The following is a 112964-nucleotide window of genomic DNA, read 5'->3' as shown; positions in this document are numbered from 1 at the left end:
CGTATCTGACCCCCGAGCAGATCGCCGAGCACGTGATCGCCTGCACCGAACGGAACGTCCAGGCAGGCCTCCACTGCATCGGCGACCAGGCGCTCGACAACATCGCCCGCGGCTTCGAGCTCGCGGCCGAGAAGGTCGGCGTCCAGGCGCTCGTCGCCGCACGGCACCGGCTGGAACATGTCGAGATGGTCGACGAGGCAACGATCGCAACCCTGTCCCGGTGTGGCGTCGTCGCCAGCGTCCAACCGATGTTCGACGCGCTGTGGGGCGGCCCGGACGGCATGTACGCCGAGCGCGTCGGCGACCGGTGGCAGGGCATGAACCCCTTCGGGTCGCTCGCCCGGGCCGGCGTCGTACTCGCGTTCGGCTCGGACTCGCCGGTCACCGAGCTCGGTGGTTGGGAGGCCGTCCGAGCGGCCGCCTTCCATCACGAGAAGTCGGAGCGGATCACAGTGCGGGCCGCGTTCCAGGCACACACCCGTGGTGGCTGGCGAGCGGCCGGCATCGACGACGCCGGCGTACTCGCACCCGGTACGGCCGCGACGTACGCGATCTGGCGGAGCGACGCGGACCTCGTCGTCCAGACGCCGGACCAACGCGTCGCGGCCTGGTCGACGGATCCGCGTGCGGGAGTGCCGGTGCTGCCGGACCTGCGCGAGGGCATGCCGGTGCCCACTTGTCTGCGGACCGCTGTCGGCGGCCGCATCGTGTACGACGCCGAAGGATGGTCGCAATGACGCGCGCCAAGAAGAAGCTCGACCTCGACCCGGTCACCGTTCGGAAGGCGCGCAGCCTGGCTCGCAAGGCCGGGCGCCCGATCGTCAACCTGGCTCGGCAGCACACCACGGTGTCGGTCGAGCGAGCGGTACTGCGATTGGCCGGGCTGACCGGCGCGGACACCGAGGGCATTCCGTGGGTCAACCGGCTCGCGGACACCGTCCGCGCCGACGTGGGACTGGAGCACGGCCTCGCCCTGCCGGTGTGGGACGCGTTGGTGCGTGGTGAGGCGGAAGACCTCGGCGTGCTGGCGCAGAAGGCTGCGTCGGGTTCCGTGGCGTTCCGGTTGCCTGAGGGACGGGACGCCGTCCGCGCTCGGGCGGCGGCGCGGAAGGCCGCGACCGCCGGGATGAAGCGGATCGACGGGCGGCGACGGGAGCGGGACCGGTTGATCAAGCGGCACGGTGACCCGGAGCAGCGGCCGTGGATCTACCTGATCGTTGCCACCGGCGACATCTACGAGGACATCCCGCAGGCCCAGGCGGCGGCGCGCGCGGGCGCCGACATCATCGCCGTGATCCGCTCGACCGGGCAGTCGCTGCTGGACTACGTGCCCGAGGGCGCGACCCGGGAGGGCTTCGCGGGCACCTACGCGACGCAGGAGAACTTCCGGCTGATGCGGGCCGCGCTGGACGAGTCGTCGCGCGAGCTCGGCCGCTACATCCGGCTGACCAACTACGCCTCCGGCCTCTGCATGCCGGAGATCGCGACGCTGGCCGGGCTGCAGCGGCTCGACATGATGCTGAACGATTCCATGTACGGGATCCTGTTCCGCGACATCAACCCGATCCGGACCTTCGTCGACCAGCGGTTCAGCCGGCAGATCCACGCCCGGGCCGGGATCATCATCAACACCGGCGAGGACAACTACCTGACCACCGCCGACGCGGTCGAGGCCGCGCACACGGTGACGGTGTCGCAGCTGCTGAACGAGTACTTCGCCAAGGAGGCGGGTCTGGGGGACTGGCAGCTCGGGCTCGGGCACGCGTTCGAGATCAACCCGGACCTGCCGGACTCGTTCCGGCTCGAGCTGGCGCACGCGATGCTGGCCCGCCAGCTGTTCCCGGACGCCCCGCTGAAGTGGATGCCGCCGACCCGGCACATGACCGGCGACGTGTTCCGCGGCTACCTGCTCGATGGCTTCTTCAACCTGGTCGGCGCGATGACGGGCCAGGGCATCCTGCTGGTCGGCATGATGACCGAGGCGGTCGTGACACCGTGGATCTCCGACCGGGACCTGGCGCTGCAGAACGTCCGCTACGTGTTGGGGGCCGCGGGCAACCTGCACGAGGACTTCCATCCGGCGCCGGACGGCTTCATCGCGCAGCGCGCCCGGCAGGTGCTGGGGGAGTCGGTGGAGCTGCTGGAGCGGATCGTCGACGACGGTCTGCTGAACGCGATCGGCGACGGCACCTTCGGCCTGATGAAGCGCCCGCAGGACGCCGGCCGAGGCCTGGACGGGGTCGCGAAACGCTCCGACGCCTACTACAACCCCGCCATCGACCTACTAGAGGAAGTTACGTCCGAAGATCCGAGGGTTATAGGCCACACTTCTTCGGACGCAGGGAAGGAGACGCGGCGGTGAGCATCATCCGGCCGTACGGCGACACCACCGGGGACGGCATGGTGCAGCTGTCGTTCACGCTGCCGATCCCGCACGACAAGCGGGCCGAGGGCGCGGCGGTCCAGCTGGCCAACAAGATGGGCATGGATCCGGCGCTGGTCGTGCACTCGAAGGCGATGGGTCCGGACTTCACGTTCTTCGTGGTCTACGGGCCGGTCAACCACCTGGTTGACACGTCCAAGGTCGAGGTGATCGAGCGGGACTACCCGCTGCTGTCGCCGAAGGACGCGAACCTGGCGATCCGCAAGGGGCTACGTCGCCGGCTTACCGTGGTCGGTGCGTGCATCGGCACCGACGCGCACACCGTCGGCATCGACGCGATCATGAACATCAAGGGGTTCGCGGGGGAGAAGGGCCTGGAGTACTACCGCGAGCTGAAGGTGGTGAACCTCGGCGCCCAGGTCGCCGTACCCGAGCTGGTCCGCCGGGCCAAGGCGGAGAAGGCAGACGCGATCCTGGTGTCGCAGGTGGTGACCCAGCGGGAGGCGCACGTACTGAACACCAAGGAGATGTCGGCCGCCTTCCGCGAGGCGTACTCCGAGGACACTCGTCCGGTATTAGTTGCTGGAGGCCCCCGTTTCACCGAGCAGATGGCCGGCGAGCTCGGGGTGGACCGGGTGTTCGGCCGCGGCACCACACCCGGCGAGGTGGCCAGCTATCTGGTCGACGCGCTGGTGACCAAACGCAAGCATGCCCCGAGCAAGAGGAGCGCTTAGGTGTCAAAGGCAACTATCGGGCTGACCGCGACGCATCGGCGGTACGTGCCGTACAGCCACGCGCACTACGCGGGGAACCTGGTCGACGGTGCCTACGTCCTCGCGCTGTTCGGCGATGTGGCGACCGAGGTCTGCATCCAGGCCGACGGCGACGAGGGGCTGTTCGCGTCGTACTCGGATGTGCAGTTCCTGCAGCCGCTGCGGGCCGGTGACGTTGTGGAGGTCCAGGCAACGATCACCCGGGTCGGCAATCGCAGCCGCGACCTCGAGTTCAGCGCGTACGTCGTCTGCCGCGGCCGGCCGGATCAGTCCGAGTCGGCGGCCGAGGTGCTGGCCGAACCGCTTGTGATCACGCGCGCAAAAGGGACCGTCGTCGTACCGGTCGGGTGACGGTTAGTTGCCCTGGGTAACGATTACATGGAGTGCCGAGACGGCTCTGTAACGTGACTCGGGTGAGGGAATCTCGTTTTCCCTTGCAGGGCGGGCGATCGTGTTACAACGGCCTCAAGGAGCCGGTGGAGAGGTTGACACCGTCGCCGTCAGCGAGCATCGTTTTGGGAGTCGTCATATCCCGTTCGATCCACGGTCACACGAAGTTCGGCCACCGGATGATCCCGCGACGCTGACCAGGCCAGTGCCAGGCTTGAGTCGACGGGGGCTGAGATCGCTGGTGGTGAGCCCCCCGCGGGGCAGAGGTGGAAGAGGTTCGGCGCCCAGTAGACAACAGCCGTTCGGTTCGCAGCCAGCGGATCGCCGGTTGGTCCGAAGGAGCGCCGAGCCTCTTTCCTCTTATCTGAGCCTCGTCCTCTTCCGGAGCGTCGTCACCCCATCACTTTCCGCGATCGGTGCCGAATGGCTACCGACCGGATACATTTGCGTGTCCGGGACGTTGTACGGTCGTGCGACCGGCGTCCGCCGGGGCTTGTGAGGACAAGGGGTTACCGCGTGGACCGGTTGAAGGCTCTGGGGCGCGTCCTGCCGAGGGTTGCCGTCGCGGTCGCCGCCGGCGCCCTGCTCGGGCTGGCCTTCGAACCGCACGACCACCCGTGGCTCACGGTGATCGCCGTACCCCTGTTCCTGGCCGCGCTGAACGGCGCCTCGGCCAAGGGCGGTTTCCTGATCGGTGCCGGCTTCGGCATCGCGTACTACGCGGTCCTGGTGCCCTGGCTCAGCGTGATCGGTGGCGACGCCGCGATCGCACTGGCGGTGCTCGAAGGGCTGTTCTACGCCGTCTTCGGGTTGTTCGCGACGCAGGTGCTCAAACTCAAGCTGTGGATGCTGTGGATCCCGTGTCTATGGGTGGCGACCGAGTTCGCGACCGCTGCGGTCCCGTTCGGCGGTTTCCCGTGGGGCAAGCTCGCGTGGGCGTTCTCCGACGAGTCCCTCGGCAAGCTGGCCGCGTTCGTCGGGATCCCGGGGCTGAGCTTCGTCGTCGCCTTCGTCGGCGTTCTGCTGTACGCCGTACTCCGGCCGAACAGCGGACTGCGGCTCCGGGCCGTCGCCCTCGTCGCCGGGGTGGCGATCGTCTTCGGCAGCTCGCTGATCAACCTGTCCACCCAGGGCGACGGCAAGACCGTGAAGGCCGCGATTGTGCAGGGGAACGTCCCCGGCAAGGGGCTGGAGTTCCTCGGCCGCGCGCGGACCGTCACCCGCAATCACCTGGCCGCCACCCTCGACCTGGAGAAGCGAGTCCAGGACGGCACCGAGATGAAGCCGGACGTGGTGATCTGGCCGGAGAACTCGACCGACATCGATCCGTACAAGGACGACGAGACGCGGGCCGACATCGAAGAGGCCGTGAAGGCTGTCGACGTGCCGATCCTGGTCGGTGCGGTCACGGAGGGCCCCGGCCCGAACGAGCGGCAGACCACCGGCATCGTGTGGGATCCGGCCGGCGGCCCCGGCCAGCGGTACGCGAAGCGGCACCCGGTGCCCTTCGGTGAGTACATCCCGTTCCGTGACCAGCTGCTGCCGTACATCAAGCGGCTCGAGATGATCGGCGCGCAGACCGCACCCGGCAAGGTCCCGGGCGTGATGTCGATCGGCGATGTGACGTACGGCGACATCATCTGCTTCGAGCTCGTCTACGACAACGTCATCTCGGACCTGATCAAGGGCGGCGCCCAGGTCCTCATCGTGCAGACCAACAACGCGACGTACGGCGGGACCGGGCAGCCCGAGCAGCAGTTCGCGATCACCCGGATGCGGGCGATCGAGACCGGCCGGACCGTGCTGATCGCGTCCACCAGCGGGATCTCCGGCGTGGTCCGCCCCGACGGCACGGTCGAGCACAAGTCGGGCCAGTTCGTCTCCGATGTCTATGTCGCGACGGTTCCGGTGCGCGACGCCCGGACGCTGGCCAGCACCCTCGGCCCGTGGCCGCAGTGGATCCTGACCGGGCTGGGGCTGCTTGGCATCGCGCTGGCGCTGGTCGCCCGGCGCCGGCGGCGTACCGACGACGGCCCGCAGACTCCGCCGGCCGCCACCCCAAGTCGCGAGAAGGTCCCGGCCTGAACCAGGGTCCGCTCAGGGTTGGCCGTTCCCATCCGTTCCGTACGCTGGTGACTCAGGCAGGAAGGGGCAGGACATGCCGTGGTTCGTGGCGCTCGCGTTGCTGGTGGTGCCGATCGTGGAGATCTACGTGATCATCCAGATCGGTCAGGTGATCGGCGGCTGGCCGACGGTCGCCCTGCTGCTCGTCGAGAGTGCGCTCGGCGCCTGGATCATCAAGCGCGAGGGCCGACGGGCCTGGAGGGCCCTGCAGAGCTCGTTCGAGACCGGCAAGATGCCCGGGCGTGAACTGGCCGACGCCGCGCTCGTGCTGGTGGGCGGGACGCTGCTGCTCACACCGGGCTTCGTCACCGACATCTTCGGCTTCTTCTTCGTCCTTCCCTTCACCCGGCCGCTCGCGCGCCGTGGCATGTCCGCCTTCTTCAACCGCAGGCTCGCCGGCCAACTGGGCGGCGCCGGACTGGGTGGTTCCGGTCTGGGTGATTCGGGACTAGGCGGCTTCATCCCCGGCGCCGGCGGCCCGACCCGGCCACCGCAGTCCTCAGGCGACGTCGTCCAGGGCGAGGTCATCGACCCGGATACGAAGTAGGTCTTCCTCGCCGGAGGGCCATCGTCTGTGCGGAGGTTCTTCGGTCGGGACCTCCGCGCGCACCGCGTGACCTGAGCGATCGGGTGGAGCAGACTGGCACGATCGGGAATCGGGCCGGCGAGTGAAGGTCGGGATGGGCGTGATGGTGCTGGGCGGACGCGTCACGGCGTGGCTGCGGCGCCGGGATCCCGGGCTGGCCGCGACCCGACGGGCCGCCAGGACGGCGGTGGTGATGCCGGCGCTGTTCGCGTTCTGCGCCGAGGTGATCGAATCCCCGGTGGTGGCGACGTTTGCCGCGTTCGGCGCGTTTGCGATGTTGCTGCTGGTCGACTTCCCGGGGACCACAGTGCAGCGCATCCGGGCGCAGGTTCAGCTCGCGGTGGCATGGCTCGTGCTTGTTTCGCTGGGCACACTCGCAGGGCAGTCCGCGTGGACGGCGACAGCGGCTACGGTCGTCGTGGGCTTCGCCGTACTGTTCTCCGGTGTCGTCAGCTCAGTGCTGGCAGTTGCCAGCACTTCTTTGCTGCTCGCGTTCATCCTCTCGGTGGCGACGCCCGCGCCGCTCTCGATGCTGCCGGACCGACTGGCCGGCGTATCTCTTGCTGCCGCAGCCGCTGTCCTCGCCGTCTGGCTGCTCTGGCCGAGACCAGCGGTTGATCCGCTCGGGGCACCGGCCGCACGAGTCTGCCGAGCCGCTGCGACGCAGCTTCGCGCCGAAGCACGGGACACCGTCGAGGTATGCGCCATGAAGACGCAAGAGGCGGCGACCCTCATCGACGAACTGCGGCGTACCTTCACCGCGACGCCGTATCGGCCGACCGGCCTGTCCATGGGGTCCAGGGCACTGGTGCGCTTGGTCGACGAACTCACCTGGTTGAGTGCGATCCTTGGCGAGTTCAGTCCTGCCACCGCGCAGGGAGCGGCGAGCGATCCGGACTCGTCCGAAGTTCATTTCGCGGCAGCGACCGTACTGGATCTCAGTGCGGAACTCCTGGCGGATCCGAGGGTCGCCCCGGACCAACTGGCCACCGCGGCAGAGGCGCTTCGCAATGCCGTCGCGGCGCTCGAAGAAGGCGCGGTGGCCCGCTTGCCATCGGCGTACGGCACAGTGGGGGAGGAGCCCGGCACGGCCGGGTTTCTCGGCAGTCTCAACGTGTCCTTCAGGGCGCAGGAGATTGCCTTCGGGGTACTGCTGATCGCGCAGAACGTCGAGATCGCGCGGGCCGCGGACCAGCGAAAGTGGATGGACCGCCTGCTCGGTCGCGAGCCACGGTCACTCACAGATCCGCTCGTCAGCGCGGCAGAACGCGCCGCCGCACACCTCGAGCCACACTCGGTGTGGCTGCACAACAGCATCCGCGGCGCGGCCGCGCTGGCGATCGCCGTCGCGGTCGCGAACGTCACCGGTGTCCAGCATGCCTTCTGGGTCGTTCTCGGAGCGTTGTCGGTGCTTCGCTCCAACGCGCTCAACACCGGTCACAACGCCTACCGTGCTATCGGCGGTACGGTCGTCGGCTCGCTGGTGGGGGCCGGACTGCTGGTGCTGATCGGTGAGAACACCGTGGCGCTGTGGATTCTGCTGCCGATCGCGGTGCTTTTCGCCGGCATCGCCCCTGCCGCGGTCTCCTTCGCGACAGGGCAGGCAGCGTTCACGGTCACCTTGGTGATCCTCTTCAACATCGCTCAGCCTGAAGGCTGGTCGCTCATCCTGTTCCGCATCGAGGACATCGCGCTCGGCTGCGCGGTGAGCTTGCTCGTCGGTCTGTTGTTCTGGCCGCGAGGGGCGTCCGCCGCGGTCGGAAAGGCGCTGGCGGAGGCGTACGTGGACAGTGCGCGCTACCTGGTCAGCGTCGTCGGGTACGCCGTGTCCTGCTGCGTTCCCGGGTCCCGCCCGGCCACACCACAGGACAGCCGCCGAACAGCGGCCGCAGCCCGCCGACTGGATGATGCCTTCCGCACCTACCTCGCCGAGCGCGGAGCGAAGCCGGTCCCGCTGAGCGAGATGACTGCCCTGGTCACCGGCGTGGTCGGAGTCCGGTTGGCGGCGGACGCAGTTGTCGAGCTTTGGGAGCGGTACGCCGGTGGTCAACCGGCCTCGGAGGACCGGGCCGCCGCACAGTCCGCACTGCTCACGTTGGCGGACCGGCTTCTCGAGTGGTACACCACCCTTGCCAACGCCCTGGACGGCCACGGCCGGGTGCCCGATCCACTCCCGCACGACCATACGACCAAAGCTCAACTGATGGTGGCAGTACGCCGCGACCTGTACGACCCTGACGGCCAAGCGACCCCGACAGCGATCCGCATCCTGTGGACCAGCGATCATCTGGACGTCGTACGCCGCCTCCAGCCAAGCCTCGCTGCCGCAGCCAGCCAAACCACAACGGCCCCCGCCAGTTCCTGGCCCAGGTCCCAGCGCCTCAGGCGAAGGGGCCTTTCGCGCTGAAGCTATGCGCGGCGAAGCGGGTGGCCATGATTCGGTGGGTTTCGGGGTCGGGGTGCAGGTCGTCGGGTAGCGGGTGGGCGGTGTTATCTGGTTCGCCGTAGAGGGTGCGGCCGTCCAGGTAGTGGAGGTTGGGGTCGGCGGTGGCGCGTTGGGCGATGATCCGGGACAGCTCGGCGCGGATCACCGAGAGGGTGAGCTTGCCGGTGGCAACTTCCTCTGGGGCGCCGGTCGCGGCGAAACGGAGGTGGCCTTCGGCGAGGGCGGACAGGTCCCAGCCGGTGGGGCCAGGGGTGTGCTCGTGGATCGGGCAGAGGATGGGGGAGATGACCAAGAGCGGGGTGTCGGGGTGGCCGTCGCGGATGGTGTCCAGGAAGCCGTGGACGGCGGGGGTGAAGCTTCGGAGGCGGAGTGAGTCGGTGTTCACGATGTTGATACCGAGCTTCAGGCTGATCAGGTCCGCGGGCGTGTCTCGGATCGTGCGGGCGACGAACGGCTGAAGGAACGAGCTGCCCGCGAAGCCGAGATTCACCAGCTCCACTCCACCGTGAGCCGCGGCCAGTGCCGGCCAGATGGCTGTCGGGCTGCCGGCGTCCGAGCCATGACTGATCGAGCTGCCGTGGTGCACCCACACCCGTCGGCCGTCGGCAGGGACCGGCTCGATCGGTGCATCGGTGCGCAGGGCAACGAGTTCGGTGGTCTCGTTGTGCGGCAGCCAGAGCTCGACGGTCTTCAGTACGTCGCTCAGTCCGTCGAAGCGCAGCGTCCGTGACTCACCACGCCGGCTCTCGGTGGACCCGGTCATCAGGTCGATCGTGATGACATCCCCGCCGTCCACGGTGGCCTGAGCTGTCAGCTTCCCGTCGACGACCAGGTCGTAGACGCCGTCCGGTCGCGGGGGAGCGCCGACATACTCCCGCTTGGTCAGCAGCGTCTCCAGCTCGACGACGGTCGCCCGGGTCCGGAACACGAGCCGCACCCCGGACGGCTGGGATTCGGCCATCTCCAGCTGACCGTCGTCGTACTGCTGCCGCGCCCAGGCGGGCAGCCGGTGCGGCAGCAGGCCACGGTCGGTCAGCTCAAGGTCGAGCGCCCCTCGCTGGAGCGAGGCCGTGATGGGGGTGGTGATCATGTGAAATACCTCTCAGGGCATGAAAAACGGACCCTCACCGCGCCGTTGCGGTGAGAGCCCGTCAGGGCCTTGATCAGGCGGTGCGCTTGGTGCGGTGCAGGTGGGCGGGGCCGATCTCGCCCTTGCGGAGCAACTCGACCCGCTCGGCCAGCAGCTCCTCCAGCTCGGAGATGCTGCGACGCTCGCGCAGCATGTCCCAGTGCGTACGCGCCGGCTTCTCCTGCTTCGGCTCCGGCTTCTCGCCGGTGGACCGGGCGGCCTCGCTGCCGCAGTGCGGGCATTCCCAGACCGCGGGCACCTCGGCGTCGTGCGCCATGGTCACCTCGACCACGTGGCCGCGGGGGCAGTCATACGTGATCATCTGGCGCGGCGCGAACTCGACACCGCGGTCATCCTCGAAGCTGACCCCACCCAGCCCCGAACCACGCAGTACGCGATTAGACATGTGATACCTCCGAGATCGTCATCCGTGCCAACGGTCGGCCGGCCCGGATCATTCCCATTTTGGCATGCCCGAGCCCCAGGTACGCACCTGACAGCACCGTCGTGACGCCCTGTCATCGAGCGTTCACTCATCACGGTGTGTCGCGATGCGTCCGACGTACGACGCACCGAACCGATGGACAGTTCACAGCCAGTTGCCAGGAATCGGGGATCAGATCCTCAGCAAACGGCCCTAGCGTCTGCGTCCATGGTGCTACCCCGCCACAAGCTCCGTGGCCTCAGCTTCGTCAACGTGGCCCTGGTGGCCATCGTCCTGGCCATCGCCCTCACGGCGTACTTCCTGTTCTTCCGAAAGGACCAACCAGCTGCGAGTGCGACTCGCCCGACGGCGGCAGTGGCCCGCGGGGACGTGACCGCCAGCGTCAGCTCCAGCGGCACCCTGCAGAGTTCCCAGAACGCGTCACCGCAGTTCGAGACCTCCGGCACGGTCACCCAGATCCTGGTGAAGGTCGGCCAGGTGGTCGCCAAGGGCGCGGCGGTCGCGAAGGTCGATCCGTCCGCCGCCGAGCGGCAGCTCCGGATCGCCGATCAGAACCAGATCGCGGCGGCCAACTCGGTCACTGCCGCGCAGGAGTCGCTCGACGACGCCCAGAACGCCGCCGAGGCCGCAGCGGAGGCGTCGGCCTCGCCGAGCCCGACGCCGACCAACGGCCAGCAGCAGACGCAGTCCCAGAACCAGACCCAGAACCCGGAGGTTGCCGTCAGCAACGCCGAGGCGAGCCTGGCCCGGGCGAAGGCGGACAAGGAGCAGGCCGACCAGGACGTCGAGGGCGCCCAGGCCGCGGTCGACGCGACCACGCTGAAGGCACCGATCGCGGGCACGATCACCGCGATCAACGGCTCGGTCGGCTCGGTGACCGGCGGTTCGAGTACCGGTTCGGGGTCAGCCTCCGGCTCCGGTTCAGGCTCGACCTCAGGTCAAGGTTCAGGGTCGACCAGCTCGAGTACGACGACCACGTCGGGCTCCGGCTTCGTCGACATCTCGGACCTGAAGGCACTCCAGGTGGTCGCGTCGTTCGCCGAGGCGGACGCGATCAAGATCAAGGCCGGCCAGTCCGCCACCGTCACCCTGAACGCCGAGCCGGGTACGACGCTCACCGCCACGCTGGTGTCCGTGTCGCCGACGCCGACCACGACGAACGGCGTCGTCTCGTACTCGGCCACCTTCTCGCTGGCCAAGCTGCCGGCGAACGCCCGGATCGGCCAGACCGCCAACGTCACCGTGCAGACCGCGAAGGCGACCAACGCCCTCTACGTCCCGAGCACGGCGATCGCCACCAGCGGTACGACGTACACCGTCACGATGGCCGACGGCGGCGGGACGCGGGAGGTGAAGGTCGGCGTCCGCGGCGGCAGCTTCACCCAGATCACCTCCGGCCTGAACGAGGGCGACCGGATCGACTTGCTACAGGGCACGATCGGTGGCACCACGAACCAGACCGGCCAGGGTCGGCAGTTCGGTCAGGGGCAGTTCCCCGCCGGTGGCGGCCAGTTCCCCGGCGTGGGCGCGGGCACAGGCGGCGGGGGCAACCGTGGCCGCTGACGCCCTGATCGAGATCCGGGACGTCACCAAGACGTACGGCAGCGGTGAGACCGCCGTGCACGCGCTCCGCGGGGTGTCCCTGCGGGTCGAGGCCGGTGAGTACGTCGCGGTGATGGGCTCGTCCGGATCCGGCAAGTCGACGCTGATGAACATCCTCGGCTGCCTGGACGTCCCGAGCCGGGGGGAGTACTGGCTGGACGGGAGCAACGTGGCCCGGCTGACCGAGGACCAGCAGGCGCTCGTCCGCGGCCGCAAGATCGGGTTCATCTTCCAGTCGTTCAACCTGATCCCGCGCACCAGCGCGCTCGCGAACATCGAGCTCCCGCTCACCTACGCTCATCTGCGCCGCGCCGAGCGGCGCGAGCGGGCCAGTCGCGCGCTGGACCTGGTCGGGCTGTCCGATCGCGCCGATCACCGGCCGAACGAGTTGTCCGGCGGCCAGCAGCAGCGTGTCGCGATCGCCCGCGCGCTGGCCACCGGGCCGCGGATCCTGCTCGCGGATGAGCCGACCGGCAACCTGGACGCTCACTCGACCGACGAGGTGCTCGGCATGTTCGACCAGCTGAACGCCGACGGGCGCACGGTCGTCGTGATCACCCACGAGCATGACGTGGCGGCCCGGGCCCGGCGGCTGATCCAGGTCTCCGACGGCCGGATCGTCGCAGACGAGGTGACCCGCTGATGTCACCTCGCGACCTGATCGGGGCCGCCTTGCGCGGCCTCAATGCGAACAAGCTGCGCTCGCTGCTGACCATCCTCGGCGTCTCCATCGGCGTCGGCGCGGTCATCGTGCTGGTTGCTGTCGGCAACGGCTCGGGCAAGGCGGTCCAGGCCCGGCTGGAGGCCATGGGCACCAACCTGCTCACGGTCTCCACGACCGGCGGTGGCGGCGGCTTCCAGCGTGGCCAGGCCGGGCCGTCGGCCCAGCAGTACAGCCTGACCCTCGACGATGCTGCTGCTCTCGCCGACGAGCGGCTCGCCCCCGACGTGGCGGCGGTCGCCCCGGTGATGACGAGCAGCGGTACGACGGCGACGAACGGCGACACCAGCTACACGGTGAGCCAGGTGATCGGTACGACGCCGGAGTACATGCCGGCCACCAACACGCCGGTCGGGACCGGGGCGTCGTTCACCCAGGAGGACGTCGACACCTCCCAGCGGGTCATCCTGCTCGGGCAGACGACCGCGACCGAGCTGTTCACCCGGCCCGCGAGCGCGGTCGGTCAGACGATCAAGCTCGGCGCCGTCGACTTCGTCGTCCGCGGGGTGCTGGCGAGCAAGGACAGCACCGGGTTCTCGGATCCGAACGCGACCGCGATCATGCCGATCAGCACCCTGCGCGCGACCCAGGCCGGGTACGGCGCGATCAACCAGATCGTGGTCCAGGCGGCGAACGAGGATCGCGTGGACACCGCGCAGGCCGAGGTCACGCAGTTGCTGACCGCACGGCACCAGGTGCCGGCGAACCAGACCTCGCCGTTCCGGATCACGAACTCCGCGCAGATCCTGCAGACCAGCCAGGACACCGCCGCGACCTTCACCGCCCTGCTGGCGACGGTCGCCGCGATCAGCCTGGTCGTCGGCGGGATCGGGGTCACCAACATCATGCTGGTCACCGTCACCGAGCGGACCCGGGAGATCGGCATCCGCAAGGCGCTCGGCGCGCGGCGGCGGACGATCCTCGGCCAGTTCCTGATCGAGGCGACCCTGCTCAGCCTGATCGGCGGCGCCGTCGGGGTCGGCGTCGCGCTGATCGTCACCCGCTTCCAGCTCGCCGGTGTGCAGCCGGTGCTGGTGCCGTCGTCGATCGGACTCGCGCTCGGCGTGTCCGCGGCGGTCGGCCTGTTCTTCGGCAGTATGCCGGCGCACCGAGCCGCCGGTCTTCGTCCCATCGACGCACTACGACACGAGTGAGAGGCCCATACCCGATGAGTAACCAGAACCCCGACGAGTTCGCGCAGATCGGGTCCGACGAGGAGGTCGACGCGGCGCTGACGCCGAAGAAGAGCCTCAACCTGCCACTGGCGACGGCGATCCTGGCCGGCATCGTGGTCCTGGCCATCGGCCTCGCCGGCGGCGCCGGCCTGCACGCGGCGTTCGCGTCGGACAGTACGACGACTCAGCCGCAGGCCGGCGGCCGCGGCTTCGGCGGCGGGTACGGCGGCTTCCGCGGCCAGAACGGCAACGGGCAGGCACCGGGCGCCGGCCAAGGCGGTCCGGGGGGCGCGGCGATCGGCACGGTCGTGTCGGCGACGGGTACCGAGCTCGTGGTGAAGACCCAGAACGGCAACGTCACGGTCAAGCTGACCGGCGACACGACGTACGAGATCACCGCCAAGGGCACCGCGGCGGACCTCAAGCAGGGTGAACAGGTCGTCGTCAGCGGCCAGAACACCAACGGCACGATCACGGCGAACACCGTCCGCCAGGGAAGCTTCGGCGGAGGCTTCCGCAACCCGAGCGCCACGCCGTCGCGGTAACCCCGAACCGTGCGCCCGGCCAGCACCCCGGCCGGGCGCACGTCAGCGCCGGGTGGCGGTGAGTGCGACCGCGGTGCTGTCGATGGTGAAGCTGCCGCCGGCTTCGTCGATCGCTTTGGCCATGCCGGTGAGAAGTGGCTCGAGCTTGCCGGCGTCCGCGAATTGCTTGGCGTTGCCTCCGGTCCTGACCTGGTCGAGCCACTCGTCGCGCGTGTACGCGCGGCTCCAGGGGTACTGCGATCGCTCGAGTTCCTCGAAGGCACCGGTCCCGCGCAGACCGTCGGCGGCCTTGTCGAGGAAGGCGTCGTACGCCCCCAGCGGGGAAGCGACCACGCGGTGATACATCGGGCTGTCAGGGAGGACCTCGCGGTAAACGGCGGCGAAGGCCTCGGCCACCTCGGGCGGCGGTTGGAGGACATACCAGAAGACCGCCAGCCGGCCGCCTGGTCGTAGTACTTCGGCCGCCTTGGCCGCACCGGCGTTCGGATCGATCCAGTGCCAGGTCATCCCGGCGACCACGGCGTCGAAGGTCCGGCCCGCCGGATCCCACGACTCGAACGGTGACACCTCGACCTCGACGCCCGTACTGCGCGCGAACTCCGCCATCCGCTCATCGACGTCCACACCCAGGATCTGGCACCCCGCCGCTTGGAACTGCCGGGAGGTAATCCCGGTGCCGCACCCGACGTCGAGGAACTTCCGGCCCGGTGCCGCTGCGACGATCGCCTCGATGAGTGCGTCCGGGTAGCGCGGTCTGGCCCGGTCGTAGAGGTCGGCGCCGGCCCCGAAGGACTCGGCCATCTCACGGTGCTCGTGCGGTAAAGTGGGCATGCGCCCACATTAATGGGCGTCTGCCCACTCATGTCAACGGAAGGTGCGTATGCCGACAGGTGTGGCGCTGCGGGACGCCCGCGAGCAGCTGTTCGACGCGGCCGAGCGCGTCCTGCTTCGGGACGGGCCGGAGGCGCTGACCAGCCGGGCCGTCACCACCGAAGCGGGCTGCGCGAAGGGCGTGCTGCACCGGCACTTCACGGACTTCGACGGCTTCCTGGCCGAGTTGGTGCTGGATCGGATCCAGCGGCTCGACGGTCAGGCCGCCGTACTGCGGGAGTCCGTCGGGCGGGGGAGTGTGGCGGACAACCTGACCACCATGCTGACCGAGCTGTTCGGGTCGGTGGCAGTGGCGATCATCAGCCTGACGATCTCGCGCGACGGGCTGCGCGCGCGGCTGCGGCAGGCAATCCCGACCGGCGTACCGATCCTTACCGACGCCGGGCACATCATCATCGACTACCTGAAAGCTGAGCGCGACCTCGGCCGGATCCCCGCCGGCGCGGACGTCGACACGCTCGCGCTCACCCTGATCGGCTCCACCCACATGCTGTTCGCAGATCGGACCGGCATCCGGCCGAGTCGGCAGCAGGTGCAGAAGCTTGTCGCCTCTGTCGTACCCGGTTAGTGCGCATCCAGACAGGTCGGGGCCAGCTGCGGTGGGTTGACCCGTCAGTGTGAGGGTTGGCAAACCAGAATCCGGTGGGCCAACCCACCGGCTGGTTGGCTGACCCACAAGCCGCGCCGGCTCGATGGCGGCTCCGCAACCCAGGCGGCGGGTTGGGTGTCACGACGTCGGCGGGTGTCGGAGTCCGTGCCGTGCGAGCGGTTATCCGGCTCTTCTGCTGGATGTTGGCGAAGTGAGTGAGGTCGGCTGGTGTGCAAGCTCGACAGGAGGTGTCGGTCCAGGGGTGCTGGTCGGGCGAGGCATTCACGCCTGGCCCGGCCGGCCCGGTCGAGGCCGGGGCGGACACCTCCTGTCGAGCTGCACACCCCAGCCACCGTCCGCACCAGACCGGCCCGCACCGGCGGCGCTAGACGATTGCGGGCTGGGCGTTGCCGGCTTCGGTGATGCCTCGGCGCATGTCGACGCGGGTCAGCAGGATCAGGCCGATGAGGAAGAAGAGGCCGAGGGCAACGATGGCCGGGCGGTAGGAGCCGGTGAGCTGGTGGACCAGCCCGAAGACGAGGGTGCCGAGCCAGGAGGTACCGCGCTCGCCGGCCTGGTAGAGGGAGAAGTACTCGGCCTCGCGGCCCTTCGGGATCAGCTGGCTGAAGGCGGACCGCGACAGCGCCTGGGTGCCGCCGAGGACAATGCCGATCGCGATGCCCATCACCAGGAACGGCACGATCTGGTGGGCGGGTAGCAGGAACCCGGCGATCACGATCAGCATCCAGACCACCAGACCGCCGGTGATCGTCCGGTGCGCGCCGTACCGCTGGGCGAACCGGCCGAACGCCAGCGCCCCGAAGAACGCCACGAACTGCACCAGCAGGATCGTCGCGATCAGCACCTGGGTCGCGAAACCGAGCTGTTTCTCGCCGTACGTCGACGACACCGAGATGACCGTCTGGATCCCGTCGTTGAAGAACAGGTACGCGACCAGGAACAGCAGCGTCATCGGATAGCTCCGCAGGTGCTTGAGCGTCGCTGCCAACTGCCCGAAGCTCTGGCGCACCAGGCCCCTGCTCCGCACCGGTTCGACGCTCGTCGGAGGCCGGTTCCGCAACCGCACGTACGGGATGAACGTGAACGCCCCCCACCACAGCCCGGCACTGAGCAGGCTGAGACGGACGGCCGTCCCCTGGCTCATCCCGAGCGCGTCGTGCGCGGTGACCACGGCGAGGTTGAGGAGCAGCAGGATGAACCCACCGGCATACCCGAACGCCCACGCGCGGGACGAGACGGTGTCGCGCTGGTCCGGCGGCGCGATGTCGATCAGGATCGAGTCGTAGACGACCAGTGACGAGCCCAGGCACAGATTGCCGACGAACAGCAGCAGAGCGCCGAGCAACCAGCGGCCGCCGCCCACGAACACCATGGAGCACGCCGCCAGCGCGCCGACCCAGGCGAACCCGCACATCAGCACCTTCTTGCGGGACATTCGGTCCGCGATCGCCCCCACCACCGGCAGGAACAGGGCCGACACCAGAGTCGCCACCGTGACGACGTAGAAGGCGAGGGAACCAGGGGAGATGCCCAACCCGAGGACGTCGAGGTTGGTGTTGCACGGCCTGTCCGTCGTACCGGCGTACCCGCAGGCCGCGGTCTCGGCGACCGACGTCAGGTACGGCGCGAACAGGACCGTGCCGACCGTGGTGACATAGCCGGAGTTCGCCCAGTCGAAGGCGCTGAACCCCCAGTACTCGCGCTTGTCCACCGCGGCCGGGGCGGAGAGAAGTCCCATGCGCGGAAGTGTGTCAGGTCCCGGCGACGATGCGGCGTTCCCGCGGATAACACTTCAATCCCACTGGCCCCGCTCGACCAGGACGTCGCGGAGCAGATCGGTGCGATCGGTGATCAGGCCGTCCACGCCGGCGTCCAGCATCCGCCGCATGGTGGCCGGATCGTCCACGGTCCAGGCATGCACTTGCTTGCCCCGGGCATGCGCTCGTTTGATCAACCCAGGCGTGAGCACCCGCAACGGGCCGTATCCGTCGGGGATCTGCAGACACGCCCCGCCGGACTTGAGCGCGAAGGGCAGGAACCGGATCAGCACGATCTCGAACTCGCCGTACCCGGTGCACAGGCGCGGACCGAGATCCTTACGGATCCGCCGTACGCGGGACTGGGAGAACGACGACACGCAGACCCGGTCGATCGCGTTCGCGGCCCGCAGGACGCCGGCCGCCGGCTTCAGCCCGTTCTCGGCCTTGATGTCGAGGTTGAACCGGACGTCCGGGAAGTGCTCGAGGAGCTCGTCCAGGCGGGGGATGGGCTCGTGGCCGTTGATCCTGGCCTTGCTGACCTCGGACCAGGGCAGCTCCGCCACGACCCCGGTCCGGTCGGTGACCCGGTCCAGCTTGCTGTCGTGGAAGGCGATCACGACCCCGTCGCTGGTGGCGTGCAGGTCGGTCTCGAGGTAGCGGTACCCGAGGTCCACCGCGTTCTGGAACGCGTGCAGCGAGTTCTCGTAGCCGATGTTGTCCGGGTGCAGCGCGCCGCCCCGATGGGCCATCGCGATCGGCCCGTCGTGGTCGAGGTAGGGATACACGACAGGAAGTATGTACCGTTTGGCTGGTGACGCTACTGAGCCCCCGCCCCGACCTGTGGACCCTCGACCCCGAGGTCCTGCACCTCAACCATGGTTCGTACGGCGCTGTGCCGCGGCGGACCCAAGAGGTCCTGGCCGCCCTCCGCACGGAGGCCGACGCGAACCCGATGGCCTGGTTCCGCGCGGTCGCGGCGCGACTGACCGCGAGCCGCCTCGAGTTGGCGTCGTTCCTGCGGACCGATCCCGCCGGCTTCGCGCTGGTCCCGAACGCGAGCGCCGGCGTGACCGCCGCGCTGGCCACGCTGCCGATCCGGGCGGGCAGCCGGATCGTGCTGACCAACCACGCTTACGGCGCGGTCCGGTACGCCGCCGAGCGCTTCGCCCGGCTGAACCAGGCCGAGGTGGTCATCGTCGACGTACCCCTGGAGGCCGACGACGAGACCGTGGTCGCGCTGCTCGCGGCCCACCTGGACGACGCCGCCGCCCTCATCGTGGATCAGATCAGCTCGGCGACCGCGATGGTCTTCCCGATCGCGGCGCTGGTCGAGGTGTGCCACGACCGCGGTGTCCCGGTCGTCGTCGACGGCGCGCATGCTCCAGGGCTGATCGACGCCCCGGCGGCCGACGGCGCCGACTTCTGGACGGGCAACTTCCACAAGTGGCCGGCCGCACCGCGTGCGACGGCCGGTCTCGTGGTCGCGGAGCGCTGGCGGTCGGCGACGCTCCCGCTGATCGTGTCCTGGTCGGAGTACGACGAACGGCTGCCGGAGCGGTTCGACATGCAGGGCACCTACGACTACGCGCCGTGGATCGCCGCGCCGGAGTCGCTCCGCGTGCTCGACGAGCTGGAATGGCCGGTACGGCGTACGCAGCTGAGCGCGATGATCGACGAGGGCGCGAAGATCGTGGCGAAGGCGCTCGGGACCGGGATCGCGCAGCTCGCCCGGCAGACGCCGACGATGCGCCTGGTCGAGCTGCCGTCCACCGTCGACCTCACCGCCGGCGAGGCGATCAAGGAGCGCGTCTCCCGCGACCTCAAGGCCGAGATCACCTTGACCGGCTTCGACAACCGCGGCTTCATCCGGCTGTCCATCCACGCCTACAACTCGCTGCAGGACTACCAGAAACTGTCGGAGCGGCTCCCTGAAGTCCTCGCGTGAATGACATACCGCGTGCTGCAGCCCGGCGGCTACCTCGTGCACGCGTTCAAGATCGGCTCCGGCGGCCGGCACCTCGCCAGCGCGTACGGTCATGACGTCGACCTGGAGGTCTACACCTTCGATCCGGCCGACGTCACCGGTCTGCTCAGTGCCGCCGGCTTCGCCGAGGTAGCCACCCTGGCTCGCGCTCCGCTACCGCCGGAGAAAAGAACCGCAGGGCTATCTGCTGGTACGCAAGCCCGCCTGAGCATCCGGACCCGCACGTCCGTCGAGGTGCCGCATGAGGTGTACCGACGGACGGGTAGTTGTCGATCAGCTCCGGCGCGGTTGGGATAGTTTGCGCGGGGGCTCGGGTGTGCTTGATGGGGTGGCTCGACTACTACCCGTCCGTCGGTACGCATCGCCCTGAAGGTCCGTCGTCCGATCCGCAGGGTCCGCGTGCTGGTCACCGCGGCGCCGAGCGGGGAAGCGCGGACACCCTCTCGGGAGTGCGGACATCTGATGCGGTGCCCGAGGTCTCCGTTTGGTGTCCGAGGTTCGCCTGATCGGTGGTGGGCTGGGACAGGAAATATCAGGTGTCAGCCCACCACACCCTGTCCCAGCTCCCCGCGAGCGTCAGCCCTTGACCGCGCCTGATGTCAGGCCGGCGACGATCTGGCGGTTGAAGAACAGGAACATGATCAGTGGCGGGATCGTGATCAGCAGGATGTTCATGAAGAGGAGGTTGTACTGGGTGGTGAACTGACTGGAGAAGTTGTAGAGGGTCAGCTGGACCGTGGCGTTCTTGTCGCCGGGCAGGAAGTACAACGGGTTCACGAAGTCGTTGAACACGTTGACCGACTGCACCACGACCACGGTCACGATGACGGATCTCAGCAACGGGAAGATCACCCCGAAGAACAACCGGAGTGGACCCGCGCCGTCGATGATCGCCGCCTCGTCCAGCTCCCGCGGGATGGTCGCGACGAACGCCCGGAACAGCAGGATGCAGAACGACAACCCGAACGCGATCTCGATCAGGATCAGTCCTGGCATGGTCTTGAACAGGCCGAGCTTCTGCAGCACCCAGATCGTCGGTACGACGGCCGGCGGGATGATCAACCCGGACAGCACGAGGAAGTTGATGAAGCCGTTCCACCTGCTCTTGCGCCGCTGCAGCACGAACCCGGCCATGGCCGCGAGCACCACCATCCCGGTGACGCTGGCCACGGTCAGGATCGTGCTGTTGATGAAGGCGATCACCAGCATGTAGTCGCGGGCCTTGACCACCTCGACGAAGTTCTGCACGATCCGGAACTGGTGCGGCCAGGAGAAGCTCAGATCCGCGGACTGCTGCCGGTCCTTCACCGCGGTCAGCACGATGAACGCGAAGGGGATCACGAACACCACGATCGAGGCCACGATCGCGACGGCGCTGAGCAGGTAGTTCCGGCCCGGTTTGTGGTTGACGAGCTCGGCGGTGCTCACAGGTCCACCTCCTTGCGGTTCAGGAACCATGACAGCGGCAGGATGATCGCGGTGACCACCACGAACAGCACGACGTTGCCGGCCGTCGACAGGCCGTAGAACCCGGCCTGGTACTGCTTGTAGATCACCGACGCGATCACGTCCGAGGTGAACCCGGGCCCGCCGCGTGTCATCGCCCAGATCAGCTCGAACGACCGCAGGCCGCCGATCAGGGACAGGATGATCACGGTGACGGTGGCCGGCTTGCACAGCGGCAGCACGATCCGCCGGAACGTCTCCCACGCCCCGGCTCCGTCGACGCGAGCGGCTTCCATGTACTCGCGCGGGATCGACACGATGCCGGCGATGTAGATGAGGGTCGCGAGCCCGACGCCCTTCCACACGTCGACGGCGGCGATCGACATCAACGCCCATTTCGGGTCGGTGAGCCACCCGGGTCCGTTGATACCGATCACACCCAGCGCGCCGTTGATCAGGCCGCGCTCGGGGTTCATCAGCACCGTGAAGGTGAGACCGACGCCGATCGTGCTGACCAGCACCGGGAAGAAGACGACTGAGCGGAGGTACGCGCGGCCAACGATCCTGGACGTGAGCAGTACGGCGAGCAGCAGGCCGAGCACGACCTTCGACCCCGACGTCACCACCGCGTAGATCAGCGTGTTGGTGAAGCCTTTGACCAGAGCCGGCTCCTGGAAGAACAGCTTGAAGTTGTCGAACCCGATGAACTTCGACTCGAACAGGCTCCACCGGGTCAGGCTGTAGTAGAAGGAGGCAAAGGTCGGAACGAGGAACAGCACGGTGTAGATCACCGCGGTGGGCAGGTAGAACCAGAACGAGTACGGCGAGTAGACCTTCCCCCCGGCCGCGGCTGCGGCCGGGGTCGCGTCACTGCGCGCGTCCGGGCGTGTGGAGGTGACGGTCATGGGGCCTCCCGTCCTGGACTGACGAGGGAAGGGCGGGAGTCAAAGCCCCATGACCCGCCGCGCCGGAGGCGTGGCATCGATACGGTCATGGCGCCTCCCGAGCTGGACTGAGGAGCAGAGCGCCGGTCACAAACCTCACCAACCCGCCAGTCCGAGCTGCTGCGCCTGCTTCTTCACGTCCTCGTCGTACCGGGCGGCGCCGTCCTTCGCCTTCCGGATGCCCGAACCCACCTCGACGGTGATCTGCTCGAGCGACGGGCCCTTGACCGGCGAGAGGAACTCCAGCGCCAGGCTGGACGCACCCGGCTTGTCGAGGTACGGCTGCATGTCCTTGATCGACTGGGGTACGTCGTCCCCGAGCGTGCAGCCCTTGACCGCGTACGGACCGGTCGGTGCGCCGGCCGTGTTCTGCGACTTGCACCCGTCCGGGCTGGCGACGAAGGCCTGGAACTTCTTGGCGGCGTCCAGCTTGTCACCCGTGGTGGACTTCGGGATGTAGAGACCACCCGGTGTCCACAACGTCAGGCCGTTCTTGCTCGCGTCGTCACCAGGTAGCGCGAACAGGCCGACGGTCTTGGCCGCGTCGGGGTAGGTGGCGACCATGTTGGCGACCACGCCGGACAGGATCGGGTAGTGCGCACCCTTGCCGGTGGCAAGCATCTTGAGACCGTCCGGCAGCTTGGCCGAGGCGAAGTCCTTGTTCTCGTACCCGGCGTCGTGGACGGCCTCGGTGTGCTCGAATCCCTTGAGCGCGGCCGGCGACGTCGCGTACTTCGCCTGGTTCTGGGTGTACTTGTCGGCGAAGTCCGGCTCGGCCGCCGACACGTTGTGGAAGTCGCCCAGGACGAACAGCTGCGAGGTCCACGTCTCGCCATAGGTCTGGATCACCGGTGCGACGCCGCCACCGGACGCCTTGATCTTGGCGTTGTTGGCCATGAACTCGGCCCAGGTCGTCGGCACCTTCAGCCCGAGCTTGGTGTAGACGGGGATGCTGTAGAGGACCGCACCGCCCTGGAAGCCGCCGACGGGTGCGCCGTACACCTGGCCGTCGGCCGTCACGGTCTTCTTGAAGTTGTCGTCCAGGTCGGCGACCCACGGCTCGTCGTTGACCGAGAGCAGGTTCTTCTGCGGTGCGATCGCATTGAACAGCGACCCGGTGTTGTAGTTGAACACATCGACCATGTCGCCGGTGGACAACCGGGTCTTGATGAGGTTGTCCCCTTCGGTGCCACCCGGCCGGGTCTCCACCTTCACGGTGATGCTGGGGTTCTTCGCGTGGAAGTCCTTGGCCAGTTGCTCGGCCTCCTTCACGTCCTGGTCCTGGTTGGTGGTCAGGTACGTGATCTCGACCGAGCCACCGCCGGCGTTGTCGCTGGAACCGAGACTGCCCGCACTGCACGCGGTCAGGGCGAGCGAGGAGACGGCCAGAACAGTGCTGACGGCCAGTCCTCTCCTGCCTGGGCGGAATGTCATCTTGACCTCCAAGGGGATGTTTCTTCAGGGCATCGGCAGCGGGGCGGTGGTCGGTGGAACAGGGTCAGTTTTCGAGCAGGGCGTCGAGTTTCGCCTGCAGGGCTTGGGCAGCGGGGGAGAAGTCGCGCCGGCTGATCGCGTCGACCAGCTGGCTCGCGGGCAGGTCGAGGTACCGCTCCAGCCGGGCGGCCAGCTCACCGTCGTCGGCGACGACCTCGGTCTCGACGGCCGCGGCGACGAAGGTGTCCCAGCTGGACTCGTGGTCGATGAGTTGCCGGACCGTCGGCTCCGCGGGCAGCGCGGGCGTCTCGGCGTACGTCGCGGTCCACTCGTGCGTGCCGTGGCCGACCTCGACCGGCTCGCTCTCACCGGGTACGGCGACCTGTGCACGCGAGCCGACCGGCACGGTCACGCTGAGCCGGATCTCGCCTTCGGACCGCGTCCACGCCACCGCGGCCTCGCCGTACGGCGTGATGTGCTTGGCCGATGCGGCGGTGAGGTGCGAGGTGAAGAGCGGCCGTACGACGATCGTGCGGTAGCCGGGGTCGCCGGCCGCGAGGCCCGCCACCCGTCGGTGCATCCAGTCGGCGCCGGCGCCGAGCGCGTAGTGGTTGAACGACGTCATCTGGCCGGGGTTGATGCTGCCGTCGGGCAGCATGCTGTCGTAGCGTTCCCAGACCGTCGTCGCGCCCATCGTCACTGAGTACAGCCAAGAGGGGCAGGCTGTCTGTAGCAGAAGGCGGTATGCGAGGTCAGGATGTCCGGAATCGGCCAACGCGTCGGCGATCAGCGGCGTACCGACGAATCCGGTGCTGATCCGGAAACCTGCCGTCCGGACCAGATCCGCAAGGCGCTCGCCGGCGCGCTCCCGCTGGCTCTCCGTCGGCAGCAGGGCCCACTGGAGCGCGAGCGCGTAGTTGGTGGTCGCATCGCTCAGTACGCGTCCACCCTCGGTGGTGTACTCCGCGGCGAACGCCCGCCGGACGCGCGCCGCGAGGTCGGCGTACTCGCGGGCCAGGTCGGCATCGCCGACGACCTCTGTGGCCTTGGCAACGACCTCGGCCGAGCGGGCCAGGTGAGCGGTGGCGAGGACATCCGGGTCCGCCTTCGCGCGGAAGGGGTTCTCCGGCGGAGCGGTCGGGTCGAGCCAGTCACCGAACTGGAAGCCGCCGGACCAGAGCAGGTCGTCGCCGGCCAGGTCCGCCATCTTGTCCACCCAGGCCCGCATGCTCGGCAGTTGGCGCGCGAGCAGACCGGCGTCGCCGGTGCGCTCGTAGATCACCCAGGGGACGATCGTTGCCGCGTCACCCCATGCGGCCGTGGCCGGTGCCGAGTTCTTGAGCACATCCGGTACGACGAACGGCACCGAGCCGTCCTTCTGCTGCTCGGCCGAGAGGTCGGCCAGCCAGTTGGTCAGGAAGCCGGCGGTATCGAACAGGAAGCTCGCAGTGGGCGAGAAGACCTGGATGTCGCCGGTCCAGCCGAGCCGCTCGTCGCGCTGCGGACAGTCGGTCGGCACGTCGACGAAGTTGCCGCGCATACCCCAGACCACGTTCTCGTGGAACCGGTTGAGCAGTGCGTGCGAGGAGTCGAACCAGCCGGTGCGCGGCAGGTCGCTGCCGACCACGATCGCCTCGAGGTCTTCCTTCCGGAGATCGCTGACGCCCGTCACTTCGGCGTACCGGAAGCCGTGGAAGGTGAGCGGCGAGTCGAGGGTGACCTCGTCGGATCCGGCCAGGATGTAGGAGTCGGTGGCCTTGGCGGTACGGAGCGGGCGGACACCGAGCTCGCCGTGCTCGAGGACCTCCGCGTGCCGCAGGACGACCTCGTCGCCCGCGGCGCCGCCCCGGACCGTCAGCCGGACCCGGCCGACCAGGTTCTGGCCGAAGTCGATCAGGGTCTTGCCGGAGGGCGACGTACTGATCTCGATCGCCGGCAGGACGTCGGTGATGCGGACCGGCGGGCCGTCGGGTGCGACGAGCAGACCGAGGTCGGCGTCGAGCACGTCGACAGGTGTGGGCTCTCCCGGCGTACGGCGGAGGTCGGTGCGCTGGCCGTCGTACAGGTCGTCGGCGAGGACCGCGTTCTCGCGTGAGGTCCAGGTGTCGTCGCTGCCGAAGGTGTGGACCTGACCATCGGCCGTGGTGACCTCGAGCTGGGCGAGGACCGCGAGGCGGTTGCCGTACACCTCCTTCTGGTCCTGGAAGCCGAGCCGGCCGCGGTACCAGCCGTTGCCGACGAGGAACTCGAGCCTGTTCTCACCAGGCCGGACCAGGCTCGTCACGTCGTACGTCTGATAGCGCAGCCGATACTGGTACGCCGTCCAGCCGGGCGCCAGCTCTTCGTCGCCGACCCGTTCGCCGTTGAGCTCGGGGAGATAGACGCCGTGCGCGGTCGCGTACAGGCGGGCCTTGACGATGCCGTCCGGCAGGTCGGCGACACCGGCGAGCAGGGGAGCGGGGGAGCCGTAGCTGTTGTCACGCGGGCTCACCAAGCGGGCGGTCCAGTCGTCCGAGCCGAGCAGGCCGACCTCGACGGTCGCGGGCCGGCTCCAGTCACTCCAGTCGCCGTTGCCGCGGACGCGCACCCGGACCTGCGCCGACTCCCGGGAGGCGAGCGGGTCACCCGGCCACGGAACCAGGACCTGCTCGGAGGACTGGACCGTGTAGACCTGCGCTGTCCCGGTGGTGATCTCGACCTCGTACGCCGTCTGCGCGTAGTCGGCGTCCGCGGCCGCAACCTGCCACGACAACCGTGGGGTCGCGGTGCCGAGGCCCAGGACGGGGGCGGCCCGGTGTTCGAAGCGGAGCGAAGTGGGTGCGGCGAGGTTCGACATGAGTCTCCAACCGACGTCGAGTGAAACGATTCATTGGGTGTTCCGGCGAAACGCCTCGTTCTGTTGCGGATTGATGGCTGCGACGTATCAGGGACGTTTCGCCTGTTCCCCGATCCTGCGGCTGGTAGTCGCTGGGGACTAGCCCGGAGTGCACTCGTGGTAGCACAAAATGCACCTTGGCCCGTATCGTGAGGCATGGCCGACGAGCCGGTGAGGACCCGCGGGACCGTGCTGCACTTCGTCGAAGGGACGGTGGTGCACGCCGGTCCGCACGTGCACGAGGACTCGCATCCGCTGCACACGCACAGCTTCTTCGAGCTCGCCCTGGTGATCGGCGGCGACGGCGTTCATCACAGCCTCGCCGGCCGGCAGCGCCTCCAGATCGGGGACGCGATCCTGCTCCGTCCGGGCGTCTGGCACGAATATGAGGAATGTAGTTCTCTCGAGGTCTACAACTGCTGCTTCTCGGCCGACCTCGTCCGCCGCGAGCTCGCCTGGGCGCGCGAGGATCCCTTACTGGGTTACCTGTTGTGGACTGGACCTTTCTCGGCGCAGCGCCGCGGGATGCTGACCACGCACCTCGACCCGGACACTCTGCGAGAAGGTATCGGGCATCTCGACGGTTTGCGGCAGTTGCGGAACCGGCCGCTGAGCCGGCATCGCGGTGAGGTGATCGGCTGGCTGTCGTTGTACCTGAGTTGCGTGGCGCGGACGGTCGCCGAGCGGGACGACCGCGGCGAGCAGACGCATCCCGCCGTACTGGACGCGATGCGGATGATGGAGGCGGATCCGGCCAGGCCGTGGACGCTGACCGATCTGGCGAACGCATTGCATCTTGCGCCCGGGTACCTGGTCCGGTTGTTCAAGTCGGTGACCGGGATGCCGCCGATGGCTTATCTGTCCCGGCATCGGGTCGAGCTCGCGGCCGACCAGTTGCTGCACACGGACCTGCCGATCAGCCGGATCGGCGAGTCCGTCGGGTGGCCCGATCAGAACTATTTCGCCCGCCGATTCAAGTCCCACTACGGGCTCAGCGCATCGACCTATCGGCATCGTTTCAATTCGCTGCGGATCAGTCCTTCCGTGCACTGATCAGCAGCTCGAGACCGTCGAGGATGCGGTCGAGGCCGAACTCGAGGCCCTGGTTCTCGCTGCCGGCCGCGGTGCGCAGGGCCGCGGCGAGATTGGGGAAACGCTCGGACTCGGTGCTGAGGATCTCGGCCAGTGACTGGGTCACCTCCTCCTCGGTGAGGCCGACGCTGTGACCGGGGAAGGTCGTCGACTGCTGGGCGATGTTCCGGACGTGGCTGGTGATGACCAGGATCGAGTCGAGCTGCTCGCCGCCACGCAGGCCCGAGTCGCCGAGGGCTGCGAGCCCCTGCTCCATCCAGGCGAGTTCGTTCGGCCCGAGCAGGCGGCGTCCGATGGTCGACTGCAGTAGCCAGGGGTGACGACTGAAGCCCGCGTAGAGGTCCATCGCCCACATCTGCAGTGCTTCGCGCCACGGCAGGCCGGGCCGCTCCGGCGGTGCGCCCATCGCCAGGTCGCTCATCACGGCGAGGAGTTCGGTCTTGCCGGGCACGTAGCGGTAGAGCGCCATCTTGGTGACCGGCAGCTCGCCGGCGATGCGCTGCATCGAGACCGCGTCGAGTCCTTCCGCGTCGGCGATCCGGATCGCGGCCTCGGCGATCCCGGTCAGGGTGATCGCCGGTTTCGGGCCGCGACTCGGCGCCGGCTGCCTGCCCCAGAGCAGTTCGGTCATCGGTGCTCCCTTCCGGATGCGCTTGAACTGTGTCTACCATACACATTATTGTGTCCGACGGACACAATAAGTCAGGAGGCGGAGATGAAGGTTCTGGTATCGGGTGCGAGTGTCGCGGGCCCGTCGGTGGCGCTCTGGCTGGGACGGGCCGGCCACGACGTGACCGTGGTCGAGATCGCGCCGGCGTTGCGGCAGGGCGGGTACGCCGTGGACTTCCGGGGCGAGGTGAACAAGGCCGTGCTCGGCCGGATGGGCGTGCTGGATGATCTCCGGGCGCTCCAGACCGGTGGCACCGCGATGCGGTTCGTGGACGAGTCCGGGCGGCGGCTGATGCGGTTGCCCGCCGAGTTCGCGGGCGGTGAGCTCGAGGTCCTGCGCGCGGACCTGTCCCGGGTGTTGTACGAGCACAGTCGCGAGCGGGCGGCGTACCGGTTCGGCGACTCGATCGCCGGACTGCGTGAGCATGTCGGCGGGGTGGATGTGCGCTTCGAGAGCGGGCTGGAGGAGACGTACGACCTCGTCATCGGCGCGGACGGGATGCATTCGGTGGTACGCCGGCTGGCCTGGCCGGCGGAGCGGGTGACCGAGCGTCATCTCGGGTACTACGTCGCCGGCTGGGAGGTGCCGAACACGATGGGCATCAGCGGTGACGGGCTCCACTACAACGTGCCTGGGAGGTTGGCGAGTGTTGGTGCGGACCGGCGCGACCCCGCGCTGGCGCAGACGCTGTTCGTGTTCAGGTCACCGGAGCTGCGATACAACCGGCGCGACCAGGACGAGCAGAAGGCCATCGTGCGTGAGCATTTCGCGGATCTCGGCTGGCACGTGCCGGCATTACTCGATGGGTTGCCGGCGGCAACTGAGTTGTACTTCGACTCGATCAGCCGAGTGCATGTGGATCGCTGGTCCAACGGCCGGCTCGTGCTGCTCGGCGACGCCGGGTACGGCGCGACCTTCGGGGCGCTCGGCACGGGTACGGCGGTCGTGGGGGCGTACGTCCTGGCGGGGGAGTTGGCGCGAGCGGGCGGCGACTACCAGGCCGCGTTCGAGCGGTACGAGGCACGGCTGCGCAAGGCGGTCTCGACCACACAGGATGGCAGTCAGGCCGGACGGTTCCTCGCGCCGGCCACCAGGCTCGGGATCATCGCGCGGAACCGGATCCTCGACAACCGGTTCTTCCTCAAGCAGATGCTCAAGATGGCCCAGAAGATGAGCAACCTGATCGAGCTGCCCAACTACTCAGTGCAGCAAGGGGAGCTTGTGGAGGAATGACTCCCAGGGGTCCGGGAACCATCCCGGGACACCGAGCACGGCTAGGTAGAGCCAGATCGCGACGATCACGCAGAGGAAGAGGGCGAGCGTGCCGAGCGCCTTCAGCCAGGCGGGCTGCCTGCCGGTCCAGGCGGTGAGTGCCTTCACCCAGTCCCGGACCCGATAGAGCAGGCGCTGAGCCCACTCGAACTCGCTGGACAGTACGGCGAGGCCGGCGATGAACAACGGGATGCCGCCCGGTCCGGGCAGCCAGCCGGTCAAAGGCGCGGCGATGATCAGCAACCCACCGACCACCCCGACGCCGATGCGGTAGATCAGGAGCTTCCTCGGATTCGCCCGGATCCGCCGCCGCCACTCCCACCGGTCGTCCTGAGCGTCCAGCGTGATGTTGTGATCAGTGCGGTCGGGACTGTTCTGCTCGGCCACGATGCAAGCCTACGCGCTGGGCGGCTTCCCGAACTCCCAATGCCACGGCTCTTCGCGGCTGCCGCCCTGATCGGCCCACTGGGGGTGGACCCAGCCGAAGGCGGGCGCATGGGCCTTCATCCACTGGTACTGCGCGGTGCCGTACTTCTCGATGCCGCCGCAGAGATCGACCGCGACACCCCAGCCGTGGTTCGACGTGCCCGGGAGCGCGGCCAGTGACGGCTTGCGCGCGTACAGGTCGACCTGGGAGGCGTAGGAGCGGTACGAGTCGGTGATGCAGAGCGTGTTGCCGAAGTGGGCGCGGTAGGCGGTGGCCAGTTGCTGGTACGCCGCCGCCGCGTCACACCGGAGCATGTGACCGGACGCGATCCCGCACAGCTTGCTCGCCGGGATCATGCCGTTGCTGTAGCCACCCCAGCCCATGCTCGCGGAGCCGGTGGCCAGGAACGGCATCGGGTTGACCGGCTCGCCGCCGAGGTGGACCTCGAAGTGCAGGTGCGGTCCGGTCGAGTTGCCTTCGGTGCCGACGGCGCCGATCCGTTGGCCGGCGGTCACCTGCTGACCGTCGGCGACGTCGATCTTGCTGAGGTGGGCGTAGAGCGTCTCCAGGCCGTTGCCGTGGTCGATGCGCACGAGGTTCCCGGCCCAGGCCGGGTGCTCGACCCGGACGACACCGGCCGTCACCGCGTGGACCGGCGTACCGACGGCGGCCACGAAGTCCTGACCGGTGTGGAAGCCGGTCGCCCACATCGGCCCGGCCTGACCGAACGGCGTACCGATGTCATACGTCCCGTCGGCCAGCGGCCAGGTCCAGGCGCCCGAACCGATGTTGTACGACGTCGCCGTGTTGCCGCAGCGGAAGTCGACGGCGTCCGAGGCCGCGGCGGGCGCGACCTGCGGCTTGACCGGAGCGCCGAGCGTCGGGCGCAGGGCGGCGTACAGGTTGTCCGGGACGGCGGTGACGACGACCGAGCCCTTCGCCTCGTCGGAGGCGATCATCTCGCCGTTGTCGAGGGCGACGCCGATGTGGACGAGTCCGAGCGACTTGCTGCCCATCACGAGCAGGTCGCCGGGCTCGATCTGGCTCGTGGGCACGGCCTGGTAGTCCGGATAGACCTTGCCGACCAGGTTGGGGAGGGTCGTGTAGGGCTGCCAAGCGACCCGCGCCGCGCCGAGGCAGCCGTACTTGTCCGGGCCGGTCGCGGCCACGCCGTACGGCTTGCCGAGCAGGCTGAAGGCCTGGTTCACCGCGCGGATCGTCTCGGCGGACAGCACCCGGACGGTCCGGCCGGCGGCGGCCATGGTCGCGACACCGGCGACGGGCGCACCCCGCCGGGTGAGCGGCTTCAGCCCGGCCGGGAGCTTGGCCGGGTTCTTCAGTACGGCGGCCGCCGGGGGAGTGACCTTCGCGGTCGACAGCTCGGTCAGGTAGGTCTGCCAGCGGACGAGCGCCTGCTGGTTGCGCGCGAGTTGCAGCTGCTTGGACAGCTCGGACGCTCCGTCGAGGTCGGCGGCCTGGCCTTCCATCGCGGACGCGGCGAACGCGGCCTTCTGCTGGACCTGCTGACTGAGCTCCTTCGCCTTGGCGGCGGCCTCGTTCGCGGCGGCCCGCTTGCCGGCGGCGTCCGCGGTGAGCCGGTCGGCCTCGTTCGCCGCGGCCATCGCCGTCCGGTACTGCGCGACCTGGGTGCTGCCGAGCTGGGTGATCGCGGTCTGCCGGTCGGCGATCTCCTGCAGGTTCTCCGCGATCGGGGCGAGCGACCACAGCATCGACTCGGTGCCCATCACGGTCGGGATCCCCATTTGATAGGCCTGCGCGGTCAGGAGCCCGAGCTGGTGACGCTCGGTCTCTGCCTTGTTCTTGGAGACGGTCGCGCTGGCCTCGGCCTTCTTCGCGGTGGCCTCCGCGGTCTGCGCGGCCTTGAGCGCGTTCGTGTAGGCGATGGTCGCCTTGGCGAAGTCGGCCTGGACGGCGGCGGCCTCGGCCTGCAGCTCTTCGAGCGACCGGTTCACGTCCGTGACGGACGCTGGTGGCGGCGGCGTGGGGTCGTCCGCGTACGCCGGCAGTGCGACCACTGCCAGCACTGTGCCGAGTGCTGCGAACCACAGCCCTCGGCGGCTCCCCAGAACCATCGGGCCCCCATCGTCGTCGCCTCACGCACGCGGAGGGAGACGGCCCCCGCGTGGCCCCCAGCGTAGGCGGCGAACGGTCCTGGCGGAACCCGGATGAACGGACTGTAACCGTAGTAAGTACGGCCCGGCGGGCCGATGGCGGACAAGACTGCCCGATCGGGCCATCGCAGTGACCCCGGTCACGCCCGCGGCAGAGCGTCGTACCGGTGGTCCGGAGGGCTGGTGCGACCCACTAAAGTTCACAGCATGGCCTCGCACTTTGACGTTGTTGTCCTCGGCGCGGGTCCGGGTGGGTACGTCGCGGCGATCCGCGCTGCCCAGCTCGGGCTCAAGACCGCCATCATCGAGAAGAAGTACTGGGGCGGTGTCTGCCTGAACGTGGGCTGTATCCCGTCCAAGGCGCTGCTGCGCAACGCCGAGCTGGCGCACATCTTCCAGAAGGAGGCGAAGACCTTCGGCATCAGCGGCGAGGTCAGCTTCGACTTCCCGACCGCGGTGCAGCGCAGCCGGAAGGTGGCCGACGGCCGGGTCAAGGGCGTCCACTTCCTGATGAAGAAGAACAACATCACCGAGTTCGACGGCTGGGGCTCGTTCACCGACGCCAACACGCTCGACGTGACGCTGAACGACGGCTCCTCGGAGACCGTCACGTTCGACAACTGCATCCTGGCCACCGGCGCGACCACCAAGCTGCTGCCGGGCACGCAGCTGAGCGACCGCGTGGTGACGTTCGAGGAGCAGATCGTCACCGAGGAGCTGCCGGGCTCGATCATCATCGCCGGCGCCGGCGCGATCGGTGTCGAGTTCGCCTACGTGCTGGCCAACTACGGCGTCAAGGTCACCATCGTCGAGTTCCTGGACCGGATCATGCCGCTCGAGGACGCCGAGGTGTCCAAGGAGCTGGCCAAGGCGTACAAGAAGCTCGGCGTCGACGTGCTGACCGGCACCCGGGTCGACTCGATCGACGACTCCGGCGACACGGTGAAGGTCACCGTGACCGGCAAGGACGGCGCCCAGCAGACGCTGGAGGCCGACAAGGTCCTGCAGGCGATCGGCTTCCAGCCGCGCGTCGACGGCTACGGCCTGGACAAGATCGGCGTCGCCCTGACCGAGCGCGGCGCGATCGGCATCGACGGCTTCTGCCGGACCAACGTGCCGAACATCTTCGCCATCGGTGACGTGACCGCGAAGCTGATGCTCGCGCACGCGGCCGAGGCGATGGGCGTGGTCGCGGCGGAGACCATCGCCGGGCACGAGACGATGGAGCTGGACTACAAGATGATCCCGCGGGCGACCTTCTGCCAGCCGCAGATCGCCAGCTTCGGGTGGACCGAGGAAGAGGCCCGGCTGGAGGGCTTCCACGTCAAGGTCGCCAAGTTCCCGTTCACCGCGAACGGCAAGGCGCACGGCCTCGGCGACCCGACCGGTTTCGTCAAGGTGATCAGCGACGCCAAGTACGGCGAACTACTCGGCGCGCACCTGATCGGCCCGGAGGTCACCGAGCTGCTGCCCGAGCTGACCCTGGCGCAGAAGTGGGACCTGACCACCAAGGAACTGGCCCGCAACGTGCACGCCCACCCCACCCTGAGCGAGGCACTCCAAGAGGCCTTCCACGGCCTCGAAGGCCACATGATCAACTTCTGATCGCTGTCGCAGCGAAGCCCCGGACCAGGCGGTCCGGGGCTTCGTCGTTCGGGACCGAGGTCCCGGCGATCCGGGACTTTCGGCCGCAGTGCCGGGCCGGTGTCAGGTGATGAGCTTTGGTCGCAGGATTTCTCGCTGAAGGCAGGCCGGATGACATCGTGCGACCAGTACGAACCAGACACCACCCACGAGCTGCACGCGGATGTGGAGACCTACCACCAGGGCGGCACGTGGTACACGCGGCGTTGTGACAGTACGGAGCCATTCGCCTCCGGGGCGAGCAGGCTGCGGCTGATCGCGATCGGCGTCGAGGTCGCCCGCTGGAACGGGCTGCGGCACCTGATCCGCGACACCGACGGGACGATCGCGGAGATCAACACCTACCTCACCGGGCCGTATCCGGCCCGATCACCGATCGCGCATCAGCGCCTCCGCCCGTGAGCGCGGCGGTTCAGCGGTCGGTGACGTCGCCCAGGACGGGCTTGACGTCGACGATGGGGGTGCCGTCGAGAGCTTCGAGATTGTTCACCTGAATCCGCGGGCCGTCGGTGGCGAGGACCGTGACGCGATGCAGGCCGAGGGGATTCGGCCGGTCGGGCGAGCGGGTGCTGAAGACACCGGTGGGCGGCCGGGTCCGGTCGCCGCGCGGATGCACCGTGAGTACGTCGCGATCGGCGCGGTCGAACCAGGTGATGAGGATGATTTCGTCGCCGGCCGCTACATCGGCGAGTGCCGCCAGGACCGACTCGTCGAAGACGACCCACGCGTCGGGTCCACCTTCGTCGCCCTGGCGTGGCGCGTCGGCTCGCGTGATGAGTGCGGATTGGACGCGGCCGATGACCCGCAGGGTCAGGTCGGTCATCGGGCCGGGTAGCGGTAGACGGTCTGCAGCGGCTCGCCGTCCACATGGATGTGCAGTGCGAAGCCGGGATGGGCCGTGGGGTCCAACAACGTCCCCGCCGCGGTAGCGGGTTCGAGGGGGAGCGGGATCGAGGACCGGATGCTGGGGGCGACGCGGAGCGGGATGCCGGCGAAGGTGGCGGCGATGGCGTTGTGGACGTGGCCGGCGAACAGGGCGGTGACCGGTTTGCCTTCGAGGACGGCCGCGAACGGCTCGCGAGTCCGGAGCATCCACTGATCCATCGTCGGGTGATGGAGGTTGAACGGCGGGTGGTGGAAGGCGACGAACAACGGTCCGTCGAACGGTTCCCGCAGTACGCCGTCGAGCCAGGCCAGCGACTCCTCCGGCAGCAGTCCGTGGTTCTCACCCGGGACCGTCGTGTCGAGCAGGACGAACCGCGCCGCACCGACATCGCGGACCTGATGGACCGGATGGCCTTCGCCGGGTGAGTCGACGAGCGACGAGAGCGCCGCCCGCAGCGGCACGCTCACATCGTGGTTACCCGGCAGCACAAGCACCGGCAGATCCAGCTTGAGCTCCGCGGCCAGCTCGGCGTACTCCGCCTCCAGCCCGTGATCGGCGAGATCGCCGGTGACGAGGATGACGTCCACCGGCCGCCGGAAGTCCTTCAGGTACGCCGTGATCCGCCGCAACCGGTCACGCGCCTCCTCCGAGCCGTCGAGATGCGAGTCACTCAGGTGCGCGATCACGTACATGCCTGCACCTTAACCGCAGAAGCCGGTCAGCAGATCTCCACACGGAACGAGACCACTGCGTCGGTCCCCACTTCTCCGAGCCCCATACGTACTGGCCCGCGGTGAACGGATGCTTACCGACCGATGACACGCAGGCTCGAGACTTGGCCGGTCCGGGCCGGTCTGCGAGATTGGGCGGCATGGCTGAGAACGTGGATGTGGTCGTGGTCGGAGTCGGCGTCGGCGGCGAGGAGACGACCGGCCGGCTGGCGCAGGCGGGATTGCGGGTGGTGGGGATCGAGTCCCGCCTGGTCGGCGGTGAATGCCCGTACTACGGCTGCATCCCGAGCAAGATGATGATCCGGGCCGCGAACCTGATCGCCGAGACCCGCCGCGTCGACGGCATGGCCGGTACGGCGACCGTCGAGCCGGACTGGGCTCCGGTGGCCAAGCGCATCCGCGAGGAGGCCACCGACACCTGGAACGACCAGGTCGCGGTGGACCGGCTGGTGAACAAGGGCGCCACTGTCATCAAGGACCGCGCCACGATCACCGGACCCAGCACGGTCCGGGCCGGGGACCGCGAGTACGAGGCGTCCCGCGGCATCGTGATCGCGACCGGCACGCTCCCGGCGATCCCGCCGATCGACGGGCTCGCGGGGACGCCGTACTGGACGAACCGGGAGGCGATCGAGGCGGAGACACTACCGGCCACGATCCTGGTGCTCGGCGGTGGAGCGATCGGGATAGAGCTGGCCCAGGTGTTCGCCCGGTTCGGCACGAAGGTGACCGTGATCGAGGGCGCGGCCGACGTGTTGTCGATGGAGGAGCCGGAGTCCGGCGTACTGGCCCGGGAGGCGCTGGAGCGCGACGGCGTCACCTTCCGGACCGGGGTGCACGCCAAGCAGGTCGGGTACGCCGGTGACACGTTCACCGTCACACTCGACGACGGGTCCTCGGTCAGTGGGGAGAAGTTGCTGGTGGCAACGGGACGCCGGATCGCTACCGACGACCTCGGCCTGGACAAGCTGGGACTCGACCCGAAGGCGCGCCGGATCGAGGTGGACGAGCACGTCCGGGCCGGCGACAAGCTGTGGGCGATCGGCGACGTCACCGGGGTCGGCGTGTTCACCCACAACGCGATGTACCAGGCCGACATCGCGGTCCGCGACATCCTGCAGGAGCCGGACGCGCCGACCGCGAGCTACCACGCGATGCCGCGGGTGACGTTCACCGATCCCGAGATCGGTGCGGTCGGGATGACCGAGAAGCAAGCGCGCGACGCCGGGCTGAACGTGCGGACCGGGTCGACCCCGATCCCGGCCTCGACCCGCGGCTGGATCCACAAGGCCGGCAACGAGGGCTTCATCAAGGTGGTCGCGGACGCCGATCGGGGTGTCCTGGTCGGTGCGACGAGTGCCGGCCCGACCGGTGGCGAGGTGCTCAGCGCGCTCGCGCTGGCGGTGCACGCGGCAGTTCCCGTTCACACTCTGCGACAGATGATCTACGCGTACCCGACCTTCCACCGCGCGATCGGGGAAGCCCTGAAGCCGTTGTGAGACGGCTTCTTGCGAATGCGTCGCAACTAGATCAAGAATGTGGCCGTGCATGTTCCTGACGGCTTCTTCGACGCGCCGACCTCCGTCGCCACCGGGCTGATCGCCGCGGGCGCGGTCGGGTTCAGCCTGCAGCGGGCGAATCGGGAGATCCGCGAGACCGGTCCGGCGCTGGCCGGGCTGACCGCCGCCTTCGTGTTCGCGGTGCAGATGGTGAACTTCCCGGTCGGCGCGGGGACCAGCGGACACTTGCTCGGTGGCGCGCTGGCCGCGGCGCTGGTCGGCCCGTGGACCGCCGTACTCGTGATGTCGACGGTGCTCTTGGTCCAGGGGTTGTTGTTCGCGGACGGCGGGCTGACCGCCCTCGGGACGAACATCACGCTGATGGGGCTGATCACGGTGCTCGTCGGGTACGTCCTGATCCGGGCGGTGCTGCGGGTTCTGCCGCGCCGGCCCGGCAGCGTCGTACCGGCGGCGACGCTCGGGGCGCTGGTGTCGGTGCCGGTCGCGGCGCTGGCGTTCACCGGGCTGTATGCGATCGGCGGCGCGGTCGACATCCCGCTCGGCAAGCTCGCGACCGCGATGGTCGGCTGGCACATCCTGGTCGGGATCGGCGAGGCGGTCATCACCGCCGCCGTACTGAGCGCGGTCGTGGCGACCCGGCCGGATCTCGTCTACGCTGCCCGCCACCTGCAGCAGGACCTGATCCTGGTCGATGCCGACGGCAACACCTCCACGGTGTCGCCGGACAAGGCGATCGCTACCAAGCCGGCCGGTCGCTCGCTCGGCGTCGGGATCGCGCTCACGCTGATGGTGGCCGGTGGGCTGAGTTTGTTCGCGAGCGCGCGCCCGGACGGGCTCGAGTTCGTCGGCGCCAAGCTCGGCTTCGAGAGCGCGGCCAAGGGCTCCGCGGCCGCGAGTAGTCCGCTCGCCGACTACGGCGTCAGCGGGATCGGCAACTCCCAGGTCTCCGGTGCGCTCGCCGGCATCATCGGCGTACTGGTCACGATCGTGGTCGGCCTGGCGATCGCCAAGCTGGCGTCGCTGCGTGCCGGCAAAGCGTCGTGAGCGGAGACGGTCTTCTCGTCGCGGTGGACAGCCGGATCCACCGGATCCCGGCGCAGGTGAAACTCGTCGCCCTGTTCGTCTTCGTGCTCGCCGTCGTCTCCACCCCGGCGGCCGCCTTCTGGGCGTTCGGCGCGTACGCCGTGATGCTCGTGGCCGCCGTGGTCGTCGCGAAACTGCCGGCCCCGGTCGTGTCACGGCGGCTGGCCGTGGAGACGCCGTTCATCGTGTTCGCGTTGCTGCTGCCCTTCGTGGCGACCGGGCCGACCGTCTCGGTGCTGGGAGTTGAGTTGTCGGAGTCCGGCGTACTCGGGGCCTGGAACGTGCTGGCCAAGGGCACCCTCGGGGTGGTCGCGGCGATCGTGCTGTCGGCGACCACGGGACCGCGTGACGTGCTGGCCGGCCTCGAGCGGCTGCGGCTGCCGTCGACGCTGGTCGCGATCCTGTCGTTCATGGTCCGGTACCTGAGTGTGGTGTCGGACGACCTGCACCGGATGCGGATCGCGCGGGAGTCGCGCGGCTACACCGGCGGCCGGGTCGGTCATCTGAAGGCGGTTGCCGGGGGAGTGGGGGCATTGTTCGTGCGCAGCTTCGAGCGAGGTGAGCGGGTGCATCTGGCCATGCGGTCACGCGGCTACACCGGCCGGATGCCGCTGCTGAGCGTCGCGGGTGCGACGCGTGAACAATGGCTGCAGGGGATGACGATGTCCCTCGTGGCCGTGCTGATCGCGGTCGCGGCCAGGGTGGTCGGCCTGTGAGCGGTCCCGCGATCCATGTCGAGCGTCTGGTCTTCGCCTATCCCGATGGCCGGCAGGCGTTGTTCGGCGTCGACTTCACGGTCCAGCGTGGCGAGCGGGTCGCATTGCTCGGGCCGAACGGCGCCGGCAAGACCACGCTCGTCCTGCATCTGAACGGGATCCTCGGCTCGGTGGCCGGCGGCACCGGCAGCGGCCGGATCGAGATCGGTGGGACCGGTTTGCACCGGGAGCATCTGTCCGTGGTCCGGCGGAAGGTCGGGCTGGTGTTCCAGGACCCGGACGACCAGCTGTTCATGCCGACAGTGCGCGACGACGTGGCCTTCGGTCCGGCGAACCTCGGACTGCGCGGCTCCGAGCTGGACGACCGGGTGCACGAGGCGCTGGTGCAGGTCGGGATGCAGGACCACGCCGATCTGGCGCCGCATCACCTGTCGTTCGGTCAGCGGCGGCGGGTCGCGGTGGCGACGGTCCTGGCGATGCGGCCGGAGGTGCTCGTGCTCGACGAGCCGTCGAGCAACCTGGACCCGGCCGCCCGGCGAGAGCTCGCCGACATCCTGGCCGGCCTGGACGTGACACTGCTGATGATCACGCACGACCTGCCGTACGCGCTGCAGCTGTGTGAGCGCAGCCTGCTGATGGACGACGGCCGGATCGTTGCCGACGGCAAGACTCGCGATCTGCTCGGCGACGCCGACCTGATGGCCGCCCACCGCCTGGAGCTCCCCTACGGCTTCGACCCCCTCTCCGTCCCCGGCCCCGAACGCTGACCTGCCGGCCGACAACTCTGCACGCGCACGAATATCCGGTCCACCGAGGCGCCCGCAGGGCGCGGACACCTTGTCGGAACCTAGTGCCTCGCCAAGAACGCTGAGGTCGCCACCACACTTGGCTTCTGCCCAGGGCAATTTCAGGGGAGAACCTCGCAGCTGCACCGTTCCCCCTACCGGATACCCGGGGCGAAGGGACCAGATAAGGGGTGAACCCCGCATCTGGCCAACGGGCTGGCTTCGGGGCAGCGGTCGCTCCGGACCACCGGTCCCGTCATGTGATCAGGACGGGTCGGCAGTCGCCTCGGGGATGGGGTCGGCGGCGGGTGCGATGGCGACGGCGACTGTCTCGGGGGCCGACTCGAAGGCTGATCTGAGGCGACCGCGGGAGGCGGACAGGTGGGCGTGCATCGCCCGGTCCGCGGCCTCGGTGTCGCGCTGCCGGATCGCGGTGACGATCAGGTCGTGCTCCTCGAGCGCCTCCTCGGTCACCCGGGAGTCGCGCAGCAGCCGGAACAGCTGCAGGTGGCAGTGCAGCTTGGCGAAGATCTCGCCGAAGTAGCTGTTCCCGGTGGCTCCGATGATGGCCTGGTGGAACTCGGCGTCCTTGCGGGCGAAGGCGCCGTACGACATCGTGCCGGCCAGGTAGCGGGCGCGCAGGTCGGCGGCGATGCCGGCGATCTGCTCGACCTCGACCCGCTGGTGCCGGCCGGCTGCCAGGCCGGAGCAGTACGGCTCGATCAGGAACCGCGCCTCGAAGAGGTCCTCGAACCGCTCCGGTGTCAGTTTCGGGCTCGCGGAATATCCGATCAGATGTGTTTTGGTGACCAGATCTTCGGCCTCGAGCCGGTTCAGTGACTCCCGGACCGGGGTCTGGGAGACGCCGAGCTGCCGGCTGATCACATCGACCCGGATCCGCTCACCGGGCTGGATCACGCCGTCCAGCAGGAGCGTCTGCAGCTGCTCGTAGACCACATCGCTCATCCTGGTGCGTTCAGGACGCTCCGTTGCGTGCTCGCTCATATGCCTGCCCTGTCCGGTCGGAGCCTGGTCGGCCTCAGTCGTGAATTCGTATCCACAGACCATTGCAAATCATATCTGATCTGATCTAGCCTACCAAAAATCGACAAAATCCACCCCTGGGATGGTCGACGTGCACACTGACCTCGCAACAGCGCAGTCCCTGGCCGAACGTCTGCTGATCACCGCGGGTGTGCCCGGCCCGGCAGCCACTCAGCAAGCCGAGCTCCTCCTGATCGCCGAGGCGAAAGGGGTGCCGTCGCACGGCCTGCTCCGGCTGCCGCGGCTGCTCCGCAGACTGGCGAACGGTACGGCGAGCCCGACGAACACCGGCAAACACGAATGGCTCAGCCCGTGCTACCTGTCCGTCGACGGTGAGCAGGGCCTCGGCCCGGTGGTCGCGCTGCGTGCGCTGGAAGCCGTCGTTCCGGCGGCTCGACGGCACGGCGTGGCGGTCTGCTCGATCACGAACAACAACCACCTCGGCATGCTCGGCTTCTATGCCGGCCGGATCGCCGAGCGCGGTCTGGTCTGCCTCGGCATGACGACGAGCGAGGCGCTGGTCCATCCATGGGGCGGCACCGAGGCGATCCTCGGGACCAATCCACTGGCGCTCGGTGTCCCCGCGCAACCGCATCCGCTGGTGCTCGACATGGCGACGTCGCAGATCTCGATGGGCAAGGTGCACGACCACGCTCTACGCGGCGTACCGCTCGAGCCTGGCTGGGCACTCGATGCCGACGGCAACGCGACGATCGATCCCGAGGCGGCCAAGTGCGGATCCATCGCACCGTTCGGCGGACCGAAGGGCTACGGGCTCGGGCTGGGCTTGGGCGCGATGGTCACCTTCCTGACCGGCGCCGCCTACGGCACGGCGGTCGGCGGGACGTTGGACGACGACCGCCTCAGCAACAAGGGTGACCTGTTCATCCTGCTGAGCGGTGGCGCCTACTCGGCCTCGGAGTACCTCGACCAGGTCCGTGGCAGTCGACGCGCCGACCCGGCGACGCCGGTCGCGGTTCCCGGCGACGGCGCCCGGGCCCGGTATCGCAACTCGGTCGCCGACGGCATCGATGTCGCCGACGACCTGTGGCGCGAGCTGACCGCTCTGCAGGCAGCCCGGCCCGAAGCAGTGCTGGCCGAATGACCCCGCCCCGACCAGACAAGGACCCCTCACGATGACGATCACCACCCCCTCCTTCGGCGTGCAACGAGCTCCGCGAACCGTCGTCTTCGGCGCCGGCCAGCGCGCGCTGCTCGGCAGCCTGGCCGCGGAGTACGGGCGCAAGGCACTCGTCTGCACGGATCAGCGGTTGGCCGCGTCGGCGGAGTTCACCGAGCTGATCGCGGATCTGAAGGATCACGGCCTCGAGGTGAGCGTGTGGTCCGACACCGCCGCCGAACTGCCGACCTCCGACATCGACGCCTGTTACGGCGCGATGAAGGATGCCGGGATCGAGGTGGTGATCGGGATCGGCGGCGGCAGCTGTATCGACCTCGGCAAGGCACTGGCGCTGCTGCTCAGCCATGGCGGCCCGATCGACCGGTACTACGGGGAGAACGCCGTACCGGGAGCCGTCCTGCCGATCGTCGCCGTTCCCACGACCGGCGGCACCGGGTCCGAGGTGACGCCGGTCTGCGTGCTCAGCGACAGCCGGCGCGAGCTGAAGGCGGGTATCTCCTCGCCTTACCTGATTCCCTCGGTGGCGATCTGCGACCCGGAGTTGACCTACAGCTGTCCGCCCGGACTGACCGCCAGCGCCGGCGCCGACGCGGTCTCGCATCTGATCGAGTCGTTCACCGCGATCCAGCGGCCGTCGACGGCGGTCGGCGAAGGCCGGGTCTTCATCGGCAAGAACGTGATCAGCGACTCCTACGCGCGCTGGGGTCTCGGGCTGCTGGCCAAGGCTCTGCCCGAAGCCTTCGAGCATCCGGACGATCGGCAGGCACGCTCCGACGTGATGCTCGCCGCGAACGCCGGCGGCTATGCGCTCGGTGTCGCGGGAACCGCCGCCGCGCATGCCTTGCAGTATCCGCTCGGCGCCCTGACACATACCGCGCACGGTGTCGGAGTCGGCGTCCTTCTCCCGTACGTCATGCGCTACAACGCGCAGGCCCGGGTGCAGGAATTCGCCGAGATCGCGACCATCTTCGGCGTACCGGTGACCGGTGGCGGCGAGGCGCAGGCGCTGGCCGGCATCGAAGCCGTCGAGCGCCTGCTCGAGCGGATCGGCATCCCGTCCACGTTGAAGGAGCTCGGCCTCGCCGAGGACCAACTGTCGTACGTCGCGTCGATGGGGCTGAAGTCGGCCCGGCTGGTCGACAACAACCCCCGCCCGCTGGACGCCGACGCGCTGTACGAGATCACTCGTGCCGCGTACGCCGGCGACCGAAGCCAACCGTTCTGACCAGGCATATGGAGCACACCCAGATGATCTCTCCGCACGATCTGTTCATCGATGGTCAGTGGCGGCCGGCCGCTGACGGCCGGCGGTTCCCGGTCCACGATCCGGCTGACGGCTCCGAACTGGCACAGTTCGCAGCTGCCACCGAGGCGGACTGCCTGGCCGCGGTCGACGCCGCGGCGGACGCACTGGCCGGCTGGGCCGCGACCCCTCCGCGGCAACGATCGGAGATCCTCCGCCAGTGTTTCGACATCCTGACCGCCGAGCGCGAGCAGTTCGCCGAGATCATCGTCGCCGAGAACGGCAAGGCGTACGCCGACGCACTCGGCGAGGCCACCTACGCCGCCGAGTTCTTCCGCTGGTTCGCCGAGGAGGCGGTCCGGATCGGCGGCGACTTCCGGCTCTCCCCGTCGGGCGACAAGACGATCGTGGTCCGGCGCGATCCGATCGGGGTCTCGGTCCTGGTCACCCCGTGGAACTTCCCGGCGGCGATGGCGACCCGCAAGATCGCCCCCGCGCTGGCGGCCGGGTGCTCGGTGGTGCTCAAGCCGGCCAGCCAGACGCCGCTCACTGCCGCCTATGTCGTCGAGGTACTGCGTCGGGCCGGTGTGCCGGCGGGTGTCGTCAACCTGGTGACGCCGGTGCCGGCCGGTCCGGCGGTGAGCGCGATGCTGCACCACCCCGCCGTACGCAAGCTGTCCTTCACCGGCTCGACCGAGGTCGGACGGGTGCTGCTGCGGGAGGCTGCCTACCAGGTGGTCAGCTCGTCGATGGAGCTCGGCGGCAACGCGCCGTTCGTCGTCCTGCCCAGTGCCGACCTGGACGCCGCGGTCGAGGGCGCGATGGTCGCGAAGATGCGCAACGGCGGATCGGCGTGTACGGCGGCGAACCGGTTCTACGTGCACGACTCGCTCGTCGAGGAGTTCGGTGCCCGGATCACCGCAGCCATGAAGGGCGTCACGATGGGTCCGGGGGCCGATCGGTCGAACGAGCTCGGCGCCCTGGTGTCGCCGGAAGAGCGCGACAAGGTGGCCCGGCTCGTCGAGCAGGCCGTCGCGGACGGCGCCACGCTGACGCTGGGCGGTGAGACTCCGGCGGTCGGCGCCTTCTACCCGCCGACCGTGCTCACCGATGTCCGGCACGGCAGCGAGATCAACCAGGTCGAGATCTTCGGACCCGTCACCGCGATCGTCTCCTTCAGCGACGTCGACGAGGCGATCGCGATGGCCAACGACACCATCTACGGCCTGATCGCCTATGTGTACGGCGATCCCGCGCAGGCGCTCGCGGTCGCGCAGAAGATCGACGCCGGCATGGTCGCGGTGAACCGCGGCGTGCTCAGCGACCCGGCGGCGCCGTTCGGCGGGACGAAGCAGTCCGGACTCGGGCGCGAAGGCAGCTCCGAAGGCATCCTCGAATTTCTCGAGGAGAAGTACATCGGGATCGAGGTGTGACCGATGGCCAACGCGGTCCTCCTGAAACCCCCGGACGTCGACGGCAGACGACCCGCGCGCAAACGGGTGAAGGTGAAACCGAAGCGGCAGAACCTGGCCGGCTGGTTGTTCGTCGGACCGGTGATCGCCGGCGTGCTGTTCTTCCAGCTGGCACCGGTCGCGGCCTCCCTGGTGGTGTCGCTGACCAACTGGTCCGGGCTGAACGCACCGAAGTTCCTCGGCCTGGAGAACTACAAGGAGCTGTTCACCGCCGACGACACGTTCTGGCCGTCACTGAAGAACACGGTGATCTTCACGGTGGTCGTCGTCGTACTGACCATCTTCATCGGGCTCGGTCTCGCCGTCCTGTGTAACCAGAAGATCAAGGGCATCGGCATCTTCCGGACGCTGTACTACTCGCCCGCGGTCACCAACGTCGTCGCGATCGGCTTCGTCTGGTTCTGGCTGTACAACCCGGACAACGGCCTGTTCAACTCCACCTTGAAGACGATCGGCATCGACGGGCCGGCCTGGCTGTCCGACACCAGGACCGCGCTGATCGCGGTGATCATCGTCGCGCTCTGGCAGGGCGTCGGCTATCCGATGGTGATCCTGCTGGCCGGGTTGCAGAGCATCGACCAGTCGCTGATCGAAGCGGCGACGGTGGACGGAGCGTCGGCCTGGCGGCGGTTCTGGTCGGTGATGTTCCCGCTGCTGACGCCGAGCCTGTTCTTCCTCACCATCACGCAGTTCATCACCTCGTTCCAGGTGTTCGGGATCATCTACGTGATGACGTCCGGCGGGCCGAACAACGCCACCTCGGTGTTCATCTTCCAGATCTACGAGGCGGCCTTCGGGCACGGCCGGCTGGGTTACGCGTCCGCGATGGGCTGGGTGCTGTTCGTCATCGTCGGTGTCGTCACCGCGATCCAGTGGAAGATGGAGAAACGGTGGGTGCACTATGACAGCTGAGGCTCTCCGGATCCCGGTGAACCGGCCACCGAGGCACATCCCACGCCGCGTCGTGCTGATCGTCGTACTGCTGTTCTTCGCCGTGGTGTTCGCGATGCCGCTGCTCTGGATGATCAGCGCATCGCTCAAGCCGGAGAACGAAGTATTGCAGTCGCCGCCGACGTTCATCCCGTCCACCTTCCAGTGGGCCAACTACTCCCAGGCCGGTAACGGGCTGCTGCCGTTCTTCCTGAACAGCTGCAAGCTGGCCGCACTGAACGTCGGTTTCCTGCTGCTGTTCGCGTCGCTGGCCGGCTACGGCTTCGCCCGGCTGAACTTCGCCTTCAAGAACCTGGCCTTTGCGCTGTTGTTGTCGACGGCAATGATCCCGGGCATCGTCTACCTCGTCCCGCAGTACATGCTGTTCCGCGAGATGGGCTGGATCGACACCCACTATCCACTCTGGGTGCCGAACGTGCTGACGCCGGTGTTCGGGACCTTCCTGCTCCGGCAGGCGTTCCGCGGCGTACCTATGGAGCTCGAGGAGGCGGCCAAGCTCGACGGCGCGTCCACCTTCGGTACCTTCTGGCGGATCATGCTGCCGCAGGTGAAACCGGCCCTGGCCGCGGTCGGCGCGCTCACCTTCATGGCCTCGTGGAACGACCTGTTCGGGCCGTTGATCTTCCTCAACTCGACGCGGTTGCAGACGATGCCGATCGCGCTCGCGCTGTTCAAGGGTGAGTTCTTCACCCAGACCAATCTGATGATGGCGGCCGCGACGCTGACGATCCTGCCGCCGCTGCTGCTGTTCCTGCTGGCCCAGAAGTACTTCGTCCAGGGCATCACGATGTCCGGCCTGAAAGGTTGACCATGCGGATCACCCGGATCGAATCGATCATCCTGCTCGACCAGCTGCACATCCTGAAGATCCACACCGACGAGGGTCTGGTGGGCGTCGGCGAGGTCAGTCCGATGAACGCCCACGTCACCCACAGCGTCGTGGAGCAGGCGCTCGCGCCACTGCTGGTCGGCGAGGAGGCGACCGACATCGAGCGGCTGTGGCGCCGGCTGTACACCAAGCCCTACAAGCTCGGCCCCGGCGGCGCCCAGCTGAACGCCATCGCCGGCATCGACATCGCCCTGTGGGACCTGCTCGGCAAGGCCGCCGGGCTGCCCACCTACCAGTTGCTCGGCGGGAAGTACCGTCAGAGCGCCAAGGTCTACGCGAGCTCCATGGCACGGGGGATGAGCCCGCAGCAGGAGGCCGAACGCGCGCAGTCCTTCCAGGAGAAGGGCTTCCACGGCTACAAGATCCACTCGTCGACGCCGTGGATGCACGACGACGGCTTCGACCAGACCATCGCGACCGTGACGGCGGTCCGGAAGCTGGTCGGGGACGACTTCCCGATCCTGGTCGACGTCAACAACGCGTACTACGAACACACCGCCATCAAGCTGGCTCACGCGCTGGAGGACCTCGGCGTGTGGCACTTCGAGGAACCACTCGCCGCCCACGACTATGCGGCGTACGGACGGCTGGCCGACGCGGTCGACATCCCGGTCGCGGTGGGGGAGCAGGAGTACACCACCTGGCAGTTCCGTGACCTGATCCTGACCGGGCGGGTCGACATCCTGCAGCCCGACGTCATCAAGTGCGGCGGGATCACCGAGTTCAAGAAGATCGCCGTCCTCGCCGACACCTTCACCAAGCCGATCACGGTGCACAACACCCAGCAGACGATCGGTACGTCGGCGCACGCCCACCTCTGGGTCAGTACGCCGTCCTGCGTGTACCCGCAGGAGTACAACATCGAGCACAACCCGATCCTCGACGACGTGCCGATCTGGCAGAACCCGCTCGTCCCCGTGAACGGCGAGATCACGCCGTGGGAACTGCCCGGTCTGGGCATCGAGCTGGACGACGACGCGGTCGCGAAACTGCGCACCAACTAACCCCCTGACAGAACAGGAAAGACCATGACCGCATCACAGTTTTCCCGACGGTCGGTGCTCAAAGCCTTCGGCGTCACCGGTGGGGCCATCGCTGTCGGGTTGCCGCTCGCTGCGTGCAGTGGCAACAGCAGCGCAGGAGGCGGGGGCGGCAACGCCTCCTTCCTCACCTGGGACACCAACAGCGGCACCCCGCTCTACACGGTCGCCGAGAACTGGGCCAAGGGCGCCGGCAAGACCCTCGACATCCAGTCCGTGCCCGGCGACGACTACGACACGAAGCTGCGCACGGTGCTCTCGTCGGGGGCGGCCCCGACGGCGATCCGGATCAACGACGACTACGTCAAGGGGTACTACGCCGAGGGATCCCTGCTCGACCTGAAGCCGTACCTCGAGAAGGACGGCATCAAGCCCGAGGACTACTTCCCGGTGGCGTTCAACTTCCCGAAGCAGGAAGACGGCGCGCACGCCGCCTGGCCGATCATGACGAACCCCGGCGTCATCTACTGCAACACCGACGCATTCGCCGAAGCCGGCGTCGAACTGCCGCCGAAGGACTGGGCGAAGAGCGGCTGGACCTGGGACGACTTCCTCGACGCCGCGAAGAAGCTCACCAAGCCCAACGGCGAACGCTGGGGAGCACTGGTCTTCCCGGACACCTCGCTGGAGACCGTCTGGCCGGTCAGCAACGGCGGCGACGGGATCTACTCCAAGGACGCCACTCGCTTCACGCTGGCCGAGCAGCAAGGCGCCGAGGCGATCCAGTGGGTCGCCGACCTCGCCCTCGTCCACAAGGTCCACCCGGACTTCGCCACCGTCACGGCCGGCCGGCAGACGCCGAACTGGGCGCTGGCCCAGCTGGGCACCGGCAAGGTCGCGATGCTGCTCTCGCTCACCAGCGGCATCCCGTACCTGCGCAGCAATGCGAAGGTGAAGTGGGACATCTTCCCGACGCCGATGAGGGCCCGCCGGACGACCGTCAACACGATGACCGTGCTGGCGATCCCGAAGCAGTCGAAGGACCCTGACGCGGCCTGGGACTTCCTCAAGTACTGCGCCGGCCCGGACGCGTCGAAGCTCCTCGCGCAGTCACGCGGCTTCATGCCGGTCAGCAAGAGTTCGGCGGCGCTGTTCGTACCGGACGACAAGGGCCCGGCCAACCTCGCCCTCGTCACCCAGGCACTGGACAACGCGGTGAACGAGAACTTCAGCCGCTACATCGAGCGCGCCCGGACCATCTACCGTCCGGTCCTCGATGACGTCTGGAGCGGCAAGCAGACCGCGGCGGCCGCGCTGGGCAGCGTCAAGCAGAAGGTCGAAGACGTCCTCGCGGGCAAGGGGTGACATGAAGATCACGGACATCAGTGTCGAGGTCGTGTCGGAGCCGAAGGCGCACGCGGTCCGCGACGCGATCCAGTTGCTCGACCGCAACGGGCAGACCCGGGTACGGATCGACACGGACGAAGGTGTGAGTGGCGTCAGCACCACGTACTTCGGCCGGGTGGCGAGCTCACCGGCGGTCCTGGCCAAGATCATCACCGAGCAACTGGCCCCAGCGATCATCGGCGAGGATCCGGCCCTGATCCGCGGGATCCGTCAGCGGCTGCAGACACTCACCGACTACCAGGGCACGGCGGGGCTGTCGTCGTACGGGATCTCGGCGATCGATCTGGCGTTGTGGGATCTCCTCGGCAAGTCGCTGGACGTGCCGGTGTGGAAGCTGCTGGGTGCACAGCGCACGACCATCCCGACGTACGCGATGGTGGGCTGGCTCGAGCTGGACGTTGCGGGCCTGGAGACCGTGTCGGCCAAGGCGATGGAGCAGGGCTTCCGCGGCGTCAAGATGAAGGTCGGCGGCGGCCCGCTCAGCGAGGACATCCAACGGATCAAGGCCGTCCGGGCCGTGATCGGGCCGGATGCCCCGCTGATGGTCGACGCGAACCAGGCCTTCGGGTACGACGAGGCGCTGCGCCGGGGCCGTGCGTACGAAGGGCTCGGGTGCCGGTGGTTCGAGGAGCCGTTGCCGGCCGCCGACACCGAGAGCCATGTCCGGCTGGCCGGCAAGCTGGACATCCCGATCGCGACCGGTGAGAACAGGTCCGGGCAGGCCGCCTTCCGCGACCTGATCGCTCGGGGCGCGGTGGGCGTCGTACAGCCGGATCTGAGGCGTGCGGGTGGGCTGACCGACTGCCTCGAGATCGGACTGATGGCGGCTGGGTTCGGTGTGCCGTACGCGTCGCACGGGGGTGGTGCACACATCCACGTGCTGGCCGCACTCCCGAACACGATCTATGTGGAGAGCGGACTGCTGCCGGCGGACGGCCGGGTCGAACTAGTGGACGGCTGCTACCCGCTCCCACTCGGCCCCGGCCTGTCGTCGTGGAACGACTAGCCGGAAACTCGGCCTACCGGAATCGGCAACTGGCGGTGAATTTCTAACCGGGCCCTTGTGTGTTACTCGCGAGTCGGCGAAGGTGACGTTGAGTGGTTCAGTCGCCACCTCTCGCACACACTGTGCTGTCGTGCACAGAAAGGCGGTCCGCCCATGAAGTCCATCGCCAGTCTGCTCTCCGCCGCGGCCCTCGGCGCCGCGATGCTGCTCAGTCCGGGGGTCGCCCACGCGGCGGCGCCGAACTACGTCGCCCTGGGCGACTCGTACGCCTCCGGTGTCGGCACCCGCACCTACATCTCCAGCAGCGGGTCCTGCCAGCGATCGGTGAAGGCCTATCCGTACATCGACGCGGCCCGGATCGGGGCGAACCTCACCTTCGTCGCCTGTTCCGGAGCCCGCGTCGCCGACGTCACCGCCAACCAGCTGCCCTCGGTGACGAGCGCCGCCAACCTCGTGTCGGTGCAGGTCGGCGGCAACGACGCCGGCTTCTCCTCGGTCATCACCGAGTGCGCCAAGCCCTCCTGGCTCGGCAACTGCACGAGTGCGGTCGCGAACGCGCAGGCGATCATCAACAACACCCTGCCCGGCCGGCTGAACACCCTGTACTCCTCGATCAGGAGCCGGGCGTCCTCGGCCCGGGTCGTAGTGGTCGGCTATCCGCGACTGTTCAACGGCACCGACTGCAACGCCGGCACCTTTTTCAGTCCGGACGAGATGACCCGGCTGAACGCGACCGCCGACCTGCTCAACTCGAAGACCGCGGCGTCGGCGAGCGCGGCCGGCTTCGCCTTCGTCAACCCGACCTCGCTGTTCATCGGCCACGCCGTCTGCGGCAGCCCGGAGTGGATCAACGGCCTGTCGAACCCGGTCAGCGAGTCCTACCACCCGAACGTCACCGGCCACGCCAACTTCGCCAACCTGGTCCAGCCCGCGCTCTGATCGGCGCAGTCCCGTAGTCCCGCAGTTGGGGCCTGGGGCACCGTTCGGTGACCTGAGACAAGCTATTTCCTGTCTTGGCTCCCGAGTTGGTGTCCCAGGCCCCGACTGCTGTTCGGGTGGTCGCCGGCATTCGAGATGCGGGTCGGGGTTGTTCGTGGTGTCATGCTGGGGTGGCGGAGAGGTCTGTGGACTGGCTCTTGGCGGCCCGCATGCAGGCCAACTGCCTGGCACGTCCGGTGGACGAGGCCGGCCCCGGAGGGGTGGCCGACGTCGTGCGCCGGACGGGGGGACTCCAGGCGCAGGCGTGGCGCGGTGCCGCGTACGCCGTCCGGGCGCGCTCGACCGCGACCACTTTCGCTGACGTATCACACGCGCAGGAGACCGACCGGAGCGTCGTCCGTGGCTGGTTCATGCGTGGGACCCTCCAACTCGTCGCCGTGGAGGACGCGGGCCCACTTCTCGGCCTGCTCGGTCCCGAGGCCATCAAGGACACCGAGCGCCGGTACGGCGAACTCGGTCTGACCAAGGCGATCCGGGCTGAAGCCGCCGACCGACTCGAAGCACATCTGCTGAGCCATGGCCCGTCCACGCGGGCCCAGTTGGCCGAGGTACTCGTGAAGGCCGGACTGATCGAGGAGCCCAAGGGCCAAGCGGTGTACGCCCTGATCCGGTACACCGGGCTGCTCGGTCGGCTGTGTTACGGGCCGGGGTACGACAAGGACGAGACCTGGGTCGCAGTGAGCGACTGGCTGGGCGAGCCGCTCGTACTGGAAGGTGACGTCGAGACGCTGGCCCGGCGTTATCTGGCCGCGTATGGACCGGCGACGGCACGCGACTTCGCGACCTGGTCGGGGCTGCCGGTACCGGTCGCACGCCGCGCTGTGCAGGCGGCGGCAACCAAGTCTTTCGACGTCGAAGGAGTTGAGTTGGCCGCCATCGATGATCTGCCGGGATGCCGGGACGTGCGGCTGCTGGGGGAGTTCGACGCCTATCTGCTCGGCTATCAGGATCGGCGGCAGGCGCTGGCCGCCGAGTTCCACCAGCAGATCCATCCCGGTGGCGGCATGCTGCGTCCGGCGGTGCTCGAGGCGGGTCGGGTGATTGGTTCGTGGCGGCACACCGATCGTTCCTACGAACTGTTCGACGCCGGCGCCCGCACGGACCTCGCCGGAGAGCTCGCGGATCTGGCCCGGTTCGCCGGTTGATCGTATATGCCGGGTCGGGTATATATGGAGTCATGACCGAGACCTTGAGCACCGAGAACGGCCGGACGGTTCTGCGGATGCGGCGGGAGCTGCGGCATCCGGTGGAGAAGGTCTGGCGGGCGATCACCGAGCCCGGACAGTTGGCCGGATGGTTCCCGGTCGCGGTCGAGTTCGACCTGCGGCTGGACGGTCCGGTCACCTTCACCTTCGAGACGGATCCGGGCGCGCCCGTCGACGTCCAGACCAGCGGCGTGATCCGCGCGTACGAACCGCCGAAGGTGCTCGAGTACACCTGGGGCGTCGAGGTGCTGCGCTGGGAGCTGGACCCGTCGCCGGACGGGTGCACGTTGCAGCTGACCGCGACGTACGACGATCGTCCGGGATCCGCGAGCTTCAGTGGCGGCTGGACGTTGTGCTTCGACGCGCTGGATCGCGTGCTGGGCGGATCGGTGTCCGAGCGCGACTACGCCGTACTGCATGAGCACTTCGTGAAGGTGTACGGGCTGGACGAAGGCGTCGTGACGGATGACGGCGGGGTGCGGTTCGAGCGGCAGTTGGTGAAGCCGAAGGAGGCTGTCTGGCAGTTGCTCACCGGCGCGGAGCGCGCTGCGGCCGGGAGCGCGCCGCCGGCCGGGTTCGTTGCGAAGGGCATTGATCCGGGCCCGGCCATCGACGTAGAGGAGCCAGTGCGCCTCAGCTACGGCTGGAGCGGCGGCGAGGTGACCTGGACGCTGCGGGACGGTAACGGCGGAGCCCGTCTGGTGCTCACCCAGACCGGCCCCGCCGCCGGTTACCTCAACACCTGGCACGACCTGATCGAGACGGTGGCCGCCGAGCTGTTGCCTTAGGCCATGACCTGCGGATCCGGTTCGGCGCCGACGTACTCGCGTAGGTGCTCGGCGGTCACGGTCGGGCTGCTCTCGACCAGGTCGGCCGGGGTGCCGGTGAAGACGATCCGGCCGCCGTCGTGACCGGCCCCGGGGCCGACGTCGATGAGCCAGTCGGCGTGGGCCATCACGGCCTGGTGATGCTCGATGACGATCACGGTGTTGCCCTGGTCGACCAGGGTGTCGAGCATGCCGAGCAGTTGGTCGACGTCGGCCAGGTGCAGTCCGGTGGTGGGTTCGTCGAGGATGTAGATCGAGCCGGTCCTGCCCATGTTGATGGCCAGCTTGAGGCGCTGCCGCTCACCACCGGACAGCGTGGTCAGTGGCTGACCGAGGCCGATGTATCCGAGTCCGACCGTCGCGAGCCGATCGAGGACGGTCCGCGCCGGACCCTTGGGGAAGAACTCCCGGGCCTCGGTCACGGTCATCCGCAGCACCTCGCTGATGTTCTTCCCGCGTAGCCGGTATGCGAGCACCTCCGCGGTGAAGCGGGCGCCGTTGCAGTCCTCACAGATCGAGGCGACCTCGGCCATCATCGCCAGATCCGTGTAGACGAGTCCGATGCCCTTGCAGGTCGGGCAGGCGCCGACCGAGTTCGCGCTGAACAACCCCGGCTTGACCTTGTTCGCCTTCGCGAACTCGGCCCGGATCGGATCGAGAAGCCCGGTGTAGGTCGCGGGATTGCTGCGTTTCGACCCGCGGATCGGCTCCTGCCCGGCGATGATCACACCGTCCCGCCCGGCCAGCGATCCATGGATCAGTGAGCTCTTCCCGGATCCAGCCACCCCGGTGACGACCGTGAGGACGCCGAGCGGGACGTCCACGCTGACGTTGCGCAGGTTGTGCAGGGTCGCGTTCTCGATCGCGAGCTTGCCGGTCGGACGGCGTACGTCGTCTCGCAGGGCGATGCGGTGATCGAGGTACCGACCGGTGAGCGTGCCGGAGTTCTTCAGGCCGTCGAGATCGCCGGCGTAGCAGAGTCGTCCGCCGGCCAGACCGGCACCGGGACCGAGGTCGACGACGTGGTCGGCGATCCGGATCGTCTCCGGCTTGTGCTCGACGACCAGGACGGTGTTGCCCTTGTCCCGCAGTTGCAGGAGCAGGTCGTTCATCTGCTGGATGTCGTGCGGATGCAGCCCGATCGTGGGCTCGTCGAAGACGTAGGTGACGTCGCTCAGGCTGGAGCCGAGATGACGCACCAGCTTGATCCGCTGGGCCTCGCCGCCGGACAGCGTCGTCGACTCCCGGTCCAGGCTGAGGTACCCGAGGCCGATGGTGACGAACGAGTCCAGCGTCTGCCGGAGTCCTTCGAGCATCGGCCCGACTCCCGGATGGTTGATTCCGGCAACGAACTCGGCGAGGTCGCTGATCTGCATCGCCGAGCACTCGCCGATGGTGCGCCCGTTCACGCTGGTCGTCCGGGCGGCCTCGTTCAGCCGGACGCCGGCGCACTCGGGGCAGGTCGTCTGCCGGATCGCGCGCTCCGCGAACGCGCGGGCGTGGCTCTGCAGCGACTGCGGATCCTTGCCGAGGTACTGTCGCTTGATCTTGGCGACCAGGCCCTCGAAGGTCAGGTTGCTCTTCCCGACCTTGATCTTGGTCGGCTCCTGGTAGAGGAACCGCTCCCAGGCCTCGGTCGGATAGTCCTTGAGTGGAAGGTCCGGATCGAACAGCCCGGAGTTCGCCATCAGCTGCCAGTGCCAGCTGTCGATCGCGTACCCGGGCGCCTTGATCGGGCCCTGGTTGAGGCTCTTGTCCCGGTCGACCAGCTCGTCGAGGTCGAACTCGGTGGTCCGGCCGAGTCCTTCGCACTGCGGGCACATGCCCTCGGCCCGGTTGAAGCTGAACGCCGACGGCGGCCCGACGTACGGCGTACCCGCGCGGCTGAAGAGGACTCGGAGCATGGTGTGTGCGTCGGTCGCGGTACCGACCGTGGACCGGGCGTTGGCGCCGATCCGCTCCTGGTCGACGATGATCGCGGCGGACAGGTTCTGCAGCGAGTCCACGTCCGGGCGGCCGAGGCTCGGCATGAAGTTCTGCACGAAGGCCGTGTAGGTCTCGTTGATCAGCCGCTGCGACTCGGCGGCGATGGTGTCGAAGACGAGTGATGATTTACCGGAGCCGGAGACGCCGGTGAAGACGGTGAGACGACGTTTCGGGATGTCGAGGGAGACGCCGCCGAGGTTGTTCTCGCGGGCGCCCCGTACCTGGATGAAGTCGTGGCTGTCGGCAACAGGCATCCTTCAATTGTGACATTGAAGCAGTCGTAAGAACTTTTCACGCACACCCAGCCAGAGCCCAGGGCGCAAAGCTTATACGCCGTGACGAAGGTTTCCGGTCCGCTTCGCAACCTCGTCGAGGAGTTCCTGCAGTTGGGCGGCCAGTTGCGCGCGACCGGTGGGGGACAGTGACGCGACCAGCTCGGACTCGCGGGTCAGCACCTGGTCGACCGTCCGCTCGATGAGGTCGTGGCCGGCCGCGGTCAGGGTCACGACCACCGCCCGGCTGCCGTCATCGGCGGTCCGGCGGGTGACCAGGCCGGCGTCCTCGGCCCGGGCGACCCGCTGCGAGATCGCTCCGGCGGTGACGAGCGTACGGCGGCTCAGTTCGCGCGTACTCACCTCGTACGGCGCACCCGCCCGGCGCAGCACGCTGAGCAGATCGAGCGTGGCGGGATCCACTCCGGCATCGGCGAGCACCCGCCGGCGGTCGTCGGCGAAGAGCTTGGCGAGCCGCCACAGGGGAGTGACGATCTCGATCGAGTCCGTCGGCGTACCGGGCCGCTCGCGTTGCCAGGCGCGGGCGATCTCCGCGGCGGGATACGGGCTGGGTGTGTCGAGGGGATAGGAGTCGGCCACAGGGTGATGATACGTTTAGGTCTAAACATTTAGACCTAAACGTGAGGATGCGACCATGACGCGGGTGATCGTGGTGACCGGCGGAGCGACCGGAATCGGGCGGGCGACCGCCGAGCGGTTCCGCGCGGACGGCGACGAGGTGGTGATCACCGGCCGCCGGGAAGACGTACTCGCCAAGACCGCGGCCGACCTCGGAGCCAGGGGAGTGGTGTGCGATGCGACCGATCCGGCGCAGGTCGAGCGACTGCTGGACACGCTCCCGGACCAGGTCGACGTACTGGTCAACAACGCCGGCGGGAACACCGACTTCGGCCGGCCCGACGCAGGCCTGGACCAACTGAAGGCGAACTGGCTGGCCAATCTGGGAGCCAATCTGCTCAGCGCCGTCCTCACCACGACCGCCCTGGCGCCGCGGCTCACCACCGCGGTCGTGCATCTGGGTTCGATCGCCGGCGCGCGCGGCCCCGGCTCGTACGGGGCCTCCAAGGCAGCGCTGGCGTTGTGGAACCAGGACGTGGCCGCCGAGCTCGGACCGCGCGGCATCACCTCGAACGTCGTCGCCCCAGGCTTCACCGCCGAGACGGAGTTCTTCCAGGGCCGGCTCACCCCGGAGCGCCGCGAGACGTTGCTCGCAGCAACAATGACCAAACGGGAAGGCCAGGTCGAAGACATCGCCGGCACCATCCACTTCCTCGCCTCTCCGGCCGCCCGGCACCTCACCGGTCAGGTCCTGCACGTGAACGGCGGCGCACTCGTCACTCGCTGACTTGTGACAACGTGGCCAGGTGTGACAATGGGCGACATGCGTGCCACCGTCAAAGACGTCGCCAAGCTGGCCGGGGTGTCCCCGAAGACGGTGTCCAACGTCATCAACGGTGTCGTGTTCGTCCGACCGGAGACCAAGGCTCGGGTCGAGAGTGCGCTGGCCGAGCTCGACTACGTGCCGAACATGAGTGCTCGGGGCCTGCGCAACGGCCGGACCGGAATGATCGCGCTCGCGTTGCCCGACCTGCTCCGGCCGTACTCCGCGGAGGTCGTCCATCTGGTCGTCGAGCTCGCCCACGAGCGCGGCTGGGGTGTGCAGATCGAGCAGACCGCGGCCGAGCCCAAGCGTGAGTTCGAGCTGCTGTCGAAGGCCCGCGCGTACCTGGTCGACGGCCTGATCCTCAACCCGGTGAACCTGGACGACAGCGCGGTCACGACGGCCGGGCCGCTGCCGCCGCTGGTGCTGATCGGCGACGTCGACCAGGATCTGGTCAGCCAGGTCGCGATCGACAACGTCGCCGCTGCCAGGGACATGACCAAACACCTGCTCGCACAGGGCTGCCGCCGAATCGCAGCGGTCGGTACGCCGGAGATCCCGCGCGGCTCGAGTGGCACCGGCGTACTGGCCGGATCCGCTGAGGCTCCCGGTACGGCGGCCTCCCGGTTGCGGACCGCCGGCTATCGCCAGGCGCTCGAGGAGGCCGGCGTACCGAACGATCCCGCCCTCGAGATCGGCCTGGATCGCTGGCGGCCGGAAGGTGCGGCGACGGTGGTCGGGAAGTACCTCGCCGAGCACGAGTTGCCGGACGCGTTCTTCTGCTTCACCGACTCGCTCGCGTCCGGTGCCTCGTCGGCGCTCTGGAGCGCGGGCGTCGCTGTCCCCGGGCAGACGCTGCTGGCAGGGTTCGACAACATCCTGGAGAGCCAGTTCATGATCCCGCCGCTGACGACGGTCGACTTCGACCGGCGGGCCTTCGTGTCGGCGGCCCTCGATCTGCTCGGCGAGCGGATGGCCGACAAGTTCAGGGCGCCGCGCCGGGTGATGATCCCGCACCGGATCGTCGAGCGCGCCAGCACCACACGCTGAGCCACAACTTTCCGCCGTGGACGGGAGTTCCGGCACTCGGGATTCCGGTTACTATCTCTTGCAAACGCCGTCACTCTCAGCAAGGGTTGCCTGATCACTTCCGCGTCGTTTCCGGGTGCGGGAAGGACGGGGGAGTGTGCGGTCGTCGCGTCGTACTGCGACGTTCTTGCGGCCGCGCCTACCGTCACTCGGGGTAGTACACGAGGAGAAGGGGGAAGTGTGTCAGCGATGACAAGGCTCGCCGAGCACTGCCGTGATGTGAGGAGTCACGGCAACGCTGGTCTCGGACGGGCCGCGATCCAACCGGCGGTGTGTACCGGCATCCACGAGGTGGACTCGTCGACGTCCCCGGTGCGCCCGCGACGCGTGGCGGTGCTCAGACTGAGCAACGGCATGACCACCACGCTGCGACTCGGCGACGGTGCGCAGGCACCGGAGCGAGGTGCCACCGTGTTCGTCCGGGGTGGCCGGGGCATGGGGGATCAACCTGCCTCAGGTGGGTCATCCTCGCGCCGGGCAACCCCAGCCAGCACGGATGAGCTGAGTCAGTGACTCGCCGGTCTCAGGTCCCAACGCCGAGCTGAGGCCGGCAAGTCCCTGGAGCTGCTCGCGAACCTGCCGACGCACCCGGCAGTGCCGCCTACGAATCCTCCGGCATCGGATCCGTGAACGAGCGGATCTCGATCGGTGAGAACCGCGCCTCCGGAAGCTGGGCCGCGATCTCGGTCGCCCGCTCCAGACTGCAGTCGAGCAGGTAGTAGCCGGCCAGCACCTCCTTCGCCTCCGTGAACGGCCCGTCGGTGACCGCCGCGACGCCGTCGTTCACCCGGACCACCCGGGCGTTCGCCGTGGTCAGACCGAGACCGTCGAGGTACTCACCCTTCGCCTTCAGCTCCTCGGCCAGCTGTCGATGCCGATCGAGCACCTGCTCGATTCCCTCGGCGTGCAGGGCGTCCCAGGTGTCGTTGTTCCCGTAGATCAGCAGCATGTACTTCATCGCGTGCCTCCATTCACCGGGTACGTCGGAGCGCCGGTGCCGTTCTCGACACCGGCGCTCCGACGTTACTCACTACCAGGTGGCACCGGCCGGCTGGCGCACCGTCGTGTTGATCCGGTTGAACATGTTCGTCAGCGCGATCATCAGGACGATCGCGGACAGTTCCTTCTCGCCGAAGTGGTCGGCCGCCGCGGCCCAGATCTCGTCCGTGACCGCCTCCGGCCGGTCCGCGAGCCGGGTCGCGGCCTCGGCCAGCGCGAGCGCCGCCCGCTCGGCGTCGGTGAACAGGTCGGACTCACGCCAGGCCGCGACCTGGTGCAGCCGCTCGTCGGTCTCACCGTTCTTCAGGGCCGACTTGATCCCGCCGAACACGCACGGCGCGCAGCCGTTGATCTGGCTCGCCCGCAGGTGCACTAGCTCGAGCGTCGCACCAGGCGCGCCGGCCTGCCCGATGGCCTTGTAGATGTTCTGGATGCCCTTGGTGGCGTCCGGGAGGATCTCGGCGGGGTTGGTCATCCGTGCTGCAGTCATGGGAGGTTCTCCATCAAGTGAGTGTGTCGATTTCACTCCCTTGACGGATGCTGTGCGGCGGATGTGACAGCGGCGTGGAGATCTTTTTCGAGCCGTTCCTCGACCGGTACGGCGGGGTCGGAGTACTGCCCGGTCAGGCAGATCGGGCCGGAGTACTTGACCTTCTGCAGAGCCGCGAACACCGCGGACCAGTCGGACAGTCCTTCGTCGGCCTGCACGAAGTACGGCTTCCAGACGCCGTCGGTCCGGAGGTACTGCACGTTCTTCAGGTTGACGATGCCGAGTCGCTCGGCGCCGAGCTCGAGCGTCACTGCCGGATGGTCGCCGGCCAGTGCGTCGTGCGCCGCATCCCAGACCAGCTTGAACTGCTCGGGCAGCCCGTCGAGCAGTTGCAGTACGCCGAGCGTCGACGCCACGAATCGCCCGTGATGCGGCTGCACCCCGACCTGCACGCCGTACCGCTCGGTCAGTACGGCCGCTGTCTCGAGCAGCATGCGAGTACGTCGTACTGACGCGGCGTACCCATCGGGACCGAGCTCGGCCATGATGCGGATCAGCGGCACACCGGCCTCCGCACAAGCGGCGAACACCCGCTCGGACAGGTCACTGGCAACGCTGATCGGTTCGACGCCCTCGGCCCGCAACTGCGCGGTGAACTTCGGCAACTCAGCCTCGGCCGTAGCCGGGCTCACGTAGGCGGCCTCGCGGACCGGGACCTCCGCTCCGGCGAACCCGAGATCGGAAACGAGCCGACCGAGCTCATCACCCGGCAACGCCAGCCACGGTTTGGTGAAAACAGACCACAGATAGGTCATTTCAGCGGCCTCCCAGCCCACTCACGGTGATACCTCGGACGAACCAGCGTTGGGTCAGGAAGAACAGGATGATCAGGGGGATCGTGGTGACGGTGGCTGCCATCAGCAACAGGTTCCACTGGGTGCCGTTCGTGTCCTGGAACACCTGCAGCCCGACCGACGCGGTTCGGGTGGCATCGCTGTTCGAGATGATCAACGGCCACAAGAGGTTGTTCCACTGGCTGATGAATTTGAACACGGCAAGCGTCGCGATCGCCGGGATCGCGAGCGGCACGATCACCCGGACGAACGCCTGCCAACGGTTCGCGCCGTCCAGCCGGGCGGCCTCCTCGTAGTCGCGCGGGATGCCGAGGAAGAACTGCCGGAGCAGGAAGACGCCCAGTGCTGTGAAGGCGTGCGGCAGGATCATCCCGGGCCAGGTGTCGATGCCGTGCAGCTTCGCGACCAGCACGAACTGCGGGATCAGCGTCACCTGCGACGGGATCATCAGCGTGGCGAGGTAGATGCCGAACAGCCAGCTGCGGCCGGGGAAGTTCAGCCGGGCGAACGCGTATGCCGCCAGCGCGGCCGTGACGGTCTCGAGCAGAGTTGTGCCACCCGCGAAGTACACGGTGTTGAGGAGGTACTTGCCCAGTGGCACGAGCTCGAAGGCGCGCGTCAGGTTCTCCGGGTGCCAACTGCTCGGCCAGAACGACGGCTTGGCCGCCATCGACTCGGCATCGGACTGGAACGCGACCAGCACCATCATGACGACCGGGATGAGGGTGAGAGCGGTGACCAGGAAGCAGGCGAAGACAATCAGCTTCCGCTGAAGAACCTTGTTGGAGGCCAAGGGGAGCACTTCAGTTGTCATAGTGGACCAGCCTCCGCTGGAAGAGGAACTGCGTGGCGGTGATCATCACGATGAACGCGAACAGCACGAGCGACTGTGCCGCGGCGTACCCTTGGTCGTAGTTCTCGAAGCCGGTCCGGTAGATGTACATGACCAGCGTGGTGGTGCGGGTGCCTGGTCCGCCGTTGGTCATGATGAGCGCCTGGTCGAAGACCTGGAACGAGCCGATCACCGAGGTGACGATCACGAAGAACAAGGCCGGTGACAGCATCGGCAGGGTGACGTTGCGGAAGCTCTGCCACGGCGACGTGCCGTCGACGCGAGCAGCCTCGTAGAGCTGTTGCGGGATCGCCTGCAACCCGGCGAGGAAGACGACCATGCCGAAGCCGAAGCTCTTCCACACGCTCATCAGGATCAGGGCCGGCATCGCCCAGTTGTCCGAGATCAGCCAGGTCGGTCCGTTGATGCCGAACACCCCGAGCGCGGCGTTCACCAGGCCGTCGTGCGGGATGTAGAGCCAGATCCAGACGAACGCGACCGCCACCGTGATCGTTGCGTACGGCAACAGCAGGAGCGAGCGGAAGACCGCGACCCGGCGCAGCCCCTGATTCAGCAGCAATGCGAGCGCGAGGCTCACCAGGATTGTCAGCGGCACGCTCACGAAGGTGAAGTACGCCGTGTTGCCCAGCGCGGACCAGAACGTCGGATCCGGGCCGAGGCGGGCGAAGTTGCGCAGCCCAGCCCAGCGCGGCGGGCTGAACAGGTTCCAGTCCAGCAGCGAGATCACGCCGGCGGCGACGACCGGTCCGGCGGTGAAGGTCAGGAATCCGATCAGGCTGGGCAGGATGAACAGCCAGGCGGTCAGCGTCTCGCGGCTCCGCCAGCGTGGCGTCGGCTTGGAGGACCGCTGTGGTGGTGCGGTGGTGACCGGGGCGGCGAGAGTGTCGACAGCCATGGTGGATCACCCCTTCCTGGCGGTGGCTTGGCGGATGTTGTCCTGGTGCTGCCGCATCAGTACGTCGAGACGCGGCGTGAGCCCGGTGATCGCGTCCGCGACCGTGACCTGTCCCAGGAAGCTCCGCGGGAGATCCTGGCCGAGGAGTTGCTTGACCTGGTTCCAGTTCGTGGTGACGTCGAACGCGTGGCCGCCGGCGAGTTTGCCGGCGAGGATCTGCTGGACGATGCCGAGGTTGTCCGGCGGTGGCTGGAACGCGCTGCCAGCGCTCAGCCGGGCCGGGTTGTTGCGGCCGGCCTTGGCGTAGATGTCGAGCGCACCTGTGCTGGTGAGCGTCTTGAGCAGCTTCCACGCGAGGTCCAGTTCGGCCCCATCGCGCACCCCCGACGGAATCGCGAAGCTGGATCCCGATACCCGCGGTGTACTGCCGACTGCCCCGGCCGGGAACGGGATCACGTCCCAGTCGAACTTGGCCTTGCGCACGTTGACCACCTGCCACGGCCCGTTCTGCATGAAGGCGACGTTGCCCTCCATGAAGTTCGACAGCGAACTCTCGGTGACCAGGTTCTTGATCGGCGGGGTCACCTTGTCCTTGACGAACAGGTCGATGACGTACTGCAGTGCCTCCATCGCCTCCGGATCACCGAGCGTGCTCCGGGTGGCGGCGTCGTCCATCACGTTCCCGCCCGCGCAGTAGATCCACGACACCAGGTCGTCGATCGCCGGTGCACAGGTGAAGCCGTACTGCTCGCCGGGTTTGGTGAGCTGCTTCGCCAGGTCCCGGAACGTTGCCCATGGCATCGGCACCGTCTTCGGGGGCAGCTCGACGCCCTGCTTCTGCAGCAGCGTCTTGTTGTAGTACATGACCGTCGGCGCGACGTCGAAGCCGATCGCGTAGGTCTTGTTGTTGAAGCTCGAGATCCGGCGGCTCGACTGGTAGAAGTCGTCGAGGTGGAAGTCCGGGTCGGCCTCGATCAGGTCGTCGAGCGGACGGTGCGCACCGCGGGCGGCGTACGTCGGGATCAGTGTGCCGTTGAGCGCGGTCACCAGGCCGGCCGTGCCACTGACCAGTTGCAGGTCGAGTTTGGTCGGGTAGCCGTTCGACGGGGTCAGGGTCGGGACGGACTTCACCCCGAGCTGGTGCTCGACGTACTTGCTGAAGTCCTGCCAGACCTTCTTCTCCGCGGCACTGCTCGACCACATCGCCCAAGTGGCGGCGCCGGCGGGTGGTCCTGACGAGCACCCGGCCGTGGATCCGGCAACAGCCAGCCCGAGCCCGGCGAGACCGGTCAGCTCGAGAAAGCCGCGACGGGACAGGTTCGTTCCCATGTTTCTCCTCACCGATAGAGCAGGTCGATCGACTCGGCGCGGATCCGCTCCTCGTCGACCTGAACGCCCAGTCCAGGGGCGGTGGGGACCGTCGCGACGGCCTTGGTGATGCTCAGCCCCTCGACATACAGATCGGACAGCAGCTCCGGCCCGTTGAGCTCGGCGGGCAAGGCGAGCTCGAGCTGACTGAACACGTGCAGTGCGGCGGCGAACGCGACCCCGCAGTCGGTCAGGCCGCTGGCGAGGACCTCGACACCGCCGGCGATCGCGGTCTGCGCGGTCTTCAGGGCGTTGCGCAGCCCACCGGATTTGCAGACCTTGACCACGACGAGGTCGGCGGCGCCGAGCCTGATCGCCCGGGCCAGGTCCTGGGCGGAGAAGCTGCCCTCGTCGATCGCGATCGGCAGGTCGATCAGTTCGCGCAGCCGTTGCATCGCGAGCGTGTCGGTGCTCGGTACAGGCTGCTCGACACAGTGGATGGTGCGGATGCCCGCCGTACGGTCGAGGAGTTGCTTGAGTGCGGTCGGCCGGTAGGACTGGTTGGCGTCGAGCCACAGCGGCTTGCCACCGGCGATCTCGGCCACGGTCTGGATCGCCGCTGCATCCGCGTCCAGATCGCCACCGATCTTGACCTTGTACGCCGGATAGTCAGACGACTGGAGCGCATGTTCGCGGACCGCGTCCTGGTTGCCGACCCCGATCGCCGAGCACAGCGGGATCTCGTCGTACACCTTGCCGCCGAGCAGGGCGTGCACCGGGACGCCGGCGAGCTTGCCGGCCGCGTCGTGCATCGCGACGTCCACGGCGGCCCGGGCGAACGGGAAGCCGTTCGACACCGCGGGACTGAGGCGCTTGGCCGCACGCTGGTGGAACAGCTCGACGTCGAAGGGCGTGAGTTCGAGCAGGATCGGTGCGAGGTGCCGCCGGATCACCACCGCCATCGTCTCGGCGGTCTCGTAGCTCCAGCTCGGCAGCGCGCGCTGCTCACCCCAGCCGACGACGCCGTCCTCGGTGGTCAGCTTCACGAACACGACCGCAGCGGCCTGGTCCGGGGCGTCACCGGGGGAGCCGACCGCGCCGCTGCCGAGCACGAAGCGGCGCGCGAACGGGACTGCGACCGGAAACACTTCGACTTGCGTGATCCGCGACATCGGCTGTCCTCTCAGGCCGCGATCGACCAGGCGGCCGGGTCGACGAAGCTCGGTCCGCGGGTGCCGTCCTCGAGCCACCGGATCACGTCCGTCAGGACGTAGCCGGCCAGCGCGAGGTGGCCTTCAGCGGTGTCACCGGCGACGTGCGGGCTGAGCAGCAGGTTGGGCGCGTCGAGGATCGCGCGGTCGAAGGTCGGCGGCTCCGGGTCGTAGACGTCCAAAGCGGCGTACAGGCGGCCGTCGAGGACGTGGTCGAGCAGGGCCTGCTGGTCGATGGCCGGACCGCGGGACGAGTTCACGACGACCGCGCCGTCGGGGAGTTGCTCGATCAGCGCGCGGGTGATCATGCCCTTGGTCTCCGGCACGTTCGGGACGTGGATGGTGAGGAACGGGCTGCTCGCCGCCTCTTCGAGCGTCGTCGTGCGTACGCCGAGTTGACCGGCGCGCTCGTCCGTCAGGTAAGGGTCGTAGACCGCGAGGTCGCAGCCGAAGGGCTTCAGCAGAGTGATCAGCGCCCGGGCCGTGCTGCTGGCGCCGATGACGCCGACCCGGGCGCCCGCGAGTTCGTGGCCGCGGAAGCCGGTCTGCTTCCAGCCGCCCTGCCGGATCGCTCCGTCGAAGCGGGGCAGGCGCCGGGCCAAGGTGAGCATGGCGGCCAGGCAGTACTCGCCGACCGACCACGCGATCCGCGGACCGGCGGAGAAGACGGCGACACCCTGGTCGAGGATGACCGGGTCGATAAGGTTCTTGACCGAGCCGGCCGCGTGGGCGACGACCTTCGGGCCGTTGCCGTCGGACCACAGCTCCTTGCCGAGGTGCGGCGTACCCCAGCTGGTCAGGAGGACGTCGGCGCCGGCGGCCAGCTCGGGTACGGCGGCCGGGTCGAGCGCCGGCGGCTTGCCGGGTGATCCCGGTCCGGCCGCGTGCGCCGCCTCGGCCCAGACGACCTCGAAGCGGTCCTCCAGCAGCCGGCGGGTCGCGGGGTCGACCACGTCGGCGGCACGGTCGGGCGAGAACAAGGCAGCGAGCTTGGGCACCGGGGAGGCTCCTTCGGTTCGGCGTTGAGAGACGCAGCCTCGACGGTAGGCGTTTTCCGTTATGCAGGTCCAAGCCCTATTTCGCATGAACCGATACCGTGCCGGTATGGACTTGTCGCTGCAGCAGCTCCGGGGGTTCGTTGCCGTCGCCGAGGAACTCCACTACGGTCGGGCCGCCCAGCGGCTCAACCTGACCCAGCCACCGCTCACGCGGCAGATCCAGGGGCTGGAGCGAACCCTCGACGTCCGGCTGTTCGACCGGACCGGCCGGGGAGTGCGCCTGACCGCGGCCGGTGATGTCTTCCTCGAACACGCTCGCCGGGTGCTCGCGCTGCTCGAGGTCGCTCCGGAGGCGACTCGCCGGGCCGCCGACGGCCAGACCGGGACCCTGCGGATCGCGTTCACCGCCATCGGTGCGTACGCCGTACTCGCGGACTTCCTCACCATGGTCGGGAAACGCACGCCGGCGGTGACCTCAGAGCTCACGGAGCTCGTCAGCCCGGCGCAGTTCGAGGCGTTGGCGAACCTGGAGATCGACATCGGCCTCGTCCGGCCACCGATCCCATCGCAATTCGAGTCGGTGCTGGTGCATTCGGAGGATCTGGTTCTCGCCGTACCGACCGATCATCCGCTCGCGACCGGCGACACCCCGGTCACCCTCGCCGACGCCACCGACGACTACATCGGCTACAGCCCCGAGGGTTCGCAGTACCTGCACGACATCTGCGCCGCGATGATCGGCATGGATCGGTACGCCGTCAGTCAGCTGGCATCGCAGGTGCCCACGATGCTCGCGCTCGTCCGGGCCGGTCTGGGGTGCGCGTTGATCCCGCGTTCGATCATGGCGATGGGAGTCGAGGGGGTCCGTTACCGTGAGCTCGACGCGGCCGACGCGCATTCGGTCACGCTGCACGCCTGCTGGAGCCCCGACAGTCCGAACCCGGCCCTGCAGCGGCTGGCGGAGTCACTGCGGCAGAACCCGCACCTCGACGCTTGACCTAGAGTGTGCGCGAACTCGTAGAGTCCAAGACATGACTGCACAGCACAAGATCGGTTCGGGGTTCGGGCACGACAGCACCGCGGACGACGTCCTCGCCGGGATCGACCTGACCGGCAAGCTGGCCGTCGTCACCGGCGGATACTCCGGTCTCGGCCTCGAAACGACACGTGCGCTGACCAAGGCCGGTGCGCACGTCGTCGTACCGGCACGGCGGCCGGACGCCGCGCGCGCGGCGCTGGAGGGGCTCTCGAACGTCGAGATCGACGAGCTGGATCTCGGGGATCTGGAGAGTGTGCGGGCGTTCGCCGATCGGTTCCTGGCGTCCGGGCGGTCGATCGACCTCATGATCGACAACGCGGCGATCATGGCCGCGCCGGAGACGCGGGTCGGGCCGGGCTGGGAGGCGCAGTTCGCGACCAACCACCTCGGGCACTTCGCGCTGGTGAACCGCCTCTGGCCGGCGCTGGTGGCCGATGGTGGTGCGCGCGTGGTGTCGGTGTCGTCGACCGGACACCGGCGCTCGGACATCCGCTGGGACGACCTGGAGTTCCGGCAGGGGTACGACAAGTGGCAGGCGTACGGGCAGGCGAAGACCGCCAACGTGCTGTTCGCCGTGCAGCTCGATGCCCTGGGCAAGGACTCCGGCGTGCGCGCGTTCGCGCTGCACCCGGGCGGCATCCTGACCCCGTTGCAGCGGCATCTGCCGCGCGAGGAGATGGTCGCCTTCGGCTGGATCGACGAGGACGGCAACCCGCTGAACCCCGGCTTCAAGTCCCCGGAACAGGGCGCCGCGACCCAGGTGTGGGCCGCGACGTCGGCACAGCTCGACGGGCTCGGCGGCGTGTTCTGCGAGGACTGCGAGATCGCCGAGGTGTCCACCGACGACAGCCCGGGCGTCCGGCCGTACGCGATCGACCCGGCGTCGGCCGCCCGGTTGTGGGCGGTCTCCGCGGAGCTCACCGGAGTGAACGCTTTCGGGTAGGGTGGATCGCACCAGGGACGACGGACTGAGGAGGTGGGACCGATCACCGGACAGGCAGGTTGGTTGCTCCCGCCTCGAGTGGTCAGCTTCTGAGACTGACCGCGGGAGCCTCGGTTCTAAGGGGTTCTGTGTCTGTATCTTCTGTTCCTTCTGTTGAGCTCGGCGCTGTCGTCGAGCGACTGCGCGCGTCCGGGTGCGTCTTCGCCGAGGACGAGGCCGCGCTGATCGTCGAGACCGCGCGGGACGCGGCCGAGGTGGCCGCCATGGTCGACCAGCGTGTGGCTGGGTTGCCACTCGAACACGTCCTCGGCTGGGCGTCGTTCCGCGGACTGAGGATCGCGGTCGATCCCGGTGTGTTCATCCCACGCCGCCGGACCGAGTTCCTCGTCGCCGAGGCGCTGGAGGTGACCACACCGGGCGCCGTCGTACTGGACCTCGGCTGTGGGTCGGGCGCGTTGGGTGCGGCGATCGCGGCGGAGCGCGAGGTGTCGTTGTACGCCGCCGACATCGAGCTGGCCGCGGTTCGGTGTGCCCGGCGCAATCTGGTGCCGTGGCGCGGCTCGGTGTATCAGGGCGACCTGTTCTCCGCGTTGCCGGATCAGTTGCGGGGGCGGATCGACGTACTGCTCGCGAACGTGCCGTACGTGCCCACCAACGAGATCCGGCTGCTGCCGCCCGAGGCTCGGCTCTACGAGCCGCACGTGACGCTGGACGGTGGGCCGGACGGGCTCGCCACATTCCGCCGGGTTGCGGCGGGGGCGTTGAGCTGGCTTGCCCCGGGTGGGCACCTGTTCGTGGAGATGAGCGAGCATCAGGCCCCGCCGGCCGCAGCTGTGCTGACGGATCAGGGCCTGACGGCTCGCGTGACGTCCGACGACGAGCTCGGTGCGACTGTTGTCCACGGCATCAAACCCGGCGCTGCACGTGCAGGAGGTAATCCCGCCGGTTGAGTGGGTCGTGGTCGGTCCGAGGGCGTTCCGGGATCGGGCCGGTGACGGGTTGGTAGCGCTCGAACGCGGACTCCAGCACGCCTTCGCCGCGGGTGAGGGCGGGCAGCAGTTGCTCGAGTTCGTAGACGGCGGCCGCGGGGATTTCTCCTTCCAGGGTTGAGGTTTCCGCGGCCAGCGCCGGCACCTGCGGGATCGCGCGCAGCCGGGCCAGAGCCGCGAGTGCGGCCCGAGTCGTGTCGGTCGGGATCTCCAGCCGGAAGCGGTGCATCGGCTCGTGCACCGTCGTACCGGCTTGCTGGAGGGCCGTCATCAGGACCAGCGGGGTCAGGAAGCGGAAGTCGCCGGCCGTGCTCGACATGCTCTTGTCGAAGACGGCGTGGGCATGACTCTGCCGCGCCGAGTAGCCGGAGTGCGTCATCACCACCCGCGCGTCGGGGATCTGCCAGCCGTGAATGCCCTGGCCGAGCGTCTCGCGGACGGTCTCCTCGACGGCCTTGATGAACGCGTACGGCATCGAGCCGAGCTCGACCTCCAGCTCGAAGCTGACACCGGCGTTGACCGGGGCGGGTTCGAGCCGGAGACCGACGGTGGCGAGGAACGGGTTCGGGTCCTTCTTGTTGAACTCGACCGCCGCGCCGGTGCCGTCGAGTCGCTCGATGCAGATCGTGGTCGTCTCGCGGAAGCCGGCCTCGATCCCGAACTCGGTCGCGAGGGTGGTCTGGATGACCTCCTTCTGGACCTCGCCGTACAGGGACACCGAGATCTCCTGGCGGAGATCGTCCTGGCGCAGGTTGATCAGCGGGTCCTGCTCCGCGAGCTGGGTCAGCGCGACGCGAAGGTTGCCCTTGTCACGCAGCTCCTTCGGGTAGACCACGGTCTCCAGGGTGGGCGGCGCGAACATGACCGGGTTTGGGGAAACAAATGGTCGCTCAGCGGCAGTAATGTTCCACAGATCGCTCAGCCGGTCGCCGATCTGGATATCGGCGAGGCCCCAGACCCGCGCGATCTGCCCGGCGCGCACCTCGGCGGCAGGGGTCGCGCCGCCCTCGCCGAAGACGCGGAGCGCGGTGACCTTGGCCTCGGCGCCGGCCCGGAAGCCCAGCCGCTCCCGAACTCGCACCGTGCCGGAGAACATCCGGACGTAGGCGATCTTCTCGCCGGCCGGGCCGCGCTCGACCTTGAAGACCGCTCCGTCGACCGGTTCCTCCTGGGTGCCGGCCAGCGGGAGCAGTTCGCGGATGCCTTCGGTCAGCGCCTCCGTGCCCGCACCGGTGATGGCGGAGCCGAAGTAGACCGGATGCACGAGCGCGTCCTTTGTCTGCTTGGCCAGCGCTCGCTTCAGGGCGTCACGGGAGAGCGGCTCGCCGTCCACGAACATCCGGAGCAGGTCGTCGTCGCGCTCGGCGAGTACTTCGAGGAGGGCGCCGTACGACTCGGTGAACGTCGCTTCCGGGGTGCCTAGCTGCGTGGCCTCGCCCATCGGGACAAGCGCCGGGGTCAGCTTGTCCGCGATCGACTTGAGTACGGCGTCGTACTGCGCGCCGGCCCGGTCAACTTTGTTGACGAAGATCAGCGTCGGGATCTTCAGGCGCTGCAGCGTCCGCATCAGCACCCGGGTCTGCGCCTGGACGCCTTCGACGGCCGAGATGACCAGCACCGCGCCGTCGAGCACGCTGAGCGCCCGCTCCACCTCGGCGATGAAGTCCGGGTGGCCGGGGGTGTCGATCAGGTTGACCGTGACAGGGTCGGCCTGGCCGATCGTGAACGATACGACCGCCGACTTGATCGTGATACCGCGCTGACGTTCCAGCGCGAGGGAATCGGTCTGGGTGCTGCCGTCGTCGACGCTACCGATCTCGTCGATGACCCCGGCGGCGTAGAGCAGCCGCTCGGTCAGGCTCGTCTTACCGGCGTCGACATGCGCCAGGATCCCAAGGTTCAGTACTTTCACGCAGCTTCATGTCCTTTGAACAGGTGTCAATTCCTTCCGCGACAGACATGAAGCGAGGTCGCATGACAGAACTCCTTGACTAGACACCTGCTGGTACGCCCACGAGTACACCAACTCCCGGTGCGGCCCCGCAAACCATTTAGACGAGCACTACACCGTCGGTACGCTAACGACGTGCCGCCCCTCGATCCACGACCGCTCGCGTCCCCAGTGATCGGTCGGATCACCCGCGTCGAGCCGGTCAACGACTTCGCGGCCAACCAGACCTTCCGCCTGCACACGCCGTCCGGCGTCTACTACCTCAAGTCCGGCAACACCATTGCCGCGGAAGCCGAAGCCTGCGATCTCGCCCGCTCGCTCGACGTCCCCAGCCCTCGAGTCATCGCGGTCGACCTCACGGCCCCGACGTACCTGATCACTGCCGAACTCCCGGGTGAGCCCACCAACTCCCCACAGGTCCTCGCCGAGGCCGGCCGCTGCCTCCGTCGCCTCCACACGATCCACGACCCCTCGGCGGATTGGCCCACGAACCTTCTCAAGCCGATCGAAACCCTCGACCGCCTGACCAGTGTCCTCCCCGACCAGCTCGCCCAGCGGCTCCGCGACACCGTCCCGCCCTTCGTCCGCACCGTCGCCGACATCAAGCCGGCTCTGCTGCACGGCGACCTCCACCCCCGCCACCTCTATGCCGTAGGCAACAAGCTCACCGGCGTCCTCGACTGGGGCGACGCCATGTACGGCGACCCCCTCTTCGACATCGCCCGCTTCACCATGTCCGGCCCGGCACCCACCGCCGCATTCCTGACCGGCTACCCTCTCTCCCGCACGCCGTACATCAACCACACCCTCTCGCTCTATCGCGCCCTCTGGTCCCTGATGGCCCTCCACGCAGAGCACTCCGCCCGCGGCGACTGGTTCCAGCCACACGTCGACACGATCGCCCGGGAACTGGTCAGTTGATCAGGGTGCCGATGGGGGTGCCGATGGTGATGGAGGCGGCGGCGGAGGGGCGGTCGATGTCGAAGACGTGGAGGGGGAGGTGGTGGTCACGGGCCAGGATGAAGGCCGTCTGGTCCATCACACCCAGGCCGCGGTCGATGACTTCCTGGTAGGTCAGGTGGTCGAAGCGGCGGGCGTCCGGGTGCTTGTTCGGGTCGGCGTCGTACACGCCGTCGGTGCCGTTCTTGGCGACCAGGAGGGCGTCGGCGTCGAGCTCGATCGCGCGCTGGACGGCCGGGTAGTCGGTGGTGGTGAACGGCTGTCCGTTGCCGCTGGCAAGCAGGACGATCGAGCCCTTCTCCAGGTGCCGGAGGGCGCGCAGCCGGATATACGGCTCGGCCAGGTTGTTGATCGGGATCGCCGTCATCAGGTGGACGTCGTCGGCACCGAGCGCCGTGAGCCGGCCGCGCAGGAGGACGGCGTTGATGACAGTGCCGAGCATGCCGATGTTGTCGGCCTCGACGCGGTCGATACCCCACTCGTCGGACCGGTTGCCGCGGAAGACGTTGCCGCCGCCGACGATGACCGCGACCTGGATGCCGGTGGCGTGCAGCGCGATCACCTCGTTCGCGAGGTGGGTGAGCCGGTCGCTGTCGAAGCCGAAGTCGTTCGAGCCGGCGATCGCCTGCCCGGACAGCTTGAGGACGAGCCTGCGGTACATGCCGCTCCGTTCAATCAGAAGGCGGGACGGAACTCGCCTTTGTCCGCCATTGTGGCCCCGGGCGGGCTCACGCCAAGCTGGGCGGGTGACCGAGTTCAAGGACCAAGACCTCGCCGCCGCGCGGTTCGAACGGTCGTCGCTGCGGGAGGCGGTGTTTCACGATGTCGACCTGCGCGGTGCCCGCTTCGACAACGTCAACCTCAACGGCGCGACCATCCGCGGCGCATCCCTGAACGACGTGTCGCTCGACGGCGACATCCGCAACCTGAGGGTCTGGGGCGTTGACGTCGTACCGCTGATCGATGCAGAGCTCAACCGTCGTCACCCCGGTCGCGAGAAGATGCGCCCTGCGGACGCGGACGGTTACCGGGAGGCGTGGGAACTGCTCGAGCGGCTGTGGAGGGAGACCGTCGAGCGGGCCCGGCAGTTGCCGCCGGAGCTGTTGCACGAGTCCGTCGACGGTGAGTGGTCGTTCATCGAGACGCAGCGGCACCTCGTCTTCGCGACCGATGCCTGGGTACGGCGTACCGTCCTCGGCGACCCGGCTCCCTGGGACCCGCTGGACCTTCCGCACGACGAGATGCACGACGTACCGCCCGTTCCGCGCGATCGCGCCGTACGCCCGTCACTGGACGAGGTGCTCGTGTTGCGGGCCGACCGGATGCAGACCGTTCGGGACGTCTTCGCTGAGCTCACCGACGAGCGGCTGAGTGAAATGACCGTGCCAGTGACCGAGCCCGGGTATCCGGCGTCGCAGAGTTACCAGGTCAGCGACTGTCTCGGCTGCATTCTGAGCGAGGAGTGGGAGCACCGGATGTACGCCGAGCGAGATCTCGCCGTACTGCGTGTCGAGTCCGGCGGGAGCTGATCGACGCCTGGGTGAGAGCACCTCTACCTAGGGAGAAGTCATGGAGCTCAGCGTCAACGTCTTCGTCAGCCTCGACGGTGTCATGCAGGGGCCGGGCGGACCGGACGAGGACCGAAGCAACGGGTTCGAGTACGGCGGTTGGCTCGTGCCGCACGCGGCCGACGGCCAGCTGGACCCGGTCGACGGGTGGTTCCGGGAGGCGGACGCGATCCTGCTCGGCCGGTCGACGTTCGAGATGATGCGCACGTTCTGGTCGCAGGTGACGGTGGAGCCGGACAACATCGTGTCCACCGCGTTGAACACCTGGAAGAAGTACGTCGTCAGCAACACGCTCTCCGACGAGGATGCGGCGTGGGGCGACACCACCGTGCTCCGCGGTGACGACATCGTGGAGCAGGTACGGCGGCTGAAGGAACAGCCCGGGCGTGAGCTGCAGGTGCACGGGAGCTGGCAGCTCGTGCGGACCCTGCACGACGCCGGTCTGGTGGACACCTATCGGCTGATCCAGTTCCCGGTCGTGGTGGGGACGGGGAAGCGGCTGTTCGAGGCCGGCGCCGTACCGGCGACCTACAAGATCAGCCACGGCGAGGTGCTGCCCGGTGGGGCGGTGTCGCTGACGCTGCGGCAGGACGGGTTCGGATCGCTCGGAACCGGGGACATCGTGGTCGAGGACGGCAAGGAAGTCCTGATCTGAACTGTCGGCGTGGTGTCCTAACCTCTTCGGAACCGCGATTTCTTGGGGGTTGGCGATGGACATGCTGAGCTGGCAGGCGATCCGGGACGCCGAGCTGGCCAACTGGCGCAAGCTTGGCCAGGGCTTACATGCGCGGTTCCTGATCGGGTCGTTCGCCGACGGCGCTCGCTTCGTGAGCGCCCTCGGCGAGGCCTGCGCCTCGGGTGAGCATGCGCCCGAGGTCCGGCTCGGCAAGGGCTTCGCGGATGTGCGGCTGCGCAGCGACGACGCGGTGAAGCTCGGCACCGGCGAGGGCTATCCGAACGTGACGCAGCGGGATGTCGACCTGGCGCGGCGGATCAGCTCGATCGCTCAGTCACTGGGCCTCACAGCTGACCCGTCGGCCGTGGCTGAGGTGGAGCTCGGCCTGGATACGGCCGACGAGGCCGCGATCGGTCCGTTCTGGGCCGCCGTACTCGCCGGCGACCCCGGCGTCTACGACCGGCTTGACGTCTGCGACCCGACCGGACGGGTGGTGACCCTGTGGTTCCAGGGCACGGACGCGCATGAGACTCCTCGGCAACGATTCCATCTGGATCTGTGGCTTCCGGCTGAGGTGGTCCCGGCCAGGATCGAGGCGGCGCTGGCGGCCGGCGGGACGGTGGTGGCCGACGACAAGGCGCCGTCGTTCACCGTGCTGGCGGATCCCGAGGGCAACAAGGTCTGCCTTTGTACGTACCTGGATCGCTGAAAATCAGGCGCGGAGTGGAGGTGCCGTTGGATAGAGTCTCGGTTGTTGTGTGATCCGAGGAGGTGCGTGATGGCTTGCATGGTTATCCGGTTCCGCGCCAATCCCTCCTTCTCTGCTGCCTTCTGACAGCTTTCCGGACCGGTTGGTGCGTCGCGGCGTCTGGCCGCGGGTCTCGTGCGCCCTGCGCGCACTCCGTGCCGACCGAACCGGAGTTCCCTCATGTCCTTCGTGGACACACAACTGCATGCTGCCCTTGTCCGCGTCCTTGCCGGTGTCCAGCACGACGTGCTGCGCCGCCGTGTCATCGCTTTGTCGGACCGCTATCGGGGTGAGCGGGTCGACGACAGCACACCGGGAATGAGCGACGACCTCGACTGCCTCGCGTACGCCGTCGTACGAATGCCGGCGACTTGTCGTGCGCTCCACGCCGCCCTGCTCGCGGCTGATCGACACGTCGTCAGCACCTTCACGACTCACCTCGACCTCGGCGGGGGAACCGGCGCGGCCGCCTGGGCGGCTGACGCCATCTGGCCGGGGATCGCCATCGAGACCATCGAACGCGAGCCCGCCGCCATCCGCCTCGGCCGAAGACTTGCCGATGGTGAGCACGGCCGTCACGTTGTCGACGGCAACCAAAGCGGGCCGCTTGCCGGCCCAAGGTGGACGGCGGCCGACCTCCGCCACTGGAGCCCGCACCGCGAGGTCGACCTGATCACGATCGGCTACGTCCTCAATGAACTGTCCGACGCCGCCCGCCGCGACCTCATCGACGCAGCGGCGCAGACCGCCGGCACCGTCGTGATCGTGGAGCCCGGGACTCCGCGCGGGCACCGCCGCATACTCGATGCTCGTGCTCAACTCATCGAGCAGGGTCTGACGATCGCGGCTCCCTGCCCGCATCAGGTGGGGTGCCCGCTCGTCCCCGCCGACTGGTGCCACTTCGCCGTACGACTGCCGCGGACCGAACTGCATCGGGTCCTGAAGGACGGCACGCGCAACTACGAGGACGAGAAGTTCAGCTACCTGGTCGCCACCCGCGCACCGGCCCATCTCGCGCCGGCCCGGGTGATCGGGAGGCCCGCGCGGCCGAAGGGGAGGGTGATCCTCGACCTGTGCACCACCGCCGGTTCACGTGAACAGACGGTGGTGCCTAAGTCGTCCAGCAGTTACCGCGCCGCCAGGACCGCGACGTGGGGAGACGACTGGAGTGGTCAGAGGTCGTAGCCGCCCGAGGCTTCGAGGGTCTGGGCGGTGATCCACGCGCCATCGGGGGAGAGGAGGAACGCGATCACCGTGCCGAGGTCGTCCGGTTCGCCGATGCGGCCGAGGGCGGTGCGGTCGGCGATCGGCGGGATCAGCTCGGGATAGCGGGCGAACGCGTCGTCGCCGAGGCGCGTCCGGGTCACGCCAGGAGCGACGGCGCTGACCCGGATGCCGCGGACGCTGAGTTCCTTGGCGAGGTAGCGGGTGAGCACCACCTGTGCGCCCTTCATGCTCGCGTACACCGAGTACCCCGGCTCCGGTCGCGTGTTGGCCAGGGCTGACGTGCTGCTGGTGTAGACGATCGATCCGCCGTCCGCGATCAGCGGCAGGAGCGTCTGGGTGAGGAAGTACGGACCCTTGAGATGGATCCGCAGCATCTGATCGAACAACTCCTCGGTGGTGTCCTCGAACATCACCGGCTGTTGCCCGACGCCCGCATTGTTGACGAGGAAGTCGAACGACGTCCGCCCCCAGCGCTGGAGCACGTCTCGCACGTCGGTCGCGAAGTCGGCGAACGTGTCGGGGCGACCGACGTCCAGTGGCAGTGCGACCGCCGTACCGCCGTCCTTCTCGATCCGTTCGGCGGTCTCCAGGCCGCCGTCGCGGTTGCCGTGGTAGGTCAGGATCACCCCGACGCCGCGCTTCGCGACCTCGAAGGCCGCGCTCTGCCCGATGCCGGAACTCCCGCCGGTGATCACAGCTATTTGCATGATCGTGTCAATCTCCTCGAACGTCTTGAACAGGTACTTGTCCAGTAGACGTGTTCTCGCAGGAGAGTCGCTAGACAATTGCTCGCCGCTACTTGCACGATCCTGCTCTATGGCAGGGAAGCTTCCGCGCGGATCAGGCTGGTGTCACGGCTGGGCGGCGTACCGAACTCGCGCCGGTACTCGCGGCTGAACTGCGACGGGCTGTCGTAACCCACGGCGTACCCGGTGCTCGTCACGTCCTCGCCCAGCCCGACCAGCCGCAACCGCGCCTCCTGCAACCGGATCTTCTTCTGGAACTGGATCGGCGTCATCGCCGTGACTGTGCGGAAGTGCCGATGGAACGCCGACGTACTCATGCCGGCCAGCGCGGCCAGGTCCTCGACCCGGAACGGTTCGGTGTAGTGGTCGCGGATCCAGCGGATCACCCGGGCGACATGCGACAGGCTGCTGTCCGCGAGCCCGATCTCGCGTACGGCGGCACCCTGCGGACTGCGCAGCAGCCGCCAGAGGAGCTCGCGCTCGACAAGTGGCGCGAGCACCCGGGCATCCTCAGGTTCGTCGACAAGCCGAAGCAGGCGGACCACGGCGTCGACGAGTTCGTCGGGCGCACGGCTGACAGTCAGCGCCTGAACCGAGCCACCAGGCACCTGACTGTCCGCCGCATCCAGCAGCAGCGAGGCGATCAGCTCGGCCCGCAGCGACAACCCGACCCCGAGGCACGGCTGGTCCTTGGAGGCCTCGACGAAGTGCCCGGTCACCGGCAGATCCACCGAAACGACGAGGTAGTCGCCGGCGCCGTACTCGAAGACCTGGTCGCCGACCGCGAGCCGCTTCCGGCCTTGTGCAACCAGCGCGAACGTCGGCGTCGCCAGGGAAGACATCGGCGGTGTCGGCGCGTCGACGATCGACAACAGCAACCCGTCGACCGCATGCTCGCGCCCGGCCGCGGCGACGATCCGGGCTCGCAACTCCGCCAGTGCTTTCTCCATAGCAGGTTCAGGCTATGACGAGCCTGGTGATCACGTCGTCCTCGAGGGTGAAGGTGAAGTCGAGGTCGACGGTTCCGCCGGGGAAGTCGCCCTCGAGGTGATGGGTGGCGACGTACGTCTGGTCGTCGACCTGGCGTGCGCCGGTCAGTTCGGTGGTGTAGGTGTACTCGCCGGCAGACCGAGCCATCCAGGCGCGGATCTCGTCGCGGCCGTGGTAGGTCTTGCCTTCGTCGGTGACTTCGGCGTCGGCGGCGTACCACCGCATCGCGGCGTCGAGATCGCGGGCTGTGTGGCTGATCAGGTACGCGGTGATCGTGGTGGGCAACTGGTCGAGGGAGATGTTCATGTCGGTCAGCCTGATGCCTCTCGGTGGGAGAGGGGCAAGGAATTGACTCTCTCGCAGGGGGAGGGTGCACAGTGGCGGGGTGAGTCGGGGACTGACGATTGGCGAGTTCGCGCAGGCGACGCAGCTGAGTGTGCGGACACTGCGGCGGTATCACGAGAGCGGTCTGCTGGAGCCGGCGTCGATCGATCCGTCCAGCGGCTACCGGTACTACACGACCGGGCAGATCCCCTCCGCGCAAGTGATCCATCGGCTGCGTGAGCTCGACGTACCGCTGGCTGAGGTCGGCAAGATCCTCGCGACCGACGATCCGGAGCTCCGCGCCGAGTTGATCGCCACGCACCTCGACCGGCTGCAGGACTCACTCGATCGGACCCGCACGGCGGTGACGTCGCTGCAACGCCTGCTGCGGCCTGACCCTGGCGAGTTGGCCGTCGAGCTGCGTTCCGAACCGGCCCGAATGGTTGCCGCGATCACCGATGTGGTCGACCTGGACGACGTCTTGCCCTGGTACGACGGCGCGATGGCCGAGCTGGACTCCGCCGTACCCAGCCACCAGCGCCTAGGTCCACCGGGCGGCCACTACGACAACGAGCTCTTCACCACCACCCGCGGCAGGGTCGTCGTCTACTACCCGGTCGCCGCCCCACCGTCGTACGGGCGGGTGCGCCCACTCGAACTCCCCGCCGTCGACCTGGCCGCCACCATCCACTACGGCGCCCACGACGACATCGACGTCACCTACGGCCGCCTCGCCACCTGGGCGCACAACCACACCCTGACCGTCACCGGCCCAGTCCAGGAGACCTACACCGTCGGGCCCCGAGACGACCCGAACCCAACATCGTGGCGCACGGAGATCGCCTGGCCGGTCTTTCGCCTGAGCTACCAGGGACTGTTCAGGAAGTAGCGGCAGGCGGGGCTGACCGTGGGGGCTGCAAGGATGCGGCCATGGAACAGACATTGAGTCGGCAGGAAGCGTCGGAGGCGGTCCAGGACTCTGGGTGGCGCTTCTTGCTGGGCACTTTGCGAACGTCGGTCCCGGTCGGGTCGTTGGCTCGGGCGATCGGCTTGGCAGCGGACGCTGTCGCGGTGTGCGGCGACGACGCCGACCGGCACCTTCGGGTCGATGCCCGCCCTGATCGGGTCGTCTTCACTCTGCAGTCGTTGGAGCGCGCAGCGGTTACCACCCGGGATGTCGAACTCGCGCTTCGGATCTCTGCCACCGCGGACAGTTCCGGGTTTCTGGCGAAGCCCGAAATCGGAACGGGGGCACCGCGGTCCGTCCAGATAGTGGAGATCGCGATTGATGCACTGGACATTGCCGGGATTCGGGCGTTCTGGAAGGCGGTGCTGGGCTATACCGATGAGGCGGGTGCCGATGGGCCGGAGGATCCGCTCGTCGACCCGGTCGGGCAGGGCCCGGCCATCTGGTTCCAGCAGATGGACCGGCCGCGTCCGCAGCGCAATCGCATCCACTTCGACATCTGTGTTCCGCATGACGAGGCACCACGGCGCGTCGAGGCCGCACTGGCGGCTGGGGGCCGACTGGTGTCCGCGACGCGTGCCCCCGCTTTCTGGGTGCTTGCCGACCGGGAGGGGAACGAAGCCTGCGTGACCACCTGGCAGGGCCGAGACGGCTGAAACCTTCTTCCAAGCTGCAGATCCCCTTCAACGTGCCCCGGCCGCGGCACGGTCGTCGTCTACCACCCGGTCGCCGCCCCACCGGCGTACGGCCAGGTGCGCCCGTCGACCTGGCGGCCGGCTAGTCGGCGTCGAGGAAGGTGGTGACCACGTCGTGGACGAGGTTGGTGCGGGACAGGCCGTTGAAGTGGGTGGTGCCGGGGAAGACGGCTAGCTGGGAGGTGGGGACCCCGGTGAAGTCGCCGTTCACGTCGCCGCCGCGGAGTTGGAGGAAGCGGACGGCGTGGTCGAGTTTGACGGCGTCGCAGTCGCCGACCGTGATGAGGGTGGGAGCGGCGATGCCGCGGATGTCGTCGTCGGTCCAGCCGGCGGTGCCGCGGTCGTAGCCGTCGAGCTTGGTGAGCAGGGTCTGCAGGTGCTCGAGGTCCGGGTGCGGCGACTTCGCGAGGTACTCCGCTTCCATCGGCGTACCGGCGATCATCTCCACCTTCATCTCGCCCACCGCGGCGTTCTCTGGGCGCTCACCCTCCGTGCTGAACGGCACCGACGAGATGACCGCCTTCCGGACCAGCTCCGGGTGCTTGATCGCCAGGTACAGCGCGACCGCACCGCCCACGCTGAACCCGAACAGATCCACCTGAGGTACGTCGAGCTCCTTCAACAACCCGACCACGTCCGACGCGAGGCCGACGGTGCCCAACGGACGGTCGATGTCATTGGTGTAGCCGTGTCCCTGGAAGTCGGTCGCGATCACCTGCCGCCTCTCGGCCAGTCCAGGCAGCAAAGCACCGAACTGCAGGTCGATGTTGAACAGCCCGCCGTGCAACAGCAGCAACGGGGTCCCGCCCGAGCCGTGGATCTCGTAGTACATCCGCAGGCCGTTGACGTCGGCGTACCCAGTCTGCTTGCTCACAAGACCCCCACGAGGAGACAGAACGGATGCCCGGCCGGGTCGGCCAGGACATAGAGCGGCTCGGAATCCTCGGACGTGCGGTCCAGGAGCAGCCTGGCGCCGAGCTCTTCGGCCCGCTGCCGGTGCCTATGCAACTCTTCGACCGAAGGTACGGCGTAGTCGATGTGGAGCTGCATCGGTACGTCGTGAGACGGCCAGGTGGACGTCGGCAGCACATCCACCCCTTGGATCGCGAGCTGCCGATTCCCGTCGTCGTCGACGAGCACGAGCCAATCGGCGTCATCCGCCGTACCGTCACTCGGCGGCTCGTCGCCCGCCCGATACCGCAACCCCAGCAACACGCGATAGAACTCCGCCAGGCCGCGCGGATCCGTGGCCTCCAACGCCGTGTGCATCCGTCGCGGGTAGGTCGCCATGGTCGCAGCCTACGTGCTGTGGAAGGTGCGTCTGTAGGTGTCGGGCGGTACGCCGACGACACGCTTGAACTGGCGTCGCAGGGTCGTGGCGGTGCCCATTCCGGTCGCGACGGCGACTGTCTCGATGCCGTCGTTCGTAGCCTCCAGCAACTGTTGGGCGCGCCGGACGCGCTGGGTCAGCAGCCATTGGAGTGGTGTCTGGCCGGTCACCGCGCGGAAGGTTCGGCCGAGGTGGCGCGGACTGGTGTTCGCCTGCCGGGCGAGGTCGGTCACGGTCAGCGGCTGGTCGAGTCGCTCCTGCGCCCAGGCCAGGAGGTCCGCGAGAGTGTGGTCGCCGCTGACCTGCACCGGCGTGTCCACGAACTGCGCCTGACCACCGGCCCGATGCGGCTGTACGACGAGGCGCCGCGCGACCGAGTTCGCGATCGTCGCGCCGTGGTCGAGATGGATCAGATGCAGGCACAGGTCCATGGCAGCCGCCTTGCCCGCGGAGGTCAGCACGCTCCCGTTGTCGGTGTAGAGCACGTCCGGATCGACCTCCGCCTGTGGATAACGTGCGCTCAACGCGGCGGCGTGCCCCCAATGGGTGGTCGCCCTCCGACCGTCCAGCAGCCCTGCGGCACCAAGCACGAACGCACCCGTGCACAGCGACGCGATCCGAGCGCCCGCCGCGTGCGCCGCTCGGACTGCCTCGACCAGCTCAGCCGGCGGCGGCTCGTCGATGTCCACACACGCCGGCACGATCACGGTGTCCGCGCGGGCCAGCCGATCCAGACCGTCATCGGGCTCGACCCGGAAGGGACCGACCTGGACCGTTCCCGGACCGCAGAGGACGACCTCGTACCAGTCGTCGACGTGACCGAGCGGTGGATTGCCGAAGATTTCGTACGCGATCCCGAGCTCGAGGTGCAGCAGATGCCCGGCGGTCGCCAGCGCGACAGTGTGCATGTCCGAAAGTGTACGCATGGTGTCGTTCCGGACTCTCACGGTCGGGTGCGTCGGACGGCGAGACTCGACGTGTCGATCGTCGACAATCGGAGGAGAAGACAATGAATGCAGTAGTGGTCTACGGAGCGACCGGGCACACGGGCCGCTTCGTCGTCGAGGAGTTGCTGCGGCGCGGCCTCCCGACCGTCATCGCGGGACGCGACGCGACCACGCTCGAGACGCTGGCGTCGAAGTGGGGCGACGTCGACGTACGCCCGGCAGCGGTCGACGACCCGCACGCGCTCGACCAGGCGCTCGCCAAGGCCGCGGCCGTGATCAACTGCGCCGGCCCCTTCGTGGCGACCGCCACGCCGGTGGTCGAGGCGGCAGTCCGGGCGAGGATCCCGTACGTCGATGTCGCGGCCGAGATCGAGGCGAACTTGTCAACACTCGACAGGCACGCGGACACGCCGGTCGTCCCGGCGATGGCGTTCTACGGCGGCCTCGGCGACCTGCTGACGACCGCCGTGCTGGGGGAGCGGACCACCGCCGACGAGGTGCACGTCGCCTACGGCCTCAGCAGCTGGCACCCAACTCCGGGTACGCGCGCCGCCGGACAGGTCTCGCACGATCGTCGCGGCGGACGCCGGTTGCGGTTCACGGGCGGCGAGCTGCAGTACCACGACGACAAGCCGGTGCAAGAGGACTGGATCTTCCCCGAGCCCCTCGGCCTGCGGCGCGTGATCCCCGAGTTCACCATGGCCGACGTCGTCACGGTCCCCAGCCACCTCGCCGTACCCGAGGTGCGCACCTATATGACCGTCGAGGCGGCGGTCGACCTGTTCAACGCGGACACCCCCGCGCCGGTAGCCGTCGACGCGCTAGGCCGCTCCGACCAGTCCTTCGTCGTCGACGTGCTGGTCCGCACCGATGGGGTCGAGCAGCGGGCGACGGCACGTGGCCAGGACATCTACGCGATCACGGCTCCGCTCGCGGTGGAGGCCGTACGACGGATTCTCGCCGGCGAGACGCGGACGACGGGCGTGGCGACAGCCGGGGCGATGTTCGACGCGACCGACTTCCTGAAGACCCTGCCGCTGGAGGTCGACTTGCCGTAGGGCGGTGCAGGACTGCCTAGCGCTCTACAACCGTTGCCAGCCGACGCCGGAGGTCGATGATCAGCAGGCGACCGGCTTCGGCTGGCTCCTCACCAACGTCGCCTGTCTCAACTGGGGTGCCCGCCGCTGAGCCGATTTGTTCACGTGATGTCGGTACCGGAGCGCCGGAAGGGGGCCTAGCCTGGCTGGTGGAGGGGATCCGGGGTGGGGGGAGCCGAGGTGCAGGGGGCTGCGGTAGAAGTGCGTGGCGGACCGACGCGCGTCCGGCGCTACGGCGGGCTTGCGGTGGCCACCTTGTTGCCTTGGGCATGGTTCTTGGTGCGCGACCGGCTCGGTGTGGTGACCGATGTGCTGGCGATCGGGCTGCCGATGCTGACGTTGGTGACAGCGTTGATCGTGGGCTTGCTGGGTCGGCGGCACAAGGCCGCCATCGTCTTTGCCGTGTCGACGCTGCTGGTCGGAATCGTGGCGACCGTGCTGCCGTGGATACCAGACGGAGCCGGCACCGTCGACCAGACTCGCGCCGTACGGATCGCGGCGGCGAACATCGGCAGCGGCGAGCTCGAGGGCGCCGACAGTCTGCTCGCGCTGCACGCCGACGTGCTCGTCGTCTCCGAGATCGGGTCTCCACTGACCGCTCGGCTGTCCGAGTCGTACCCGGTGCACGTGGCCGACTGGAACGGACCCGCGGTCGGCATCTTCAGCCGGTGGCCGCTGACGGTGGTCGAACGGCCCGGGCCGGATCTGCCCGGCTTCGTGATCCGCGTCCAGGCGCCATCGGGTGAGTTCGACCTGATCGCCGCGCACGTACCGCGTCCGTGGTGGACGTCGGGCGGAGCGACGTACCAGTCGCCTCCGGACGACGGAGCGTCGTACCAGACCACTGTCGCCGAGCACCACCGGCTGATGGAGCAGATCGCGGCGAGGGCCGAGCGCGACGACCACCCGGTCGTGGTTACCGGAGACCTCAACACTACCGACCGCGGCAGGGATTACCGGGTGCTCAGCAAGCACCTCGCCGACGCCATGCTGGACACCTGGGGCCGGCCGTCGGAGATCGGCAACTGGACGGCGTTCCTGGTGCGGATCGACCACATGTTCGTGAAGCCGGGCTGGTGCGCCGACGATGCCGGCTGGTACAAAATCCCCGTGTCGGACCACCGCGGCATCATCTCCACCGTCGGCCCCTGCAGCTCGTCATGACCACCGAACTCGAGCAGCTGCGCGCCGCGCTCGATGGGCTGCGCGCGGGTGTGCTGAAGAAGCTGTCGGGTCTGAGCGAGGCGGACGCGCGCCGCAGCACGGTCGGCTCGGGCACCAACATCGCCGGCCTGGTGCAGCACCTGACGTTCGCCGAGTCCCTCTGGTTCGAGGAGATCGTCGCCGGCCGCAAGGTGAGCCGGGGCAAGCGGTCGATGCACGTCGATCCGGCGCTGACTTTGAAGATCCTCCGCGCCGACTACCGCGCCGCCTGCGCGGCCTCGAACGACATCATCACCACCATCGGCGACCCCGATCACCCCGTCACACGCAACGGCAAGACCCATGACCTTCGCTGGGTCATCCTCGGCGTCATCGAGGAAACCGCCCGCCACGCCGGCCACGCCGACATCATCCGCGAACAACTCGACGGCACCACCGGCCGCTAGTTGCGCGCGGTCAGTGCGAGCGGGCCGACTGGGCGTGCAGCTCGACAGGACGTGTCGGTCCACGGATGCTGGTCGGCGAGGCATTCACGCCTGGCCCCGGCCGGCCCGGCCGGGGCCAGGGCGGACACCTCCTGTCGAGCTGCCCACCCAGCCTCCGACCAGCCCGCACCGGCGGGCAGTTTCAGGTCCGGGCCACCACGGGCTGTCGGGGTGCCCGGTTCATTGACCCCCGAACTGCTCGGGGGAGCACCCTAGGCGTGTATGACTTCTTCGGTGGGACGTGGCACGATTTCAGGGATGAGCAACAGTCCGGCCGATGCGCAGCGCCTGGGGGACCTCGCGCGGTTGCGGCGTGTCAAGGACCGGATCGATCGGGAGTACGCGCAGCCGCTCGACGTGGAGGCGCTCGCCCGGGGTGCCCACATGTCCTCCGGCCACCTCAGCCGTGAGTTCAAGCGTGCCTACGGAGAGTCGCCGTACGGGTATCTGATGACCCGGCGGATCGAGCGGGCGATGATGTTGCTGCGCCGCGGCGACCAGAGCGTGACCGACGTCTGCTTCGCGGTCGGCTGCCAGTCGCTGGGCACGTTCAGCACCCGGTTCACCGAGCTGGTCGGGATGCCGCCGAGCGTCTACCGCGAGCGGGCGGCCGACGCGACCGTGGGCATCCCGTCGTGCGTCGCGAAACAGGTGACCCGGCCGATCAGGAATCGAGAAGCAACTCCGGCGAGCGGCACGTAGCGTGACGTCCATGGACATCAAGATTCTGTCGAGTTTCCTCCCGCACACCGATCCGGAGGCGTCGCTGGCGTTCTACCGCGACGTCCTCGGCTTCGAGATCCGCACCGACGTCGGGTACGGCGGCATGCGCTGGATCACCGTCGGCCCGGCCGGCCAGCCCGACACGTCGGTCGTCCTCTACCCGCCGGGTGCCGACCCGGGCGTCACCGAGGACGAGCGCCAGACCATCGCCGAGATGATGGCCAAGGGCACCTACGCCACCCTGGTACTGGCGACCAAGGACATCGACGGCGTGTTCGAGCGGCTGCAGGCCACCGACGCCGAAGTCATCCAGGAGCCGACCGACCAGCCGTACGGCGTACGCGACTGCGCGTTCCGCGATCCCGCCGGCAACCACATCCGGATCAACCAGGTTTCCTGAGCCGACCCCGACCGTGCCGAACGGAGACCGCGCCCGCGGCTCCGCCCGACAGCCAGACGCGATGAGCTGTCCTGAATAAGATGGAGACACCCATGAGCAAGGCCCCGAGGTCGGCCGGCGAACAAGTTGCCGACAGCCACGACCTGATCCGCGTCACCGGAGCGCGGGTGAACAACCTGAAGGACATCAGCGTCGAGATCCCGAAGCGCCGGCTGACGGTCTTCACCGGAGTGTCCGGCTCGGGCAAGAGCTCGCTGGTGTTCGGCACGATCGCAGCCGAGTCGCAGCGGCTGATCAACGAGACCTACAGCGCGTTCCTCCAGGGGTTCATGCCGTCGCTGGCGCGCCCCGAGGTCGACGTACTCGACGGCCTGACCACCGCGATCATCGTCGACCAGGAGCGGATGGGCTCGAACCCGCGCTCCACGGTCGGCACCGCCACCGACGCGAACGCGATGCTGCGGATCCTGTTCAGCCGGATCGCGAAGCCGCACGCCGGCCCGCCGACGGCGTACTCGTTCAACGTCCCGAAGCGGACGGCGACCGGGTCGATGGTCGCCGACAAGGGTGCGGGCGAGAAGAAGGTCGTGCGCGAGGCCGTCTACGCCGGCGGCATGTGCGCGCGCTGCGAGGGCATGGGCGCGGTCACCGACTTCGACCTGACCGCACTGTACGACGACAGCAAGTCGCTGAACGAGGGCGCCCTGACGATCCCCGGCTACAGCATGGAGGGCTGGTACGGGCGGATCTTCCGCGGCAGCGGCTACTTCAACATGGACAAGCCGATCAAGAAGTACACCAAGAAGGAGCTGCACGACCTGCTCTACCGGGAGCCGACCAAGATCAAGGTCGAGGGCATCAACCTGACCTACGTCGGGCTGATCCCGCAGATCCACAAGTCGTTCCTGTCCAAGGACGTCGAGGCGATGCAGCCGCACATCCGTGCGTTCGTGGAGCGTGCGATCACGTTCACCACGTGCCCGGACTGCGGCGGGACCCGGCTCAGCCAGGAGGCGCTGGCGTCGAAGATCAAGGGCAAGAACATCGCCGACCTGTGCATGATGCAGATCACCGACCTGGCCGCGTGGGTGCGTGACCTGAAGGAGCCGTCGGTGGCGCCGCTGATCGGGGCGCTGGGGGACGCGCTCGACGCGTTCGTCGAGATCGGGCTGGGCTACCTGTCCCTGGATCGACCCGCCGGCACGCTGTCCGGTGGTGAGGCGCAGCGCACCAAGATGATCCGTCATCTCGGTTCGTCGCTGACCGACGTCACGTATGTGTTCGACGAGCCGACCATCGGTCTGCACCCGCACGACATCCAGCGGATGAACGAACTGCTGCTGCAACTGCGCGACAAGGGCAACACCGTGCTCGTCGTGGAACACAAGCCGGAGACCATCGTGATCGGCGACCACGTCGTCGACCTCGGTCCGGGCGCTGGGTCCGGTGGTGGCGAGGTGGTCTTCGAGGGCACGGTCGACAAGTTGCGGACCAGCGGGACGCTGACCGGGCGGCACCTCGATGACCGGGCGACGTTGAAGGAGTCGGTGCGCTCGGCGACAGGTGCGCTCGAGGTCCGGAGCGCCTCGACGAACAACCTCCAGAACGTCGATGTCGACGTACCGCTCGGTGCCCTCGTGGTGGTGACCGGGGTGGCGGGCTCGGGGAAGAGTTCGCTGATCGACGGTTCGATCGCCGACCTCGATGGTGTGGTCTCGATCGATCAGGGGGCGATCCGGGGATCGCGGCGGAGCAACCCGGCGACGTACACCGGACTGCTCGAGCCGATCCGGAAGGCGTTCGCGAAGGAAAACGGCGTGAAGCCGGCGCTGTTCAGCGCGAACTCCGAGGGTGCCTGCCCGGCCTGCAAGGGTGCCGGCGTGATCTACACCGAGCTCGGTGTGATGGCGACCGTCGAGTCGCCGTGTGAGGAGTGCGAGGGCAAGCGGTTCCAGGCGGCGGTGCTGGAGTACACGTTCGGAGGGAAGAACATCGCCGAGGTACTCGCGCTGCCGGTGGCCGAGGCTCTCGAGTTCTTCGCTGAGGGCGACGCGCGTACGCCGGCCGCACACAAGATCCTCGATCGCCTGGCGGATGTCGGACTCGGCTACGTGAGTCTCGGCCAGCCGCTGACCACGCTGTCCGGGGGAGAGCGGCAGCGGCTCAAGCTGGCGACCCACATGGGGGAGCCGGGCGGGATCCTGGTCCTCGACGAGCCGACCACCGGCCTCCACCTGGCCGACGTGGAGCAACTCCTGGCGCTCCTCGACCGCCTCGTCGACGCCGGGAAGTCGGTCATCGTCATCGAGCACCACCAGGCCGTGATGGCGCACGCCGACTGGCTCATCGACCTCGGCCCGGGCGCCGGTCACGACGGCGGCAAGGTCGTCTTCGAAGGCACTCCGGCCAAGCTGATCGCCAAGCCCACCACGCTCACCGGCAAACACCTCAAGGAATACGTCGCCAAGTAAGGGCCGTCGACCAAGCTTTTGTCGCTGAACAGCGTCGTGCCAGATCCGCGCGTCGACGCCTCCGGCCGGATCGTGAAGACGCGCGCCTACGACCTCGGCAGCGTCTTCGACATCAGCCGGTCGAGGTCGCTGCGGTGCCGAACGAACCGCAGCGGACGGCGATAGTGGCCAGCCTGAAGCGCGGCGTCGCGCGTTATGCCGGCTGACAGCAAGTCGGAGGTCCCTTTCGCACACCATCTCCACCGGCGACAGTTAGCGAAGCGCGTTCAGCTCGTCGAGGGCGCGATGGCCGCGCTTGACCACCCCTGGAACGACATCGTGGCGCCCGTGACGGATGGGGAACTCGAGCATCACGAGGATCTGTGTCGCTGTGAGCACCGCCGCCCCCTCCCAGCCGACCAGGTCGAGGATTCTCGTCCACAGCCGCCTTCGGACACCGTCCAGTGGATCCTGGAAGGTGTGCCACTGGAGGGTGGTGAGATCAGTCGCCCGCGTGCCGCTACCGGCGTTCCCGATATCAACGACCGCCACCACCACTCCGTCACGGACCAGGACATTGTCGGGCTTGAAATCGGCATGGACCATGTCAGGTGCCTCTCGCGGTGGTGGGACGTCGCCACACACGAGCCGCAGGCGCTCGACCAAGGCCGACACTACGGAGGAATACCCCGAAAGCCCGGCGACAGCCCTCGACAAACTCGGAGCTAAGTCTTGACCGGATTCCTGACCGGTGGCGAGCCGCCAGGCGTACGACCAGTGGTCGTAGGGCTCGGAGGCTTGGCCGGCCTGGAGTTCGTTGATCTCCATCAGCTGCTCAACGAGGGACGCGGTCAGCTCTGGCGCGGGAGCCGCGTCAACGAAGTCGATCAGATGCCATACATGAGTGGCTGTGGCGCCCACTCCGAGCCAGGCCGGGGTGGGATAGCCGCGCCTACGCATGTGCTCGACGACTCTCTGGGTTCGCAACGTCTCGTCCAGCTGGTTGGGACGTGCCCGGGGCCATGCTTTGAGCACTGCATTTGCCCTTCCGGCCAACTGGACGCGCAAGGCACCCACATCGAAGCCTCCGGGTAGGCGACCGAGAAGAGTGACCTGTGCCCCGACCACGCTGGCCACGTCGGCCAGAACCTCTGCTGGCAGCTCTTCGGGATGGGTGCCCTGGTTCATCGGCTCGAAGTGCCGATCACCGCTCGGATGGCTGGTCCCGCCGAGCAGTGTGGAGCCAGGCCCCAACCTGGTGACCTTCCGAGAGGACCAATGTGTTCCACGGCGTCGACCTCGACCACCACATTCGGTCGGGCCACCAACTGCGAACTCATGACCCACCCGAAGCTCAACGCGCGCGCAACCATGCCGGCATCCTGGCACCCTTCCACGCCCCAGCGCTTGCCATTTTCCCCGGCCGAAGAGCGGACGCGAGGGGAGGGCCGGTGCCCCCTATCTTTGGTGGCCGCCCCTGGCACCGGAGCTACCGCAGCCGGGCGAATGACGCCGCGATCAAACGGAGCCCACGACACAACGCCCATCATCAGTCCGGCTTGACTTGTTCAGTGAAGGCTCTCCTGTCGTTTCCGTGCGTTGTCGGCCCCGCCTCGCTTTGTGCACCGACCAAGCACCCCGCCGCCGCCGCGACGCTCGACTGGTGCACACCCGGGCGGGACGACAACCACCACCGCCAGCCGGCGCCGGTGGGTGGCGGTGGCCTTCAGGGATCGGGTTGTGGGCAGCGGTGGGCGTGGGCGGGGACGGCCGGCGCCACCGATGGGCGCGACCTTCAGCACCAGCCGGACGCGGCCAGCGCTTCGATCCGCGGATCCAGCTATTTCGAGCCGGAGAAGGGACCTGGGACAAGATGTCGGGACCTGGGGGGACAGGTCACCAGGTGTCCCAAGTCCCGACATGGTGTCCGCGCCCCCACCCGCCTAACGGCGCCTCGGACGGTGGAGCCGATATCCGACAGCAGAGAGGTCGACTTTGTGCACCAGATCCGTACCCGGAGGGCCGGGCCGTACGGATCTGGTGCACAAAGTGACCGACCAAGCCAGCCGGGCGGGGGTAGCCAGGCAGCGGTCCAACCGTCTTCGGCGCCCTTCAGACAACCTTGGACCGGGTGTCGCGCGAAGCGGTCAGGAATCGAGAAGCGCTGGTGTGGTGAGGGGAATAGCGTGACAGTCAGTACACATCAAGGGCTGCGAGGCCCAAGAGTTCAGGAGTGACAATGACTTCCACGCAAGGCATCAAGACGGTTCTGCACCCGGTGGCGGACCTGGAGAAGGCCAAGGCGACGTACATCGCGCTGCTCGGTATGGAGCCGACGGCGGACTCGCCGTACTACGTCGGGTTCGAGGCCGAGGGTCAGCAGATCGGCCTGGTGCCGAACAGCGACATGACCTCGCCGATCGCGTACTGGCACGTGGACGACATCGAGGGCAAGCTCGCCGAGGTGACCGCCGCCGGTGGTGCGCTCAAGGACGCCCCGAAGGACGTCGGCGGCGGCCGCCTGGTGGCCACCTTCACCGACCCCGACGGCAACGTCCTCGGCCTGATCCAGGACCGCTGACCGATCGAACACGCTGAGTAGTCGACCGCACGGGGGAGCGGGCCTGGGGGAGACCTACGTGTCTCCCCTGAGCGTGGCCCGTTCCCCGCGCTGTTCTGCTTGAGACCCTGGTTCTCGCTATCGTCGGGCGGTGCACTTCAGCGAATACGACACCCGGTTGGCGGCGTACGCGGTGATCGTCGACGAACACGACCGGCTGTTGCTGAGTTGGTTCGTCGGCAATGAGAACTCACCGGCCGGCTGGACGATGCCAGGCGGCGGCGTCGAGTACGACGAGTCCCTGCCGGACGCCGTCGTCCGCGAGGTGCTCGAGGAGACCGGCTACACGGTCTCGGTCGGCAATCCCATCGCGACGAATCACTTCACCCTCTTGGACCCCGGGCGTGACAGACGCCCGTACAAATCCGTCCGAGTCATCTTCGCGGCCACCATCACCGGCGGCTCGCTCGGCACCACCGAAGTCAACGGCACCACAGCCTTCGCCCGCTGGATCCCACTCACCGACATCCCATCCCTAACTCCACGCGCCGACATCATCGACATCGCCGTGGCCGCCTGGAGGAACTGCCGGCCGGCGGTCGCTGAGTCGAGTGTTCGCCACGTGCTGTTGGATGCCGACGGCGTCCTGCAGGACCTGCCCGGGGGCTGGTACGCGGCCATGGAGCCGTATCTCGGTGACAGGGCCCGTGACTTCCTCCATCAGACCTGGGTTGACGAACTGCCGATGCTCGCCGGCCGCGGCGACTACATGCCGGTTCTCGCGGCGACACTCCAGAACTACGGAGTGGTCACGCCGGTGGCCGAGGTGTACGACGCGGTCTGGAAGAACATCGCGGTCATCGAGGAATCGATCGGCATCGCGCGAGTACTCAAGCGGAACGGGTACGGCGTCCACCTGGGGACGAATCAGGAACGCTACCGTGGCGGTCACATGCGGACGGCCCTCGGGTACGACGATCTGTTCGACGTTAGTTGTTACTCGTACGACCTCGGCGTCGCCAAACCCGACCCGGCCTTCTTCGTCCAGGCGGCTCGCCGGATCGGTGCCGATGTCGGGACGATCCTGTTCATCGACGACAACGCACGAAACGTCGAAGGTGCCCGGGAGGCCGGGATGCTCGCCGAGCAATGGGACTTCACGCAGGGCCACGACCTGCTGCTCGAGCTCATGTCGAAGCACGGGGTCGCCGCAACCATGACCGCCGAGAAGCCGACGCGGTAACGGGAGCGGTACTGGCACGAGCGACAACGAAGCACAGTCTCGCCAGCACCAACGTCACCGGGCCGAACAGGAACCGTTCCCACGGACTCTGGGACAAGAAGTTCGCCAGCGTTCCAAGCGCCAGCAGCCCTACCAGCACCCACGAGCCGATCCGCGCGACCGCGCGGGAAACCCAAGGGACCCAGAAACCCTTGCGGGACACAGCTTGGCCCCGTCGCGCGAAACACTGGTCGCATGGACATTTGCATCGCAGAGCAGGCTGACCTGGAGCACCTGGCTCGTCTGCTCTGGTTGAATGCCGCACCTGACGAGCAGGCCAAGCAGTCGGTCGACTCATTCGTGGTTGACCTTGCCGCGTGGTGGACCGAGCACGACGACTCGCATCTCGCCTTCGTCGCTCGACTTTCCGAGTCCGACGTCGTCGGGATGGCGTGGCTGGCGCTCGTTCCACGGGCGCCGAGGCCGGGTACCACCAATCGCCGCTCGGCGGACATCCAAAGCGTCTTCGTCGTACCGGAGCAGCGCGGGAACGGCATCGGCTCGGCGCTCGTACAGGCCGCATCAGAACACGCCTTTCGCCTTGGCGCGAGTCGAGTGACAGTTCACTCCGGCCGCAAGGCCGTACCGGTCTACGAGAGACTCGGTTCGCATCCTCCCGCCAACTTCTCCAGAGAGAACCCGAGTGAGTGCCCGTGGCGTATCGACGTACTTTCCGAGCCTCCGCCGCCTCTTGAGTGAGCGCCGATAAGCGACATTATGTCAACTTGTGGGTTTTGGGACACTCCCCTGGGAGGTTGGAAGATCTTCGGGAAGTGGTGTCGGATCGGGGTGTGGGTGTTCGTTGAAAGGGTGAGTGGGAGCCTGCGAGGGGCGCCTGACAGCACAGGAGATGATGTCGAGATGCAATATCTGGTTTCCGTGATCGACGACAAGAGCAAGCCCGGCAGCACGGACAGGCAGCCCGCCATCAGCGCGTTCAACGAACGACTGATGGCCGAGGGCTACTGGGTGTTCTCGGGCGGACTCGCGGCCACCGACGCGGCAACGGTCATCGACAACCGGGGCGAGCAGGCGGTGGTGACCGACGGGCCTTTCGTGGAGTCGAAGGAGTACCTCGCCGGCGTCTGGGTGTGGGAGGCCCCCGATCTGGATGTGGCGCTCAAGCTCGCCACCGAGGCGTCGAAGGTCTGCGATCGGAAGATCGAGGTGCGGCCGTTCCTGTGAGTGTGGCCGACGTCCCGGAGGCGATCACCCAGGCGCACCACGAGGAGTGGGCGCGGGTGGTCGCCGGCTTGGCCAGGCGTTTCGGTGACCTTGATATCGCCGAGGAAGCGGCGGCCGAAGCGTTCGCAATCGCCGTGGAGCGGTGGCCGGCCGACGGCGTACCCCCCAATCCAGGCGCGTGGCTGACCGTCACCGCCAACCGTAAGGCCATCGACCGGATCCGGCGCGAGAGCAAGCGGGACGACAAACACAAGGAGGCTCAGATGGTGTACGACGACCCGCCCGAGCCTCTCGGTGCGGTCGACGACGAGCGGCTCCGGCTGATCTTCACCTGCTGCCACCCGGCACTCGCGATGGACACCCGGATCGCGCTGACGCTGCGCATGGTCGGCGGTCTGACGGTGCCCGAGATCGCCCGTGCCTTCCTGGTGCAGGAGACCACCATGGGACAGCGGATCACCCGCGCAAAGGCCAAGATCAAGGCCGCTCGCATCCCCTATCGGGTGCCGTCCGCGGAGGATCTCCCGGCCCGCCTGACCGGCGTACTCACCGTCCTCTTCCTCGTCTTCAACGAGGGCTATCTGGCGACCGGGCCCGACACCGACTCCGTCCGCCACGAGCTGACCGCCGAGGCGATCCGGCTCACGCGCCTGATCCGCGCGCTGCTGCCGGAGGACGGCGAGGTGGCGGGGCTGCTGGCGCTGATGCTCCTCACCGAGGCACGTCGCACGGCCCGGGTGTCGGCGAGCGGCGAACTGGTCCCCCTCGACCAGCAGAACCGCGGCGCCTGGGACGCGACGATGGTTGCCGAGGGCCACCGTCTGGTGCGCGAGCGCCTGGCCACCGGGATGGCTCCGGGGCGCTACCAGATCCTCGCCGCGATCAACGCCGTACACACCTCCGCCCGCGACATCCGCGACACCGACTGGTCGCAGATCGTCGCCCTCTACGACCAGCTAGTCCACCTTGACCCCACCCCGATCGTCGCCCTCAACCGCGCCATCGCGGTCGCCGAGCTCGACGGCCCGGACGTGGCGCTGGCGGCAGTCGACAGTCTCGAGGACAAGTTGGCCGGCTATCACGCCTACCACGCGACGCGCGCCGACCTGCTGCGCCGGCTCGGCCGCAGTCAGCAGTCGCGTTCGGCGTACGACAAAGCGATCGAACTTGCCGGCAACACCGCCGAGACCGCCTACCTCACCCGCCGCCGCGACCAACTGGGCTAGCGCCCGCTCGAATCCAGGAGCTTCTCCGTCAGGTACCGGCACCACGTCCTGAGTACGGCGTCAGTCGAGCCCGCATGTGGTCCGGGGAAGGCAACGAGGCGCTTGTCCGAGGACGCCAGGCCGTCGAACAACGCGAACTGCCCGGCCCTCGGGAAGATCTCGTCGTTCCATTGGACGTGATACATCACGGGCGCGACGACACACGACGCGTCGCTCATGATTCGCTGAGGTGTGTGCATGCCGGGGTGCAGTGCGGGGCTCTGCTCCAGGCCGAACTTGCCCAGCACAGCACAATGAAGTCGCTCGCCGAGTGCGGCCGCCAAGGGCAGGCCGAATCTTGTTGCCATAGACATGCCCAAGTAGCCCAGCCTGTCGGTGCGAACCTGCGCGTGCCGGCTGACGGCGGCGATCAGCGCCAGCCAGTCCTCGGTCAGATCGTCCAGAACACGCTCGACTCCCCTGTCGACAATGAGTTGCTGGTACGCCGCTGGGCTCAGCGGCTCCGCGACCCGCTCGCCATGAAACGGCCCGTCGATCGCTGCAACCGCCAGTCCGGATCGCGCAAGCCGATGGGCGAGCTCCACTTGCCGCGAGCTCCGCTTGTGGCCACTTCCGCCATGACCGAGCAAGACCAGCGGACGAGCGGTCTCGGCGGTCGGCACCTGCCACAGGACAGCACTAATGCTGACCTGGCCGCGGTCGACCTCGAAGGATGACTCTTCGATCACGTCGTACATACGTTCGAGTATGGCAGCGATCCTAATCGCGTTGCGTGGTGTGTCGCGGGCACTTAGCGTTGCTGGCTCGGGCAGGCACTGTGGGGATGAGGAGCGGCATGACTTCTGAACTCGAGGCACTCTGCTTCGATGCGAATGACCCGCTCCGTCTGGCGCGTTTCTGGGCTGGGGTGCTGGGGCGGGAAGTTGCTGACGACGGCCTCGTGTTGCTGCCTAGTGACGACACCGGGTTTCGGATCCGGTTCGCGCCGACACACGAGCAGAAGACTGTGCCGAATCAGATGCACTTTGACCTGACGAGTGCGTCGCTGGAGGAGCAGCAGGAGACGGTGGCAAGAGCGCTCGAGCTCGGTGGCCGGCATATCGACATCGGTCAGCTCCCGGAAGAACTGCACGTGGTGCTGGCCGATCCCGAAGGCAATGAGTTCTGCGTGATTGAGCCGGGCAACAACTTCCTGGCCGGCACTGGCTTCATCGGGGCGCTGTCGTCCGACGGTTCGCAGGAGGTCGGGTACTTCTGGAGCAAGGCGCTGGACTGGCCGTTGGTCTGGGACCAGGACCAGGAGACCGCGATCCAGTCGCCGCGCGGCGGTTCGAAGATCACGTGGGGCGGTCCGCCCGTACGCGCGAAGACCGGCAAGAACCGGCTGCACTTCGACCTCGCTCCCCCGGCCGACGGCGATCAGCAGGCGGAGGTCGACCGCCTCGTCGCGCTTGGGGCGACCCGCATCGACATCGGCCAGGGCGACGTCTGCTGGGTCGTCATGGCCGACCCGGACGGCAACGAGTTCTGCGTACTGGCCCCCAGATAACACCGCATCAAAGGTTGTTGAGACGGGCGGCTTGGCGGGTCAGGTGGTCGCGTTCGGGGAGGCTGGTGGCTGCTCGGGCGGCTTCGGCGTAGAGGCGTGCTGCGGTGGAGGGGTCGCCGTCGCGCTCGTGGAGGTAGGCGGCGACGGCGGTGTAGCGGGGTAAGGCCGGGTCGAGTGCGGCCAGGGCGGCCAGGCCGGCTCGTGGACCGTCGGCTTCGCCCAGTGCGACGACCCGGTTGAGACGGGCCACCGGGCTGTCGGTGAGGCGCACGAGTTCGTCGTACCACTCGACGATCTGCACCCAGTCAGTCTCCTCAGCCGTCTGGGCGTCAGCGTGAAGTGCGGCGATGGCGGCCTGGGCTTGGAACTCGCCCAGGCGGTCGCGGGCCAGGGCTGCCTGAAGTATCTCGACGCCCTCGGCGATCATGCGGGTGTTCCATCGGCTGCGATCCTGCTCGGCGAGCGGGACGAGCCTCCCGTCGGGTGTGGTCCGTGCGGGGCGCCGGGCGTGGTGGAGCAGCATGAGCGCGAGCAGACCCGCGACCTCCTCATGGTCGATCCTGGTCGCCAGCTGGCGAGTCAGCCGGATCGCCTCGGCGGCGAGGTCGACGTCGCCCGAGTAGCCCTCGTTGAAAACCAGGTAGAGCACGCGCAGCACGGTGGCGACGTCGCCGGGCTGGTTGAACTGGACGCCGGAGACGGTCCGCTTGGCCCTGCTGATCCGCTGCGCCATGGTTGTGTCCGGCACGAGGTAGGCCTGCGCGATCTGTCGCGTGGTCAGGCCGCCGACCGCGCGTAGCGTGAGCGCGACGGCCGAGGCCGGTGTCAGGGACGGGTGCGCGCACAGGAAGTACAGCTGGAGGGTGTCGTCCACGACTTCAGTCGGGCCCGGCTGGGGCTCGCCCTCGATGCGTACCTCGCGGTTCCGCCGCGAGGTGTCGGCGCGGGTGGCGTCGAGGAACTTTCGCCAGCCCACGGTGACGAGCCAGCCCTTCGGGTCCCGCGGCGGGTCGTCGGGCCACACCCGCACGGCCTCGACCAGAGCGTCTTGCACGGCATCCTCGGCCGCCGCGAAGTCGGCTCCGCGACGGACGAGGATGCTGAGCACAGTGGGGGTGAGGGTCCGCAGCAGGGCCTCGTCCACGGAGGTCACTCCGTGATGGTCGGGGGCTCGGTCAGGAACGGGCGGACCTCGAGCCACTCGTGGATCGGCTTCCCACCGGCACCCGGAGCCGCGGACAACTCGCCGGCCAGCTCGAGCGCGCGCTCGTAGGTGTCGACGTCGATGACCATCCAGCCGGCGATCAGGTCCTTGGTCTCCGCGAACGGGCCGTCGGTGACCGGCGGCCGGCCCTCGCCGTCGTACCGGACGAACGTGCCCTCCGGCGAGAGCGCCTGACCGTCGACGAACTCGCCGGTGCCTTCGAGCCGGGTGGCGAAGTCCTGCATGTACTGGATGTGGTCCGACACCTCCTCCGGCGTCCACCGGTCCATCGGCACGTCGTTCACCGCTGCCGGTGCGCCTCGGTAGTGCTTGAGCAGCAGGTACTTGGCCATCGTGTTCTCCTTGGTGCGGTACGGCCCATTCTGGCCGCGATCACTCCGGGGACGAAGCCACCCACGGGTTCTCGACATCCCACCACGAAAATTCTTTCCGGCACCGTCAGCTGAGCCTCGCTACGAGTCTGGTGAGGTGCGGGCGCAGGTTTCAGCTCTCGCGCAGAGCGTCTGCGATCATGCGGTGACCCTGTTGTTCGAAGGGACTGTCGCCGACCTGATGTGCCCACACGGCCGTGTTGACGGCTTCGCGGAGTTGGGCGCGGTGCCAGGTGTCCGGGTCCCGTGGGTCCTGGCCGTAGCCGTCGAAGAAGGCGGGCTCGAGGGCTGGGTCGGATCGGAACTGCTGCGCGGCCAGCCGGGCGAAATCGGTCGCAGCCGGCCGGAGTGCCGCGCGGCCGAAGTCGATGACGCCGACGATGCCGTTGTCGATCAGCCAATTGCGTGGTTGCCAGTCGCCGTGCGTCGGCACCAGCGCGGCCGTCGGGGTCGGCCATGATTCAATCTCCGAACGCAAACGATCCGTGAGCGCCGGCGAGATCGTGTGCGACTTGCCGAGATTGTCGAGCGTCCGCCGATTCTCCCGGGCCTCATAGGCTTCGTCCGGTACGGCGAATTGGCCGTGAAATACCGCGAGCAGTTCACCGGCCTGGCGATAGGTCTCCGGCACCCATTCCGCCGCGGTGCCTTCCACCAACTCCCCCGGCAGATAGCGCGTGAGGATCAGCTTGGCCTCGTCATCCGCGCGGACGAGTTGCGGCGCGCTCCCCCGCGAGGTCCATGGCGTCAGCCAGCTGCGGTGGGCCTGGATTTCTCGCGCGAGATGGTGGTCGGCCGCGTCGCCGGCCTTGGCGATATAGCGCTCGCCGCGGAGCCGGAGCTCGAGGACGACGGTCCCCACCAGGCCCCAACTGTGGTCGGTCACAACCTCGGCGTTCGGCAGCCACTCCTGCAAGAGGTCCCGTTGGCGCTGAGTGAGATCCACCCGACGAGCGTAGCGAAGCACTGAAGAAATCGCGCGGAAAGGGTGGACGAAAATGATTCTAGGATTTATCCTGGCCGAATGCAGAATATGCAAGAGAATACGACCCTACAATCAAATTTATCATCAGCAATTCCGGAAAGCAAGTCGACGGAATTCTGGCACCTCGGGGACGCGACCATCCGTCGGGTCGGGTTCGGGACGAAGCGGCTCGCGGGCAGCACCGGCGGCGGGCCGGACGTGCAGGAGCGGGCGGTCGTGCTGTTGCGCCGAGCGGTCGAGCTCGGTGTCAACCACCTCGACACCGCCGACTTCTATCCGACGTACGCCGAGGGCGGGCAGACGCGTTCGTTCGAAGAACTCCGGTGGGCGAACGAGGCCATCCGCCGCGCGCTGGCGCCGTACCCAGACGATCTCGTCGTGGCCACCAAGGTCGGGCCGACCGAGAGCGGGCTGGCCCGGCCGGATGGATTGCCGGCGTTGGTCGAAGGCAACCTGCGCGCGCTCGGGGTGGAGACACTCGACCTCGTCTACCTCCGGCAGGCGGGCCTCGACGACGTCTCCGAGCATTTCGGAGTCCTGGCCGAGTTGCGGGCCAAGGGCATGATCAAACACCTCGGCCTGTCGAACGTCCGGGTGGAACACCTCGCGCAAGCGCAGGAGATCGCGCCGATCGTCGCTGTGCAGAACAGGTACGGCGTCGGCTTCGGCCGGGTGAATGACGACATCCTGCGCGTCTGCGGCGAGCAGGGAATCGCCTTCGTGCCCTTCTTCGCACTGACCGCGGCGTCGCGGGAAGTCGGCGGCGTCTCCAGCAATGACGCGGTACAGGAAGTCGCCGACCAGCACAACGCGACGCCGGCGCAGATCCGGCTCGCCTGGACGTTGGGCCGGGGCGACCACGTCCTGGCTATTCCTGGTACGTCGAGCCCTCGGCATCTGGAGGAGAACCTGGCGGCCGGTGCGATCCACCTCTCCCCCGGGCAACTCGCCGTACTCGACAGCATGGAGGAGGCTCAGTCGTAGTAGCGCCGCACGCTTGAGCCGATGCGGGTGACATCCGTCCCGTAGATGTGGATGGAGATCGCCGTGCTGTCGGACGTGTTGTGGACCCGGTGAATGTCCCCGGGTGGCGCGAATCCGCTCACTTCGCCGACGTGGTTGTCGCTGCGGCCGATCAGCCGGAGGTCGCTGTCGTACAAGTCCTCGTGTTCGACGCCCTGGATGACGCCGAACACGCACCATGTCACGTGATCGTGGATTCGCGTCACCTGGCCGGGGCGCCACACGAGCGCGATGATCGAGAACGAGCCGTCCGGTTCGACGTACAGGGTGCGGCTGCGGTAGCCGTCCGCGGAGCCGAGACGCTCCTCGGCGGTCATGATCTCGTCCGGGCTCGGCAAGTGGCGGCGGAGTTCGTCGGCGACCAGGCCGGCGGTGTCGTGCCAGTCGGCGTGCCTGCCGATCGCGGTGCGGACACCCTCGACGAGGGCGGTCAAAGTGCTGGTGGCGAGCTGTGTTGTGGTCATGTCTTGAGCCTGCGCCCGGCAACCCATAACGTCTAATGCCAAGTTTCGTGCTCACCCATAGATGGGTTTGATACATGCTCGATGTCACGAGGTTGCGCGTGATCGACGCGGTCGCGCGGAACGGATCGGTCACCGCCGCCGCGCGGGAGCTGCACTACTCGCAGCCGTCCGTCACCCACCACCTCGCGCGCCTCGAGGCCGAGACCGGGGCGCAGTTGCTGCAACGTGCCGGCCGCGGCATCCGGCTGACCGAGGCGGGCCGGCTGCTGGCCGACCGTGCCGCCGAGATCATCGGACGGATCGACGCCGTCGATGCGGAACTCGCGGCCCACGTCGGCCTGAGCGCGGGCCGGGTCCGTCTGGCCGGCTTCTCGTCGGCGATCGGGTCGCTCGTCCCGGGCGCTCTCGCGGTGCTCGCCGGCAAGCACCCGGGTCTCGGGATCAGCCTCCTCGACACGCATCCGCCCGAGGCGCTGGAGCTACTGCGGACCGGGAAGATCGATGTCGCGATCGTCTTCCGGTACGACGAGACCGAGCCGGAGCCGTCCGGCGTACGACTGCATCACCTGCTGGACGATCCGCTGTACGTCCTGTCCCGGGATCGGACGGCCGAGCTGGCCGGGCTCCGCGACGCGACCTGGATCGCCGGCTGCGATCGTTGCCGTAGTCACCTGGTTTCGCTGTGCGCCGCCGAGGGCTACGAACCGCGGATCGCCTACACGTCCGACGACATGGTGGTGATGCAGGCCCTGGTCGCGGCGGGACTCGGCGTGACGACGATGCCGGGCCTCGCCTTGCGCACTCACCGCGCCGAGGGCATCGTCGCCACCGAGCTGCCCGGCTCGCGGCGCCACGTGTACGCCGCGACGTACGGCGAACCACCCGACCCACCCGCGATCGCGGCACTACTGACCGCACTCGCCGAGGCAGCGCAGCTCTGACCTGGATACGATCAGGGACAGGTCTTGCGGTAGGGCCGGCCGGCGAAGTTCTCGTGCCATTCCTCGACGGTCAGGTCACGGCCGGCTGTTCGGCAGGCGTACTCGATGGTGTGCTCGAGGCGGGTGTCCCAGGTGTAGATCGCGTCGTCGTAGGACGCGATAACTACGGTGTGGCCGTCAGGCCGGAAGTCCGCCGTGACGGTTGTCCGGTTCGGGACGACGACGGAGCCAAGTGGAGCGCCTGTGGAGCCGTCGTACAAGTTCACCGTGCCCTCACCGGGCGCCACCAGGAGGGAACCGTCGGCCGAGAACGCGAGACTGTTCGCGCCCCGTTTGACCTTCACGGGCCGTCCTGGCGCTGCGCCAGCCGCGGTGTCGAGCACGAGTACCTCGCCCTGCGCGCTCGTGACCGCGATATGTCGTCCGTCCGGGGAGAGTGCCACGACCTCGGGGTCGGCTAGCGACAGCCGGCCCGAGCGGATCACCTCGCCGGCCTCGAGATCGAGCAGTGCCCAACCCGTGGTCTTGACCCCGTCCGCGATGGTGTCTCCGGTGAGCACCGCGGCGGTGTGGCCGTCGGGGCCTGCTGACAACCAGTTGATCGAGCCGTTCAGCTGGACCGGTGTGCCCACCTCTTCGAGGGTGTTGGAGTCCAGCAGCGTGGCCACGCCGGACACCTGGCCGATGGCAAGCCGGCTGCCGTCTCGCCCGGCGTAGTGGAAGTCCGAGACTCGACTGCCTGCCACCGGGCGGCTGGCGATGAGCTCACCTGTTCGCGCGTTCCACACCCTGAGCACGTCCGACTTCATCGTCGCCGCTCGTTCTCCGTTGGGGTGCCAGGCGGCGCAGTTGCCGGTGTCAGTCTCCCACCAGTTCCCGGGGAGCGGGACTGGCCTGGTGGCATTGTGCGTTTCGACGTCCTTGAACGAGACCCCGGCGGGGCCTTGGCGGTAGGTGGTCTTGCCGCCGGGGGCCAGGATGATGCAGCCGTAGTCGCCGCCGGTCGGAGGGATGAGGTGTTCGATGTATCTGCGGCCGCCCGCGAGGTCGTAGCTGCGCAGGGCTCCTTCGTTGGCCACGTAGAGGGTCGCGTCGTCCGGACTGAAGCCGACGCCGTTGACGCCCGCCTGGCCGACATTGATGTCCTCCACCGCGCGGCCGGCTCTCACGTCCCACACGGTCGCCTGCAGCTCGGCTGTAGTGGTCACCAGCAGGGTCCCGCGGTGGGAGAAGCGCACTTTGGCAATTGCCTCGTCGTGTCGCCGCAGCGGGCGTTCGCGAAGTCCGGTCGCTGCGTCGATCAGCAGCACCTGGCCGGGGTCCAGATTCGAGCCGGCGAGGAAGCCGCCGATGGCAAGCGTCGAGCCGTCCGGGGCGACGTCGACGCCGCCGTACTTGAGCTCGGGTCGCGAGTAGCGCAGCGTCCCGGTCGGGACGTCGTAGGCACTCAGCGGTCTGCTCGTGTACAGCCGGCTCCCGTCCGGGCTCATCACCAGCCCGCCGTTCCCCGCGAGGTCCGACAGTTGCAGGGTCATCCGTACCTTCGGTGGCCCACCCGGTCGGACGTCCCAGACGAGCACTGTGGCCCCATCGGTCGGTGTCCCGTTGCGGTAAGAGTGCAGCATGGCTGTGAGCGAGTTCCCGTCCCTGCTGTAGCTGACGTGCGTCGCGCGTGCCGGTAGCCCGGAGCGTGGTAGTTGCCGCGACTCCGCCACCGGTTCCAGCGTCTTCGGATCGAGCAGTAGCACCGGCTGAGTCGTCGGCGAGGGCATCCCGATAGCCAGATGACGGCCGTCCGGACTGAAGACTGCTCCCCACCCGTCCTCGGGTTCCTGGCCCGGTTGGCTTTCGGGCCGGTGCTCAGCCGTCGGCTTGCCGGTCGTCAGGTCGTACAGCACGGCCGTGCCGGTCCAGTCGTGCACAACGACAGTCCTGCCGTCCGGACTGACGTCCAGGCCGCCGACGTCCAGGCTTTCGGTCTCGAACGACCGGATCAGCTGGGAGTTCTTGGCAAGTACGGCGAGCAGGTTGTCCCTGGACTCGGGGGTGTCGTCGAGCCGAAGGCCGGCCACGGCGAGCAGCATGGACTTGCCAATGTCGTCCTGTACCACGGCCTTCGCGCCGGCCTTGCCGGCATCCGCGGCCACCGCCGCTTGCTCGGCGGCGGCCGCTTCCCGGTCGGCGCGCTCGGCTTGGCGGACAGCGACGAAGCCGGCGATGAGTGCGCCGACGAGCAGGAACGCGGCGGTGGTGAGGGCGGTGCGGAGGCGGCGGTTGACCCGGATCTGGTGTCGGGCAATGTCTTCGGCCGCGCGGAGCTCGGCCTCGGACAAGCGGCGGGCGGCCGCGAGGAAGTCGCGTTCGGTGTCGGTCAGCGTCGGGTTGGTGTCTTGCTGCCACTCCAGGGCCTTGGCGAGGCGGACGCCGCGGTAGAGCTCGCTGTCGGGACGACCGAGACCGTCCCACGAGTCCGCGGCGACGGTCAGGTGGTGCAGGATCCGCTGGCCCTCCAGGTCGTCATCCAGCCAGGCGCGCAGCCGGGGCCAGGCGCGGGCGAGTGACTCGTGTGCGAGCTCGACAATGCCGTCGTCGCTGGTGACCAGCCGCGCGGCGACCAGAAGGTCGACCATCGCCTCGTTGTCCGGTCCGGTGACGACCAGGCGCCGCGGCAGCCGGCTGCGGACCGGCTCGCCGTCCGGGCCGGGGGTGATCAGCCGCAGCAGCAGGTCGCGCAGCACCGTGCGACGCTGAGGCGGGATCCGTTCGTAGACCGCCTCGGCGGACTGGGCGACCGCGCCGCGGATCCCACCCGAGGCGTTGTAGCCCGCGACGGTCAGGGTCCGGCCCTCGCGACGTTGCCAGGTCTCGGCCAGCGCGTGCGACATCAGCGGCAGCGCACCGGGCTGGTCGGCCACTTCGTTCACCAACAGGTCCACCAGACCTGGCTCGACCACGAGCGACGCAAGCCGGGCCGGTTCCTCGATCGCGGCGTGGAGGTCGGCCTCCGCCATGGCCGCGAGCAGGTAAAGGCCCTGCTCCACGGCCCGCGCGAACCCCGAATGGGACGAGATGTCGGCCAGCCGATCGGCCCGGAACGACAGGATCAGCGGCGCCGCAGTCAGGTGCCTGGTCAGCGCGCCGAGAAACGCGTCACGCTCCGCGGTGTCCTGGCACAGCGAGAAGACCTCCTCGCACTGGTCGACCAGCAGCGCCGGCGTCGGGCCGGACCGCGGCATCGCATCTGCCAGCGCAGCGACTGGGTGCACGCCGGGGGTGATCACGACGACCCGCACCCCGTCGCGGCGCAGGGCGGCGGTGACGCCTGCGCGGACCAGCGAGGATTTGCCGCACCCCGACGGCCCGACGACGGCGAGGACCGAGCTGTCGGCCAGCCGCCGCAGACACGCGGCGATGTCGGCATCCCGACCGAAGAACACCTCCGCGTCGTCGACGTCGTACGGCTTGAGTCCCTGATACGGGCACACCGCGCTTGGCTCGGGCAGCGCGCTCTCCACCACCAGCGCCGGATCCTGCCGCAGGATCTCCTGCTCCAAGGCGGCGATCTCCGGTCCCGGATCCAGGCCGAGCTCACGATCCAGCACCGAGCGGAGCTGGCGGAGCGAGCGCAGCGACTCACCTTGACGGCCGGACTGGTACTGCGCCGTGGCCAGCAGCGCCCACCGACGTTCGCGCAACGGGGCTTCAGCCACCAGCGCCTGCGCCTTCGCCAGGACCCTGTCGTGCTGGCCTGCCCGCAGGGCGGACTCGACGTACAACTCCTCGGCTGTGTACAGGAGCTCGGTCAGCCTGGCCGCCTCGATCCGCGCGGCGTCCCATCCGTCGATCTCGGTCAGCGGCCGGCCCCGCCACAACGCCAACGCGTCCGCCAGCACAAGCGCCGACCGCTCGGCGTCATCGGCGGCGAGGAGCTCGTGCGCCCGAGAGACGGCGCGCTCGAAGCGCTGGGCGTCGATCTCGTCCAACGGCACGACCAGCCGATAGCCCAGCGCGGTGGTCTCGATTGCCTGAACGCCCAGCAGCTTGCGCAGCCGGACCACGCACCCCTGCACGATCTTGGCCCACGACGGCGGCAGTTGCTCACCCCACAACACGTCCGCCAGCTCCTCTGCGCTGACCACCTCTCCCGGGTGGACGACCAGAGCAGCGAGCACGACGCGATCACGTCGTCCGAGAACCTTGTGTTCCCCCTCGATCGTGAGCGGGCCGAGAACGGCGATACCCACACCCCGACTCTCGACCCGTCCGCAACTGCCGTCAATGGCCGCGATACCGCGGCGATACCAGCCCTCGCCCCGCGCGATACCGCGCCGTGCGACAACCGGATCACCAACGGTCAGGCGCAATCAGGCAGACCAGAAGCGGCGGGCCCTCGCCGGACGCGAGAACAGGAGTACAGGAGTACAGGAGTCATGTCCGCACACGTACCGAACCCCACAACCCAGGCTCAGAGGAAAGGTCTGGCCGCGCTGACAGCGAGCGGCGCAGGCATCCTGCTGGCCCTCATGGCGACCTCCGCGCCGGCCACCGCCTCCCAGAAGCCCGAACCCAACGGCCCGGCCGAGACCTCGACCACCGCGACGAGCCCGGGACCTCCCAACTACACGAACTACGACGCGCAGCACCATGGGAACATGACGACCACGGTCAGCCCTTCTGCCGAGCACAGGAGTGGGCTGGACACGACCTCGGTTGCGCTCGGTGCGCTCGGCGGCATCGCCCTCGGCGGAGCCGGGCTGGGCATCACCCTCGGCGTGCAGCGGCGCCGCGACCGCTCTGCGCCGCACCCGGCCTTAATCCAAACGCCGCGATCACCTGAACGGGAGAAGGAAACGTGAACCGCAGGTACTCGGCCTCGCCGTAGCCCGATTGCCGCCGCGGTCAGCTCCTGCCGTGAGGGTCACGGCGTGGGAGCGGCTCTGATCGATCCGCGGTCCGTCGAGGAGCTCGACGCGCGCGGCTGGGCCGGGACCAGCGAGGTCCAGGTGGGCGACGGCATTTACACCGGTGGCTCCCTGAACGGGTGCGACGAGTTCGTCAAGCGTGATTTCGCGCCAGCTTCGAAGCGTGGCTGATCAGTCTTCGGTGATGTCATCGCCGGTCACGGGGTCGTAGACGTAGACCTCGGTGCCGGCTTGGGGGTCGCGGGCGTGGACGGTGTGGAAGATCGGGCCGAACGGGCCGCCGAGGTCGACCACGGTCGCGCCGGCTCCGAGGACGCCGCGGACCAGGGTGCTTGGCGCGGTGAGGTCGATCCGCGTGATGACGCCAGGCGTCACCCACACGGGCTTCGTGCTCAGCTGCCCGGCCAACTGGTGGTGGAGGTGACCGCACAGCACGGCTTGTACGTCGGTCCCGGCCAGCGCGCGCCCCAACTCCTCAGGATCCTGGAGTACGACGGACTTCAGATACGGGATCGCGTCCATCGACATCGGCGGATGATGGAGTACGACGATCGACCCGGCCGGCGCCGGCGACGCGAGCTCCGCGGCCAGCCAGTCCAGTTGGGCCTGACCCAGGACGCCATACGTCTCGCCGGGGACGAGGCTGTCGAGCGTGATCACCCGCAGGCCGGCGACGTCACTGACCGCGGCGATCACCCCGTCGATGTCGGCGGCGCGGCCGAGGGGTGAGCCATCCGCGGCGAGATGCCCGGAGCCGAGTGCCGCCGCGAAGCCGTCGCGGCGGTCGTGGTTCCCCGTGCAGTACACGTGCGGAATGCTCCGCTCCGCCGCGAACTGCCCGACGACAGAGCGAACCGCGCGGCAGCCCGCCTCGGACCCGTCATCGGCGACGTCCCCGCTGACGACCACCAGATCCAGGTCCGGCACCCGGCGTACGTCGTAGAGCAGACCCCGCAACGCGGCGAGCCCGTCGACGCCGTCCTCATCCGGACCGGTACGACTCACATGGGTGTCGGACAGATGCAGGATCCGATGCGCCATCAGTCGGTGAAGGTGACCTCGGCGGTCTCCTGGACGGCGGCGGTCCGCCCCGGGGCTCGGTGATCTTGCCAGTAGAGGTTGGTATGGGCGATCACCTTGTCCGGAGTGGGCGCGCCGTACTCGGACAGGTCCTCCGTCGTGTGAGCGTCACCGACCAGAGTCACGTCGTACCCGCGGACCATGGCGCCGTGGATCGTGGAGCGGATGCACTCGTCGGTCTGGGCGCCGCTGACGAACACCCGGCCGATCCCGGCGGCGGCGAGGACGTCCTCGAGATCGGTGTCCTCGAAGGAATCCGCGAACGTCTTGTGCACCAGCGGCTCCGAGTCGTCCCGCTTGAGCTCAGGAACGAATTGCCACTCGTCGCTGTCCTTCACCAGGTCGTCGCTCGAGTGCTGGACCCAGACGACCGGCACCGCGCCGGCCCGGGCCTTGCCGACCAGAGTGCTGATGTTGGCCACCACCTGATCCCGCTCGTGCGCGCCGCCGACGACGCCGTTTTGGACGTCGATCACCATCAGTGCCGTGTTCGGCCGATCTGCCAGCGTGGACATGCCGTTTCCTCCCTGTGCCGGATGTACGACGAACGCTAGACCCGCCCGCCGACAGTCTCAGGTCCGGATCCGCAAGCGCACCGTCGGGACATCCCCGTCGTCCAGTTCCTCCGCCCGCCGCACCGCCGCCTTCACCGGCACGATGTACCGCCCGTCCTTCGGGAACAACGACGTCTCCCAGACGCTGTCGCCGATCTCCGCGGTGACCGGGATCATCCCCCACCCGTAACTCACGAAGCCCGACTCTGCCTCCAGATACGCGCATTCCTCCTCCGGCACCGTGATGAAGTACCACGGCGCCGGCCCGCGCCAGAACCAGATCTCCCCGTCGAACTCGATCTCATTCACTGTTACTTGCCTCCAGCAAGCGTTGGGCGAGGTTCCGGGCCGCGGTCTTCAGCTCCGGGGATTGGAGGATGCGATACGGCCATGGCAGTGAGGTCAACTGGCTCGCGTACCAGTAAGGTTCGTCGGTGCTGGCCAGCAGGCGGGTGTGGGTTTCGTCGATGGATTCGAGGCGGCCCATGCTGCGGGAGATGCAGCGCGCGACGTCGTCACGAGGGGCGTCGATGGTGACCTCGATGGGGTATTTCCAGCCCATTGCCAGGTGTTCTTCGACGGCGGCCAGCGGGTCAAGGTCTGCAGGTGGGATGAATTCAGTGGACTGTGGTTCGACTTTGGTGACCTTGTCGACGCGCAGGACTCGTTGCGAGTTCTTCGTATGTGACCAGCAGAGCAGATACCAGCGCCCCCGGCGTACGACGACCGCCCACGGGTCGACGTCCATCGGCCATTCCTCGCCGTAGTGGCGGCGGTAGTGGATGACGATGCGGCGGCGCGCGGTGCTGTGTGAGACGAGCGCAGCGGTGATCTCGGGGTCCGGCGTGCGGGCGCCGGGGTCGGGGCCGCGAGCGCTGACCCGGCGGATGGCGTCGGTCGAGCGGGCGATCGGTTCGGGCAGGACCCGGATGATCTTGCCGAGTGCGTTCTCGACCGGGTCGTCGGCGCCACGTGGTCCTTCGAGCACCGCCATCACCAGGCCGAGCGCCTCGGTGGCACTGAACATCAGCGGTGCCAGCCGCAACCCGCGGCCGACCCGATAGCCGCCGTAAGGGCCGCGGACGGACTCGATCGGGATCTCGGCCTCACGCAGGATCGCGACGTACCGCCGGGCCGCCCGTTCCGAGACCCCGAGCTTGTCCCCCAGCTGGTCGGCCGTGATACCCGGGCTGTTCTGGATCAGCTCCAGCACCATCAACGTCCGCGCGGTCGGACTCACGTCGTACGCCACAGCCCCTCCATCAATCCGGAAGTGAACCGTCCGGAACCGAGCGTAGCGTCCCCGGCATGGACAAGAACACTGTGGTGGAGTTGCCGGCCGCGGGCGGCGACGTCGAGACGCTGCTCGGCGTGCTGGAGCGCAATCGCCGGACGTTCGCATGGAAGTGCGGCGGCTTGGACGCGGCCGGGATGAGCGCCCGGCTCAGCCCGTCGACGATGACGCTGGGCGGTCTCGTCAAGCACCTCGCCCTGGTCGAGGACGACATGTTCTCGCACCGGTTGTACGGGCGCGACCCGGGCGAGCCGTGGAACCGGATCGACTGGGACTCGGATCCCGACTGGGAGTGGCGCACTGCCGCCGACGACTCCCCCGAGGAACTGATGCAACTGTGGGAGGGCGCCGTGCAGCGCTCGCGAGCCTCGATCGCGGAGGCCCTGGACAACGGCGGCCTGGGCACCGTCGGGTACCTGGTCTGGCCCGACGGTCAGTCGCCGAACCTGCGCCGGATGCTGGCGGACATGGTCGAGGAGTACGCGCGGCACACCGGCCACGCCGACCTGATCCGCGAGTCCATCGACGGCCTGGTCGGCGAGGACGCACCACGCGAGGTGCCGGCGAGTTAAGTGCGCACTGGATGAGCGGTTTGTCTGCGACGATGACGAGGTGCGGGCAGATCGATTGGTGGCGGTGCTGCTGCTCATGCAGGCCCGCGGACGGGTGACCGCGGCCCAGGTCGCGGAGGAGCTGGAGATCTCCGTCGCCACCGCGCGCCGCGATCTCGAGGCGCTGTCGACTGCCGGCATCCCCGTCTACCCGCAGGCCGGACGCAACGGCGGCTGGCAACTCGTCGGCGGCGCCCGGACCGACCTCAGCGGGCTCACCGCCACCGAGGCGCAGGCCCTCTTCCTCCTGGTCGGTCCGGCGGCGTCCATTGCTCCCGACGCCAAGGCCGCGCTGCGTAAGCTCGTCCGCGCGTTGCCCGACACCTTCCGTGAACACGCACAGGCAGCGGCCGAGGCGGTCGTGATCGATCCGGCCCGCTGGGGCGAGCACGTCAAGGACCGTCCCGAGCTGGTCCGCCGGCTGCAGGATGCCGTCGTACGTCGGCTCAGAGTGCGACTGCTCTATCAAGGACGAGGCCGGGAGGAGTCGGAGCGGTTGGTCGATCCGCTCGGGCTCGTGGACAAGGACGACATCTGGTACCTGATCGCGCAGACCGAGAAGGGGCAACGGACGTTCCGGGTCGAGCGGGTGGTGTCGGCCGAACTGACCGAGGACTCGTTCGAGCGGCCGGCCGACTTCGACCTGTCCGCCGCGTGGAGCGAGATCGTCGACCGGATGGAGGAGCTGCGCTCGGGACTGACCGCGACCGTGCTGATGGACGAGCGCTTCGTGTGGGTGATGCAGGACCGGCTCGGCCGCAACTGCGAGGTCGACGGAACAGAGGGCGATCGGGTCCGGCTCAGGATCACCGCGCCCACTCCGCTGATGATCGCCCAGCACTTGGCCGGCTGGGGCGGCTCGATCGACGTGGTCGACCCGCCCTCGGTCCAGGCGGAGCTCGCCCGCCTCGGCCGCGAACTCGCCGACCGCTACAGCGGGATCAGGTAGAGGATGAAGCCCCGGTTCTCGGCGACCTGGTCGTAGAGCCGTCGGGCGGTCGCGTTGGTCTGGTGTGTCGACCAGTACACCCGGCCGCACCCGCGCTCGCGAGCCCAGTCCGTGACCGCGGCGATCAAGGCGCGCGCAGCACCCTGGCCCCGGGCCTCGGGTGCGGTAAAGAGGTCCTGCAGATAGCAGGAGTCGGGCGCGGTCGTACTCGCGTGGGTCAGGAAGTGTGCGATGCCCACCAACTGTCCGTCCAAGCGCGCACCCAGTGCGTGGATCTCCACGTCGTCCTGGAATCTGGACCATGCGTGATCGAAGAAGTCGTCCGGCATCGTGCGGCCGTAGAACTCGTTGTAGCCGGCAAACAAGGCCTGCCAGGCGTCACGGTCGGTAGGTTCCAGGCGGCCGATGCTGAGCATGCACGGCACGGTGCCATATCGGAGGCCGCGGTGGCCCATTGGGGTGAGTAGGGTGCGGTGGTTCAGCTTGATCCGACATCGAGTTACAGGGAATCGTCCGTGACCACATCCCCTCCCCAGCCACCGCAGAACCCCTACCCAGGTCAGCCGGGCGATTACGGTCCGCCCCCGGAGCAGTTCCCGCAGTACGCCCAGCCCCAGCAGCCCGGGCCGACCCAGCAGCCGGGCCAGGGGTACGGCCTGCAGCCCGGCCAATCGCAGCACGGCCAGGCGTACGGCCAGCCTGGTCAACAGTACGGCCAGCCGTATGGGCAGCCGTTCCAGGAGCAGGCGCCGTACGGACAGTCGTTCCCGCAGCAGGGGCAGGCGTTCCCGCACGGCCAGCAGGCCTTCGCGGCGCAGGGTCAGCAGCAGTGCCGGTTCTGTGGTGGGTTCCCGGCTGTCGACGCGACCGTGCGCGGGCACCAGGGCCTGATCGTCGTTATGAAGTTCCTGAAGCTGCGGGGACCGTTCTGCCGCACGTGCGGTATCGCCTCGGTGCGGGACATGACCTCGAAGAGCCTGTGGCAGGGCTGGTGGGGTCTCGGCTCGTCGATCATCAACCCGATCACGATGCTGATGAACATCGGGCCGATGCAGAAGTTCAAGAGCCTGCCCGAGCCCTCCCCGGGTCCGGGCCGGCCGATGGACCCGGGCAAGCCGCTGTTCCTGCGCCCGGTGATCCTCGGTCTGCTGGTCCCGGTGGCGCTGCTCGCGCTGATCATCGTCGTGAACCTCGACCCCACCTCGAACGCCGACGTCGGGCAGTGCGTGCAGAACAAGGGCACGTCCAGCCACCCGAACGTTAAGGTCGTCGACTGCAGCTCGTCGGACGCCGAGTACCGGATCGTCGGCAAGGTGGACGACTCCACCGACGACACCCAGTGTGAACAGTTCGCCGGCTCCGAGGCGTCGTACGTCTACGAGCATCGCTCCACGAAGTACACGCTCTGCCTCGCCCCGGTGTGAGGACGACGCGCGCGTGCCGGTCTAGGCGTAGTACCCATCGACCGGCACGCGCGCCTCGTCGTACAGCGCCGGGCCTTCCAGAGGTACGGCGGGGAAGCCGCCGGTCGGCTTGAGTCCGCCGAGCTGCTCGCCCGACAGCGCATAGACCACCCGGCCGAGTCCCGAACGGGCGAGAGCGCCGGCGCACATCCCGCACGGCTCGCAGCTGGTGTACATCGTCGTGCCGGCGGCTTGTTCGGGTGAGAGCTCCCGCGCTGCCCAGACCGCGAGCTTCAGCTCGGGGTGGAAGCTGATGTCGCCGTCGGTGACGGTCGAGTTCTGCTCCTCGGCGAGAACGGTCCCGTCCGGCCCGACCAGCAGCGAGCCGAACGGCGGGTTGCCCGCCTGCCGCGCGGCCGCGGCCAGCTCGATCGCGCGGCGGAGGAAGCCTTCAGCTTCGGGGGTCACATCGTCTCCTGTCGTCGGTGCGCGGCGATCGTCGCCAGCGCTTGCCAGGCCACTTCGGGCCGTTCGGTCTCGGCCGGATCGCCTTGGAAGGGATCCAGTACGACGCTCCGCGCGCCGAGCTCACGCAGTGCGTCGAGGTCTGCCAGCACCTGCTCGAGCGAGCCCTCACCGGCGGCCCGCTCGTCGTCGCGCAGCGGCTCGGGGGTCAGCCGGAGCAGGATCCGGGGTGCGAAGTCCGGCGCCGGCCGGTCCTCCTCGGCGGCGATCGCACGCAGCCGATCCGTTGCCGTGCGCATCCAGTCGAGCCGCTCCCGGAGCGGGTGCCACGCGTCGCCGAACCGCACCGCCCGGCGCATACCCGCCGTACTGTGGCCGCCGATCCAGATCGGGATGTTGCCCGCGCCGTAGTCCTTCTGGTCCGCCCAGGCGCGCCGGAGCTCGGCGAGCAGGTGGTCCGTCTGGCTTCCACGCTTCGTGAAGTCGGCGCCGAGGGCTTCGAACTCCTGGCGGGCCCAGCCGACCCCGACGCCGAGCACGAGCCGGCCGCCACTGAGCTCGTCGAGGTTCGCCGCCATCCTTGCCACCAGCAACGGGTGCCGGTACGGCGCGATCAGCACCGTGGTCCCGAGCCGGACCCGTTCGGTGACCCCGGCGAGCCAGCTCAAGGCGGTGAACGGCTCGAAGAAAGGCGCGGGGTACTTCTCCGCGACATCGGGAGTGATCGCGACATGGTCGGACACCATCAGCAGGTCATAGCCCAGCCCCTCGACGACCCGCGCCCACTCGCCCAGTCGCGCCGGGTTCGTGCCCGGGCCGAAGTTCGGGACATTCACACCGATTTCCACGGGAGCCAGGCTATCCAGGCAGGCTGCCGGTCTTGAAGGGATTCCTCCCGGCATCCGGCGCCCGTCGCCGGGGATTCACCGGTAGATTGCCGGTATGACCGAGACTCTCGATCCGACCGACTGGGCCATCCTGGCCGAGCTGCAGAACGAGGCCCGGATGTCGCTGACCGAGCTCGGCCGCCGGGTCAACCTGAGCGCCTCCGCGACCACCGAGCGGGTTCGGCGGCTGGAGTCGATCGGCGTGATCACCGCGTATCGCGCGGACGTCGACCTGACGAAGGTCGGCTACCCGGTGCTGGCCGTCGTCCGGCTCAAGTACCCGGGCAACAAGCACGAGCCGCTGCACCGGCTGCTGGCGGACCGGCGGGAGATCCTCGAGTGCCTCCGGACGACGGGCGACGACTGCTACACGCTGAAGGTCGCCGCGGCCTCGATGCCGCACCTGGAGGAACTCGTCAACGAACTCACCGAGTTCGGCAGCACGACCACTAACCTGGTCTACTCCCAGACCCAGCCCTACCGTGGTCCACAAAAGCCGGTGCCCGATCGCCACTGAGGATGAAAGCGTTGCCGGATGCTGACCGTCCTGGGCGTCGACGTCTCCCCCGGCCTGCTGGATCGATGGGTCGACTGGCTCGCACCCGAGGAGCAACCGTTCTTCCTCACCAAGAAGCAGGCCTCCCAGTGGGGGCTGCCAGTGGACGACGTACGCGAGCCCACCGCGGAGCAGCGCGACACCTATCGGACGTACGACGTCGACCGGAAGGCCGCGCGGATCAGTTGGCTGACTGAGGCGGCGTACGCGGACCTGCCGAAGGCGACCCGGGCGGCGTTGGTCCGCGCCCAGGTGAGCCACGGCCGCGACG

At 68.3% G+C, this 112964-nt stretch carries 114 protein-coding genes (2 of these 114 only partly in view); 67 read left to right on the top strand and 47 right to left on the bottom strand.

Features of this window, described 5'->3' with window-relative positions; genetic code table 11:
• From OG558_RS34770 to OG558_RS34740, 7 genes are all read left to right on the top strand, one after another.
• Positions 1 to 737, top strand: the 3' portion of a protein-coding gene (locus OG558_RS34770) for an amidohydrolase (protein WP_405066775.1). 853 nt of this gene lie to the left of the window's left edge; 737 of the gene's 1590 nt are visible here — the last part of the coding sequence; the start codon falls outside the window, past its left edge; the stop codon is at positions 735 to 737.
• Complete coding sequence (locus OG558_RS34765) at positions 734 to 2362, top strand: lysine 5,6-aminomutase subunit alpha (protein ID WP_405066774.1); 1629 nt, start codon at positions 734 to 736, stop codon at positions 2360 to 2362. Before OG558_RS34770 ends, OG558_RS34765 begins: the two co-directional genes overlap by 4 nt.
• Positions 2359 to 3117, top strand: coding sequence for an OAM dimerization domain-containing protein (locus OG558_RS34760; protein WP_329477018.1), 759 nt, complete (start codon positions 2359 to 2361; stop codon positions 3115 to 3117). The genes OG558_RS34765 and OG558_RS34760 overlap by 4 nt, the downstream gene beginning before the upstream one ends.
• Positions 3118 to 3507, top strand: a complete 390-nt coding sequence (locus OG558_RS34755; RefSeq protein ID WP_405066772.1) for a hotdog domain-containing protein — start codon at positions 3118 to 3120, stop codon at positions 3505 to 3507.
• 555 nt (positions 3508 to 4062) lie between these two features.
• Entirely contained in the window at positions 4063 to 5631 is a 1569-nt protein-coding gene (lnt, locus tag OG558_RS34750; protein ID WP_405066771.1) for an apolipoprotein N-acyltransferase, read from the top strand.
• A 73-nt stretch (positions 5632 to 5704) separates the two neighbouring features.
• On the top strand, positions 5705 to 6217 hold the full coding sequence (locus tag OG558_RS34745) for an FxsA family protein (protein WP_405066769.1): 513 nt from the start codon (positions 5705 to 5707) through the stop codon (positions 6215 to 6217).
• Between the two features lie 133 nt (positions 6218 to 6350).
• Positions 6351 to 8663: an FUSC family protein gene (locus OG558_RS34740; RefSeq protein ID WP_405066768.1), complete on the top strand. Its 2313-nt coding sequence runs from the start codon at positions 6351 to 6353 to the stop codon at positions 8661 to 8663.
• Here OG558_RS34740 and OG558_RS34735 read toward each other — a convergent pair.
• Positions 8638 to 9792: a GDSL-type esterase/lipase family protein gene (locus OG558_RS34735; protein ID WP_405066766.1), complete on the bottom strand. Its 1155-nt coding sequence runs from the start codon at positions 9790 to 9792 to the stop codon at positions 8638 to 8640. The two genes, OG558_RS34740 and OG558_RS34735, sit on opposite strands and share 26 nt — an antisense overlap.
• Positions 9793 to 9865: 73 nt before the next feature.
• Positions 9866 to 10237, bottom strand: coding sequence for an RNA polymerase-binding protein RbpA (locus OG558_RS34730; protein ID WP_130448290.1), 372 nt, complete (start codon positions 10235 to 10237; stop codon positions 9866 to 9868).
• 246 nt (positions 10238 to 10483) lie between these two features.
• On the opposite strand from OG558_RS34730, the gene OG558_RS34725 reads away from it, so the two are divergent.
• The 4 genes from OG558_RS34725 to OG558_RS34710 are packed head-to-tail and all read left to right on the top strand — an operon-like array spanning position 10484 to position 14319.
• A complete protein-coding gene (locus OG558_RS34725) occupies positions 10484 to 11839 on the top strand; it encodes an efflux RND transporter periplasmic adaptor subunit (RefSeq protein WP_405066765.1) in 1356 nt (451 codons plus the stop codon).
• Entirely contained in the window at positions 11829 to 12521 is a 693-nt protein-coding gene (locus OG558_RS34720; protein WP_405066763.1) for an ABC transporter ATP-binding protein, read from the top strand. The genes OG558_RS34725 and OG558_RS34720 overlap by 11 nt, the downstream gene beginning before the upstream one ends.
• Positions 12521 to 13753, top strand: coding sequence for an ABC transporter permease (locus OG558_RS34715; protein WP_405066762.1), 1233 nt, complete (start codon positions 12521 to 12523; stop codon positions 13751 to 13753). The genes OG558_RS34720 and OG558_RS34715 overlap by 1 nt, the downstream gene beginning before the upstream one ends.
• Before the next feature lie 14 nt (positions 13754 to 13767).
• The gene (locus OG558_RS34710; protein WP_405066761.1) at positions 13768 to 14319 is read left to right on the top strand and encodes a hypothetical protein; all 552 of its coding nucleotides are present in this window, start codon (positions 13768 to 13770) and stop codon (positions 14317 to 14319) included.
• Between the two features lie 42 nt (positions 14320 to 14361).
• Here the strand turns inward: OG558_RS34710 and OG558_RS34705 are convergent, their stop codons facing one another.
• The gene (locus tag OG558_RS34705) at positions 14362 to 15150 is read right to left on the bottom strand and encodes a class I SAM-dependent methyltransferase (RefSeq protein WP_405066760.1); all 789 of its coding nucleotides are present in this window, start codon (positions 15148 to 15150) and stop codon (positions 14362 to 14364) included.
• A gap of 49 nt (positions 15151 to 15199) precedes the next feature.
• On the opposite strand from OG558_RS34705, the gene OG558_RS34700 reads away from it, so the two are divergent.
• On the top strand, positions 15200 to 15778 hold the full coding sequence (locus tag OG558_RS34700; protein ID WP_405066759.1) for a TetR/AcrR family transcriptional regulator: 579 nt from the start codon (positions 15200 to 15202) through the stop codon (positions 15776 to 15778).
• Positions 15779 to 16184: 406 nt separating this feature from the next.
• Here the strand turns inward: OG558_RS34700 and OG558_RS34695 are convergent, their stop codons facing one another.
• Entirely contained in the window at positions 16185 to 17558 is a 1374-nt protein-coding gene (locus OG558_RS34695) for an MFS transporter (protein WP_405066758.1), read from the bottom strand.
• Between the two features lie 54 nt (positions 17559 to 17612).
• A complete protein-coding gene (locus OG558_RS34690; RefSeq protein WP_405066757.1) occupies positions 17613 to 18365 on the bottom strand; it encodes a glycerophosphodiester phosphodiesterase in 753 nt (250 codons plus the stop codon).
• Positions 18366 to 18391: 26 nt separating this feature from the next.
• Between OG558_RS34690 and OG558_RS34685 the strand changes: the two genes are divergently transcribed.
• Both OG558_RS34685 and OG558_RS34680 read left to right on the top strand, forming a co-directional pair.
• Complete coding sequence (locus OG558_RS34685; RefSeq protein ID WP_405066756.1) at positions 18392 to 19525, top strand: aminotransferase class V-fold PLP-dependent enzyme; 1134 nt, start codon at positions 18392 to 18394, stop codon at positions 19523 to 19525.
• Complete coding sequence (locus OG558_RS34680; RefSeq protein ID WP_405066755.1) at positions 19526 to 19861, top strand: hypothetical protein; 336 nt, start codon at positions 19526 to 19528, stop codon at positions 19859 to 19861. It begins immediately after the preceding gene.
• A 279-nt stretch (positions 19862 to 20140) separates the two neighbouring features.
• Here OG558_RS34680 and OG558_RS34675 read toward each other — a convergent pair whose 3' ends face one another.
• The 4 genes from OG558_RS34675 to OG558_RS34660 form a co-directional block, all read right to left on the bottom strand.
• The gene (locus OG558_RS34675; RefSeq protein ID WP_328520743.1) at positions 20141 to 20992 is read right to left on the bottom strand and encodes a carbohydrate ABC transporter permease; all 852 of its coding nucleotides are present in this window, start codon (positions 20990 to 20992) and stop codon (positions 20141 to 20143) included.
• A complete protein-coding gene (locus tag OG558_RS34670) occupies positions 20989 to 21915 on the bottom strand; it encodes a carbohydrate ABC transporter permease (protein ID WP_405066754.1) in 927 nt (308 codons plus the stop codon). The genes OG558_RS34675 and OG558_RS34670 overlap by 4 nt, the downstream gene beginning before the upstream one ends.
• A gap of 135 nt (positions 21916 to 22050) precedes the next feature.
• Entirely contained in the window at positions 22051 to 23388 is a 1338-nt protein-coding gene (locus OG558_RS34665; RefSeq protein WP_405066753.1) for an ABC transporter substrate-binding protein, read from the bottom strand.
• 64 nt (positions 23389 to 23452) lie between these two features.
• On the bottom strand, positions 23453 to 26224 hold the full coding sequence (locus OG558_RS34660; RefSeq protein WP_405066752.1) for a family 78 glycoside hydrolase catalytic domain: 2772 nt from the start codon (positions 26222 to 26224) through the stop codon (positions 23453 to 23455).
• Positions 26225 to 26419: 195 nt separating this feature from the next.
• On the opposite strand from OG558_RS34660, the gene OG558_RS34655 reads away from it, so the two are divergent.
• The gene (locus OG558_RS34655; protein ID WP_405066751.1) at positions 26420 to 27316 is read left to right on the top strand and encodes an AraC family transcriptional regulator; all 897 of its coding nucleotides are present in this window, start codon (positions 26420 to 26422) and stop codon (positions 27314 to 27316) included.
• Here the strand turns inward: OG558_RS34655 and OG558_RS34650 are convergent.
• Positions 27297 to 27986, bottom strand: coding sequence for a TetR/AcrR family transcriptional regulator (locus tag OG558_RS34650; protein WP_405066750.1), 690 nt, complete (start codon positions 27984 to 27986; stop codon positions 27297 to 27299). The genes OG558_RS34655 and OG558_RS34650 overlap by 20 nt on opposite strands.
• A gap of 84 nt (positions 27987 to 28070) precedes the next feature.
• Here OG558_RS34650 and OG558_RS34645 point away from each other — a divergent pair, with 84 nt between their 5' ends.
• Positions 28071 to 29258 (top strand): FAD-dependent monooxygenase, encoded by a 1188-nt coding sequence (locus OG558_RS34645; RefSeq protein WP_405066748.1) that lies wholly within the window; start codon positions 28071 to 28073, stop codon positions 29256 to 29258.
• Here the strand turns inward: OG558_RS34645 and OG558_RS34640 are convergent.
• Positions 29226 to 29684, bottom strand: a complete 459-nt coding sequence (locus OG558_RS34640; protein WP_329477050.1) for a PGPGW domain-containing protein — start codon at positions 29682 to 29684, stop codon at positions 29226 to 29228. The two genes, OG558_RS34645 and OG558_RS34640, sit on opposite strands and share 33 nt — an antisense overlap.
• A 9-nt stretch (positions 29685 to 29693) precedes the next feature.
• Positions 29694 to 31817, bottom strand: coding sequence for a peptidoglycan DD-metalloendopeptidase family protein (locus OG558_RS34635; RefSeq protein WP_405066747.1), 2124 nt, complete (start codon positions 31815 to 31817; stop codon positions 29694 to 29696).
• A gap of 246 nt (positions 31818 to 32063) precedes the next feature.
• On the opposite strand from OG558_RS34635, the gene lpdA reads away from it, so the two are divergent.
• Positions 32064 to 33461, top strand: a complete 1398-nt coding sequence (gene lpdA, locus OG558_RS34630; protein WP_405066746.1) for a dihydrolipoyl dehydrogenase — start codon at positions 32064 to 32066, stop codon at positions 33459 to 33461.
• A gap of 150 nt (positions 33462 to 33611) precedes the next feature.
• Positions 33612 to 33902, top strand: coding sequence for a hypothetical protein (locus OG558_RS34625; protein ID WP_329477054.1), 291 nt, complete (start codon positions 33612 to 33614; stop codon positions 33900 to 33902).
• A 10-nt stretch (positions 33903 to 33912) separates the two neighbouring features.
• On the opposite strand, the gene tsaA is transcribed toward OG558_RS34625, so the two are convergent.
• Positions 33913 to 34323: a tRNA (N6-threonylcarbamoyladenosine(37)-N6)-methyltransferase TrmO gene (gene tsaA, locus OG558_RS34620; protein ID WP_405066745.1), complete on the bottom strand. Its 411-nt coding sequence runs from the start codon at positions 34321 to 34323 to the stop codon at positions 33913 to 33915.
• Positions 34320 to 35078 carry a metallophosphoesterase gene (locus OG558_RS34615; protein ID WP_405066744.1) on the bottom strand — a complete coding sequence of 253 codons (759 nt, stop codon included), beginning with the start codon at positions 35076 to 35078 and terminating at the stop codon, positions 34320 to 34322. Before OG558_RS34615 ends, tsaA begins: the two co-directional genes overlap by 4 nt.
• 179 nt (positions 35079 to 35257) lie before the next feature.
• On the opposite strand from OG558_RS34615, the gene OG558_RS34610 reads away from it, so the two are divergent.
• The 4 genes from OG558_RS34610 to OG558_RS34595 are packed head-to-tail and all read left to right on the top strand — an operon-like array spanning position 35258 to position 39203.
• Positions 35258 to 36616 (top strand): dihydrolipoyl dehydrogenase family protein, encoded by a 1359-nt coding sequence (locus OG558_RS34610; protein WP_405066743.1) that lies wholly within the window; start codon positions 35258 to 35260, stop codon positions 36614 to 36616.
• Between the two features lie 45 nt (positions 36617 to 36661).
• Positions 36662 to 37681 carry an energy-coupling factor ABC transporter permease gene (locus OG558_RS34605; RefSeq protein ID WP_405066742.1) on the top strand — a complete coding sequence of 340 codons (1020 nt, stop codon included), beginning with the start codon at positions 36662 to 36664 and terminating at the stop codon, positions 37679 to 37681.
• The gene (cbiQ, locus tag OG558_RS34600) at positions 37678 to 38436 is read left to right on the top strand and encodes a cobalt ECF transporter T component CbiQ (protein WP_405066741.1); all 759 of its coding nucleotides are present in this window, start codon (positions 37678 to 37680) and stop codon (positions 38434 to 38436) included. Before OG558_RS34605 ends, cbiQ begins: the two co-directional genes overlap by 4 nt.
• The gene (locus tag OG558_RS34595) at positions 38433 to 39203 is read left to right on the top strand and encodes an ABC transporter ATP-binding protein (protein WP_329477065.1); all 771 of its coding nucleotides are present in this window, start codon (positions 38433 to 38435) and stop codon (positions 39201 to 39203) included. The genes cbiQ and OG558_RS34595 overlap by 4 nt, the downstream gene beginning before the upstream one ends.
• A gap of 282 nt (positions 39204 to 39485) precedes the next feature.
• Here OG558_RS34595 and OG558_RS34590 read toward each other — a convergent pair whose 3' ends face one another.
• Positions 39486 to 40187 (bottom strand): GntR family transcriptional regulator, encoded by a 702-nt coding sequence (locus OG558_RS34590; protein ID WP_405066740.1) that lies wholly within the window; start codon positions 40185 to 40187, stop codon positions 39486 to 39488.
• Between the two features lie 169 nt (positions 40188 to 40356).
• Between OG558_RS34590 and OG558_RS34585 the strand changes: the two genes are divergently transcribed.
• The 11 genes from OG558_RS34585 to OG558_RS34535 all read left to right on the top strand — a co-directional run bounded on the left by OG558_RS34585 (position 40357) and on the right by OG558_RS34535 (position 52346).
• A complete protein-coding gene (locus OG558_RS34585) occupies positions 40357 to 41370 on the top strand; it encodes an Ldh family oxidoreductase (RefSeq protein WP_405066739.1) in 1014 nt (337 codons plus the stop codon).
• Positions 41371 to 41401: 31 nt separating this feature from the next.
• Complete coding sequence (locus OG558_RS34580; RefSeq protein ID WP_405066738.1) at positions 41402 to 42631, top strand: iron-containing alcohol dehydrogenase; 1230 nt, start codon at positions 41402 to 41404, stop codon at positions 42629 to 42631.
• A gap of 23 nt (positions 42632 to 42654) precedes the next feature.
• Positions 42655 to 44082: an NAD-dependent succinate-semialdehyde dehydrogenase gene (locus OG558_RS34575; RefSeq protein WP_405066737.1), complete on the top strand. Its 1428-nt coding sequence runs from the start codon at positions 42655 to 42657 to the stop codon at positions 44080 to 44082.
• Positions 44083 to 44085: 3 nt separating this feature from the next.
• Positions 44086 to 45033 carry a carbohydrate ABC transporter permease gene (locus tag OG558_RS34570; protein WP_405066736.1) on the top strand — a complete coding sequence of 316 codons (948 nt, stop codon included), beginning with the start codon at positions 44086 to 44088 and terminating at the stop codon, positions 45031 to 45033.
• Positions 45023 to 45880 (top strand): carbohydrate ABC transporter permease, encoded by an 858-nt coding sequence (locus OG558_RS34565; protein WP_405066735.1) that lies wholly within the window; start codon positions 45023 to 45025, stop codon positions 45878 to 45880. The genes OG558_RS34570 and OG558_RS34565 overlap by 11 nt, the downstream gene beginning before the upstream one ends.
• A gap of 2 nt (positions 45881 to 45882) precedes the next feature.
• Positions 45883 to 46965, top strand: a complete 1083-nt coding sequence (locus OG558_RS34560; RefSeq protein ID WP_405066734.1) for a mandelate racemase/muconate lactonizing enzyme family protein — start codon at positions 45883 to 45885, stop codon at positions 46963 to 46965.
• A gap of 24 nt (positions 46966 to 46989) precedes the next feature.
• Positions 46990 to 48306 carry an extracellular solute-binding protein gene (locus OG558_RS34555; protein WP_405066733.1) on the top strand — a complete coding sequence of 439 codons (1317 nt, stop codon included), beginning with the start codon at positions 46990 to 46992 and terminating at the stop codon, positions 48304 to 48306.
• Between the two features lies 1 nt (position 48307).
• Positions 48308 to 49354, top strand: a complete 1047-nt coding sequence (locus OG558_RS34550) for a mandelate racemase/muconate lactonizing enzyme family protein (protein ID WP_405066731.1) — start codon at positions 48308 to 48310, stop codon at positions 49352 to 49354.
• A gap of 153 nt (positions 49355 to 49507) precedes the next feature.
• A complete protein-coding gene (locus OG558_RS34545) occupies positions 49508 to 50293 on the top strand; it encodes an SGNH/GDSL hydrolase family protein (protein ID WP_405066730.1) in 786 nt (261 codons plus the stop codon).
• Positions 50294 to 50478: 185 nt separating this feature from the next.
• Complete coding sequence (locus OG558_RS34540) at positions 50479 to 51498, top strand: winged helix DNA-binding domain-containing protein (RefSeq protein ID WP_405066729.1); 1020 nt, start codon at positions 50479 to 50481, stop codon at positions 51496 to 51498.
• Between the two features lie 32 nt (positions 51499 to 51530).
• Positions 51531 to 52346 carry an SRPBCC family protein gene (locus tag OG558_RS34535; RefSeq protein ID WP_405066728.1) on the top strand — a complete coding sequence of 272 codons (816 nt, stop codon included), beginning with the start codon at positions 51531 to 51533 and terminating at the stop codon, positions 52344 to 52346.
• Here the strand turns inward: OG558_RS34535 and OG558_RS34530 are convergent.
• Both OG558_RS34530 and OG558_RS34525 read right to left on the bottom strand, forming a co-directional pair.
• Positions 52343 to 54625 (bottom strand): ATP-binding cassette domain-containing protein, encoded by a 2283-nt coding sequence (locus OG558_RS34530; protein WP_405066727.1) that lies wholly within the window; start codon positions 54623 to 54625, stop codon positions 52343 to 52345. The genes OG558_RS34535 and OG558_RS34530 overlap by 4 nt on opposite strands.
• A 72-nt stretch (positions 54626 to 54697) precedes the next feature.
• On the bottom strand, positions 54698 to 55243 hold the full coding sequence (locus tag OG558_RS34525) for a MarR family winged helix-turn-helix transcriptional regulator (protein ID WP_405066726.1): 546 nt from the start codon (positions 55241 to 55243) through the stop codon (positions 54698 to 54700).
• A 55-nt stretch (positions 55244 to 55298) separates the two neighbouring features.
• On the opposite strand from OG558_RS34525, the gene OG558_RS34520 reads away from it, so the two are divergent.
• Positions 55299 to 56009, top strand: a complete 711-nt coding sequence (locus OG558_RS34520) for an SDR family NAD(P)-dependent oxidoreductase (protein ID WP_405066725.1) — start codon at positions 55299 to 55301, stop codon at positions 56007 to 56009.
• Between the two features lie 36 nt (positions 56010 to 56045).
• Entirely contained in the window at positions 56046 to 57095 is a 1050-nt protein-coding gene (locus OG558_RS34515; protein WP_405066724.1) for a LacI family DNA-binding transcriptional regulator, read from the top strand.
• Between the two features lie 640 nt (positions 57096 to 57735).
• Here OG558_RS34515 and OG558_RS34510 read toward each other — a convergent pair.
• From OG558_RS34510 to OG558_RS34475, 8 genes are all read right to left on the bottom strand, one after another.
• Positions 57736 to 58092, bottom strand: coding sequence for a YciI family protein (locus OG558_RS34510; RefSeq protein ID WP_405066723.1), 357 nt, complete (start codon positions 58090 to 58092; stop codon positions 57736 to 57738).
• Between the two features lie 72 nt (positions 58093 to 58164).
• Positions 58165 to 58623: a carboxymuconolactone decarboxylase family protein gene (locus OG558_RS34505; protein WP_328520779.1), complete on the bottom strand. Its 459-nt coding sequence runs from the start codon at positions 58621 to 58623 to the stop codon at positions 58165 to 58167.
• Positions 58624 to 58655: 32 nt separating this feature from the next.
• Positions 58656 to 59438 (bottom strand): sugar phosphate isomerase/epimerase family protein, encoded by a 783-nt coding sequence (locus OG558_RS34500; RefSeq protein ID WP_405066722.1) that lies wholly within the window; start codon positions 59436 to 59438, stop codon positions 58656 to 58658.
• Between the two features lies 1 nt (position 59439).
• Entirely contained in the window at positions 59440 to 60291 is an 852-nt protein-coding gene (locus tag OG558_RS34495) for a carbohydrate ABC transporter permease (protein ID WP_405066721.1), read from the bottom strand.
• Positions 60281 to 61225 carry a carbohydrate ABC transporter permease gene (locus tag OG558_RS34490; RefSeq protein WP_405066720.1) on the bottom strand — a complete coding sequence of 315 codons (945 nt, stop codon included), beginning with the start codon at positions 61223 to 61225 and terminating at the stop codon, positions 60281 to 60283. The genes OG558_RS34495 and OG558_RS34490 overlap by 11 nt, the downstream gene beginning before the upstream one ends.
• A gap of 6 nt (positions 61226 to 61231) precedes the next feature.
• Positions 61232 to 62554 carry an ABC transporter substrate-binding protein gene (locus tag OG558_RS34485; RefSeq protein WP_405066719.1) on the bottom strand — a complete coding sequence of 441 codons (1323 nt, stop codon included), beginning with the start codon at positions 62552 to 62554 and terminating at the stop codon, positions 61232 to 61234.
• Positions 62555 to 62562: 8 nt separating this feature from the next.
• Positions 62563 to 63705: a mandelate racemase/muconate lactonizing enzyme family protein gene (locus tag OG558_RS34480; RefSeq protein ID WP_405066718.1), complete on the bottom strand. Its 1143-nt coding sequence runs from the start codon at positions 63703 to 63705 to the stop codon at positions 62563 to 62565.
• Positions 63706 to 63716: 11 nt separating this feature from the next.
• Positions 63717 to 64742, bottom strand: a complete 1026-nt coding sequence (locus OG558_RS34475; RefSeq protein ID WP_405066716.1) for a hydroxyacid dehydrogenase — start codon at positions 64740 to 64742, stop codon at positions 63717 to 63719.
• A 106-nt stretch (positions 64743 to 64848) separates the two neighbouring features.
• Between OG558_RS34475 and OG558_RS34470 the strand changes: the two genes are divergently transcribed.
• The 3 genes from OG558_RS34470 to OG558_RS34460 all read left to right on the top strand — a co-directional run bounded on the left by OG558_RS34470 (position 64849) and on the right by OG558_RS34460 (position 67674).
• Positions 64849 to 65739: a LysR substrate-binding domain-containing protein gene (locus tag OG558_RS34470; RefSeq protein WP_329477115.1), complete on the top strand. Its 891-nt coding sequence runs from the start codon at positions 64849 to 64851 to the stop codon at positions 65737 to 65739.
• Between the two features lie 34 nt (positions 65740 to 65773).
• Positions 65774 to 66724, top strand: coding sequence for an SDR family NAD(P)-dependent oxidoreductase (locus tag OG558_RS34465; protein WP_405066715.1), 951 nt, complete (start codon positions 65774 to 65776; stop codon positions 66722 to 66724).
• Between the two features lie 128 nt (positions 66725 to 66852).
• Positions 66853 to 67674 (top strand): putative protein N(5)-glutamine methyltransferase, encoded by an 822-nt coding sequence (locus OG558_RS34460; protein ID WP_405066714.1) that lies wholly within the window; start codon positions 66853 to 66855, stop codon positions 67672 to 67674.
• Here the strand turns inward: OG558_RS34460 and OG558_RS34455 are convergent.
• Positions 67631 to 69625 carry a GTP-binding protein gene (locus tag OG558_RS34455; RefSeq protein ID WP_405066713.1) on the bottom strand — a complete coding sequence of 665 codons (1995 nt, stop codon included), beginning with the start codon at positions 69623 to 69625 and terminating at the stop codon, positions 67631 to 67633. The genes OG558_RS34460 and OG558_RS34455 overlap by 44 nt on opposite strands.
• 174 nt (positions 69626 to 69799) lie before the next feature.
• Here OG558_RS34455 and OG558_RS34450 point away from each other — a divergent pair, with 174 nt between their 5' ends.
• A complete protein-coding gene (locus tag OG558_RS34450; protein WP_405066712.1) occupies positions 69800 to 70585 on the top strand; it encodes a phosphotransferase family protein in 786 nt (261 codons plus the stop codon).
• Here the strand turns inward: OG558_RS34450 and pyrH are convergent.
• Positions 70578 to 71285 (bottom strand): UMP kinase, encoded by a 708-nt coding sequence (gene pyrH / locus OG558_RS34445; RefSeq protein ID WP_405066711.1) that lies wholly within the window; start codon positions 71283 to 71285, stop codon positions 70578 to 70580. The two genes, OG558_RS34450 and pyrH, sit on opposite strands and share 8 nt — an antisense overlap.
• Before the next feature lie 85 nt (positions 71286 to 71370).
• On the opposite strand from pyrH, the gene OG558_RS34440 reads away from it, so the two are divergent.
• From OG558_RS34440 to OG558_RS34425, 4 genes are all read left to right on the top strand, one after another.
• A complete protein-coding gene (locus OG558_RS34440) occupies positions 71371 to 72153 on the top strand; it encodes a DinB family protein (protein ID WP_405066710.1) in 783 nt (260 codons plus the stop codon).
• A 40-nt stretch (positions 72154 to 72193) separates the two neighbouring features.
• Complete coding sequence (locus OG558_RS34435; RefSeq protein WP_329477129.1) at positions 72194 to 72847, top strand: dihydrofolate reductase family protein; 654 nt, start codon at positions 72194 to 72196, stop codon at positions 72845 to 72847.
• Between the two features lie 55 nt (positions 72848 to 72902).
• Positions 72903 to 73577 (top strand): VOC family protein, encoded by a 675-nt coding sequence (locus OG558_RS34430; RefSeq protein ID WP_405066709.1) that lies wholly within the window; start codon positions 72903 to 72905, stop codon positions 73575 to 73577.
• Between the two features lie 219 nt (positions 73578 to 73796).
• Positions 73797 to 74801 carry a small ribosomal subunit Rsm22 family protein gene (locus tag OG558_RS34425; RefSeq protein ID WP_405066708.1) on the top strand — a complete coding sequence of 335 codons (1005 nt, stop codon included), beginning with the start codon at positions 73797 to 73799 and terminating at the stop codon, positions 74799 to 74801.
• On the opposite strand, the gene OG558_RS34420 is transcribed toward OG558_RS34425, so the two are convergent.
• From OG558_RS34420 to OG558_RS34410, 3 genes are all read right to left on the bottom strand, one after another.
• The gene (locus OG558_RS34420) at positions 74789 to 75550 is read right to left on the bottom strand and encodes an SDR family NAD(P)-dependent oxidoreductase (RefSeq protein WP_405066707.1); all 762 of its coding nucleotides are present in this window, start codon (positions 75548 to 75550) and stop codon (positions 74789 to 74791) included. The genes OG558_RS34425 and OG558_RS34420 overlap by 13 nt on opposite strands.
• A gap of 107 nt (positions 75551 to 75657) precedes the next feature.
• Positions 75658 to 76539 carry an AraC family transcriptional regulator N-terminal domain-containing protein gene (locus OG558_RS34415; protein ID WP_405066706.1) on the bottom strand — a complete coding sequence of 294 codons (882 nt, stop codon included), beginning with the start codon at positions 76537 to 76539 and terminating at the stop codon, positions 75658 to 75660.
• Positions 76540 to 76546: 7 nt separating this feature from the next.
• Entirely contained in the window at positions 76547 to 76885 is a 339-nt protein-coding gene (locus OG558_RS34410) for a nuclear transport factor 2 family protein (RefSeq protein WP_405066705.1), read from the bottom strand.
• A gap of 79 nt (positions 76886 to 76964) precedes the next feature.
• On the opposite strand from OG558_RS34410, the gene OG558_RS34405 reads away from it, so the two are divergent.
• Positions 76965 to 77792: a MerR family transcriptional regulator gene (locus OG558_RS34405; RefSeq protein WP_405066704.1), complete on the top strand. Its 828-nt coding sequence runs from the start codon at positions 76965 to 76967 to the stop codon at positions 77790 to 77792.
• Positions 77793 to 77833: 41 nt separating this feature from the next.
• Positions 77834 to 78526: a VOC family protein gene (locus tag OG558_RS34400; RefSeq protein WP_405066703.1), complete on the top strand. Its 693-nt coding sequence runs from the start codon at positions 77834 to 77836 to the stop codon at positions 78524 to 78526.
• A 121-nt stretch (positions 78527 to 78647) separates the two neighbouring features.
• On the opposite strand, the gene OG558_RS34395 is transcribed toward OG558_RS34400, so the two are convergent.
• From OG558_RS34395 to OG558_RS34385, 3 genes are read right to left on the bottom strand one after another with little or no spacing between them, the layout of a single operon-like run.
• Positions 78648 to 79439: an alpha/beta fold hydrolase gene (locus tag OG558_RS34395; protein ID WP_405066702.1), complete on the bottom strand. Its 792-nt coding sequence runs from the start codon at positions 79437 to 79439 to the stop codon at positions 78648 to 78650.
• Positions 79436 to 79855: a VOC family protein gene (locus OG558_RS34390; RefSeq protein WP_405066701.1), complete on the bottom strand. Its 420-nt coding sequence runs from the start codon at positions 79853 to 79855 to the stop codon at positions 79436 to 79438. Before OG558_RS34390 ends, OG558_RS34395 begins: the two co-directional genes overlap by 4 nt.
• Positions 79856 to 79864: 9 nt before the next feature.
• A complete protein-coding gene (locus OG558_RS34385; RefSeq protein ID WP_405066700.1) occupies positions 79865 to 80803 on the bottom strand; it encodes a helix-turn-helix domain-containing protein in 939 nt (312 codons plus the stop codon).
• 101 nt (positions 80804 to 80904) lie between these two features.
• Here OG558_RS34385 and OG558_RS34380 point away from each other — a divergent pair, with 101 nt between their 5' ends.
• The 7 genes from OG558_RS34380 (at position 80905) to OG558_RS34350 (ending at position 87182) form a co-directional block, all read left to right on the top strand.
• Positions 80905 to 81900, top strand: coding sequence for a saccharopine dehydrogenase family protein (locus OG558_RS34380; RefSeq protein WP_405066699.1), 996 nt, complete (start codon positions 80905 to 80907; stop codon positions 81898 to 81900).
• A gap of 4 nt (positions 81901 to 81904) precedes the next feature.
• On the top strand, positions 81905 to 82030 hold the full coding sequence (locus tag OG558_RS34375; protein ID WP_405066698.1) for a hypothetical protein: 126 nt from the start codon (positions 81905 to 81907) through the stop codon (positions 82028 to 82030).
• Between the two features lie 89 nt (positions 82031 to 82119).
• The gene (locus OG558_RS34370) at positions 82120 to 83103 is read left to right on the top strand and encodes an endonuclease/exonuclease/phosphatase family protein (RefSeq protein WP_405066697.1); all 984 of its coding nucleotides are present in this window, start codon (positions 82120 to 82122) and stop codon (positions 83101 to 83103) included.
• A complete protein-coding gene (locus tag OG558_RS34365; RefSeq protein ID WP_405066696.1) occupies positions 83100 to 83549 on the top strand; it encodes a DinB family protein in 450 nt (149 codons plus the stop codon). The genes OG558_RS34370 and OG558_RS34365 overlap by 4 nt, the downstream gene beginning before the upstream one ends.
• 297 nt (positions 83550 to 83846) lie before the next feature.
• Positions 83847 to 84290, top strand: a complete 444-nt coding sequence (locus OG558_RS34360) for a helix-turn-helix transcriptional regulator (RefSeq protein ID WP_328520806.1) — start codon at positions 83847 to 83849, stop codon at positions 84288 to 84290.
• 10 nt (positions 84291 to 84300) lie between these two features.
• Positions 84301 to 84711, top strand: a complete 411-nt coding sequence (locus OG558_RS34355; RefSeq protein ID WP_405066695.1) for a VOC family protein — start codon at positions 84301 to 84303, stop codon at positions 84709 to 84711.
• 92 nt (positions 84712 to 84803) lie between these two features.
• Positions 84804 to 87182, top strand: a complete 2379-nt coding sequence (locus OG558_RS34350) for an ATP-binding cassette domain-containing protein (protein ID WP_405066694.1) — start codon at positions 84804 to 84806, stop codon at positions 87180 to 87182.
• A gap of 252 nt (positions 87183 to 87434) precedes the next feature.
• Here OG558_RS34350 and OG558_RS34345 read toward each other — a convergent pair whose 3' ends face one another.
• Positions 87435 to 88349, bottom strand: coding sequence for a phosphotransferase (locus OG558_RS34345; protein ID WP_405072251.1), 915 nt, complete (start codon positions 88347 to 88349; stop codon positions 87435 to 87437).
• A 1051-nt stretch (positions 88350 to 89400) separates the two neighbouring features.
• Here OG558_RS34345 and OG558_RS34340 point away from each other — a divergent pair.
• The 5 genes from OG558_RS34340 (at position 89401) to OG558_RS34320 (ending at position 93414) form a co-directional block, all read left to right on the top strand.
• On the top strand, positions 89401 to 89742 hold the full coding sequence (locus OG558_RS34340) for a VOC family protein (RefSeq protein WP_329477163.1): 342 nt from the start codon (positions 89401 to 89403) through the stop codon (positions 89740 to 89742).
• 130 nt (positions 89743 to 89872) lie between these two features.
• Entirely contained in the window at positions 89873 to 90964 is a 1092-nt protein-coding gene (locus OG558_RS34335) for an HAD-IA family hydrolase (protein ID WP_405066693.1), read from the top strand.
• A gap of 234 nt (positions 90965 to 91198) precedes the next feature.
• Entirely contained in the window at positions 91199 to 91702 is a 504-nt protein-coding gene (locus OG558_RS34330; RefSeq protein WP_405066691.1) for a GNAT family N-acetyltransferase, read from the top strand.
• Between the two features lie 162 nt (positions 91703 to 91864).
• On the top strand, positions 91865 to 92188 hold the full coding sequence (locus OG558_RS34325) for a YciI family protein (RefSeq protein WP_329477169.1): 324 nt from the start codon (positions 91865 to 91867) through the stop codon (positions 92186 to 92188).
• The gene (locus tag OG558_RS34320; protein ID WP_405066690.1) at positions 92185 to 93414 is read left to right on the top strand and encodes an RNA polymerase sigma factor; all 1230 of its coding nucleotides are present in this window, start codon (positions 92185 to 92187) and stop codon (positions 93412 to 93414) included. Before OG558_RS34325 ends, OG558_RS34320 begins: the two co-directional genes overlap by 4 nt.
• Here OG558_RS34320 and OG558_RS34315 read toward each other — a convergent pair.
• Complete coding sequence (locus OG558_RS34315) at positions 93411 to 94151, bottom strand: dienelactone hydrolase family protein (RefSeq protein ID WP_405066689.1); 741 nt, start codon at positions 94149 to 94151, stop codon at positions 93411 to 93413. The genes OG558_RS34320 and OG558_RS34315 overlap by 4 nt on opposite strands.
• A gap of 98 nt (positions 94152 to 94249) precedes the next feature.
• On the opposite strand from OG558_RS34315, the gene OG558_RS34310 reads away from it, so the two are divergent.
• Entirely contained in the window at positions 94250 to 94963 is a 714-nt protein-coding gene (locus OG558_RS34310) for a VOC family protein (protein WP_405066688.1), read from the top strand.
• Positions 94964 to 94970: 7 nt separating this feature from the next.
• Here OG558_RS34310 and OG558_RS34305 read toward each other — a convergent pair whose 3' ends face one another.
• The 3 genes from OG558_RS34305 to OG558_RS34295 all read right to left on the bottom strand — a co-directional run bounded on the left by OG558_RS34305 (position 94971) and on the right by OG558_RS34295 (position 97505).
• Complete coding sequence (locus OG558_RS34305) at positions 94971 to 96107, bottom strand: RNA polymerase sigma factor (RefSeq protein ID WP_405072250.1); 1137 nt, start codon at positions 96105 to 96107, stop codon at positions 94971 to 94973.
• A 5-nt stretch (positions 96108 to 96112) separates the two neighbouring features.
• Entirely contained in the window at positions 96113 to 96520 is a 408-nt protein-coding gene (locus OG558_RS34300) for a YciI family protein (RefSeq protein ID WP_328520821.1), read from the bottom strand.
• A gap of 151 nt (positions 96521 to 96671) precedes the next feature.
• Positions 96672 to 97505, bottom strand: coding sequence for a phosphotransferase (locus OG558_RS34295; RefSeq protein ID WP_405066687.1), 834 nt, complete (start codon positions 97503 to 97505; stop codon positions 96672 to 96674).
• A gap of 78 nt (positions 97506 to 97583) precedes the next feature.
• Between OG558_RS34295 and OG558_RS34290 the strand changes: the two genes are divergently transcribed.
• A complete protein-coding gene (locus OG558_RS34290; RefSeq protein ID WP_405066686.1) occupies positions 97584 to 98528 on the top strand; it encodes an aldo/keto reductase in 945 nt (314 codons plus the stop codon).
• Here the strand turns inward: OG558_RS34290 and OG558_RS34285 are convergent.
• On the bottom strand, positions 98519 to 99031 hold the full coding sequence (locus OG558_RS34285) for a hypothetical protein (protein WP_405066685.1): 513 nt from the start codon (positions 99029 to 99031) through the stop codon (positions 98519 to 98521). The two genes, OG558_RS34290 and OG558_RS34285, sit on opposite strands and share 10 nt — an antisense overlap.
• A gap of 74 nt (positions 99032 to 99105) precedes the next feature.
• Here OG558_RS34285 and OG558_RS34280 point away from each other — a divergent pair, with 74 nt between their 5' ends.
• Positions 99106 to 99972 (top strand): LysR family transcriptional regulator, encoded by an 867-nt coding sequence (locus OG558_RS34280; RefSeq protein ID WP_405066684.1) that lies wholly within the window; start codon positions 99106 to 99108, stop codon positions 99970 to 99972.
• Positions 99973 to 99983: 11 nt separating this feature from the next.
• On the opposite strand, the gene OG558_RS34275 is transcribed toward OG558_RS34280, so the two are convergent.
• Positions 99984 to 104216: a BTAD domain-containing putative transcriptional regulator gene (locus OG558_RS34275; protein ID WP_405066683.1), complete on the bottom strand. Its 4233-nt coding sequence runs from the start codon at positions 104214 to 104216 to the stop codon at positions 99984 to 99986.
• Positions 104217 to 104402: 186 nt separating this feature from the next.
• Here OG558_RS34275 and OG558_RS34270 point away from each other — a divergent pair, with 186 nt between their 5' ends.
• Entirely contained in the window at positions 104403 to 104828 is a 426-nt protein-coding gene (locus OG558_RS34270) for a hypothetical protein (RefSeq protein ID WP_405066682.1), read from the top strand.
• Positions 104829 to 104897: 69 nt separating this feature from the next.
• On the top strand, positions 104898 to 105065 hold the full coding sequence (locus tag OG558_RS34265) for a hypothetical protein (RefSeq protein ID WP_405066681.1): 168 nt from the start codon (positions 104898 to 104900) through the stop codon (positions 105063 to 105065).
• On the opposite strand, the gene OG558_RS34260 is transcribed toward OG558_RS34265, so the two are convergent.
• Genes OG558_RS34260 through OG558_RS34245 form a run of 4 tightly spaced genes read right to left on the bottom strand, consistent with a single transcriptional unit; the run spans position 105066 to position 107780 of the window.
• Complete coding sequence (locus tag OG558_RS34260; protein WP_405066680.1) at positions 105066 to 105935, bottom strand: metallophosphoesterase; 870 nt, start codon at positions 105933 to 105935, stop codon at positions 105066 to 105068. It lies immediately after the preceding gene.
• Positions 105935 to 106489: an isochorismatase family protein gene (locus OG558_RS34255; protein ID WP_405066679.1), complete on the bottom strand. Its 555-nt coding sequence runs from the start codon at positions 106487 to 106489 to the stop codon at positions 105935 to 105937. The genes OG558_RS34260 and OG558_RS34255 overlap by 1 nt, the downstream gene beginning before the upstream one ends.
• A gap of 57 nt (positions 106490 to 106546) precedes the next feature.
• Positions 106547 to 106837: a DUF1905 domain-containing protein gene (locus OG558_RS34250; protein ID WP_405066678.1), complete on the bottom strand. Its 291-nt coding sequence runs from the start codon at positions 106835 to 106837 to the stop codon at positions 106547 to 106549.
• Positions 106830 to 107780 carry a helix-turn-helix transcriptional regulator gene (locus OG558_RS34245; protein WP_405066677.1) on the bottom strand — a complete coding sequence of 317 codons (951 nt, stop codon included), beginning with the start codon at positions 107778 to 107780 and terminating at the stop codon, positions 106830 to 106832. Before OG558_RS34245 ends, OG558_RS34250 begins: the two co-directional genes overlap by 8 nt.
• Before the next feature lie 56 nt (positions 107781 to 107836).
• Here OG558_RS34245 and OG558_RS34240 point away from each other — a divergent pair, with 56 nt between their 5' ends.
• Entirely contained in the window at positions 107837 to 108394 is a 558-nt protein-coding gene (locus OG558_RS34240) for a DinB family protein (protein ID WP_405066676.1), read from the top strand.
• A 40-nt stretch (positions 108395 to 108434) separates the two neighbouring features.
• Positions 108435 to 109382, top strand: coding sequence for a helix-turn-helix transcriptional regulator (locus tag OG558_RS34235; RefSeq protein ID WP_405066675.1), 948 nt, complete (start codon positions 108435 to 108437; stop codon positions 109380 to 109382).
• Here the strand turns inward: OG558_RS34235 and OG558_RS34230 are convergent.
• On the bottom strand, positions 109364 to 109798 hold the full coding sequence (locus OG558_RS34230; RefSeq protein WP_405066674.1) for a GNAT family N-acetyltransferase: 435 nt from the start codon (positions 109796 to 109798) through the stop codon (positions 109364 to 109366). The two genes, OG558_RS34235 and OG558_RS34230, sit on opposite strands and share 19 nt — an antisense overlap.
• Before the next feature lie 99 nt (positions 109799 to 109897).
• On the opposite strand from OG558_RS34230, the gene OG558_RS34225 reads away from it, so the two are divergent.
• Positions 109898 to 110806 carry a toxin-antitoxin system, toxin component gene (locus OG558_RS34225; protein WP_405066673.1) on the top strand — a complete coding sequence of 303 codons (909 nt, stop codon included), beginning with the start codon at positions 109898 to 109900 and terminating at the stop codon, positions 110804 to 110806.
• A 21-nt stretch (positions 110807 to 110827) separates the two neighbouring features.
• Here the strand turns inward: OG558_RS34225 and OG558_RS34220 are convergent, their stop codons facing one another.
• Complete coding sequence (locus tag OG558_RS34220) at positions 110828 to 111253, bottom strand: nucleoside deaminase (RefSeq protein ID WP_405066672.1); 426 nt, start codon at positions 111251 to 111253, stop codon at positions 110828 to 110830.
• Positions 111250 to 112098, bottom strand: coding sequence for an LLM class flavin-dependent oxidoreductase (locus tag OG558_RS34215; RefSeq protein WP_405066671.1), 849 nt, complete (start codon positions 112096 to 112098; stop codon positions 111250 to 111252). The genes OG558_RS34220 and OG558_RS34215 overlap by 4 nt, the downstream gene beginning before the upstream one ends.
• Positions 112099 to 112192: 94 nt before the next feature.
• On the opposite strand from OG558_RS34215, the gene OG558_RS34210 reads away from it, so the two are divergent.
• Both OG558_RS34210 and OG558_RS34205 read left to right on the top strand, forming a co-directional pair.
• A complete protein-coding gene (locus OG558_RS34210; RefSeq protein WP_405066670.1) occupies positions 112193 to 112654 on the top strand; it encodes an Lrp/AsnC family transcriptional regulator in 462 nt (153 codons plus the stop codon).
• A gap of 18 nt (positions 112655 to 112672) precedes the next feature.
• Positions 112673 to 112964, top strand: partial view of a hypothetical protein gene (locus OG558_RS34205; protein WP_405066669.1) — the beginning only. It continues 545 nt past the right edge of the window; 292 of the gene's 837 nt are visible here — the first part of the coding sequence; it begins with the start codon at positions 112673 to 112675; its stop codon lies off the right edge, out of view.

Origin of the sequence: Kribbella sp. NBC_01510 (assembly GCF_045040325.1) — a bacterium.
Classification (GTDB): Bacteria; Actinomycetota; Actinomycetes; order Propionibacteriales; family Kribbellaceae; genus Kribbella.
The sequence above is the reverse complement of the archived record's forward strand: the minus strand, read 5'-3'. Positions and strand labels throughout refer to the sequence as shown.

Coding starts and splice junctions, on each gene's coding strand:
- OG558_RS34260 (WP_405066680.1), bottom strand. CDS start 105,935: ATGGCGCATCGGATCCTGCATCTGTCCGACACCCATGTGAGTCGTACC.
- OG558_RS34240 (WP_405066676.1), top strand. CDS start 107,837: ATGGACAAGAACACTGTGGTGGAGTTGCCGGCCGCGGGCGGCGACGTC.
- OG558_RS34645 (WP_405066748.1), top strand. CDS start 28,071: ATGAAGGTTCTGGTATCGGGTGCGAGTGTCGCGGGCCCGTCGGTGGCG.
- OG558_RS34340 (WP_329477163.1), top strand. CDS start 89,401: ATGACTTCCACGCAAGGCATCAAGACGGTTCTGCACCCGGTGGCGGAC.
- OG558_RS34655 (WP_405066751.1), top strand. CDS start 26,420: ATGGCCGACGAGCCGGTGAGGACCCGCGGGACCGTGCTGCACTTCGTC.
- lpdA (WP_405066746.1), top strand. CDS start 32,064: ATGGCCTCGCACTTTGACGTTGTTGTCCTCGGCGCGGGTCCGGGTGGG.
- OG558_RS34400 (WP_405066703.1), top strand. CDS start 77,834: ATGGAACAGACATTGAGTCGGCAGGAAGCGTCGGAGGCGGTCCAGGAC.
- OG558_RS34325 (WP_329477169.1), top strand. CDS start 91,865: ATGCAATATCTGGTTTCCGTGATCGACGACAAGAGCAAGCCCGGCAGC.
- OG558_RS34715 (WP_405066762.1), top strand. CDS start 12,521: ATGTCACCTCGCGACCTGATCGGGGCCGCCTTGCGCGGCCTCAATGCG.
- OG558_RS34280 (WP_405066684.1), top strand. CDS start 99,106: ATGCTCGATGTCACGAGGTTGCGCGTGATCGACGCGGTCGCGCGGAAC.
- OG558_RS34520 (WP_405066725.1), top strand. CDS start 55,299: ATGACGCGGGTGATCGTGGTGACCGGCGGAGCGACCGGAATCGGGCGG.
- OG558_RS34480 (WP_405066718.1), bottom strand. CDS start 63,705: ATGTCGCGGATCACGCAAGTCGAAGTGTTTCCGGTCGCAGTCCCGTTC.
- OG558_RS34355 (WP_405066695.1), top strand. CDS start 84,301: ATGGACATCAAGATTCTGTCGAGTTTCCTCCCGCACACCGATCCGGAG.
- OG558_RS34495 (WP_405066721.1), bottom strand. CDS start 60,291: ATGACAACTGAAGTGCTCCCCTTGGCCTCCAACAAGGTTCTTCAGCGG.
- OG558_RS34575 (WP_405066737.1), top strand. CDS start 42,655: ATGATCTCTCCGCACGATCTGTTCATCGATGGTCAGTGGCGGCCGGCC.
- OG558_RS34560 (WP_405066734.1), top strand. CDS start 45,883: ATGCGGATCACCCGGATCGAATCGATCATCCTGCTCGACCAGCTGCAC.
- OG558_RS34705 (WP_405066760.1), bottom strand. CDS start 15,150: ATGCCCACTTTACCGCACGAGCACCGTGAGATGGCCGAGTCCTTCGGG.
- OG558_RS34410 (WP_405066705.1), bottom strand. CDS start 76,885: ATGAACATCTCCCTCGACCAGTTGCCCACCACGATCACCGCGTACCTG.
- OG558_RS34515 (WP_405066724.1), top strand. CDS start 56,046: ATGCGTGCCACCGTCAAAGACGTCGCCAAGCTGGCCGGGGTGTCCCCG.
- OG558_RS34255 (WP_405066679.1), bottom strand. CDS start 106,489: ATGTCCACGCTGGCAGATCGGCCGAACACGGCACTGATGGTGATCGAC.
- OG558_RS34345 (WP_405072251.1), bottom strand. CDS start 88,349: ATGAACCAGGGCACCCATCCCGAAGAGCTGCCAGCAGAGGTTCTGGCC.
- OG558_RS34485 (WP_405066719.1), bottom strand. CDS start 62,554: ATGGGAACGAACCTGTCCCGTCGCGGCTTTCTCGAGCTGACCGGTCTC.
- OG558_RS34545 (WP_405066730.1), top strand. CDS start 49,508: ATGAAGTCCATCGCCAGTCTGCTCTCCGCCGCGGCCCTCGGCGCCGCG.
- OG558_RS34360 (WP_328520806.1), top strand. CDS start 83,847: ATGAGCAACAGTCCGGCCGATGCGCAGCGCCTGGGGGACCTCGCGCGG.
- OG558_RS34710 (WP_405066761.1), top strand. CDS start 13,768: ATGAGTAACCAGAACCCCGACGAGTTCGCGCAGATCGGGTCCGACGAG.
- OG558_RS34550 (WP_405066731.1), top strand. CDS start 48,308: ATGAAGATCACGGACATCAGTGTCGAGGTCGTGTCGGAGCCGAAGGCG.
- OG558_RS34615 (WP_405066744.1), bottom strand. CDS start 35,078: ATGTACGTGATCGCGCACCTGAGTGACTCGCATCTCGACGGCTCGGAG.
- OG558_RS34725 (WP_405066765.1), top strand. CDS start 10,484: ATGGTGCTACCCCGCCACAAGCTCCGTGGCCTCAGCTTCGTCAACGTG.
- OG558_RS34430 (WP_405066709.1), top strand. CDS start 72,903: ATGGACATGCTGAGCTGGCAGGCGATCCGGGACGCCGAGCTGGCCAAC.
- OG558_RS34565 (WP_405066735.1), top strand. CDS start 45,023: ATGACAGCTGAGGCTCTCCGGATCCCGGTGAACCGGCCACCGAGGCAC.
- pyrH (WP_405066711.1), bottom strand. CDS start 71,285: ATGTACCGCAGGCTCGTCCTCAAGCTGTCCGGGCAGGCGATCGCCGGC.
- OG558_RS34700 (WP_405066759.1), top strand. CDS start 15,200: ATGCCGACAGGTGTGGCGCTGCGGGACGCCCGCGAGCAGCTGTTCGAC.
- OG558_RS34465 (WP_405066715.1), top strand. CDS start 65,774: ATGACTGCACAGCACAAGATCGGTTCGGGGTTCGGGCACGACAGCACC.
- OG558_RS34415 (WP_405066706.1), bottom strand. CDS start 76,539: ATGGAGAAAGCACTGGCGGAGTTGCGAGCCCGGATCGTCGCCGCGGCC.
- OG558_RS34660 (WP_405066752.1), bottom strand. CDS start 26,224: ATGTCGAACCTCGCCGCACCCACTTCGCTCCGCTTCGAACACCGGGCC.
- OG558_RS34590 (WP_405066740.1), bottom strand. CDS start 40,187: ATGAGCGATGTGGTCTACGAGCAGCTGCAGACGCTCCTGCTGGACGGC.
- OG558_RS34530 (WP_405066727.1), bottom strand. CDS start 54,625: ATGCCTGTTGCCGACAGCCACGACTTCATCCAGGTACGGGGCGCCCGC.
- OG558_RS34570 (WP_405066736.1), top strand. CDS start 44,086: ATGGCCAACGCGGTCCTCCTGAAACCCCCGGACGTCGACGGCAGACGA.
- OG558_RS34435 (WP_329477129.1), top strand. CDS start 72,194: ATGGAGCTCAGCGTCAACGTCTTCGTCAGCCTCGACGGTGTCATGCAG.
- OG558_RS34490 (WP_405066720.1), bottom strand. CDS start 61,225: ATGGCTGTCGACACTCTCGCCGCCCCGGTCACCACCGCACCACCACAG.
- OG558_RS34505 (WP_328520779.1), bottom strand. CDS start 58,623: ATGACTGCAGCACGGATGACCAACCCCGCCGAGATCCTCCCGGACGCC.
- OG558_RS34300 (WP_328520821.1), bottom strand. CDS start 96,520: ATGGCCAAGTACCTGCTGCTCAAGCACTACCGAGGCGCACCGGCAGCG.
- OG558_RS34625 (WP_329477054.1), top strand. CDS start 33,612: ATGACATCGTGCGACCAGTACGAACCAGACACCACCCACGAGCTGCAC.
- tsaA (WP_405066745.1), bottom strand. CDS start 34,323: ATGACCGACCTGACCCTGCGGGTCATCGGCCGCGTCCAATCCGCACTC.
- OG558_RS34470 (WP_329477115.1), top strand. CDS start 64,849: ATGGACTTGTCGCTGCAGCAGCTCCGGGGGTTCGTTGCCGTCGCCGAG.
- OG558_RS34735 (WP_405066766.1), bottom strand. CDS start 9,792: ATGATCACCACCCCCATCACGGCCTCGCTCCAGCGAGGGGCGCTCGAC.
- OG558_RS34230 (WP_405066674.1), bottom strand. CDS start 109,798: ATGCTCAGCATCGGCCGCCTGGAACCTACCGACCGTGACGCCTGGCAG.
- OG558_RS34510 (WP_405066723.1), bottom strand. CDS start 58,092: ATGAAGTACATGCTGCTGATCTACGGGAACAACGACACCTGGGACGCC.
- OG558_RS34365 (WP_405066696.1), top strand. CDS start 83,100: ATGACCACCGAACTCGAGCAGCTGCGCGCCGCGCTCGATGGGCTGCGC.
- OG558_RS34330 (WP_405066691.1), top strand. CDS start 91,199: ATGGACATTTGCATCGCAGAGCAGGCTGACCTGGAGCACCTGGCTCGT.
- OG558_RS34310 (WP_405066688.1), top strand. CDS start 94,250: ATGACTTCTGAACTCGAGGCACTCTGCTTCGATGCGAATGACCCGCTC.
- OG558_RS34315 (WP_405066689.1), bottom strand. CDS start 94,151: ATGTACGACGTGATCGAAGAGTCATCCTTCGAGGTCGACCGCGGCCAG.
- OG558_RS34740 (WP_405066768.1), top strand. CDS start 6,351: ATGGGCGTGATGGTGCTGGGCGGACGCGTCACGGCGTGGCTGCGGCGC.
- OG558_RS34290 (WP_405066686.1), top strand. CDS start 97,584: ATGCAGAATATGCAAGAGAATACGACCCTACAATCAAATTTATCATCA.
- OG558_RS34665 (WP_405066753.1), bottom strand. CDS start 23,388: ATGACATTCCGCCCAGGCAGGAGAGGACTGGCCGTCAGCACTGTTCTG.
- OG558_RS34285 (WP_405066685.1), bottom strand. CDS start 99,031: ATGACCACAACACAGCTCGCCACCAGCACTTTGACCGCCCTCGTCGAG.
- OG558_RS34670 (WP_405066754.1), bottom strand. CDS start 21,915: ATGACCGTCACCTCCACACGCCCGGACGCGCGCAGTGACGCGACCCCG.
- OG558_RS34385 (WP_405066700.1), bottom strand. CDS start 80,803: ATGCACACTGTCGCGCTGGCGACCGCCGGGCATCTGCTGCACCTCGAG.
- OG558_RS34580 (WP_405066738.1), top strand. CDS start 41,402: ATGACGATCACCACCCCCTCCTTCGGCGTGCAACGAGCTCCGCGAACC.
- OG558_RS34350 (WP_405066694.1), top strand. CDS start 84,804: ATGAGCAAGGCCCCGAGGTCGGCCGGCGAACAAGTTGCCGACAGCCAC.
- OG558_RS34610 (WP_405066743.1), top strand. CDS start 35,258: ATGGCTGAGAACGTGGATGTGGTCGTGGTCGGAGTCGGCGTCGGCGGC.
- OG558_RS34555 (WP_405066733.1), top strand. CDS start 46,990: ATGACCGCATCACAGTTTTCCCGACGGTCGGTGCTCAAAGCCTTCGGC.
- OG558_RS34695 (WP_405066758.1), bottom strand. CDS start 17,558: ATGGGACTTCTCTCCGCCCCGGCCGCGGTGGACAAGCGCGAGTACTGG.
- OG558_RS34745 (WP_405066769.1), top strand. CDS start 5,705: ATGCCGTGGTTCGTGGCGCTCGCGTTGCTGGTGGTGCCGATCGTGGAG.
- OG558_RS34650 (WP_405066750.1), bottom strand. CDS start 27,986: ATGACCGAACTGCTCTGGGGCAGGCAGCCGGCGCCGAGTCGCGGCCCG.
- OG558_RS34425 (WP_405066708.1), top strand. CDS start 73,797: ATGTCCTTCGTGGACACACAACTGCATGCTGCCCTTGTCCGCGTCCTT.
- OG558_RS34535 (WP_405066728.1), top strand. CDS start 51,531: ATGACCGAGACCTTGAGCACCGAGAACGGCCGGACGGTTCTGCGGATG.
- OG558_RS34730 (WP_130448290.1), bottom strand. CDS start 10,237: ATGTCTAATCGCGTACTGCGTGGTTCGGGGCTGGGTGGGGTCAGCTTC.
- OG558_RS34680 (WP_405066755.1), top strand. CDS start 19,526: ATGACATACCGCGTGCTGCAGCCCGGCGGCTACCTCGTGCACGCGTTC.
- OG558_RS34500 (WP_405066722.1), bottom strand. CDS start 59,438: ATGACCTATCTGTGGTCTGTTTTCACCAAACCGTGGCTGGCGTTGCCG.
- OG558_RS34420 (WP_405066707.1), bottom strand. CDS start 75,550: ATGCAAATAGCTGTGATCACCGGCGGGAGTTCCGGCATCGGGCAGAGC.
- OG558_RS34380 (WP_405066699.1), top strand. CDS start 80,905: ATGAATGCAGTAGTGGTCTACGGAGCGACCGGGCACACGGGCCGCTTC.
- OG558_RS34270 (WP_405066682.1), top strand. CDS start 104,403: ATGTCCGCACACGTACCGAACCCCACAACCCAGGCTCAGAGGAAAGGT.
- OG558_RS34390 (WP_405066701.1), bottom strand. CDS start 79,855: ATGGCGACCTACCCGCGACGGATGCACACGGCGTTGGAGGCCACGGAT.
- OG558_RS34635 (WP_405066747.1), bottom strand. CDS start 31,817: ATGGTTCTGGGGAGCCGCCGAGGGCTGTGGTTCGCAGCACTCGGCACA.
- OG558_RS34765 (WP_405066774.1), top strand. CDS start 734: ATGACGCGCGCCAAGAAGAAGCTCGACCTCGACCCGGTCACCGTTCGG.
- OG558_RS34210 (WP_405066670.1), top strand. CDS start 112,193: ATGACCGAGACTCTCGATCCGACCGACTGGGCCATCCTGGCCGAGCTG.